The following is a 115,343-nucleotide window of genomic DNA, read 5'->3' on the forward strand; positions in this document are numbered from 1 at the left end:
CGGCGTCGTCAGCGAGCCGAACGCCCGCGCATGGAAGCGTTCTTGCGGCAAGATCCTGGCGAACACCTCGCGGATGTCCGGCGGCGCCTCCGCATCGCCGGCGATCGCCGCGATCCGCTCGAGGCGCATCGCCTCCGCGTGGGCCCCGACGGCGCAGCCGGTTGCCAGATCGGCGATCCCGGGCAATGTCTGCTGCCAGTAGCGCGCCTCGGCCGCGCCCCTCACCTCGGCCACCAGACCCCGCGCGCGCAACAACTCGCCCACCCATTCGGCATGGCTCCGCTCCTGCTCGGCGATCACCGTGAGCAGGCGGAACGCCCGGCTGTCCGGCGCCGCGTGGGCGTCGCGGAGGGCGACGATCCGCTGCGCGGCAGTGACCTCGCCGCGGTACTGGGCGAACAACCAGGCGTGGAGACGCTCGGGATCGGTCCGGGTCTCGGCCCACCAGGCGGCCGAGCTGCGGGGAGCGGAAGTGGCGACGTGCATGGCCTCAGGGTGGCTCCGCGAACTATCGGCGTCGACTAGAATGTGGCGATATGTCATCGGTCGTGCCGATACTCGACGGCGAGCTGCTGCGCGCGTTCGTGGCCTTCGCCGAGGCCCTCAACTTCACCCGCGCGGCGCAGGTCGTCGGACTGTCGCAGCCCGCCCTGTTCGAGCGGATCGCCCGCCTCGGCCAGGAGGTCGGCGCGGCGCTGTACGAGCGCGAGGGTCGGCAGCTGCGGCTCACCGACGCCGGCGTGCGCGTGGCGGCGTTCGCCCGCGAGGAGCTCGCGCGCTCGCAGGCCTTCCTCGCCGAGCTGCACGGCGAGGCCCGCCGCGAGCGCGTGGTCCTGGCCGCCGGCGAGGGCGTACCTCTACCTGCTCGGGCCGAGCTTGCGGGCCTTCGCGCGCGACGAGCCCGATGCCACGCTGTGCCCGCTCACCCGCGGCGGTCCCGATGCCGCCGAGGCCGTGCGCGAGGGCGCGGCCCACCTCGCCGTCGGTGTGGTCGACCTCGTGCCCGAAGACCTCGTCGCCCGCGATCTCCTGCGCAGCCCGCTGTGCGCGGCGATGTCGGCCGGCCACCGCCTGGCCCGTCGCCGCCGAGTGCGCCTGGCCGATCTCGCGGGCGAACGCCTCGTCCTCGCCCCGCAAGGCCAATCGCACCGCAGCTTCGTCGGCCGCGCAGTGGCCGGCCTGCCCGACGCCGCCGCGCCGCCGATCGAGGCCGACGGCTGGCCGCTGATGCTCCACCTCGCCGGGCTCGGCCTCGGCGTCGCCATCGTCAACGGCGTCTGCCACCTGCCGCGCGGCGCAGTCGCCCGCCCGGTGCCCGAGCTCGGCCACGTCACCTATCGACTGATGTGGCGGCGCGGCGCCAGCCTGCCGCCCGCGGCATCGCGGCTGCGCGAGCGGCTCCTCGCCCTCGACGCTCGCGCCACGACGCGCGGCGCGAGAGCCTCCTGAGTCGCCGCGCGCCCCCGGGCCCGCCGCCGCGCCCGCACGCTACACTGCGGCCGATGTCCGACCCAGCTGCGAGCACTCCCCGCGACGTCGACGTGGTGATCGTCGGCGCCGGCTTCTCCGGCCTGTGCATGGCGATCCAGCTGCGCCGCGTCGGCATCACCGACTTCGTCGTGCTCGAGAAGGCCGACCGCGTCGGCGGCACCTGGCGCGACAACACCTACCCCGGGGCCGCGTGCGACATCCCCTCGCACCTCTACTCGTACTCGTTCGAGCAGAACCCGAACTGGACCCGCGCCTTCCCGCCGCAGTCGGAGATCCAGCAATACCTCGAACGCTGCGCCGACAAGTACGACGTCCGCCGCCACATCCGCTTCGGCGCCGAGGTCGTGGAGGCCACGTTCGACCGCGCCGCCGGCCGCTGGCGGGTGCGCACCGGCGCGGGCGAGCAGCTGTCGGCCCGCGCCTTCGTGCTCGGCAACGGCGCCCTGCACCTGCCCGCCTACCCCGAGCTGCGCGGCCTCGGCGACTTCACGGGCAAGACGTTCCACTCGGCCCGCTGGGACCACGCTTACGACATGTCCCAAAAGACAGTCGCGGTCCTCGGCACCGGCGCCAGCGCGATCCAGTTCGTGCCGCAGATCGCCCCGGTGGTGGAGCGCCTGCACCTGTTCCAGCGCACCCCGGCCTGGATCGTGCCCAAGCCCGACCACGCGATCGGCGAGCTCGCCCGCAAGCTCTACGCCCGCGTCCCGGCCCTGCAGCGGCTGGTGCGGAGCGGCCTCTACTGGCAGCACGAGGCGCGCGCGCTCGCCTTCCTGCGGCCGCAGGTCATGCGCCTGGTCGAGCCGCTGGCGCGCAAGCACCTCGAGCGTCAGGTCGCCGATCCGCAGCTGCGCGCCCGCCTGTCGCCCGACTACCGCATGGGCTGCAAGCGCGTCCTGATCTCCAACGACTTCTACCCGACGATGGCGCGGCCCAACGTCGAGCTCGTCACCGACCCCATCGGTCGCATCGAGCCGACCGGCGTGCGCACTCGCGACGGCACCCTGCGTGAGGTCGACGCGCTCATCCTCGGCACCGGCTTCCGCGCCACCGACTACCTCTCGGCGATCCGGCTCGTCGGCGCCGACGGCCACGAGCTCAACGAGCGCTGGCGCGGCACTCCGGAGACGTACCTCGGGATCACGGTGTCGGGCTTCCCCAACCTCTACCTGTTGATGGGCCCGGGCACCGGCCTCGGTCACAACTCGATGATCTTCATGATCGAGGCCCAGGTCCGCTACGCGCTGCAGTGCATCACCACCCTGCTGGACCGCAACCTGCGGGCGCTCGACGTCCGCCCCGAGGTCCAGAGCGCCTTCGCCAGCGAGCTCTACGAGCAGCTCGGGCGCACCGTGTGGTCGTCGGGCTGCAGGAGCTGGTACCAGACCGCCGACGGCCGGGCCGCCGCGCTGTGGCCTGGCTTTACGGTCAGCTACTGGCTGCGCACGCGACAGCTCGACCTCCGCGACTACCAGCCCATCGCCTGACGCGGCGTTGCGCGCGCCGGACGATCGGCTACGGTGGGGCATGCAACTCCACCGCGGCCGACTCATCGATCACATCCAGCTCGTCGTCGCCGACCTCCCCGCGGCCAAGCGCTTCTACGCCGCGGTGCTCGGCGTCCTCGGGATCCCGCGCGGCGGCGAGGCCGACGACCACGTCTGGTACGACGAGCTCTTCATCTCCACCGCCGAGAGCAAGGCCGCCCTGGGCCAGCTGACCGGGCGGGTCCACCTCGCGTTCCAGGCCCCCGACCGGGCCACCGTCGACCGCTTCCACACCGCCGGCCTGGCGGCAGGCGGGCGCGACTACGGCGCCCCGGGCGAGCGCCCCTACCACCCCGGCTACTACGGCGCGTTCCTCCTCGACCCCGAGGGCAACAACATCGAGGCCGTCTACCACGGCCCCGCGAAGTTCTCGGCCCGCTCGGTCGTCGTCGAATTCTGAGCGGCAGCTCCATGTTGTAGGGGACATGTCGCCAAGGACATGTCCATTAAAACCAAGCCCGAGGGGCATGCCCGTACGGACATGCCCCTCAGGTCAGCTGCTCAGCGCCGGCGCCGGCGAGAAGCCAGCAGCCCGAGCCCCGCGAGCATCAGCGCCGCGCCGCCCGGTCCGCCGCCCGTGCGGCAGCCGCAGCCGCTGGCGTCGTCCTGCCCGCCGCCGGTGGCAGAGTCGGGCCCGCCGTCGCTGCTGCTCGAGCCGTCGGAGTCGGTGTCGCTGGCGCTGGTGGTCGGCGCGTCGGGGAAGCGGGGCCAGCCGTGGGCCAGGTTCCACTCCTCGATCTTCTTGTTGATCGCCGCGGTGTTGTTGACGAGGTGCATCGGCTTGCCCTTGAGGGCGACCTGCTGGACCTCCTCGGCCCACCACATCTCGCCAATGAAGTCCGGCCACGGCCCGCCGTTGGGCACGAAGATCTCGCGCTCGTCGGGCAGCGTCACCACGCTGTTGCCGTCGCACAGGTTGTACTCGGTGGCCGAGCGGAAGCTGGGCACCTCCGGCAGGTCCGGGTTGATGTGGAAGATCGGGTCCGCGATCATCTCGTTGGGCGAGATGACCGTGTACATGCGCGTGAGGTACGTGTACGTGTCGAGCAGCTCCTGCGCGTGCTCCCCGGGCGCGATGATCCGGCTGTCGAGCGCCTGCGCGAAGCCGCTGCCGTCGCCCCACGCCATCGCGTCGATCTGCCCGGCGTAGGCCTGGAGGTTCGAATAGAACTCCTCCGCAGCGAGGCCGTCGGGCACCGGCAGGAAGTCGTTCAGCAGGCTCTCGAGCAGCGGGTGGTTGTAGAAGCAGAAGTCGGCGCCGAAGCAGTTGGCCAGGCCCTGGTCGTTGAGGGTGGTGATCACCTGCTCGGGCGGCAGGCCGACGAACGCCGCCTCGTTCCACGACGTGCTGTAGAAGTTGAACGAGAATTGCTGGACCACGTTCGACGGCCCGGCGTACTCGGTCACGAACGCCAGCCCGTCGGCCTCGAGGTCGTCGACCGCCTTGGTGATGACCTCCTTGTAGTTCGCCGCGAACTGCAGCCAGTCGATCTTCAGCGGGTTGACGAGGACGTGGCGGTAGTTGGTCGGCGCCGCCCGCTGGTCGCCGAGCACGAACACGCGGATGTCCATGTTCTCGATCGAGGCGAAGCGGGTCAGTCGCAGCGGGAAGCAGTTCTCGTTCGACGGGTAGCGCAGGACGATCGGGTGCACGTCGCCGCCGTCGGACCCCGCCGCCAGCTTGAGCGCGACGATCACGTTGCCCTCGTCGAGGTACTGCTGCAGCACCATCTCCGAGCCGTCGATCCACTGATAGTCGTTGTCGAGCAGCCACTGCTTGATCGGCTCGATCGTCTGGTCCTGCAGGACCACGATCTCGAACGCCCCGGCCGTGGTCTTGAACACCACCGGGTCGTTGCCGCTGCTGTCCTCGCCGTCGGTGCCGGTGCCACCGTCGCCGCTGCTGAGGCCCGGATCGCCGTTGCTCGCGCTCGAGAGCCCGCCGGAGATGCCGTCCTCGCCGCAGATCTCGAAGGTCTGCTGCAGCTGGTAGGTCGGCACCGACGACTGCAGCAGCGCGTCGAACAGCGGCTGCGAGCCGACCTCGAACTCGGGGATCTGCGAGATCGGGATCAGCCACGCGAACTTCTGCGCGTTGGTGTTGGGGTCGATGCTGATCTGGATGTGGACCTCGACCTCGTTCTGATTGAGGACGAAGAGCACGTTCTCGCCGTCCTGATTGACGGGCATCGAGTTCGGCAGGCCGCCGTCGCAGAACACGCCGCCGCACGCCTCGGCCGTCTGCGGCAGCGCCAGGGCCCACGCCGCGCCGATCGCGACGCACGCGCTCGCAACCCGGCTCCAACACTTCCTATTAAGGCTTCGCATTACGGAGACTCCCGCTCGGTAAGTTCGCTGGTAAGTGCACTCCGAGGGCGTGGTCGCCCCGGTGCGGACAGGTACCAGGACAGGCTGAACCAGTTCGCGCCGGCACACCACCGGCGCTGGCCGGCCGCTCCTCACGACATCCGTGGCGGCCGGCGAAACGCGGGTCGGCCGTCGGCTCCACAAACGCCGACGACGCGCACTCCGGACCGTCCGGGGTGCGCGTCGTCGCCGGCTCCAGCGAGCCGCGAACTCAGTTCTGGCGCTGCCGCGGCGGCGGCAGGCTGTCGAGGATCCGCTTGAACTCCGGGTGGTCCGGGATCATCTGCAGCGCGGCGCTGCAGACCTGCCGCGCCTCCTCGAACATGTTGGCGTCGCGCATCGCCGACGCGAGGTTGATGACCGGCTCGATCTCGCGCGGGTTGATCGCCACGACCGCGCGCAGGTGCTCCACGGCCTCGCGGGCGCGGCCCTGCTTGCGCAGGATCGCCGCCATGAGGTTGCGGATCTCGGCGTCGTTGGGGCGCAGGCGGACCGCGTCGTTGAGGTGGGACAGCGCCGAGGCGTCGCCCTCGCTGTCGCGCACGGCCAGCGCCAGCATCAGGTGCGGCTGCCAGTAGCGCGGGTCACGGCCGATCATCTCGCGCAGGAACTTGGCCGCGGCCAGGTGCTTCTGCGGGTCGCCGCTGCGCACGTAGTCGATGGCCTGGTCGTAGCGGTCCTCGAAGCTGTCGACCTCGAGGGTGAGGATCGCGCGGCGAGCGAACGCGTCGTCGTCGAGGCTGCGGCGCTGCAGCTTGAGGATCGCGTCGAGGTACGGGCGGGCGCGGGCCGGCTCGTCGCCCTCGAGGTACATGCTGGCGACGTAGCGCAGCACGGTCGCGTCCTCGGCGTGCTTCTCGGCCGCGCGCAGCATCAGCACGGTCGCCTTCTCGAGCTTCTCCTCCTCGTGGAGGTCGAGCAGGATGTCGAGCGTGCTCTTGTGGATCGTCGGCTGCTCGATGGCCTGGGCCAGCAGCGCGAGCGCCTCGTCGCGGTCCTCCTGGATCTTCTTCGGCTCGTCCTCGGTGGTCTCCCACAGCACGTTGGCGAGGTCGCCGTAGGCGCTGGGGACCTTGCCCTCCTCCACCGCGCGGCGGAGGAACGGCTCGGCCTCGTCGAACTGATCGTTCTCGATCAGCAGGCTGCCGAGCTGGGCCATCACCATCGGGCCCTCGTTGCCGTTCTCGACCGCGAACTGGGCCACCTTGAGCGCGTTCTCGAGGTCGCCGGCGGCGCGCAGGGTGTCGACGAAGCCGGCCGCGACCGCGGGGTTCTGCGGGCCGAGGTTGATCGCCTGCTGGAACGCCTGCACCGCCGAGCCGAGGTCGCCGACGCGGCGCAGCACCAGCGCGAGGTGGTGCCACGCGCCCTGGTCGTTCTTGCGCTTCTGGGCCGCGATCGACAGCGCCTGCACCGACAGCGGGATGGCGGCCTGGTCGGGCTGGCCGGCGATGAGGATGTCGGTCATCGCGTGCAGCGCCTGCATCGTCACGTCCATCTCGGGCGCGCGGCCGAGGGCGTCCATCAGCGGCGACAGCAGCTGGTCCGAGGTCGTCGGCACGCAGCGGCCCTGGAGCGCGCTGAGGTTGCCGAGGCCGACCAGGAACGAGATGATCGCCTGCACGTTGGCGGTGCCGAACGCGTCCTGCCAGGTCGGCTTGGCCACCGACTTGCCGAGCGCGGCGGCGATCTTCTGCGTCAGCACGAACACCTCGCCGGGCAGCTGATCGGCGGTGGTCTCGGCCGTGAAGGTGTCGACCGTCTCGAGCGCGGGCCCCGGCTTGATGGCGACCAGGCGGGCGCTCAGGGTGACCTTCTCCTCCTGCGCGAACATGTCGGTCGCCAGGCCGAACTGGGCGTTGGCGAAGCGATTGATGCCCTCGAGCGCGCGCTCGTCGGTCCACGGCTCGCGGAAGATCATCAGCGCCGGCGCGCGGCGGCCGTTCTGCTCCTGGATCGCCGTGAACACCGGCGCGGCGGCCCGGACCCCGGCCTCGGCCAGCTCCTGGGCCCAGAAGCGCTGGATGCCCATGCCGAGCGGCGCGCCCTTGCCCTCGTTGGTGCAGGAGACCGGCAGCGTGACGAGCTCGATCGCCTGGGCCGCCTCCTGGATCTCCTCCTCCGAGGCTGCGCCTTCTTCCTCGTCGCCGTCGTCGAACATCAGCTCGCCGGGCTCGAGGCCACCTTCGGCGTCGTCGTAATCAGGGTCTTTGGGGTCACCGGACATGAGGCGCGAAGCCTGCCAAACCCGCACCGGGCGCGCAAGGCTGGTACCCTGGGGGTGGTGGCCGCGGCGACACCAGGCGAGGGAGTGAAGTCACAAGCGACGACCCCGCGCGCGCCCGCGGGCCGGGGCCTCGGCGGGCGTCCGGGCGCCGCGGCGCTGATGCTCGCGTGGCTGGCCGCCTGCGGCCCGCCCACGGTCGACGCGCGAGCGGTGTGGATCGCGTCGGAGCGCGACAAGGGGGGCGCTCGCACCCTGACGATCTACGACGCCGGCCGCCTCGTCGAGCGCGAGCTCTTGCCCGCCGACCCGGGGCCCAAGACCGACGCGCTGCCGCTGGTGGTCGAGCTCGACCCGCGCGGCCAGGGCGCGCTGGTCCGCGCCGCCGACGGCGGCTGGCAACATGGCCTCGGGGACAGCCAGGGCATCCTCCGCGCCGGCTACGTCGACCTCGTCGGCGAGCGCACCCTGCCGCTCGCCCTGCCCGCCGGCCTCGCCCCCGACGCGGCCGGCTTCGCCCCCGCGGGCGGGGCCCTGTGGTGGACCGCCGGCTGCCCGGCCGCCCTCCAGCTGGTGCCGCTGTCCCCGCAGGTCGCGACCCCGAGCGCGGGCGACCCCGCCGCCGTCGTGCCGCTCGCCTGGCCGTTGCCGACCGGCTGCGCCGAGGTCTGGGGGGCCGTGGGCGCCGCCGACGCCCCGGTCGTGTTCGTCGTCCAGGGTGTCCCTGAGGACGGGTTCTTGCGGCCAGGTCCCAACGGACATGTCCTTTCACTCATGTACCCGAAGCCAGCCGATGGCTACGCCGCCGCCCCGGCGCTGACCGAGCTGGCCGCCGCGCGCCTGCCCGACGTCCCGCTCGCCCGGCTGCAGCGGGTCCGCTGCGCCGGCCCGGGCCCGAGCTGCGGCCTCGGCGCGGCGGACCCCGACGGCCGCGCGCTGAGCCTGGGCGGGGCCGACGGCGCCTGCCGCGTGTGGCGCTGGGCCGTCGGCGAGCCCGAGGCCGCCTGCGCCGTCGCGGCCGGCGGCCCCGAGTGGACCGACGCCTCGCACCTGATCGCCGCGATCTCGCCGCGTCACTACGTGTTCCGCGACGGCCTGGTGATCCGCCGCTACGACCACACCACCGGCGAGCACGACGGCCGGCCGCTCATCGGCGACACCGGCGAGCTGTTCACCCGCGTCAGCGCCGACGGCCGCGCCCTGCTGTTCATCACCACCCGCGGCGCCGCGCTGCGCGTCGACGAGGCCCGACTCGAGCTGCTGAGCGCGGAGCAGAGCCCGTGCGTGGGCGGCCAGCCGCCGGTGGCCTCGCCGAACGCCCGCTTCGTCGCCTGGACCTGCGTCAGCGACACGCAGGACGTCGGGGGCGTGGCCGCCGGGGAGATCGTCCGCGTCTCGTCGGCCGGCATGGAGCGGTTCCAGGGCGTGCCGATGTGGGCGCTGGCGATCGACGACGACGGCGACCTCCTGCTCCACAGCCGCGACGACCAGGACTTCAGCCTCGAGCTGCTGCTGCCGCCCGCCGCCCCGCGCAACCTCTACGTGCTGTCCGCCGACGGCGAGCTGGCCCGCATCGACGCGCTGGAGCCCGACCCCGAGCTGATGCGCGGCGCGGGGACAGCAGTGTTCCGCTGGATCGCCGCGCAGTCGATCGGGTCACCATGACATATCTCTGGGGACATGCCCTCTCGGACACGTCCTATAGGACACACAAGATCTCCCGTGCCGCAGGCTTCGGCCCTCCGCTCGCGGCCAAAGGACACGCGCCAGGCGCGACCGGTCAGCGCTGACCTTTCGTCAAAGGGCTCTCCGCACCGCGGCTCGCGGCCGACTGAACTGCGCGCCGTCCCAGCACGACGGCCCCACCGAGCGAAATGCGGCCTCCCACCGCTGTCCTTGTCGGCATGTCTTTCGAGACATGTCGAGCGCCCGACTCGGCCGCGCCGAGCTCAGTGCGGCCAGGTGCCGCGGGCCGGCGCGTCGATCGGCGTCATCGCCTCGGCGCGGCCGAGCGCGTGGCCGCGCTGGAACGCGTCGTCGATCAGCAGCGCCAGGCGCAGCGCGTCCTCGGTGAAGCTGGCGGCCACGTCGGCGGGCACCCCGGCCTCGCGGGCGCGGGCGAACTTCCGCAGCAGCCGGCGCGCGCGCGGCGGCAGGCCGGCCGGGGCGGGTGAGACGTCGGCGAGGACCGCCAGCACCGCGCGCAGCACGTCGGGCGTCACGCCATCGGCGACGAGGTCCCAGGCGGCGGCCTCGATCCGCTGCAGCAGGTCGGCCGCCGCCGCGTCGAGGCCGCAGCGGCGCACGATCAGCGCCATCAGCGAATTGTCGGGGGTCGAGGGGCGCGGCATGGCGGACTCCTAGAAGAAGCGAGCGTAGTACTCGACCACCAGCTGGACATCGAGCTCGAACGGGGCCCCGTCGCCGCGCGGGCTGCCGACCATCTTCACCCGGCGGTGCGGCAGGTCGCACTCGAGCCAGGCGGGCAGCGGGATCCGGACCGGCGTGGCCACCGCGCGCTGGACGATGTCGAGGTCGTGGCTGCGCGGGCGCAGCGTGATCTCGGCGCCCGTGCGCACGCGGAACGAGGCGATGTCGACGCGGTGCCCGTCGACGCGGATGTGTCCGTGCGTCACGAGCTGGCGCGCCGCCGGGATCGTCGGCGCCAGGCCGGCGCGGAACACCACGTTGTCGAGCCGGCGCTCGAGCAGCTCCAGCAGCACCTCGCCGGTGACCCCCTTCGCCGCGATCGCCTCGGCGAACAGCCGCCGCATCTGCCGCTCGGTGACCCCGTAGTTGAAGCAGAGCTTCTGCTTCTCCGCGAGCTGCATGCCGTAGGCCGAGGGCCGCTTGCGCCGCGCCTGCCCGTGCTGTCCCGGGGGGTAAGGTCGCTTCTCGCGCGACTTGGCGGTCAGCCCCGGGAGGTCGACGTCGAGGCGGCGGAGGATGCGGAGACGGGGTCCGGTGTAACGACTCATGGTGCGCTTCCGAGCGAGTCTCCAACTGATATCAATTTTCAAAATCACATGTCAAGCCCAACTCCCGCCCTGTGGGCGCGGGTCTAGGAGGATCACTCACGAAATTAACTTTGATTTGCATTTTCAAAATATGGTAGCCACGATCCTGGACCGACCGCTCCGCGGTGTCATCGGCCTGGATCTGCATGCCCGCCCCGACCGTCCTCCGCTCGCTCGTCCTCGCAGTCGCCCTGGCCCCGGCCTGTGCTGTCCCCGGGGACAGCCCCGCTCCCGCCGCCCAGGCGGCCGAGGTGACCGCCCCGCAGCGGATCGTCACCCTCGGCAACTCGATCACCGAGGCAGTGTTCGCGCTCGGGGCCGGCGACAGGGTCGTCGGCGTCGACCTCTCGAGCCTCTATCCCGACGCCGCGGCCGCCCTCCCGCGGGTCGGCTACTACCGCCAGTTCTCCGCCGAGGGCGTGCTCGGCCTGCGTCCCGACCTCGTCCTCGCCAGCAGCGAAGCCGGCCCGGCCGCCGCGCTCGAGCAGGTCCGCGGCGCCGGCGTCCGCCTCGAGCTGGTTCCGGCCGGCGAGAACCTCGACGCCGCCCGCGGCAACATCACCGCAGTGGCCGCCGCGCTCGGCCGGCCGGAAGCGGCGGCCGAGGTGCTCGCCGCGCTCGCGGCCGACCTGGCCGAGGCCGACCGCCTGCGCGCCCGCGTCACCTCCCGACCGCGGGTCCTCTTCGTCTACGCCCGCGGACCCGGCCGCCTGCTCGTCGCCGGCCGCGACACCACCGGCGCCGAGCTCGTGCGCCTCGCCGCCGCCGAGAACGCCGGCGACGCCCTCACCGGCATGAAGCCGTGGAGCGCCGAGGCGGTCGTCGCTGCCGCCCCCGACGTCGTCGTCCTGCCGACGCGCGGCCTCGAGAGCCTCGGCGGCGTCCCCGGCCTGCTCGCCCTCCCCGGCCTGGCCGAGACCCCCGCCGGCCGCGCCCAGCGCGTGGTCGCCATCGACGACCTCAAGCTGCTCGGCTTCGGCCCCCGGATCGGCCAGGGCGTCCGCGAGCTGCTGGTGTCCCTCCACCCCGAGCTCGGCGAAGGAGCGGCCCCGTGAGACCTGTCCGTTCGCACATGTCCTCGAACGCAGGCACACCTGTCCGTTCGCGCATGTCCTCGCAGGCAGACGCGTCACGCGCCCGCTCCGGCCGTCCCCGCTCGTCCCCGTTCGTCCCGGCAGCGCCCCGCCCGTCCCCGACCGGAGCGCCCGTGTGACGCCTGTCCAGGCGAGCATGTCCGCCGGGACAGCTCGGCGCGTCCGCCCGGTCTTGCTGGGCCTCGCCGTCCTCGTCGCTCTCGGCGTCCTGCTCGAGCTGGCCGTCGGCGCCGCCCCCCTCGACCTCCCGCACGCGGTCGCCTGCCTGTTCGCCCCCGACGCCGGCTGCGACCCCGGCGATCGCTACATCCTCACCGCCTTGCGCCTGCCGCGGGCTCTCGGCGCAGTCGTCGTCGGCGCCGGCCTGGCGGTCGCCGGCTGTGCCATGCAGGGCCTGTTCCGCAACCCGCTGGCCGACCCGAGCCTCGTCGGCATCAGCAGCGGAGCCGCGCTCGGGGCCGGCCTGGCCATCGCCCTCGACCGCCTCCTGCCGGTTCTACCCGGCGGCTTCACCCAGCCCGTCCTCGCCTTCGCCGGCGGGCTCGCGGCCACCTGGGTCGTCCACGCCCTCGCGCGCGTGCGCGGCCAGACCTCCGTCGTCGGCCTGCTCCTCGCCGGCATCGCCGTCAGCGCCCTCGCCGGCTCCGCCATCGGCCTGCTGGGCTACCTCGCCGACGATCGCCAGCTGCGCGACCTCAGCCTGTGGCTGCTCGGCGGCCTCGGCGGCCTCACCCGCGACGTCGTCCTCATCCTCGTCCCGCTCGTCACCCTCGCCGGCGTCCTCCTGTGGCGCCGCGCCCGCGACCTCGACGCGCTCCTCCTCGGCGAGGCCGAGGCTTTCCACCTCGGCGTCGACGTCGAGCGCCTGCGCCGGCGGGTGATCGCCGAGGTCGCCCTCGCCGTCGGCGTCTGCGTCGCCTTCACCGGCATCATCGGCTTCGTTGGCCTGGTCGTCCCGCACCTGCTGCGCGGCCTCGTCGGTCCGCGACACCGCGTCCTCGTCCCCGCCGCCGCGCTCGGGGGCGCCGCCCTGATGCTGTTCGCCGACGCCGCCGCCCGCACGATCCTCGCCCCCGCCGAGCTGCCCGTCGGGATCCTGACCTCCCTCCTCGGCGCCCCCGTGTTCCTCGCCCTGCTCTCGCGCGTGCGCGCCACGGAGCTTTCATGAGCTTCGTAAAAAATCATTCAATGTCGTCATCTTACGTCGACATACCGAATGCTCTAAGTAAACACGGAAGCCTCTTCATCGGCCGCCCAGAGCCTGCCCCTAAAGCCAGGTTCGCGCGCCCCGCACCACCCGGCTCGCGTGGACCTCGCGGTCGCAACCTGTCCCGAAAACCACACGCCGTCACTCTCCCCGCGGAGGGTCTCGACGGAGCGCACTGCCGGCGGACCGCAACCCCGGGCGCCGACAGCCCTGCTCCACCGCACTCCCGCCCGGCCGCCCTCCTCCTGGCTCTGCCTGCGCTCCTCTGCGCCCCGTCCCGCGATGACCCTGCTCGACCGCAATCCCGCTGGGTCCTCCCGTTCGCGCCACTCCGCGTGCCCCTGTTTGCCGAGGATCCTGCTCACGCGCGCTCTCGCTGGCCCCAAACCTCAGAGGCGCCCCTTGAGCCTCTCTGCGCCCCCTCATGTGCCCACAACTCTGCTCGCCTGCGATCTCGGCGAGCCGCACCGACCGAGCCTTCGCCGGCTCTTCGCCGGGCCGCGGAAGATGCAGCTCATCAAGTTGATGCAAGCATCGCCACCAACCTCTCGCAGAGTCAAAGTTTTCTAGACTATATCAAGCGAATCATCGCGCTCCCCGATCGACAGAACGCGCGCATGGACCTCGCGCCACCTGTCCCGAGAGCCATGCCCTCGCCCGCCTCACGACCGGAGGTCGCATGAGCCTCGTCGCTGCGCGGGTCACCGTCGACGTCCGCGGCGCAGTCCTGCTGCGCGACCTCTCCCTCGCCGCCGAGTGCGCGCGGGTGCTCGCCGTCGTCGGTCCGAGCGGGGCTGGCAAGTCGACCCTCTTGCGGGTGTGGGCGGGCGAGCAGAGGGCCAGCGCCGGCCACCTGACCTTCGACGGCAGCCCGATCGGCCAGCTCCACCCCACCGCGCTCGCGCGCATACGGGCCGTCCTGCCCCAGGCGACGGCCCTGCGCTTCCCGCTCACCGCCCTCGAGGTCGCCACCCTCGGCCGTCTCCCGCATCCCGGGCGGGGCGAGACCCGGCGCGACCGCGACATCGCCTGGGCCGCCCTGGAGCTGGCCGAGGTCGCGCACCTCGCCGACCGCCTCGCCCCGACCCTCTCCGGCGGCGAGCAGCAGCGCGTCCAGCTCGCCCGCGTCCTCGCCCAGATCTGGGAGCCCACGCCCGAGCACCCGCGCCGCTACCTCCTCCTCGACGAGCCGACCGCCAACCTCGATCCCGGCCACGCCGTCCGGATCCTCGCCCGCCTGCGCCAGTTCGTCCGCGCCACCGACACCGCCCTGGTCCTCGTCGTCCACGACCTCGGCGCCGCCAGCCAGTGCGCCGACGACCTCGCCCTGCTGCACGCCGGCCGCTGCGTCGCCCACGGCGACCCCGCCGACGTCCTCACCCCCGAGCGCCTCCACGAGTGCTTCGGCGCGCGCTTCGATCTCGTGCCGGCCCCCGCCGGCCGCGGCTTCGCCGTCCTCCCGCGCCCACCCGACGACCTCCACCCCTGACCCGCGACCGCCGCACCTGTCCTCGAGAACTTGTCCAAACGTTCAGCTCTCTCCGGGCCGCCCCTGTCCCTCGGGACTTGACCAAAAGTTCAGCCCCACCCCGCACCGAGCACCGCCCATGTCCTTCACGACCTGTCCCAAAATACACCTTGTTCTCTTCGCCATCCTCGTCGCTTGCGGCGACTCGAGCGCGGCGCTCGATGCCGACAGCGACGCCGGCTCCGGCACCGGGACCGCCGCCGGCAACGATGCCGCCAGCGGCAACGGCGGCAGCGACACCGAGGCCGATCCCGGCACCACCGCCGGCGCACCCACCACCGCCGATTCCGGCACCCCCGACGGCACCACCGACTCGATCGATCCGGACGCCTGCCCGCTCGTCACCGTCCCGTGCATCGACGCCGCGATCCAGGACCTCTCCCTTCACGACGACAAGGTCAGCGACGCCGAGGTGAGCAACGAGCGAGACGACGCCGACTGGGTCTCGCGGGTCGACGCCTCCGCCGGCGGGACCATGGGGGCCGCGCAGAACCCCTGGGTCTACCTCCGCTTCACCGACGACGGCCTCGAGCGGGTCGACCTCGACGACGTCGCCGCGCTCGAGAGCGGCGCCTGGGACATCGCCGCCAAGCGCTACGGGATCCGGGCCAACAGCGGCAGCTCCGGCCCGTCGTGCGTCACCGTCGCCGCGCCCGCCGGCGACTACGCCGGCCTCGACGCTGCCCCGCCCGACGCCGAGTTCGCCCCCGAGCACTACTACGACGACGCCTGCGCCCTCCAGGAGGACGGCTCCGGCCTGCCCGGCAGCCCTGCCTATCGCATGGCCGGCTGGTGGGGCTACACCGGCTGCGTCACCACCACCGGCTTCCCCTTCGCCCTGCGCCTCGCCGACGGCCGGACCGTCAAGCTCGTCGTCGAGGCCTATTACGAGCAAGGCCAGGCCGACTGCAACGACAACGGCACCATGGGTATCGGCGCCGCCCTCATGACCTGGCGCTGGAGCTTCCTCCCGTGAACCCGCGCGGCCCAGCGCAGCCCGACGTCGCCGCTGCACGCGACGCGGCGCTCGCCGATCACGCAGGCCGGCCCCCGCGCTCCGCGACACCCGCGAGCAGCCGCGTCGAGCGCCTCATCCACGCCCGTCCCATACTCGCCCTCGCCTCGCTCACGGCGCTCCTGCTCCTCCCCCGCGTCGCCCACGCCGAGCGGCCGACCGAGGGCGGCCTCTGGCCGTATGACCCAAAGGACATCCTCGCCGCCTACGATCACCCGGGCGGTGCTCTACGCGTCCACTACAGCGTCGACGGGCCGAGCGTCGTCCCGCTCGCCGACCTCGACGCCGACGGCGTCCCCGACTACGTCACCCTCGTCGCCGACACCGCGGCCGCCGTCCTCGACCTCTACCGCGACGAGTTCGACCTTCGGCCCCCGCGCAGCGAGGCCGAGCACGGCCTCGGCCCGCTCGGCGGCAGCGAGGCCCTCGACATCTACCTCGTCGACTTCGCCGGCGCCGCCGACGGCCACTTCGGCCACGACGTCTGCGACCCCGACGCCTGCGCCGGCCACCTCCTGCTCGAGAACGACTTCGCCGGCTACGCCTACGCCGACCTCGGCGAGGCCGTCGACACAGTCGTCAGCCACGAGCTGTTTCACGCCGTCCAGGCCGCCTACGTCGTCGACCCTCCCGTGTGGTTCTCCGAGGGCACCGCGGTGTGGGCCGAGCGGGCCTATCGCCCCGACTCGCGCGACTTCCTGCGCCTGTGCGACGCCTATCTCGCCGACACCGGCCGCTCCCTCTACAAGCCGCCTGCCGGCCCCGTCCCGGCCTTCGCCTACGGCACTGCGCTGTGGTGGGACTTCCTGATCGACCGCCACGGCCCCGAGCTCGCCGACGCTCTCCTGCAGATCGCCGGCGCGCCCGACCTGCCCGCGGCGATCGCCGACCTCCTCCTCGGCCGCGCCGACGACCTGCGCGCCGCCTGGCTCGAGTTCTCCGCCTGGAACCTCGCCACCGGCCCCCGCGCCGGCGCACGCGACAGCTACCCCTACGCCGAACAGCTCGCCGGCGTCGTCGCCGAACAGGAAGGTTCGCCGCTCGCCGACGACGATCGCTTCTTCTCTCTGACCGCCCGCTACTACCGCCTCGAGCACCCTGGCGGCCCGTTTTGGTTCGGCCTCGCCGCTCCCGCGCCCGGCCTCCAGTTCACGCTCCAGGGGGTCGCCGGCGGCGCCGAGGACGGCCCCGTCGAACCGGCGCAGATCGCCTGGGACGGCCTCGATCCCGAGCCGCGGCTCCTCGCCGACCTGCCCGCGGGCGGCTACTGGCTGGCCGTCGTCAACCCTGTCCTCTCGGACATGTCGATCCAGGCCCACCTCTGCGCCGCCGCCACCCGCGACGCCCTCGCCTGCGTCGAGCCCGTCCCCGCCCCCGAGACCACCGGCGACGACGGCACCACCGGCGACAGCACCGGCGACGACGGCACCACCGAAGATCCCGACGTCCGCGAGCCCGAAGCCTGCGGCGGCTGCAGCACCGGCGGCCCCGTCTTCGCCTGGCTCCTCCCCCTGCTCCGCCGCCGTCGCCGCTGACCTGTCCCCGAGTTCATGCCCCATGAGCCGCCGACCTCGTCCCGCGCGCCACTCCCCGCACCGCCGCGGACCTGTCCCTTCAGCCACATCGGCCGAGCCACCTGCCTCGACACGCCGACCGACTCCCACCACCGACATGTCCCTTCAACCATGTCGACCTCGAGCCCCCGAGCTCGACCCGCCGCTGGCTCCCGCCGCCTACATGTCCCTCCAACCATGTCGACCTCGAGCCCCGAGCTCGACACGCCGCTGGCTCCCGCCGCTACATGTCCCTCCAACCATGTCGACCTCGAGCCCCCGAGCTCGAACACGCCGGCCTCCGGCGGCGACATGTCCCTTCAACCATGTCGACCTCGAGCCCCCGAGCTCGAACACGCCGCTGGCTCCCGCCGCCTACATGTCCCTCCAACCATGTCGACCTCGCCCCCCCGACTCGACACGCCGGCCCTCCTGTCACCGACATGTCCCTCCAACCCTGTCGACCGTGAGCCCCCGAACTGCCCTCCTCGCCCGCTGCCTCACTCTTCGCGCGAGCGCCCGCCGCGCGAGCCCGTGACTACCACCCTCTCTGAACCTTCCTCTTCCCCGTCGCCCGCGACGGCTTTCGCCCTGGAGATCCCCGATGCCCGAGATCCCCGCATTCTTGGCCGCGCGCGCCGAGGCCTGGTTCGGCCGCGCCTGTACCGTCCTCGAGACCGAGGCCCTCACCCCGCACCTGCGGCGTGTCCGCTTCGGCGGTCCGACCCTGAAGCGGTGCGGCTGGCGGCCCGGGCACGAGGTCGAGGTGCGCGTCGGCCCTCGTGAATTTCGCCACTACACGCCGATGCGCTGGGACGACGCGCGCGGCGAGGTCGACATCCTCTTCTACTTGCACGGCCGCGGGCCCGGCAGCGCCTGGGCCGAGGCCCTGCGCGACGGCGACGGCGCTCACCTCATGGGCCCCGGCGGCCGCCTTCGCCTCGACGACGCCGCGCACCACGTCTTCCTCGGCGACGAGACCACGGCCGGCCTGTTCGCCGCCCTCGCGCGCGCCGTCCCGCCCGCCGCCGGCGTCACCGGAGCAGTCGAGGGCGACCTCCCGCCCGACCTCTTCACCGACATGGGCCTCCCGCTCGACGTCCTGCCGCGCGGCCCGACCCGGGGCGCCGCCCTGCTCGCCTGGCTCGACCGCGCCGTCACCGTCGACAGCGTCTACTACCTCGCCGGCCACGCCGAGAGCGTCGTCGCCCTGCGCCGCGCTCTCCAGCAGCAGTGGTCGATCCCCGGCCGGCGGATCCGCACCAAGGCCTACTGGAGCGACCACCGCCGCGGCCTCTAACATGTTCTTTAAAACATGCTCCAAAGAGCATGTCCCATGAGACTCGCCAACGCCGGGCGAGGTCAGCCTGACCCGATGAAACATGTTCGAAAGAGCAGGTCCCCCGAGACTCGCCGACGCCGCCGGCGAGGTCAGCCTGACCCACCAAAACCTGTTCGAAAGAGCAGGTCCCATGAGACTCGTCAGCGCCGCCGGGCGGTGTCAGCCTGATCCGCCAAAACATGTTCGAAAGAGCAGGTCCCCCGAGACTCGTCGACGCCGCCGGGCGAGGTCAGCCTGACCTGCCGAAACATGCTCGAACGAGCATATCCCTGAGACTCGTCCCCGCGGCCGCACGAGGCCGCCCCGACCCTCCGAACGTGCCCGAAGGGCATGTCCCGCAGTGGACACATGGAGCGGCGAGGATGGCCTTTGGGTCATACGGCCAGAGGCCGCCGTCGGCCGACCGCTCGGCGCGGGATGAGACCCCTCACCGTCTCTGGGCGAAGCCGCTCGACCCGCGAAAACATGCCCGGAAGAGCATGTCCCCCGAGACTCATCCCTCATCACCGGCGAGGCCGCTCCGCCAAACACATGCCCGAAGAGCATGAGACTCGTCCCCCGCCCCCGGACGAAGCCCGCCCGGCTTGGCGCCGATGCGCGGAGCGTGCGGACACGCGAGGTCGACGCACGCCAGGCTCGTCGAGACCTCCCTCCGCCGCGCCTCGCCGGGCCCTGGAGCGCCGCCCCCGCCGCCTCGCCGCGCGCGTTTAGGCTATGTCCGAAATCGCGCATGAAGCAGACAGACGCAGGTAGCGGTGGATAAACGCTAGTTTAACCATCGCCCCGAAGTTGATGGCTTTCTTCTCGAACCGGGTAGCGATCCGGCGTGACTCCTTGAGCCAGCCGATGAGGCACTCGATGATGCTTCGACGCCGGTACGCGGCCTTGTCGAATGCGACAGGCCGAAGGGAGCGGTCCTCGTTCTCCTTACTCGGGATTACGGGCTTGATGCCGAGCTCCAACAGGTACTGGTCGACCCAGTTCGCTCGGTAACCCTTATCGCCGGCGAGTGCGACGGGCCAAGCCATCGTTGTCCCGTGCTCGTCGTGCAGAGTCTCATCGGCGCCGCAAAGCAAGGTGTCGACCATCGTCTGGTCGTGGATCTAGCCGGCGCTGAGATGGAAGTGGAGGGGGTGTCCGTGTGCGTCACACAGGATGTGGATCTTCGTGCCCCAGCCACCCCGGGAGCGCCCCAGAGCGTGATCCTTCGGTTCTTCTGGGTCCGTCGATTTTCCCCCCGCCGCTGCTGCAGCGAGCCGCGCGGATAGACGTGCCGTCGATGCACCAGAGCTCGGCGGGGGGGTCGTCATGCGAAACCACGCAGCTGCGGAGTCGTCGCAGCACCTCGTCGAACGTCCTGTCTTGGTTCCACTTGTTGAAGAAGTCCCACGCAGTCGACCATGGACCGAACTCGATCGGAAGATCACGCCACGGCGCTCCTGTGCGGAGCACCCAAAAGATGGCGTTCAGGATCGTCCGGCGATCTCTCGCGCGCCGTCCCGTCTTGCAGTTGCGAGTCGGAAACAGGTCCGCGATCAGGTTCCACTGGTCGTCCGTGAGCTGGTGGCGGGGAACGCGGGGCGTCATGTCCCCGACCAGATCAAGAAATCCCGATGTCTCCAAGAAACTGGCGTTTTCGGGATTTCGGACATGGCCTAGTCCTGCCGAGCTCGCCATGCGCCTTGCAGCCGGCCGCCGCTCGGCGCACTCTGGTCTCGCGGTCCGCGACCGAGCTGTCCCGATGCACCTGTCCGAACAATCAGGTTTGGCGCTCCTCGCCGCCCTGCTCGCCTGTCGGCCGCCGCCGGCCGAGACGACGGAGCCGCGCGCTCCGCCCCCGCTGTTCGTCGCCACGCCCGATCGCCTGTACACCACCGCCCCGGTGGCCGACGGCCTCGCCTACGTCCCGGTGGCCGAGAAGGCGATCGCGCGCCGCTCCGGCCAGGTCGCCGTCGCCATCAGCTACTTCGAGGTCGACCTCCCCGACGACGACCGCGAGCGCGAGCTGGCCGCGTTGATCCGCGAGGCTGCCATGCTCGACGTGTGGACCGACGAGCGGCTCGAGGGCAAGGTCGGCCGCGTCGAGGTCACCTGCGTCACGCCTCTGGCGACCACCCAGGTCGTCAGCCTCGTGTGCGAGCGCCTCGACGCCACCGTCGATCCCAAGGCCGCCGACGCCCCCGTCCCCACGCCCGAGCTCGTCGCGCGCAGCTTCGCCGTCGACGGCGCGCACGTCGTCCCGCTGACCTGGGCCGACGTCCTGCTGCCCGCAGTCAGCCCGAAGCTCGTCGTCATGGCCGCCCTCGACGGCCACGAAGCGCGCGAGGCCTGGCTCTCGGGGCCGTGCGTCGCCACCGAGCCCGGCTTCAGCGTGTTCGCCTCCGGGATCGACATCTGGCCCGATCGGCGCACGCCGGAGTGCCCGCAGCTCACCCTCGATCGTCAGCGGATCGCCGCCTTCGCGGTCCCCAACGGGCTCCTCGCCCGGATCTTCCGCCTCAGCGGCGCCCCGGCCGAGCCGACCGATCCTTCGGCCGAGGCTCCCCCCGCCGAAGCTGCGAACGCCGAGGCTCCCCCCGCCGAGCCTGCCCCCTGAGCCGTCCACCCCGCGGCCGGCAGGATGACGAGCCCGAGCACGGCCGGTGCGACGCGGGACCCCTCATCGTCCCGCTCGGGCTCGCCGCCTCCGCCGTGCGCCGATCTCTCGCTGGCGCGGCTTCGTTCATCCGCTTGCGCACCGACAGCCTCCCGGCGCGTGCTCCCCCTGCCGGTTCGCTCGCGCCGCGCCAGCCTCTCGGCCTGCGCGCTCGCCCTGGCCGGCTCGCTCACGCCGCGACAGCCTCCCGGCCTGCGAGCTCCTGGCCAGTTCGCCGCCCCGCGCTCGCGCCGCGGCGGCGCCGTGCCGCCCCGAGTATTCGCTCGAGACTCGACACACCCCGGCCTGCGAACTCCTGGCCAGTTCGCCGCCCCGCGCTCGCGCCGCGGCGGCGCCGTGCCGCCCGAGTATTCGCTCGAGACTCGACACACGATGGCCCCGAGAGGGGCCGAAGAGTGTCGCGGGGTGGATATCACCCCAGCCTCGCCGCCGGCGCCTCGCCCACGAGCCCGCACCACCCGCCGCGCCGCTGCCCGCGCGATCGTGCTTGCGCGTGCGCGCGCGAGCGCCCACCCTGTCGGCCCGTGACCTCTCCCGGCGCCCACGAGCACGACGCGACGGTTCGGCCTGCCGGCCCTGCGGCGGCGCGTCCGGAGCTCGCGCAGGCGGACGGGCCGGACTTCCTCGGCGCTCTGCAGCGGCTCGGCTACCAGTCTTTTCGGCCAGGTCAGGCCGAGGCGATCGAGGTCCTCATGCAGCGGCGGCGGCTGCTGCTCGTCGCACCCACCGGCGGCGGCAAGAGCCTCACCTTTCAGCTGCCGGCCAGCGCCTTGCCGGGCACCACCATCGTCCTCTCGCCGCTGATCGCCCTCATGGCCGACCAGGTGCGGGCCCTCGAGGCGCGCGGCGTCACTGCCACCTTCCTCGCCAGCACCCTGCCCGGGCCCGAGATCGGCGCCCGCCTCGGGGCCATGGCGCGCGGCCACTACAAGCTCGTCTACGTCGCCCCCGAGCGGCTCGGCGCGCCCGCCTTCCGCGAGATCTGCCGCAAGATCCCGATCCCGCTGATCGCCGTCGACGAGGCCCACTGCATCAGCGAGTGGGGTCACGACTTCCGCCCGGAGTACCTGCAGATCGGCGAGCTCCTGGCCGACCTCCCGCGGGCGCGCGTGCTCGCCTGCACCGCCACCGCCACCCCCGTCGTGCGCGACGAGATCCTGTCGCGGCTCGGCCTGCCGGCCGACACCCCGCAGATCGTCCGCGGCTTCGCCCGCCCCAACCTCGCCCTGCACGTCGCCGAGGAGGAGGACCGCCGCGCGCGCGAGCGCCTGATCGACCGCACGATCGAGGCCGCGCTCGGCCGCGCCCCGGGGACCCGTCCTTCTGGACAGGGCGCCGGGGACATGTCCTCCGGGACAGCCATCATCTACGCCCCCACCCGCAAGGTCACCGAGCAGGAGTCGGTCCGCCTGGTCGCCCGCGGCTGGCGGGCCGAGGCCTACCACGCCGGCATGGAGGGCCCGCAGCGGGAGAAGGTCCAGGCCCGCTTCTCGCGCGGCGAGCTCGACGTCGTCGTCGCCACCAACGCCTTCGGCATGGGCATCGACCGCGCCGACGTGCGCGCGGTGATCCACCTGGCCCCGCCGGGCTCGATCGAGGCCTACTACCAGGAGGTCGGGCGGGCCGGCCGCGACGGCCGCGACGCGCTCGGCCTGCTGTTGATCGCCCCGGGCGACCTGCCGCTGCGGCGGCGGCTGATCGAGCGCGGCGGCGGCGACGACAGCCCGCCGGAGCCCGCCGTCGTCGAGCACAAGTGGAACACCTTCCTCGAGCTGATGCGCTGGGCCGAGGGCGGCTCCTGCCGGCACGACGCGATCCTCCGCCACTTCGGCGACGAGGGCGAGGCGCTGGGCGGCTGCGGCCGCTGCGACGTCTGCCGCCAGCTCTCGGCCGAGGCCGACGACGATCCCGAGGCCACCACCCTCATCGTCCGCAAGGCGCTCAGCGCGGTCGCCCGGATCCACCGCCGCTTCGGCCTGCAGGCCGCGGTCAGCCTGCTGCGCGGCGCCGCCGACGAACGGCTCGAGCGCACCGGCCTCGTCCACACCCCCACCTTCGGCGCCCTGCGCGAGCACGACGCCGCCTGGCTGCTCCGCCTGCTGCGCCGCTGCGTCGTCGCCGGCTGGGTCGACTTCACCGGCGACGACCGCCCCGTCGTCGTCCTCACCGACATCGGCCGCCGGGTCATGCGCGGCGAGCTGCCGGCCCGCCTGCTGCTGCCGCCGCGCGTCCGCCCTGCCTCCAAGGACATGCTCCCGGGGACAGGTCCCGGAGGACCTGCCCCGAAAGGCAGCTCGCGCGCCCGCGAGGCCGAGCCCGAGGCCGTGCTCGACGCCGGCGCGCTGGCGCTGTTCGAGCGGCTCCGCGCCCACCGCATGCAGGTCGCCAGCCGCGAGGGCGTCCCGCCCTACGTGGTCGCCAGCGACCGCAGCCTGCGCGACCTCGCGCTGCTGCGCCCGCGCACCCGCGACCAGCTGCTCCTCGCCCACGGGATCGGCCCGGCCAAGGCCGACAAGTACGGCGCCGGCCTGCTCGAGGTGATCGCCGCAGCCGGCTGAGCCCCGCGGCGCGCCCAATACCAGCACCCACCGATCCGTCGCCGCCCCGGCTCCGCGCATCACGTCCCTCGCCGCGCTGCACCGTGCAAGGGTGCTCGCACCTGCTCCGTCCTCCGCTTGCCCCGCGCCGGATGGCGGCAGACCGGCCAACCGCCCTCGCGGTGCGGCCTCGCCGGCGCTCCCGCGCCGAGAGCCGGCGCTCCCGCGCCGAGAGCTCGTCGCTCGCGCAAGCTCGTCGTCCGCCCTCGCCCCGCGACCGCGCCGGCGCTCCAGCGCGGGAAGCCCGTGTCGCCGGCGCCGCGCGGCTGCGCCGGCGCTCCACGCGGGAAGATCGTGATCGCCCGCGACCGCCCGCGCCTGCGCGCGGAAGATCGCGTCGCTGTCGGCGCGCGGCCTCGCCGGAGCGCCGCGATCGTCCCGAGCGGGCGACCCGCGGCACGGTTCCTCCCGCCGCGCGCGCCGGCGCGTTCGCGAGTATCGTCGGCCCGCGTGACGGAGCGCCGCTACACCGTCTACCTCCTCCGCTGCGCCGACGGCTCGCTCTACGCCGGCATCACCGACGACCTCGATCGGCGGCTCGCGGCGCACAACGCCGGCAAGGGCGCCAAGTACACCCGCGCGCGGCTCCCGGTCATCCTCGCGTGGAAGCGCGGGCAGCAGCTGCCGCGGCACGCCCGGCAGCTTGAGTACGCGCTCAAGGCCCTCCGGCGGGCCGACAAGGAGCGCCTCGTCGCCGGTGACCTCGCGCTTTGGCGGCGGCTGCGGCGGCTCGCTGTGACTCCTTTGTGAGCACCGCGTCCCCGTGTTACAAGCGCCGCCGCGCCCATGAGCCTCGAAGTCGTCCACAGCCGGGTCATCCTCGTCCGGCACGGCCACTACGAGCGGATCGGCGACGAGGGCGACACCGTCTGGGGTCTCACCCCGCTGGGCCGGCGGCAGGCCGTGCGCACCGGTCGGCGCCTCGCGCAGATCCTCGACGCCGCCCAGGGCCGGTTCGAGGGCCTGTTCTCGAGCCCCTGGCCGCGCGCGCTGCAGACCGCCGAGATCGCCGCGCACGAGCTCCACATCGACCGGATCAAGGTCAAGCCGTACCTGCACGAGGTCCTGCCGATCGTCGACGCCAACCGGGTCGCCGAGTTCGGCGTCCACCCCGGCCTGCCGTTCACCAGCCCCGAGGATCGGGCGCTGACCGTCAAGCAGGTCGAGAAGGTCCGCGACCGCTTCTTCCGCACCCCGAAGCAGACCAATTTTGCGGTCATCTTCACCCACGGCAACCTGATCCGCTACCTCGTCGCCCACACCCTGCGCCTCCCCTACGAGGCCTGGAGCCGCTTCGACTGCTCGCACTGCGGGATCACCGAGCTGCGGATCTACCAGGAAGACTTCGAGGCGCTGATCAACTACAACGACACCGGCCACCTGCCGCCGTCGCTGATCACGACCGCCTGAGCGAGCCTGTCCGGGAGGACATGCCCGTTCGAGCATGTCCTCAGAGCCCGCTCATTCCTCGACCAGCCGGCTCAGCACCACTGCTCCGGCAGCGAACGTCGCGTGCTCGCGGGTCACCGGGTGGAACGCCTGCGGCGCCAGCCCCGGCGCCGCCAGCAGCCGCTCGCCCGTAGCGACGTCCCACACGCTCGTCCCCTCGGCCGCGACCACGATCAGGTGCCGGTCGAACACGAAGCGCCCGCGCGGCGGCCCGGCGAACCACCGCAGCCGCGCGCCGGTCTCGACGTCGAACACCAGCGCTGCGTCGACCATCGCCTCGTCGTCGAAGCCGAAGCCCCACACCACCAGCGTCCGGTCGTCGACGAAGCAGCGCGGCGCGTCCCAGAAGTAGTTGACCAGGCGGAGGTCGAGCAGCGACGGCCCGTCTTCGGTCTCCCACGGGTTCTCGTGCCGCCACCGCTGCAAGTCCATGCGTCGCAGGAACCCGCACGGGTGCCACACCCAGCCGTCGTCGACCAGCCAGCGACCGTCCGGCGACACGCTGAGCCCCGCGTGGAAGTAATCGAGCGCGTGCTCCGGCCGCCCGCCCGCGCCCTCGCTCGCCGTACGCGGCGTCAGCAGCTCGCCCGTCGCGGGATCCGACACATCCAGGCGATTCCACTCGGTCGCGTGGACGAGCGCCCCGTCGGCCGCGAACACGCACGCGAAGTCGTACTGCGAGACGTGATACCTGCCGCGATCGAGCCGCATCGTGATCGCCCCGCTCGCCACCTCGAGCACCACGCCGTACTGGCCGCGACGCTCGACCACCGCCGCGAAGCGCCCGTCCGGCGCCACCTCGATCCGCAAGTCTTCGCCCTCGAGCTGCCCGGCGAGCGCACACACCCGGATCATGCGACCCCCGTCCGGCTCGACGTCGACCCGCCACAGCGCCCCGTCCTGCACCACCAACCAGGCGCTGCGGTCGCCGTCCACCAGCGCCGCCGCGGCAGCGCTCGTCGCCCCGGCGAGCCCGGGCACCTGCACCTCCGTCTGCCGGAACGCCAGCGACGACGCCCGCACGCGCACCTCCGGTCGCCCGCGGAGGCCCCCCCACGAGAGGACGTACTGCTCCCGGTCGCGCACGCACGACTCGCACACGGTCACCAGCGGCGGCGCCTCGACGTCGCCGCACGCGCTGCAGACCACCCAGTACTCGGTCCCCGCGCCGGTGAAGCGGCTCAGGAAACTCAGGTCCTCGTCCTGCGCCAGGTGGACGCAGATCCGCCCCTCGGCGCCGCCCTCGTGTCCGCACGTCCGCTGCACCGACCGACGATAGTCCCGCCTAGAAGTGGTAGTCGAGCCGGTACGGCACGCAGGCCAGCATCTCCGGGTTGTCGACCTTGATCCACACCTTGGCCGAGTCGTCGAGCCCCGTGCAGTTCAGCCCCGGCGACACCGTCCCCAGCCCGCAGCAGCCTTTCTGGCCCATCGGCGCGGTGTCGGGCGTGTCGTTGGCCCCGCACGTCACCGACGTCGTGCCGTTGTCGCACTGCAGGTACACACACAACCTGCCGGCGTCGTTCTCGGCCACCAGGGTGCGCGACGGGTCGACCATGTTGAGGAACGCGTCGACCCCGTTGAACGTGAACCAGTCGACGTCGGCGGCGCCCTTGATCGTCCCGCACGCGAACGACCCACTGGCGTCGGCGTCGGTGATCTCGCCCAGGCTGTGCGCGGTCGCCTGCGTCTCGTGCGGCTCGGAGCCGTAGTCCTCGCACGCGTCGGTCACCTCCTTGCACGCCTGGCAGCTCGCGTCGGAGTGGCAGAAGTTCGTCCCCATCGGCCCGCACGGGCTGTGCATCGGCTTGGCCGTGAACACCGGCTCGCCGGCCATGCAGGTGTCGATCGTGCAGTCGTTGTCGTCGTTCGGCAGATCGTCGTCGGCCGGCGTGTACTCCACCTGTCCCTGAAGACAGCCCGCCAGCTTGCAGTCACCCGTCGCCTGCGCCGGCGGATCGTCGGTCGGGATCTCCTTGGTCCCCCCGCCGCCGTCGCATACGGTCGCCCGGCAGTCCCCCGGCAGATCGTCGACGGGTGTCCCTTCGGCCAGGTTCATCGTCCCGCACATCCCCGCCTCGCAGGTCGGCGCCTGGCACGTCGGCGCCTGGCAGTCGTCCGCCGTCTCGCACTCCGCCGGCGCGCCCGTGGTCGGCGTCGTCGTCGTCGGCGTCGACATCGTCGTCGTCGTCGTCGTCCCGCCCGTCGTCGGCTCCGGCTCACTCGTCGTCGTCGTCGTCGGCGCCGTCGTCATCGACGCCCCGCCGGTGTCGGTCGACGCCTCCGTCGTCCCCTCGCTGACCCCGCCCGTGCTCGTCCCTGGCCCGCTGTCGCCGCAACCCCAGAGCCCGAGCGCCGCCACCACCGCGATCGTCCACGTCCCCCGCATACCGACCCCTCCTGCGTCCCACGCTATCGCCCTGGCGTGTGCGCCTGAAGTGCGGGCGATCACCGCCGGCCGGCGGCAGCCGCGATCGCGGCCGCGTGCGCTCGCCCGATCGCGGCCCCGCCCGACCCGGTTCCAACCTCCCCGCGACGCGACTCTGTCTCCAACTCCGCAGCGCAGCCCGCTGCGCACGCGCACGATCGTCGCCGTCGCTGCGACACGCTCGCGCTTCGAGATCGCTGCTACCTTCGCCGCCATGCGCAGCCTCGTCGGCGTCTTGCACCTCCCGCCGCTCCCCGGCAGCCCGCGCAGCAGCGAGCCCGTCGCCGCGCTCGCCCGCGCAGTCGCCCGCGACGCCCGGGCCCTCGCCGCCGCCGGCTTCGACCTCGCCGTCGTCGAGAACTTCGGCGACGTCCCCTTCTTCAAGGGACATGTCCCTCCGGTCACGATCGCCGGCATCACCGCCTGCGCCCTCGCCGTGCGCGACGCCTGCCCCGACCTCGCCCTCGGCATCAACGTCCTGCGCAACGACGGCCTCGCCGCCGTCGCCATCGCCGTCGCCGTCGCCGCCGAGTGCGTGCGGATCAACGTGCTCTCGGGCGCCCGCGTCACCGATCAGGGCCTCGTCGAGGGTCAGGCCGCCGAGGTCCTCCGCCTGCGCCGCGAGCTCGGCCGGCCCGATCTCCAGATCTGGGCCGACGTCGCCGTCAAGCACTCGGCCCCCCTGGCCGCGCGCGACCTCGCCGACGAGACCCGCGACCTCGTCCAGCGCAGCCTCGCCGACGCCGTCCTCGTCACCGGCAGCGGCACCGGCGAGGCCGTCGACCCCGAGCACCTGCGACGCGTCCGGGCGGCCGCCGGCGGCGTCCCGCTCTACGTCGCCAGCGGCGCCACCGAGGCCGCCCTGCCGGTCCTCGCGGGCCTGTCCGACGGCATCATCGTCGGCAGCGCCCTGCGGGCCGACGGCCGCGCCGGCGGCCCCGTCGACCCCGAGCGCGCCCGTCGCTTCGCCGCCGCTTACCGGGCCGCCCAGGCCCGCGCCTGACCCACGGCCGGGCGCGGACACGACGCGCCCACCAGGATTCGAACCTGGGACCCTCGGCTTAGAAGGCCGATGCTCTATCCAACTGAGCTATGGGCGCCGGGCCTGGGAAGGCCGTGGAACCGGCCCCGAAGGGCCGATAAACGAGAAATTGGTCGGGGCGAGAGGATTCGAACCTCCGGCATCCTGCACCCAAAGCAGGCGCGCTACCAGACTGCGCTACGCCCCGAGCGGCCCCGGACCATACACGACCCCCGGGCCGCGATCCAGCGCTCCGAACCACCGTCCGCCGACCTCTGCGCCGCGGACCTTCGCCGATCGTCCTCCGCCCGCCGCGCCCGCTCGCCTGCGACCCCCACCGTCTCGCCAGGCCGCCTCCCTCGTCTGCGTGAGGGCGACCCGGCCGCGGCAGATCCGCGGCGATCGCTTGCGAGGCGAGGCAGCGTCGCCGCCGCACGGGTCCGCCCGTGCGAGCGCCGCACGCTCGCAGCACTCGCCGCCTCTGTCCGCCCGTGCGAGCCCACCGAACCGTCCCGGGCGACTCTCGCCGCGCTGAGCCTTTCCGCAGCGCTCGTCCGCCCGCGCGATCGACCAGGCCCGGAAGCTCTCACCCCACTCTTCTTCAGCACGAGCACTTGCCGCCTCTCGCCCGCCCGCGTGATCGGCCGGACTCTCCGGGAGCTTCCCCGCACTCGACCCCCAGCGCTCGCCGCCTCTCGCCGCGCGGGCGACCGGGCTCTCCGGGAGCTGCCTCTCACCCGAGCGACCGGACGCCGAGAGCTCTCCCGCGCTCGACCTCGGCGCTCGCCCGACGGCGAACCCGAGCGACATCACCTTGCGTCGCCGCAACGTTCGCTACGACCCTCCCCCGGCTGCGGTGTGCTGGGGAAGTTCGCCACTTCATCGCGATCGGATCCGCTGGCCAGGCGCGACAAGGGCGCGGGCCACGAGTGAACCGACGAGCCACGCAGCGCCCCCCCCTCACTCCGCAGCGTCGCTACCCGCTGCGGCGCAGCAGCTCAACAAACATCACTGCTCGCGGCCTCAGCCGGCCAGCACCGTCGGCAGCGCCGCCAGCAGCTGGGCAGTCGCCCGCCCGCGGTGGGACTGCGCGTTCTTCTCCGCCGGCGGCAGCTCGGCCGACGAGCGGGCGCTGCCGTCCGGCCAGAAGTACGGGTCGTAGCCGAACCCCCCGGAGCCGCGGGGCGTCGTCCGCACCTCGCCGTCCCAGCGGCCCGTGAACAGGCGCACCGCCCCGTCCGCCTCCGGCAGCGCCGCCCCATCGACCCGCGTCAGCGCCAGCACGCACAGGTAATGCGCCGGCGAGCGCTCCAGCCCGCGCGCGCGCAGCTCCGCCACCAGGCGGGCGTTGTTCGCCGCGTCGTCCGCCTGCGGCCCTGCGAAGTAGGCCGAATCGACCCCTGGCGCCCCGTCCAGCGCCGCCACGCAGATCCCCGAGTCGTCGGCCAGCACCAGGGTCGACCCCGGCTCGCCGCGGCTGCGCAGCCACTCTGCGATCCCCAGCGCCTTGAGCCGCGCGTGCGCCTCGAAGCTGCCCTGGTCCTCCGCGATCGCCGGCGCCGGCCCGAGCGAGCGGGCCGAGCAGACCGACAGCGGCAGGCCGGCCGCGCGCACGATCGCCGCCAGCTCCGTCACCTTGTGCGGGTTCCCGGTCGCCAGCACCAGCCTTCGGGACATGTCCGAACCTTCCTGCGCGATCATCTACGAACTCACGATCCTGCCTGTTCAGCCACCTTCGCCAGCGCCGCGTGCTGGCCGGCGAACAGCGAGGCGATGCCTGACTCGGCCAGGTCGAGCATGCGCGACAACGTCGGCCGGTCGAACCCGCCGCGCTCGCCGGTGCCCTGGATCTCGACCAGCCCGCCGCGCTCGAGCATCACCACGTTGCAGTCGACCACTGCCTGGCTGTCCTCCACGTAAGCCAGGTCGAGCATCGGCACCTCCGCGTCGGCGGCGGGCAGCGGGCACACCCCGACCGAGACCGCCGCCACCAGCGCCCGCACCGGGTCGGCGGTCAGCACTCCTTCGCGCTGCAGCGCCCGCACGGCCAGCGCCAGCGCCACCATCCCGCCGGTGATCGCCGCTGTCCGGGTCCCGCCGTCGGCCTCGATCACGTCGCAGTCGACCGTCAGCGCCACCGGCCCTTGCGGACCAACCAGCTTCTCGAGGTCGATCGCCGCCCGCAGCGAGCGGCCGATGAGCCGCTGGATCTCCTTCGCGCGGCCGTCGGGCTCGCGTCGACCGCGGGGCCTGACCGCGCCGGGGAGCATCGCGTACTCGGCGGTCACCCAGCCGCCCTGGGTCAGCCAGCCGGGCGGCTTGGCCTCGCGGCTGGCGGTGCAGATCACCCGCGTGCGGCCGGTCGCCACCAGCACCGAGCCGAGGGCCGAGCCGATGAAGCCGGGCTCGAGGGAGAAGGGACGTAATTGGTCGAGGGCGCGGCCGTCGTGGCGCATGTCTCACCCTAGCAAAACCGTGGGGTGCTTCGCCTGTGCAGGCCCGTGATGCGCCGTGCGAGGGAGCACCGACGACTGTCCGGCGCCTGGAGAAAACAGGCCCTTAAAAACAAGGCCCTTAAAAAACAAGGCGAGGTGCCATCCTGGCGCCTCGCCGTGTCTTGCTTGGTGGCTGAGAAGAGGCTGATTACTTGCCGGCCTCGGGAGCGGGCGCCGGAGCGGCAGCGCCACCGGGGGCCGGGGCGGCCGGATCGGCCGGCTTGGCGTCCTCGGGCTTGGCCTCCGGCTTCGCCTCGACGGGCTTCGGGGTCTCGACCGTCTTCGTGGTCTCGGTCTTGGTCTCGACCTTCTTCTCTTCCTTCTTCTCTTCCTTCTTGGCGTCCCCGCCGCAAGCCGGGAGGGACAGGGACATCGCGGCGAGGGCCGCAAGGACGATCTTGGTGTGCTTCATGGCGGTTCTCCTACGTGCCTTGATCGTGGGTTCGATCGAGTCGTGAACGGCACTGTAGTCCGATCGCCGCCAATTCGGCAACGATCGAGAGAAAACCGCGGCGCCTGGCGCGCAAGCGGGCGAACACCCGCTATATAGAAGATCCGAGGGCACAGGCCTGGATGGCCGCGAAGCGGGCGGCAGATGGCACATGACGGCGAATACACAATTCGTCCGGGGCGTGGGAAACCTCAACCTAAACCGCGCTCGGGCCGTCGCCGACGCCTTTTATGCTCCCGGCCCATGGAAAACGCGCGCGATCCCTCGGTAGCAGCCATCTTTCAGCCTGACGGGGGTCCGCCGCGGGCCCTGCTCGTCGCCGGCTGCTGCGGCAACGTCGGTTTCGGCAAGCTCGGACAGCTCGCGCGCATCCTCGCTCGCCACGGCGTCCCTGTCATCGCCCTCGATCTGTCGCCCGCCGTCGAGCAGGTCGCGGCCAGGCTCGCCGAGCAGTTCGCCCCGCGCGTCGCCCCGGCCGAGATCGAGGCCATCACCAGGGCCATCATCCCGATCCGCGGCGGCATCGCCGACATCCCGGCCGACCTCAAGATCGGCCTCGTGTTCGAGGCCGTGCCCGAGCGCCTCGACATCAAGAAGCCGCTCTACGCCGCGATCCGGGCCCGCGATCCCGAGGCCCTGATCTTCTCGGCCACCAGCGGCTTCACCACCCGGCACCTCTTCGACGGCCTCCCGGGCGCCGATCGCTGCGGCGTCCTGCACCCGTTCTTCCCGCACCTCACCAACAAGCTGTGGGAGCTGCCCGAGCAGGGCGCGGTGACCAGCCCGGCCACGCTCAAGCAGATCCGGGCCTTCTTGGGCCGCGCCGGCATGACCCTGATCTCGGTCGGCGACGTGCCGAGCTTCGCCGCCGATCGCCTGTTCTGCGGGATGATGCTCGAGGCCGTGCGGATCCACGAGAGCACCGGCCTCAGCCCGGCGCAGATCGACGACGCCTGCAAGCAGTTGCTCGGCACCTCGCCGTTCTTCGTCCACAACCTGATCCGCGGCGCCAACGGCCTGTCGGCCCACTGCATGGAGCTCATGCGCGAGGAGGTCGACAGCACCCTCTACGCCATCCCCGACGCCTGGCAGCCGTACATCGCCGACCCCGGCAAGCAGTGGCCCTACGAGCGCGGCCAGAAGTGCCCGCCCGAGGGCGTCGCCACCGTCCGCGCGCGCATGTTCGGCATGTTGTTCGCCCTCACCGCGCGCATGCTCGCCCACGGCATCGTCACCGCCGACGCCCTCAACTACCTCGCCGAAAAAGCGCTCGCCTTCCGCGAGGGTCCGCCGGCGCTGATCGCCGCCCTCGGCCTCGAGCAGGCCGCCGAGCTGACGCGCGCCTTCCTCGTCGAGCAGCGGATCACCCGCGCCGACGAGGTCGCTCCTCTCGACGTGTTCTCGCGGACAGGTCGCGGAGAACATGTCGGATGGGACAGCATCTACGTCGGCCGCAGCGTCAGCGGCGGCGTCGGCCTGGTCTCGCTCAAGCGCTCGACCCTCGGCCACACCTTGCTGGCCGAGTTCGGGCGGGCCGTCGACGCCCTGCAGGCCGACCCGGCCGTCGAGGCGATCGTCGTCGCCCCTGACGGCCTCTACAACCGCGACTTCGGCCACGGCGCCGACATCGGCGCGTTCGTCCCCGTCCTCGGCAAGCGGGACGCCGCCCTCGCCCTGATCCAGGGCTGGAAGGCCGCCCTGGCCAAGCTGCGGGCCGGCAAGCCCACCGTCGCCGCGATCGTCGGCCGCGCGCTCGGCGGCGGCATGGAGCTGGCCAGCTCGTGCCACGCGCGGATCGCCGGCGAGGGCGCGGTGATCGCCCAGCCCGAGCCGACCGTCGGCGTCATCCCCGGCCTCGGCGGCTGCCACCTGCTCCACCGCAGCAGCGCCCCCGAGCACTACGCCGCCCTCAACGAGCTGCTGCTGACCGGCAAGAGCATCAACGCCGCCCGCGCGCGCGAGCTCGGCCTCGTCAGCTCGGTCGTCCCCGTCCGCGACCTCCCGCGCGCCAGCGGCGAGTACGCCCTCGCCCTGGCCCGAGGGACAGCTCCGCTCCCGCCGTTCCGCACCGGCCCCGCCGAGGTCCAGGTCGACCGCGGCGTCGATCCCCGCAACGAGCAGGGCGTCGTCCTCGACGCCGAGCTGCGGGACCTCCTCGCCCGCACGATCGAGGACACAGGCGCCCTCGACGTCGCCGCCGCCGGCGCGCTCGAGGAGCAGCGCGCCGCCGACAGCCTGTGCCAGTCGGCCGCCCGCGTCGGCGTCACCGCCATGAGCCGCGGCAAGCCGCCCGTGTTCGAGCACCCGCTCGCCTGAGCCCTCGCGAGGCGCGAAAAACCTCGCGCCTCGCCTCTCCGTGCCCGCCTGCACCTCGGCCGCGTCGGCATCACCGCAGTGAGCCGATGGCGGGCCGCCCGCATGAACCCGGGAGGCGCGAGACCTCGCGCCCTTCGTCGCGGATCGTCCGCTGCACCTCCGCGAGGCAGCCGCAGCCGCGTCGATGCACCTCGCCGAGCTGCGCCTCGACGCGAAGCGTCGCCGCGAATCACTCGCACCGGTCGCTCCGCGATCGCGTGCACATGCACCCGGCGCCCATGCACCGCGTGCGCAGACGGGCAGCCCGCGCGCCCGCGAGCGCGGGCCCGCCGGCGCACGGCCTCGAGCCCGCCTTCGCCTCGATCCGCCGCGCGTCGCCTCGCGTATCCTCGCCCGACGCGTGCGCCGACCGAGCGAGCCCTTGCTGCGCGCCTTTGCGCTCCTCGCCGTGCTGGCGGCCCCTGCGGGCGCAGCGGCGCATGATGTCCCGAAGGACAGGCGGTACGCCACCGTCGTCGTCAGCGACCGCAGCCCTCGCACCGCCTCGCAGCGGACGGTAGGACCGGCGGAGATCGCCGCCAGCCCGCGGCGGCGCAGCGCCGACGATCTCCTGCGGCTCGTGCCCGGCGTCCTCCTGATCCAGCACGGCGCCGAGGGCAAGGGCCAGCAGATGTTCATGCGCGGCTTCGACGCCGCGCACGGCGCCGACATCGAGATCAAGGTCGCCGGCGTCACCGTCAACGAGCTGTCCAACATCCACGGCCAGGGCTACGTCGACCTCGGCTTCGTCATCCCCGAGGTCGTCCGCCGCGTCACCGCCAACAAGGGCCCCTTCCTGCTCGACCAGGGCAACTTCGCCAACGCCGGCACGATCCGCTTCGACCTCGGCGTCGACCCCGACGCGCGCGGCAGCCGGGTCAGCTACGAGTTCGGCAGCACCCTGCGTCACCGCGGCGTGTTCGTACATGCCCCGAAGAACATGGCCAAAGAGACATTCTTCGCCGTCGAGGCCATGACCGACAGGGGCTTCGCCGCCGCGCGCGGGGCCCAGCGCGCCACCTTCCTCGGCCAGATCCGCCTGCTCGACAGCAAGACCCACGGCGCCCTCGACCTGACCGCCGGCGTCTACGCCGCCAAGTTCGACGCCCCCGGCGCGGTGCGGGCCGACGACGTCGCCAGCGGCCGCGTCGACTTCGACGGCGTCTACCGCGACGACGGCGGCGGCCGCTCGAACCGCCTCTTCACCGCCCTGCGCCACCAGCTCGACCTCGGCGTCGGCAAGCTCGAGCAGCGGCTCCACGGTCAGCTGCGCGCCCTCGATCTCGTCGAGGACTTCACCGGCTACCTCCTCGATCCGATAGCCGGCGATCGTCGCAACCAGCGCCACCGCTTCGCCAGCCTCGGCTATCAGCTCGAGTATCGGCGCCCGCTCCACCGCACCGTCGAGCTGCTGGCCGGCGGCGCCTGGCAGGGCGACCTCGTCCGTCAGCACGACGTCCGCGTCGACGTCCGCCACGAGGTCGTCAGCCGCAACTGGGACCTCGGGGCCGGCCAGCACCAGGCGCACGCCCGCGCCGGCATCCGCTGGCGACCCGTCGATCGCTTCGTCCTCGAGGCCGGCGCGCGCCTCGACCTCATGGCCTACGACGTCCGCGATCGCATCGACCCCGATCGCCACGCCCGCAAGGTCCTCGCCCTGCCCTCGCCGCGGATCAACGCCAGCGTCCGCCTCGCCCCGTTCGCCACCCTCTTCTTCGCCTACGGCCGCGGCCTGCGGGCGCCCGAGGCCCGGGCAGTGCTCGGCGGCGCCGCAGTGCCCGAGGACACCGCCCTCGATCGCTACCGCGGCGGCCCGGCGCGGATCGTCGCCTCCGACAGCGTCGAGGTCGGCACCCGGTTTCAGCACCGCGAGCTCGTCAGCGCCGGCCTCGCGCTGTTCGGCACCTGGATCGACCGCGAGCTCGTCTTCGATCACGTGTCCGCGGTCAACATCGAGCTCAACCGCACGCGCCGGCTCGGCCTCGACTTCGACCTCGCGGTCTGGCCGCGGCGGTGGTTGCAGCTGCGCCAGGACGTGAGCCTCGTGCAGGCGCGCTTCGTCGAATCCGGCGCCCCGGTCCCGCTCGCCCCGCCGTTCATGTCGGCGACCGGCCTCACCCTCGTGCACCCCTCGGGCTTCCGCGCCGGCGCGCGCTTCCTCGTCGTCGGCAGCCGCGCCCTCCCGCACGGCGCCCGCACCTCGGCCTACGCCCTCCTCGACCTCAGCCTCGGCTACCGTGTCGGTCCCCTGCAGCTCGACCTCCAGATCGACAACGTCACCAACGCCCACTGGAAGGAGGGCGAGTACCACTACGCCTCGTGGTGGGACCGCAGCGAGCCGCGCAGCACCATCCCCACCCTCCACTTCCTCGCCGGCCCGCCGCTGACCGCCCGGATCGGCGCCACCCTGTGGTTGTGACGTCATGAAAGAACCTGTCCTTTCAGTCCTGTCCCTTGCGACCTGTCTCTCGATCGCCTGCGCGCCCAGCCAGGAGGCCACCCGGGTCGAGCTCGCGGTCGCGGTCGACGGCGGCCAGCTCGTCGACGCGCCCACCGACCTCGGCTGGACCATCCACCTCGACGCGGCGCGCGTCGCCACCGGCGACCTCGAATTCACGATCCAGGGCGAGATGCACGCCCTCGCGCGCCTGTGGGATCTGCTCGTCCCGCCGGCGATCGCCCACCCCGGCCACTACGCCGGCGGCGACGTCACCGGCGCCTTGCCGGGCAGCTTCGTGCTCGACTGGATCGCCGGCGACGGCGTCGAGCTCGGGCGGGCCGAGCTGCTCACCGGCAACTACCACGGCTGCAACATCGCCTTCCGTCGCGCCGACGAGCTCCCGGCCGACGACCCGCTCGCCGGCCACACCGCGCAGTTCGCCGGCACCGCCACCAAGGACGGCCAGGAGCTCGCCTTCACCGCCATCCTCGATCTCGACGTCGGCGCCTCGGTCATCGGCGCCCCGTTCGACCTCGACGTCGACGAGGCCAGCGACGACACCCTCGGCGTCCAGCTGCGGCTGCACGACGACGTCAGCGGCGCCGCCCTGTTCGACGGGGTCGACTTCGCCGCCCTCGATCCGGGCGACGGCAGCCCCGTGACCATCGGCCCCGGCGACCCCGCGCACAACCTCGTCCGGCGCGCCTTACAGTCCCACGTGTTCTACACTGTCGCTCCCCTCTGACCCTCGAGGACCTCTCATGCGCATCGCCCTGCTCCCGCTCCTGCTCGCCTGCGCCTGTACGGCCGCCGCCGAGCGCACCTACGAAGCCTCCGTCTACGGCGAGGAATTCATCGAAGAGGGCATCCCCGCCGCGATCTTCTCCGACGGCTGGTCCGTCAGCTTCGACAAGTTCCTCGTCAGCGTCGGCGACATCACCGTCGCCGACCAGCCGCTCGGCGACGAGGGCGCCTACTGGATCTTCGACCTCGCCCAGGCCAGCGACGGCGCCGGCTTCCCGATCGCCGAGGGCACGATCGCCGCCGAGGACGCGCACGCCGGTTACGTCCTCGGCCCGGGCGTCGACCCGGTGGCCGGCAACGCCACCGCCGACGACGTCGCCCTGATGAAGCAGGGCGGCCACTCGATCTACGTCGAGGGCACCGCCACCCGCGGCGGCGAGGAGCTCACCTTCATCTGGGGCTTCAACACCCGCACCCGCTACAGCGACTGCGAGCTGGTCGGCTCGACCGACGTCCAGCTCACCATCCACGCCGACCACCTCTTCTACGACGACCTGTTCTCGGAGAACCCCAAGGTCGCCTTCGACCTGATCGCCGCCAGCGACGACGGCGACGGCGAGCTGACCGCCGACGACCTCCGGCAGGTCGACATCACCACCCAGGAGCGCTACCAGGTCGGCGACCTGACGAACGTCACCGACCTGTGGTCGTTCGTCGAGCAGCTCACCGCCACCCTCGGCCACATCAACGGCGAGGGCCACTGCGTCGCCCTCCGCACCGACTGACGCGCCCCGCTCGCCCGCCCTCGTCGACCGCCGCTCTTCGGGGCATGTCCTGGAGGACATGCCCATCAGAGCGTGCTCGTTCGACCATGTCGGGACCGCCGGTCCATCGCAGACCCCGGCCGTTCGCGCGGCGCCGGGCCGAGCCGCCCGCCGCGCCTCGTGGGAATGTCTCGTGAGACATGCCCATCAAAACATGCTCTAATGAACATGTCCTCGAGGACATGCAGCCACGGCCGCCCGGGTCCTACGGGACCGCTCGACTCGCGCCGCCATGGGCGCCGTAGCTCGGCGGCGTACTTCGGCGCCCTCACACCCAGCCGGGGACGCGCACGCGCCGGGCCGTCACGTCGTGCCAGCGGGCGCCGCCATGGGCGCCGTAGCTCGGCGGCGTACTTCGGCGCCCTCACACCCAGCCGGGGACGCGCATGCGCCGGGCCGTCGCGTCGTGCCAGCGGAACGTCGCCGGGCACGGCGCCAGGCCGATCGCCAGGTGCGACGCCACGTTGTGCAGCCACCACCACAGCGGCCGCTCGACCTGCGGCGGCGGCGACGATGGGCCGGCCTCGGCCGTCCGGTTGAGGCGCGCGCTGGTCCAGTCGTGGAACGCCACCGCCGCGCGCCCGCGGGTGAGCGCCAGCAGCGGGTGGGCGACCGCGTTGTGCAGCAGCCACCAGCCCTGGTGCCCCAGGCGCGCGGCCAGGCGCGCCCCCCCGGTGCGAGAGCCGGTCCAGCGGGCGATCCGCTGGTGATAGCGATCTTCGGCCGTGCGCGCGACCGGCTCCGACCGCCGACCCGACGCCAGCCCTTCCGCCGTGATCGGCGGCGCCTCGTCGATCTCGAGCGCCTTCACGGCCCAGTCCGGCCAGACGCGATCGTTCGGCTGACGGACCCACCGCACCGGGTTGATCCCGGGCACGAACGGCAGGCGCTCGACCTGGTCGGGCGGCACGTGTTGCTCGTACCACCAGCCGCCGACCAGCGCGTCGCGCCCCTCGATCCGCAGCACCACGTAGCCGGCGATCGGCTGGTCCAGCCAGCGGAAGGACGCCACGTACTGCTCCCCGTCCCAGCGCCAGTCCTCGAAGACCCCGGTGAGCTCGTGGTCGCCGCGGTAGCAGTAGACCGTCCGGGCCGCGCTGCCGCGGGCGTCTATGAAGTACGTCGAGCCCTGGCCCTCGGACACCCACACCCCGTGCAGGAACGCGAGCGCCATCTCTCGCCCCGCCGCCCGCTGCACCACCCCCAGCTGCATTCGATGCGAGGCCCAGCGTTCGCCCCGCTGCAGCACGGAGGTGTCGTCCTCGTCGTCCCAGAAGCGCATGACCCGTCGGCATCCTAGCGCGCCCGAGGGCCCGCCGTGAAGGCCCCAGCGCCCGCCGAACAGCTCCGCCAGGCCGTTCGTCGCCATTCGGGTGTCCCTATGGTCATGTCCGATAGAACATGTCGGCCATCGCCGACGAGCGCCCCGGCGTCCGCGTCGCGCTCATCGTCGTGGGCGCGCCTGCGCCCCCGATGCGCCCCGAGACCCGCCGGCGCGCCGGGACGTGCACGGCCGGCACGGCCAGGCTAGGCTGCCGTCATGTTCGCCCGCCCCGTCCTCGCGCTCGCGGCTCTCCTCCTGGCGTCACCGGGCTGCGGCCCCGAGATCGAGCAGCTCCCACCGAGCGGCATCTACCGCATGACGGCCGTCACCCTCGCTAACGACTGCCACCCGACGCTCGACGACGACCACATGGGGGAGGAGGTCGTCCAGGTCACTGCCGAGTGGATCAAGGTGCCCCACGTCGACCCCCTCGGCCTCTCCCTCGCCAGCTACGCCTTCACGCAGGTCAACCGCGACCCCGAGGCCGGCGAGTACGCCCACGAGTGGCCAGGGAGCGGATGCAGGCGCCTCGAGCGGCTCGAAGTCGAGCCTGTCGACGCCGACACCGTGCGCAGCCGGATCACCGACGAATGGCGCGACGACGGCAGCTGCGCCTGGGCCGGCGAGGCCTGCACCGTCGTCCGCGACTACACCTACGAGCTCGTCGAGGCGTGCGACGACTGCGAGTTCCCGCTGCACCTGGACCAGTGAGCCATTCCTGGCCATTCGGACATGCTCGATCGGGCATGCCCCAACCACCATGCCCATCGGGACATGCCCGAACGAACATGCCCTAAGCGCCAGCCGTGTCCGGCACCGTCAGCGAGCAGCCGGGCAGCGTAGCGACCAGGCCGCTGCCGAACGCCGTCGCCGGCGTGTGGTAACCGGCCGCGGGCGGCTCGGCGAGCATGCGGCGGACGATCGCCAGCGACGCGATCACCGTGAACTTGTAGCCCTCGAGGGCGCGCACGCGGCCCTCCACGGCCCGGCCGTCGGGCGCCTCGACGCGGCCCCAGATCTCGCTCGAGCCGGCCTCCCGCACCCGCTCGCTGGGCCCGGTGACCCGGCGATCGACGACCGCCTGCAGCACCTTGATCACCGCCTTGCGGCGCAGCAGCGGGCCCAGCAGACGGAGCAGCCGCAGCCCGCGGATCTGCGCCCTCGGGAAGCTCATCCACGTGGTGATGTTCTCGATCCCGGTCGACGCGTACGCGGTCGACAGATCGCCCCACGGCACCGCCACCACCAAACGCTCGCGCCCGCCGAGGCGGACGGTGCGAGTGCGGGAGCCGGTGGCGATCGGCACCAGGCGGCCGCCCTCGCGCACGGCGCCGCCCTCGCCGAGGTGCTCGACCATGGTTTTGGTGGTGCCACGGCTGAGCTCGCCGAGCGCGAGGATCGCCAGCTCCAGCCGGGTGGCCTCCGGGAGCGCCTCGGCCAGGGCTTTCGCCAGGCAGTCCGAGGGCACCACGTCGAAGCCGACGCCGGGCATGAGGACCACGCCGCGTTCGCGGGCGGTCGCGTCGAGCGCCCGGCAGGCCTCGAACACGGGGATCTCGCCGGTGATGTCGAGATAATGAATTTTGCTTTCGAGACAGGCCGCGACCATCGGCGCGCTGGTCCGCGAGAACGGCCCGGCGGCGTGGAGCACCAGGGCGGCCCCCGCGATCCCGCGGCGGATCGCGGCCGGATCGTCGAGCGCGAACACCCGCGCTTCGAGCCCGAGTTCACCGGCGAGGCGCCCGACCGCCGTCGCGTCGCGGCCCGCCAGAATCGGGCGTAAACCCTCGGAGACCGCCTGACGGGCGATGAGATCGCCGGTGTAGCCGTTCGCGCCGTACAGCACCCATTCGCGCATGCCCGGCGCTATAGCGCGGGTGCGGGCGTCGCCGCCACAGAAAGCGCTTGTACTCGGCGGCCGCTCGGCTCATCGTCTCTAGCGGCTCTCATGATCCCAGACCCGCGCGCCGAAGCAGGTTTCCACGGCCCCCAGGGCGTGGAACTGGCCACGACCTTCGCCCGGGCCCTCCTCGCCCTCGTCGAGGCCGACACCGACGACGCCGTCCTGCGCGCGGTGGCCTCCGCGGTGAGCAGCTACGGCCCGTCGCTGATCCGCTTTTACACCCTGCGCGACGACCCGGGCGACCTCGGCTCGCACGACCCGCGCTTCATCGATCGGAGCGGCCCGCGCCCGGCCCAGACCGACGCGAGCGTGCCGACCCACGCCGAGCTGTCGAGCGTGTGGCAAGCCGGCATCTGCCCGGCCACCGACCCGCTGCTCGGCCGGCCCTTCGCGCTCGCCGACCACCCCGTGCTGGCCCGCTGGCTGGCCGCGCCGCGGCAGGCGCTGGTGCTGCACGACCTCTCGGCCGATCCGCGTCCGGCCGCGCATCCGAGCGAGCGCAGCGCCCAGGCGCTGGTCGTCCTGCCGCTCACCACCGGCGGCCCCGACGCGCGCTGGCCCGGCGTGCTGGTGCTGTCGTGGAAGATCGTCCACATCCCGAGCCCGCGCGAGCGGCTCGTCTACGACATGCTCGGCGCCGCCGTCGCCTCGCTGCTGGTCGCCCGTGACGCCCTGCGCGACCACCAGCGCGCGATCGACGAGGCCAACACGATGTACGTGGCCGCGCTCGCGCTGGCCGAGGCCGGCGACCTCGACGAGACCCTCGCCGCCCTCGCCGAGCCGGCGCAGGCGATCGAGGCCTCGAGCGCCACCCTGTGGCTGCGCGACCCGGCCGACCCCACGCGCCTGGCCCTGCGCGCCGGCGGCGAGCTGGCCACGCGCCCGCTCGCCGACCTGGCTGGCCTTTTCGCCAGGCCCAATGAGCCATGGCTGTTCGAACAGGTCCGTTCGGACACCCCCACCGAGATCGAGCCCGGCGCGCCGACCCCCCGGCTGTCCGAGCCCGCGGGCCCCGACGGCGCCGCGCACGGCGCCACCCTGCTGTTGCCGCTGGCCTGGGGCGGGCGTGAGGTCGCCCTGCTCGAGCTCGGTTGGTCTTCGCCGCGCCCGCTGCCGACCGCCCTGCGCCGCCTCTACGCCGCCCTCGCCGGCCCCGCCGCGGTCAGCCTGGCCGGCCGGGCCCTCCTGGCCGAGGCCGCCGCCGCCGCCCCCACGGGCGACATGGGCGACCTGGAAGCCCTCCCCGTCGCCGCCGTCGTCGGCACCGGCGAGGACCTGCGCGGCAACGGTCGCTGGACCGCTCTCGGCCTCACCGGCGGGGCCCACCTCCCGGTCGCGTGCGCCCTCGCCGACGCAGTCACTGCGGGCGCCGAGCTGCGGCGCGACCTCGTCGGTGAGCCCGCCCTCGCCGTCTTCGCCGCCCCGCTCGCCGGTGTCCCCGGCCAGGCGGTGGGCGTCCTGCTCGACACCTCCGACGACGCCCGCGCCGAGCGGCAGCGCCTCGAGGCCCGCGACGTCCTGCTCGAGCGTCAGGGCAGCCTGCTGGCCCGCCGCGCCGTCCCGCTCCTGGCGATCGTCGACGAGCTGTCGGTCGTCCCCGTCACCGGCGCCCTCGACGACGCCCGCGCCCAGCAGCTCCTCGAAGTCGCCGCCGACGTCCCCCGCGGCCCGCGGACCCTGATCCTCGACTTCACGGGCGTCACCGGCGTCGACCCGGCCACCGCCACGGTCGTCCACGAGGCCGCCCGCAGCCTCATCGCCCGCGGCGCCAGCGTCATCTTCTCGGCCGCCCCGGCGACCCTCGCCGACGCCCTCGCCGGCGAGCACATCGACGCTCTCGGCGACGCCCTCGCCAGCGCCCTCGTCAACCCGCGCGCCTGACAGCCCGCCCCGTCTGGGTCGACGGCCGAAGGTGCCGACGCCGCAGCGCCTGTCGCCGACGGGCGCTCGCCGACGCCGCGGCGTCCGTCTCCGATGGGCCCGCCGGGGCCGCGCCTGCAGACGGCGCAGCACCCATTCGCAACGGCGCGAATCGTGACCGCGGGACGGTTCGCGCTCGCGGCGACGGCGTCGCCTCACCACGAGCGCCCCGGCTCGTTCATGGCGTCGCGTCCGACTCGCGCCAGGCGGGCTTCATCCGCGGCGCTGGATGCCGCGACACCGCGGCGCCGCCACGAGCTTCGGCGCGCGCGAGGACACGAAAATCACCGCATGTCCTTTCAGACATGCGACGAGTCTCACTGAGCGCGGAGCCGCTGCAGCATGTCGCAGCCGTGCGCTTCGCCGAGCTCGCAGGCCTTCTCGGCCAGCCGTCGCCCCTGGTCGCGGTCGACCGTCACGCCGCCGTGGCCGTCGAGGCGGGCCGCCGCGAGGTTGCTGCACGCGCGGGCGCCACCCGCGTCGCAGGCTTTCTGAAGGGTCCGCACCCCGCGCTCCGGCTCCGGCGCGACGCCCTGACCGAGGATGAGCATGATGCCGAGGTCCGAGCAGGCGTCGAGCCCGCCGAACTCGCAGCTCGTGCCCATCAGCTCGATCGCCCGCTCGAGGTTCTCCGTCACGCCGCGTCCCTGGGCGTACAGCCCCCCGAGGAACGCGCAGGCGTCCGAGGCTCCCGCGGTGCAGCCGCGCTCGTAGTATTTGGCCGCCAGCGCCGGGTCTGCCGGTCCGGCGACCCCTTTCTCGTGGGCCTGGCCGAGGTTCGCGCACGCCTGCCCGCTGCCGCCGGTGCAGCCGAGTTCGAACAACGTCATCGCCTTCGGATAATCGAGAGGCACCCCGGTGCCGGTGCCGTACAGCGTCCCGAGGTTCGAGCAGCCGCTCGCGTCGCCGCCGTCGCACGCGACCGTGAACGCGGCCAGCGCCCGCGCCGGGTCCGAAGCCACCCCGTCGCCGCCGTTCAGCAACACCGCCCCGAAGTTGGCGCAGGCCGCAGGCAAGCGCGCGTCGCAACCGCGTCGAAACAACGCCAGGGCCGCCGCCAGATCGCGCGGCCCGTGCTTGCCGGCCATGCGCCACAAGCCGAGGTCGTTGCACGACGCAGCGTTTCCGGCGTCGCAGTTGGTGCGGAGCGCCGCGGCAGCGCGCTCCGGGTCGCCCGGCGACACCGCCTTGGCCAGCGCCTCGCAGCCGCGCGCCTCCCCGCGCTCACACAGTTCGACGCAGGCGGCCGGGTCGCGCTCGCTGCACTCCGCGACCGGCGGCGGCGTGCTCCGGCCTTCGGGGCGACAGCCCGCCGCGATCGCTACCATCGCTACCATCCACAGGAATCGAGCGCGGACCATGAGCGGGCGCGAGGCTACCACGCCGGCTCGCCGGCGGGTGAACTCGAGCTCGAACAGGTCGAGCTCGACCGCGGCGTCGACGAGCGCCGGGCGAGCGGCTCGTGGGCCGCCCGTCCTGCACGCCGGCGCACTCCCGGCCCGCTGCCGGATGCTCGGCGAGAACACCCGGCAGTACGGCCTCGTGCGTCACGACCCGACCGTCCGGCGCTCGCCGGCGACGAGCCGCGACCTCGCGCGGCCCCGCGCCGGGTATCCTCTCGAGCATGTCCTCACAAACATGTCCTCAAGAACATTCCCTTGAAGACATGTCCCATCGCGCTGCTCGGATCAGCGCACGTAGATCGTGTAGCGCCAGCCCGGCACCTCGATCGCCTCGATGTTGCCCGCCTTGCAGCACGTCCCCTGGTCGTTCCAGTTGGCCCAGTTGCTGAAGATCGACGCCTGGCGGTCGTAGCCCCACAGCATGATCTGCTCGTCGTAGCCGAGGCCCACGTGGGGGAAGTCGTCGCCGTCGCCGGTGCGGAGCAGGCGGGTGTTGCCGGTCGGCACGATGTCGAACTCGCCGACCTCCACGCCCTCGCCGCAGAAGCCGTCGAGGTAGCACACCCCGGCCAGGCCGGTCGGCGACTCGAGGCGGCCGTAGCGGGCCACGTCGCTGTTGCTCGTGGGCGCCCAGCCGAACACCACCTCGGTGAAGTCGCCCAGGTTCAGGCCCTCGGTGAGGACCGCCGGGCTGTTCGAGTTCGGCAGCACCGGCGCGGCCGGGCCGTTGTTCATCAGGCTGTCGAGCATCACCTGCGCCGCCGCCTCGCCGATCGGCTTGTCCATCATGTTGTACACGGCCTGCCAGCCGCCGCCGTTGAACGTCATCTCGCAGAACACCTGCGTCGGAGGCAGCGGGCCGTCCTGGCCGTCGGGGTCGATGCTGTAGACCCCGTCCTCCGTCTCGAGCCCGAGGTCGCGGACGTCGCGACAGTGGCGGGGCGACACGCACAGGCTCTCGTGACAGTAGCTCGACATGCAGTCGAGGTTCGACTCGCAGATCTGCTCGTCGAGGCAGCCGAAGCAGTGCAGGCCGCCGCAGTCGACGTCGCTCTCGCCGCCGTTCTGCTCGCCGTCGACGCAGCTGGCGGGCGCGCTGCAGTCGTTCTTGCAGGCGTCGTTGTCGATCTCGTTGCCGTCGTCGCAGGCCTCGACCCCGTCCTGCACGAAGCCGTCGCCGCAGCGGGCCACCTGGCAGTTGTTGAGGCACTCGTTGCCGTTGTCGCCGTCGCCGTCGTCGCAGCTCTCGAAGCTGTCGCGGACGAAGCCGTCGCCGCACTGGGCGACCTCGCAGGTGTCGAGGCAGCCGTCGCTGTTGTCGTCGTCGCCGTCGTCGCACGGCTCCGTGCCGTTGAACACGTAGCCGTCGCCGCAGCTCGCCAGCTGACAGCTGTTGAGGCAGCCGTCGCTGTTGTCGATGTTCATGTCGTCGCACTCTTCGCCGACGCTGACCACCCCGTCGCCGCAGCCCGGGGCCTGGCAGGCGCTCGTGCACGAGTCGCCGTCGTTGGTGTTGCCGTCGTCGCAGCCCTCGCCGGGGCCCTGGAAGCCGTCGCCGCAGGCCACCTTGGTGCACTTCGGGGTGCAGGGGCGATCCGCCCCGTTGTCGGCGCCGTCGTCGCACTCCTCGCCGGCGTCCTGCACGCCGTCGCCGCACGAGGCCGGTCCGCTCTCCGTCACGCTGCCCGTGTCGGTCGGCGCGTCGGTGGTCGCGCCGGTCGAGGTCGAGGTCTCGCTGTCGGTGTCCTTGCCCGGCGAGTCGGAGGTCCCGCACCCGGTCAGGGCGAGGGCCACGGCGGTCGCGCAGAGGGAGATGAGAGCGTGCTTGTGGGGATGCATAGGGGTCCTGCGTGGTACGAGTTCGGTGGCGCGAGCCCCGACCGGCGTGCTTGCCGGCGAGGCGTTCGCGTCGCGTCGCTCAGGGCCGGGCGCGACAGGGGGGACGCGCCGGCGAATTGCCGAAGTGCAACGGGAAATGCTCCGATCCCCGAGGCTGTGATCCAACCCCTCGCGGGCGGACCATGAGCGGACGAAACGCACAATAAACGGTGTTCCGCGCGATTTTGTGCCCTCACGGGCGAGCCGCGTCGGAACCGGGGTCTGCAGACCTCGGCCTTGCCGTTCGTTGCGCAGAAACACTAGCGCACAGGCTTTTTCTCGCGCAGATCACGTGCCCGCCGCGGGCAACTGCCGTATCGTCCCCGTCTCGCCTGGGGGTGGCCATACGGCCTGAGAACATACCCCTCGAACCTGATCCGGATAATTCCGGCGGAGGAAAGTGCGAATGGACCGTCAAGACGACACATCCGACAGCTCTGCGCGGCGCGCAGGATTGCCCATCGCGGGCCCCGACGTACACCCGCTGCGTCCTGTCCCTCCTCTCCACACCAGCTTCCCGAGCTCGACCAAGGTCGAGGTCGGCGACCTCAAGGTCCCGTTCCGCAGCATCCAGCAGACGGGCGACCACCCCGACGTGGTGGTCTACGACACCACCGGTCCTCAAGGACATGACCCGAGGGCCGGGTTGCCGCCGCGCCGCCAGGACTGGATCGCGGCGCGCCTCACCGAGAGCGACGGCAACCACACGCAGATGCACTACGCCCGCCAGGGCCTCGTCACCGAGGAGATGCGGTTCGTCGCCATCCGCGAGCAGGTCGACCCGGAGTTCGTGCGCAGCGAGGTCGCGCGCGGGCGGGCCATCATCCCCGCCAACATCAAGCACCCCGAGCTCGAGCCGATGATCATCGGCCGCAATTTCCTGGTCAAGATCAACGCCAACATCGGCAACAGCGCCGTGTCGAGCAAGATCGAGGACGAGGTCGAGAAGCTGCAGTGGTCGACGCGCTGGGGCGCCGACACCGTGATGGACCTGTCGACCGGCAAGCAGATCAAGGAGACGCGGGAGTGGATCCTGCGCAACGCGCCGGTCCCGATCGGCACGGTGCCGATCTATCAGGCGCTCGAGAAGGTCAAGGGCAAGGTCGAGGACCTGAACATCGACATCTTCATGGAGACGCTCGAGGAGCAGGCCGAGCAGGGCGTCGACTACTTCACGATCCACGCCGGCGTGCTGCTGCGCTACGTCCCACTGACCGCCCGGCGCGTCACCGGCATCGTCTCGCGCGGCGGCTCGATCCTGGCCAAGTGGTGCCTGCACCACCACAAGGAGAACTTCCTCTACACCGAGTTCGAGCGGATCTGCGAGCTGATGAAGAAGTACGACATCAGCTTCTCGCTCGGCGACGGCCTGCGCCCCGGGTGCATCGCCGACGCCAACGACGCGGCCCAATTCGGCGAGCTGCGCACGCTCGGCGAGCTGACCGAGGTCGCCTGGCGCCACGACGTCCAGGTCATGATCGAGGGCCCCGGCCACGTGCCGATGAACAAGATCCGGGAGAACATGGACGAGCAGCTGCGCCTGTGCCACGAGGCGCCGTTCTACACGCTCGGCCCGCTGACCACCGACATCGCCCCCGGCTACGACCACATCACCTCGGCGATCGGCGCGGCGATGATCGGCTGGTACGGCACGGCGATGCTCTGCTACGTCACCCCGAAGGAGCACCTCGGCCTGCCCGACCGCGACGACGTCAAGGCCGGCGTCATCGCCTACAAGATCGCCGCCCACGCCGCCGACCTCGCCAAGGGCCACTCCGGCGCCCAGGCCCGCGACGACGCGCTCAGCAAGGCCCGCTTCGAGTTCCGCTGGCGCGACCAGTTCAACCTCTCGCTCGACCCCGAGACCGCGCAGGCCTTCCACGACGAGACCTTGCCGGCCGAGCCGGCCAAGGACGCCCACTTCTGCTCGATGTGCGGCCCGCACTTCTGCTCGATGAAGCTGACCCAGGACCTGCGCGACCTCAGCGAGGCGGCGGACGTGTCCCCGGGGACAGGTCTCGACGAGTCCGCGATCGCCCGCGGCATGCGCGAGAAGGCTGAGGAGTTCCGCGCCGGCGGCGGCGAGCTGTACGTCCGCATGCGCGACGACCTCTTGCCCGGCCAGGCCGCCACCACCCAGGGCGCGGAGTGAGCGACGACGATCGCATCACTCCCCTCCCCGACGGCGACGAAGACCCCTCGTCGCCCGCAGTCGCCGCGCCGCCGACGGCCGACGACGAGGCCCTGCGCGCCACGGTGCGCGACCTGCCCGAGGTGCGCAGCGGCCTCCGGGCCCGGCGCCCGCGGGTCCAGCCCTCGCGCGGCGTGATCGCCGGCCTGGCCGTCGGCCTGCTCGGCGCCGTCGCCATCGCCCCGATCGAGCACCGCGCGCTCGGGGCGGGCGCCGACCTCGGCGCGATCTGGGCCGCCTGGTCGCTGATCCTCGCGCTCGGGGCCGCGATCGGCTGCGTCCTCGCGCTCGCCGAGTGGCTGGTCGCCCGCCTGCGCTCGCGCCCGCTGGCGACCGCCGCGGTGCGGGCCACCTGCTGCCTCCCGGTCCTGATCCCGGTCGCCCGCCACCTGTTCGACGGCGCCTTCGCCAGCACCCTGCCCGGCGCGAGCACGGCCTTCGTGTGGGTCCCGCTGTTCGGCTGGCTCGGTCTCACCCTGGCCTTTTGGCCAGGTGGCAGGTGGCTGCAGTACCCGCGGCCCGACACCGTCGGCCGGGCCCCGCCGAAGGGCGCCGCGCTGCCGGTGTTCATCCGTCGCCGGCGCCTGATCGCCGCCGTCCTGGGTCTCGGCGCCGTCGCCTGCGAGTACGTCAACCGCAGCTTCCTGCGCAGCGAGTACCCCGACCTCCACACCATGCTGGTCGTCGGCGCCGTCGCGGCCGCCGGCCTGTCGCTGTGGCTCGGCTTCACCCGGCCCTGGCGCTACGACCAGGTCGAGCGCCGCGCCCCCGTCGCCCAGGGCCGCGCCCTCGCGCTGGCGGGCCTCATCAGCGCGGTCATGGCCGTGGTCGCCAACCTCGTCGCCTGCGTCCAGCTCGGCCTGCGCGACCCCGACACCCGCTTCGTCGTCGCCACCCAGGGCATGCACACCCGCCTGCTCGCGCGGGTCGTCCGCGCCCTCGTCGACGCCGACGGCGACGGCCACTCGCCCGCGCTCGGCGGCGCCGACTGCGACGACACCGACCCGCAGGTCCACCCCGAGGCGCGCGAGATCATCGGCAACGACGTCGACGAGGACTGCGACGGCTACGTCGCGCGCGAGGATCTGGCCGCCGCGCTGGCGCAGGCCGACGAGGTCGCCGCGCGCAAGCAGGGCCAGTGGCGCGACGAGCCCGAGGTGCGCGAGTTCTTGCGCCGCACCGCGCCGATGCACGTCGTCCTGCTCAGCATCGACGCCCTGCGCGCGGATGTCCTCGCGGACAGCCCCGAGAACCGCGCCGAGTACCCGCGGCTGTTCCAGCTGTTCGCCGACTCGACCGTGTTCACCCGCGCCTTCGCGCCCTCGGCCGGCACCGACCTCTCGCTCTCCGGCATCCTCACCGGCCGCATCGACCCCTTCACCCACGTCGAGAAGACCCTCGCCGAGTCGCTGCACGACGCCGGCCGCGTCGCCCACGGCGTCATCCCCAGCGAGGTCCTGCGCTACGCCGGCAAGACCCTCCTGACCCGCGGCCTCCACAGCCACGACCGCCTGGTCAACGACGCCGGCCAGCGCGACGTCGGCTCGTACAGCACCTCCGCGCGGACCACCGGCCTCGGCCTCGCCTTCCTCGACCAGCGCAAGCAGGCCGCCGAGCAGGGCGCCCCGGCCCCGTTCTTCCTGTGGCTGCACTACTTCGACGTCCACGAGCACGACGAGGTCGACGGCGGCGACCGCAGCCTGCGGCGCGTCCTCGGCAACCCGAACCCGCGGCTCGGCCGGCGCGAGAAGTACCGGGCCATGCTCCGGCTCGTCGACGAGCAGATCGGCGTCCTCGTCGACGAGCTCGTCACCCGCCAGCTGTGGGACAAGACCCTCGTCGTCCTCGTCAGCGATCACGGCGAGGGCCTCGGCGAGGACCCGCGCCTGCCCGACAACCACGGCCGCGTCCTCTACAACCCGCTGATCCACGTCCCGCTGGCGATCCGGATCCCCGGCGAGCCCGGCCGGCTCGCCACCGACCCGGTCTCGATCCTCGACGTCACCCCCACCCTCCTCGACCTCCTCGCCGCCGAGCCGCTCGCCGGCCTCGACGGCCGCAGCCTCCTGCCGCACCTCGTCCCCGGCGCCCCCGACGAGCTGCGCCCGCGCGGCCGCCCGCTGATCCTCAACGAGAGCGACCAGTACGGCGTCATCGCCTGGCCCTACAAGCTGCTCGTCCGCCCCGGCGACAACCTCACCGAGCTCTACGACCTCAGCGGCGACTTCGGCGAGCGCAACAACCTCGCCGAGTCGGCCCCCCGTCGCGTCGGCGAGCTGATGCAGTACTACCACGCCGCTCCGCACGTCGACCTCGACCGCACCAGCCGCGGCCGCCGCCTGCGCGAGCGCAACGCCGCCACGCCCGGCGAGCAGTGACTCCGATTCGCATGTCCTCGAGGACATGCCGCCAAGAACATGCTGCTAAACACATGGTCTTTTCGCCATGTCCTCGAGCCTCGACGCACCCGCGTCTTCCGCGGTCACGGGAGCTCGCCCGCGGTCACGTAGCCGCACGTCACCCTGATCACGAGCGGATAGGTCCCGCGCGGCACCCCCAGGTGTTCCTCCGCGAACAGCTCGAACTCGTGCCACAGCGCCTCGATCGGCGCAGGCGACAGGCGCGACAGCACCGCGCAGAACTCGGCCGGCTGGATCGTCACCGGCTCGCCGTGCCGCTCGCACAGCCATCGCGCGAATCGCCACGAGATCGGGATCTCCGGCGTATCGTCCTCGGGCAGGCGAAACATGTCGCAGCAGCCGAAGAAGTACGCCACGACCTCCTGGAGCGTGCCCGTCGGCACATACATCCGCGGCCGCCGCGACAAGTAGCACACCGTACAGACCAGTGCATCGGCGGGGGACGACACCATCGAGGCAGCGTAGCTCCCCCTTCGCGCCGCGCCGCGACGTCGAGGCCCCTGAGCATGTCCATGAGGACATGTTTCAAGGGCCATCGACTTGACGAGGCCCGCTCACCGGCCATCGCTTCGCGCCGGAACGGCGCCGCACCGAACCTTCGAGCACCACCAGAGAACAGCCCCCCTGGCCGTGGGGTTCGCCACGGAGGCCCGCAGCGTTCGCGTCCGCGGTCCACCCCTTCGCCGCGCGGCGGCGGCGGCGGCGATCCCGGTCGCGCACCGCTCGATCCGCCGATGCGCGAAAACAATTGAGCCGTCACCCGGCCCCCGCACGACCTCTGCGTATGCGCCTCTCACCGCGATCACCGCTCGTCCTCGCCCTCGCCCTCGCCGCTTGCGACCTGGAGATCCTCGATCCGATCCTCACCGGCGGGAATTCCGGCCACGCCTCGGAGTCGGGCCCGCCGGCCGAGACTTCGACCGGCACCACCGCCGACTCCGACACCACCGCCGGCTCGACCTGCGCCTCCAACGACACCTGCACCACCTACGACAGCGACAGCGGGGCCGTCTTCGTCGTCCCCCCCGATCCGCCGGCCGCCTGCGACGTCTACTCGCAGGACTGCCCGAGCGGCTTCAAGTGCACCGCCGAGGGTCCGCCGCCGCTCGACGTCGACAGCATCACCTGCTCGCCCGTCGTCGCCGATCCGGACCAGGCCGGCGAAGCCTGCCAGGTGCTCGTCCTGGGTCATTACGGCCCCGACACCTGCGACGTAGGCCTGTTCTGCGACGACGTCGATCCGCAGACCGGCACCGGCACCTGCGCCGTGATGTGCCACGACAACTCCGGCCAGCCGCAGTGCGACGCCGACTCGGAGTGCTTCGGTTACCACCACATCCCGCTGTGCGTCCCGCACTGTGATCCGCTGCTGCAGGACTGCCCCGCCGGCGACAGCTGTCAGTACGCCGGCGTCGACTTCGTCTGCCTCGAGGTCGTCGCCCTGCCCGCCAACCAGCTCTTCGAGGGCTGCGGCGGCGACTGGTACTGCGCCCCCGGCCTGAGCTGCGTCGACAGCGAAGCCGCCGACGAGTGCTCCAGCGGCCCCGACGGCCCGGGCTGCTGCTCGCCGTACTGCGACCTGAGCGCTCCCACCTGCCCCGGCCTCGGTCAGCAGTGCCAGCCCTACTACGACCCCGGCCAAGCCCCGCCCGGCCTGGAGAACGTCGGCGTCTGCGCCCTGCCGTGAACGTCCGAGCGGCGAGACACCATGTCTCTCGGGACATCTTCCTGAGGACATGTCCCAAACGACAGCCAACATCGAAGCCCGCGACGGAGGGTCGGCTTCTCACGGCTGTGTCGTGCACGAGGCCCAAATGACCCCGGCGAAGGAGGGTCATCGGGCCGCTGAACTCGCAGCCGAGTCATCCCCGGACGCCTTGCGAGGCGCATCCGGCGATACGCGAAGCGCCCGCGCCAGCTCGCCGCGGACACGATTCGATCCCCCGTGCCGGCGACACGAAGCGCCCCCGGAGCCGCGCCCGCAGTCCGCTCAGTGCCCCTCGCCCGCCGTCAGCGCCACCGCCTCGACGCGCCCGATCGCATCGACCACCCCGCGGCGGACCGCCAGCAGCGGCTCCGGCAGGAACCCTCCGAGCAGCAGCGTCGCGATCATCCCGCCGATCGCATAAGTCTCCCAGCGGCGCAGATCTTCGAACCCACGCAGGTCGTCCGCGTGCGGCGACGGCGGCCCGAGGAACGTGCGCTTGAACGCGCGCCACAGGGTGATCCCGTTGACCGCGGTCACGATGAACAAGAGCCCGACCACGAACGGGTGATCGCGCAGGAGTCCCTGCCCGACCAGGTCCTCCGCCACGAACGAGATCGTCCCCGGGAACCCGACCGCCGCCGCCGCCAGGATCAGATACGCGGTCGCCATGCGGGGCGCGTTGTGGGCCAGCCCGCCGAGCTTGCGCAGGTCCGTCGTGTTCGCGCGCACCTCCACCGCCAGAGTCAGCAGCATCAGCCCGCCGCACTCGACCACCGTCGACATCGCCTGCAACAGCGCGCCGGACACGCTCGCGTCGTCGAGGCCAGCGAAGCCGGCCAACACCAGGCCCGACTGGCTGACCCAGAACCACGCCACGATCCGGCGCAGGTCGAATTGTCCCACCGCCAGGAACGCCCCGTAGAGGGCAGTGAACGCCCCCACCGCCATCAGCAGCGGCGCCGCCGGTCCGAGCACGCGGGGGAAGATCGCCAGCGCCAGGCGGGCCAGCATGAACGACCCGAGCGGCGTCAGACATGTCACGAGGGCCAGGTGCGGCGTGCTGTGCTGCGCCGTCGCCGGGATCCACAGGTGCAGCGGCACGATGCCCATGCGCAGCAGCGCCACTGCCAGCACCAGCGTCCCGATCCACGGCGATGGCGAGTACGGGCTGCTGGCCAGCGCCACCAGGTCGAGCGGGTTCGCCACGCCAGCCGCCGAGGCCTCCAGCGCCAGGCCGATCATCGCCACGGTCAGCGCCGCAGTCGTCGCCGCCACCAGCGACTTCATGATCACCTGCAGCGGCCGCGACCCGCGGTGCTTCGCGTCGAACCACAGCGGCAGCAGCGACAGCACCACGAAGATCGACAGCAGCCCGGCGTCGAGCGCGAGGAAGCTGCCCATCAGCGCCCCCTCGACCACCATGATCTTCGCCGCCAGGCCCGCGCGCATGTCCGCGCGCGGCGTCATCAGCAGCGCCACCAGCGTCAGGCCGGCCGTCAGCGGCAGCAGCACCGCGTTGAGGCCGTCGACCGCGAAGTGGCTGTGCAGCCAGCCCAGGCCCTGCTCGAGGTGATCTTCCTTGTACGCGTGGCGCGTGCCCTCGTGGACGAACAGCGCGCACGCGACCAGGAAGATCGGCACCGCGAAGCCCAGCGACAGCGCGCGCTGCTTGGCCGCCCCGCGCACGCCCCAGCGCAGCGCCGCGGCCGCGAGCAGCGGCGTCAGCCACAGGAAGATCAGCGAGTACTGCACCCACGCGCTCATCGCCGGTCTCCCTTCAGCGCACGCCCGCGGCGCTCCGACTCACCGTGCAGCGCCAGCAGCTGCGACTCGAGCCGATCGAGCCGGCGCGACAGCGCCATCACCGGCCGGACCACGTAGCGCTCGAGCGCGATCTCGACGTCGAAGCGCTCGATCGCCATGCGGTACACGTACCGTCGCGTGCGCAGGCCGAGCGCCTCCCAGCGGACCGCGCCCTCGTCGGCCTCGGTGCGGCCGAGCGCCGCGCGGCGGGCCAGCGCGTCCTGCAGCGCCGACGGCGTGCGCAGGAACTGGTAGTAGCGGAGCATCGCGTGGGCGACGAGGTGGATCGTCGCGATCGTGTACAGCCCGAACCCGATCTCCACGAACATCAGGCCGACCTGGCTGGCCGTCGCGTACGACAGCGCCGACTTGGCGTCCGGGCTCGCCTGGCTGCTCATCGCCGAGATCACCGCAGTGATCGCGCCGACCCCGATCATCATCGTCTGCGCCGCCCACGAGTGCTCGAGCAGCGGCGCCGCGCGCAGCAGCAGATAGACCCCCGCGTGCACCGACAGGCTGCCGTAGAACACCGCGGAGGAGGCCGTCGGGCCCTCCATCGCCCGCGGCAGCCAGCCGCCGAGGGGGAACTGGGCCGACTTCCCCATCGCCGCGAACACCAGCGACAGGCCGACGAACGTCGACGGCCACGGGCTCGCCAGCGCCGCCTGCTCCGCCGCCAGCCAGTCGCTCGTGTGCAGCCAGCGGTGCAGCGACACCCCCGCCGTCAGCAGGCCGATGTCGCACAGGCGGTACGTCACCAGCACGCGGGTGGCGGCCTTCACCGGCCCCTGGCGCTCGTGGAAGAAGCCGACCAGCAGCACCGAAGTCATGCCGACGATCTCCCAGCCGACGAACAGCAGCTCGAGGTTGCCGGCCAGCACCAGCGTCTGCATGCCCGCGCCGAACAGCAGCATCAGCAGGAAGAAGCGGTTGAAGCCCGGCTCGCGGTGCAGGTACGCGATCGAGAACTGGCTGGTGGCCGCCAGCAGCAGCGACACCAGGGCCGACACCGCCGCCGAGCGGCCGTCGATCAGCAGGTCGATGCGGAAGTCGTAGCCTGCCCCCTGGTACCACGAGCCGAACCCGAGCTGGAGCGGGCCCGCAGGCCCGAGCGTCCAGCCGAGCAGGCCCACCAGCAGGCCGAGGAAGCCGAGGCCGATCGCCGTCTGGGCCACGGTCGCCACCAGGCGCTCGCTGGCCAGCCGCGCCGCCAGCAGCAGCGCGATGATCAGGCCGCCGAGCGCCGGCGCGGCCGGGGCCAGCGCGATCACGTGAGCGAGGGAGTTCGAGTCGATCATGACGCGAAGACCATGTCCGAAAGGTCAGGGCCGGATCAGCGCCGGCGGCAGGAAGTGGTCGCGCCCGGCGTACCAGTCGCTCGAGCGGGCCACGCGCGGCAGCCCGGCGCTGACCGGGGTGTAGGGGCGGAAGCCGAAGCGGGCCTCGAACACCTGGATCGCGCGCGTCTCCGGGTCGACCGAGATCAGGCGCAGCCACTCGTTCGTCACCAGCTCGGCCACGCTCGGCTGGCGGCCCGCGATCGCCAGCAGCGTCGCCGGCGAGGCCTCGACCACCAGGTGCAGGCGCACCGGCTCGTGGACCTCCGTCATCTGCTTCGGCAGGCCGGTGCGCAGGTCGCTGCTGGCCCCGTTCATCACCCCGAACAGCCCGGTCACGTTGTGCGGCAGCTTGGTCCCGGCGCCGAGGCGCTCCATGTCGACCGTCGAGAAGAAGTACTCGAGGTTGATGCCGGCGCCGACCGGGCCGACCGCGAGCAGGATCCGCTCGAGGATCGCGCCCTTCGGATCTTGCTGCGGATCGTACGAGACGAGGAAGGCCCGCCGGTCGAGGAACAGGCCCGCGGTCAGGTCGCGCCGGCCGACGAAGCAGGCCGCGTTGGTCGCGTGGCCGAGCTCCGGCCGCGCCTGCGCCAGGTCGAAGGTGCGGCCCTCGACGTGCCGCTGGGCCCGCTCGGGCGACGCCCGCCGCGGCGCCGCGGCGAACCGGCGGCAGCGCTCGTGGGCGTTGCGGCGGCACATCTCCTCGAGCTGCGGCGACAAGATCCGCAGCTCGAGCAGCGCCGCGGTCGGCAGGTCCTCGGCGTCGTACAGGCGGATGTTGTCGTTGGCGGTGTCGTACAGCCCGCCGACGAACACAGTGTCCTCGGGGATGGCGATCCCGCGGGCGGCCAGGCGCTCGCGCACACCTGGCTGATTGGCCATGCGCGCGAACAGCCGCGCGTTGGGCCCGCCCGAGCGGCCGCCGCACGCGCCGCACGAGTAGGCCGGGAAGTACGGGTTGTTGACGCTCGTCGAGTCGTGGCCGAGCACCACCACCAGCTTCCCGAAGCGGTGGACGACGCCCATGTTCTCGAGCAGCGCCGCCACGCGGGTCGCCATCTCGTCGAGGGTGAAGCCCGACATCACCTGCGCGGTGCGGGTCCCGTCCTCCTCGGCGCGCAGCTCGGTCAGCCGCGTCATCGGCTCGGGCAGCCACCAGCGGGCGATCGCCTTGCGCACCCGCCCGGCCGCGCGCGGCGAGAACACGTTGGCCAGCAGCGGGATCGCGGCGAAGAACCCGGCGATCGCGGTCACGATCGATCCGAGCAGCAGCGAGCGCGACATCCGCCCCCACGCAGTCTCGATCTCGCCGAGCTGACGGCGCCGGCTCGCGCGCAGCTCGGCGATGCTGAACTGCCGCGTCAGCGCTTGCTCCTCGATCCGGTGCTGCGGCTGGACCACCACCGGGCACAGCGGGAACGTGCTCGGATCGTCGATGCCCTGGTACGCGATCGCCAGGCCGAAGAACCCGGCCGCGGCGAGGGTCTCGCACTCGGGCGCGATCTCCTCGAGGTGGCGGCGCGACGACTCGAAGCGGTCGTCGATGCAGAACACCACCTGATGGCGCGGCCGCGTCACCACCGGCGGCGGCGCGGCCAGGTTGGCCGCCAGCGCGTCGAGCAGCTCGACGCGGTAGCGGCGCTCGTAGGCCTCGTGAAGCACGCGCAGGCGGGTCGGCTCGTCGAGCTCGTCGAGGAAGGCGAGCACCGCCTCGATGTCGGCGCGGCTGGCCGCGTAGATCGTCGCCGCCGACACCCCGGCCAGCTGGCACAGGCGGAACAGCGGCCACGACGTGTCGTGGCGGCCGCGCTGCTTCGGCCCCGAGATCTGCGGCAGCGCGGCGCAGGCCGCCCGGATCGCGCGGGCCTGGCCGCGGATCCCGAGCCGCGCCCCGATGTCGCAGTACGCGAACAGGTCGAGCGCCAGCCGCACCGCCAGGTAGTCGTCGAGGTGGACCTGCGCGCGCGTGCGGCCGATCGGCCCCGGCGCGCTCTCGAGGCGGTGGAACATCCCCGCCCAGCCGGGCAGCTGCAGCAGCGTGTGCTCGACGAACGCCTCGATCTCGTCGTCCTCGATCCCGAGCTCCGCCAGCAGCTCGACGACCACATCCTCGGCGCCGAGCTTGCGCGCGTCCCAGTCGCGCAGGCGATCGCCGAGGCCCGCGAGCCAGGCCGGCCGCACGCCGAGGCCCGACGACAGCACCTTCGACCACGCGCGGAAGAACCCGCGCTCGCGGTCCGGCATCGTCCAGTACGACTGGCCGCGGTCGAGGAACGCCGCGCACAGCGGGATCAGGTGGGCGTGGACCAGGTCGTTGGGATCTTCGCCGCTGGTGCGGAGCAGCAGGTCGCGGTGGAACACCGCCGGCGTGTCCTGCGGGCACGGCTGGCCCTCGAGGTGCTCGCAGGCGCGGACGCACGCGGTCCACAGCGCGCGCACCGAGAACAGCTCGGGGTTGCAGGCGAACGCCGCCATCAGGTCGCGCGGGTCGACGCGGCGGCCGAGCAGCGCGCCGAGCTTGAGCAGCGGATCGAGCGCGCGCTCGCCGGGCGTCGGGCTGACGACCTTGGCCGCGACCTCGCGCGCCCCCGCGGGCCCGCCGGCGGCCGCGACCTCCTGCTCGAGCCAGGCCCGCGTGCTGCGGACGATCGCGTCGCGCGGGCCCTGGCGGATGTCGCCGTCGAAGCGGTTGGCCGCGTCCTTCTCGACCAGGTTCCAGCGCAGGTGGGCGATCGTCTCGGCGCCCACGCCGTGGCGGATCACCAGCTCCGCGGCGAGGTCGCGGCCGGGGAAGCCGGGCGCGATCGGCTCGGGCGAGAACCGCTCGTCGGCCAGCACCGCCTCGAGGTCGTCCTCGCGGATCCGTCCGCGCGCCAGCAGATCGCGGTATGTCTCTTTGGTCAGGTACCCGCGCACCCGCAGCTTGCTCTGCGCCTCGCGGATGGCCGCGTGGAAGTGCAGGTGCTGGAACGCGTGCAGCGTGTTGTGGTGGACGAACACCTCGAGCGGCGCCTGGGCCGGCAGGTAGTGCGACGCGTGCTCCAACGCCGCCCGCACCCGCTCGCGCACGTCGGGCCGGGCGGCCTCCGGCAGCTGCGCGTCGTCGTGGAGGAGCTTCTTGGCGGTTGCAGTCGACATGGGGACCCGCGCGCGAGCAGCTCGCGGCCCGGCCAGCATGAACGGTGGTCTGGAGGCTCGCGCTGAACCGCCGGTTAAGCTGCATTCATAAAGCCGCGGGCGGCCGCCTCAGCGACAGCTCGCGGACGAATGCCCGCCCCGTGCCCGCCTTGCGGTCGCATTCGACGTGGCGTGCGCCACGTGCGCAGCGCAGCGAAGTCGTGGCTCTCGGGACATGTCCGATGGAGCATGTCCTCCGGCACATCCTCGCACTCACAGCTCGGCCGCGTCGAAGGTGTCGCACCGGGCGGCCTCGTGCGACTCGTAGCCGCGGCGGAACCACCGCGCGCGCTGCTGCGAGGTGCCGTGGCTGAACGACTCCGGCTGGACGGTGCCGCGGGCCATCTTCTGCAGGCGGTCGTCGCCGATCGCCGCGGCCGCGCCCATCGCCTCCTCGATGTCGCCGGGGTCGAGCTTGCCGCGCAGCTCGGCGTCGCGGGCCCACACGCCGGCGAGGCAGTCGGCCTGCAGCTCGAGCCGCACCGACAGCCCGCCGGCGCCCTGCAGCTGGCGCGGCGAGGCGGCGTGGACCTTGTCGGACAGCCCCAGCAGGTTCTGCACGTGGTGCGCGACCTCGTGGGCGATCACGTAGGCCTGGGCGAAGTCCCCGGTGGCGCCGAGGCGGTCGCGGAGCTCGCGGTAGAAGCCGAGGTCGATGTACACGCGCTGGTCGGCCGGGCAGTAGAACGGCCCCGAGGCGGCGTCACCGTAGCCGCAGGCGGTCGGCGTGCGATCGGTGAACAGCACCAGCTTGGCCTTGCGGTACGGCGTCGGCCCGGCGCCGGACACCGCGATCGGCGAGCGCGCGAGCCACGAGGCCTGCACGTCGTCGAGCGCGTAGGAGACGAAGCTCGACAGGTCGTCGGCCTTGTCCGGGGCCACCGGCGCGTCGCGCTGCTCGGCCAGGTACGCGCCCTGCTGCTCGCAGCGGCCGACCACCACGTAGAGGACGAGGGTGAGGATCACGCCGATCCAGCCGAAGCGCGAGCGCAGCAGCATGCCGACCAGGCCGAGCACCGCTCCGCCTCCGCCCCCGCCCCCGACGCTCCGCTGACCTCGGCGGTCGATGACGTCGTCGCTGCGGTAGCCCTTCTCGAAGCGCATGCCTCGAGCGTGACCTCATTTGCCGGGCGACGCCAGCGACGCGACCGCGCCCGCGTCGACCGGCGCCAGCGAGCCCGTCAGCGCGCCGAGGTCGACGTAACCCCGCTGCTTGAGCACCACGAACGGCCGCTCGTCGTAGTACAGCTGGCCCGCCCCGTCGTGCTCGACGATCTGGACCTTGCCCGCCCCGTAGTCGGCGTTGCGGCCGTAGTAGCCGACCTCGAGGCGGTACGGGTAGGCCTTGGCCGAGCCGTCGATGACGAACGCCTCGAGGCCGTAGCCCGCGTCCATGTCGTCGAGCAGGCGGCCGCCGGACTCGAGCGTCTTCTCGCGGTAGAACGCGTGCCAGCCGTGGCCGTCGCGCACGTGCAGGTCGAGGTCGCCCTGCGCGTTGTCCCAGCTGAGCACGAAGCGCAGCGACGGCTGGTCGGCCAGCTCGGCCTCCTGCACGCGCAGCGACTCCATCACGTAGTCGCGCTGCTCGGGCCAGCGGCGGATCCACGCCGCCGCCACCAGGCCGAGGTCGTCCTTGAACACGCGCTCGAGCCCGCGGGTCTTCGGCTCGACGCGGGCCCACGCCATGCCGTCGAGCAACGCCGCCCACGCCTCGCCGAAGTAGCCGGCCCGCAGCAGCGCGTAGGCGTACAGGCGGTAGCCGGCCGGGTCGTCGTAGCGCTGCTCGATCGCCCGGCTGTAGGCGTCGAGCACCAGCCAGTTGGCGGCCTCGCCGGTCCGCTCGAGCCGCGACGCCGCGGTGCGCCGCACGTCCGCGCGGCCGGGGTACAGATCGATCAGCGAGCCGTAGGCGCGGGCCGCCAGGTCGTCGCGGTGGTTGGCCTCGAGCGCCTCGCCGAGGGCCAGCAGCGCCATCACGTCGGCCGGGGCCGCCCGCTGCCACCGCTCCGCCACCTTCAGCGCGTTGCCCTTGTCGTCCCACGCGCCGAGCAGGTTCATCACCGCCAGGAAGTTGCCCTCGTAGGCGTCGGCCGGCGTGCGCTGGGGCCCGAAGCGCAGCCCCGCGTCCTTGTCGCGCAGGCGGTCGCGCGCGTCCTCGCGGGCCTGCTCGGCCGCGGCGTCGGCCCGGCTGTTCTCGCGGACAGGTCCTTTCGGACCTTGCCGTTCGGACCTGCGCGAACGGACAGGCACCGGCGGCACCGGCGGCGCGGCGGCGCTGACGGGCGGGGCGGCGTCGAAGCTGGTCATGCGCAGCTCGGCCAGCAGCGCGTGCGCCGGCGGGGCGACGCGCTCGTCGGGCAGCGGCACCGGGGCCGCCTCGCGCCACTCGGGGCCGAACTTGCCGACCGCGAGCACGTCGCGCAGCGAGGTGCCGTCGAGGCCGAAGCGAGCGTAGTCGTGGGCCGAGCCGATCACCACCATCGCCGTGGCGTCGTTGACGATCCGGTTCGACAGCGAGAACTCGACCGCGCGCTCGCGGAACTTGTCGCAGGTGTCGTCGGGCCCGCGGGCGCACGAGCGGGCCTGGTCGATCAGCCAGGCGGCGCGGGCCCCCGCCCACGCGTCCTGCAGCAGCGGCGACGGCGAGCGCGTCAGGGCCACGCCGTGGCGGGCCGCGACCTCGTGCCCGACCAGCTCGACCTCGAGCTCGTCCTCGGCGTACTCGGCGTAGACCAGCACGTCGTCGCCCGCCTGCACGCTCTCGAGCTTCTGCGGGTAGACCCAGCCGCTGCCGGGCACGCGCACCTCGACATCGCGGACCACGGTGCGGGTCAGGCGGTGGGCCACCACCCGCGGCGTCACCCCGCTGCGCAGCAGCAGCCCCGGCCGCGTCGACGCCAGCTCGTGGCCCATCGCCTTCAGCGTCTCCGGCCGCGCGCCCAGCTGCGTCAGCGCCGTCAGCCCGCGCAACAGCGCCGGGTCGGCCGCCCCGCCCTCGACCATCACGTCGAGCCGGGCCACCCCGAGCTTGCGCAGCCGGTCGGCCTCGGCGACGAGCGCGGCCTCGGCGTGCGCGCCGGCGGTGATGAGCCCGTCGGTCATCACCAGCATGCGCCGGGCCGGCCGCTCGCCGCCGCGGGCCGCGAAGCGCAGCGCCCCGAGCAGGTTCGACGCTCCGAGCGGCCGCCGCGAGCGGACGGCCGCCAGCTCGGCCTCGCCGAACCCGCGGATCGGGCCCTCGTACGCCACCTCGGCGCCCTGGTCGAACGCCACCACGCGCAGCGGGATGTCCTCGGGGACACGTGCGCCGATCTCCGTGATCAGCTGCCCGAGGCGGTCGACGTGGGTGTCCCAGCCGAGCGCCTGCGACGCGCTGGTGTCGAACAGGATCGCCAGGCTCTCGATCGGGTCGAGGTGGTCGTGGGGGATCGGCGAGATCCGGGCCACCACCATGTTGTCGTGGCGCAGGCCGAGCTCGCGCAGCCCGTGCGGCTGCACCACGATGTCGCCGGTCGGTCGGACGTCGGCGAAGCGGTAGAACTCGCCGTCGCCGCGGACCCCGGCGAACAGCGGGTCGCCGGCCATCACCAGCGGCGCGCGCGACCGCAGCGCCACCGCCAGCTCGCGCAGCGGCGCCAGCCCGGCCACCGGCACGCGGTACGGCTCGCTGCGCCCGCGCATCTCCTGCGTGTACGCGACGATCAGCCGCGTCTGTTGCCGCGCCGCGATCGGCTCCACGCGAGCGACGAAGCGCTCGCCCTCGGGCGCGCCGACCAGCTGCGGCTCCTGCGGCGCGTGGTCCAGCGCCAGCTGCTGGATCGCCGTGCGCCGCGGCACCACCTCGGCCTCTTGCCACGCCCCGTCGCGGAACGCCGCGAAGCGGGTCACGCGGGCGCCCGGCGGGATCGCCAGCGCCAGGCGACCGGCCAGAGTGCGGCCCTCCGGGTTGTCGAACGCCAGCTCGAGCTCCGTGAACGCCAGCGGCTGATCGAGCACCGCGCGGACCCGCAGCACCCGCAGCGGCAGCTCGGCCCCGTCGGCCGCGGTCAGCGAGATCGGCGGCTCGCGCCGGATCGGCTCGTCGGCGCCGCTCTTCGCCACCAGCGTCGCCACGTCGGGTCCGGTCTCGGTGCGGACGGTCGGCCCGCCGCACGCGAGCGCTAGCACCGCGACGGCGATCGGCGCCGAGCTCCAACGAGCCAACCTGTTGCTACGGAGTGCCATCCCGATGCGCGCGGACCGACACCAACGGTCGCACAGGGGACCTTGCGGCGCAACCTGGCGGCCCGCAGCCCCGCCCTGACGCCGGGGTGCCTGCCGCTGCCGAGGTCCCACCTTGTCCCACGCGAACACGCGCGCGCGTGCGCAGCTCACGGCCCGGCCGCCCGGCTGACCCGAACGCCAGGTCGCGACGATTTTGCTAAGGTCCGCCGCGCGTGCCACCGGACCCCGTCACCGCCTCGCCGCCCCCGATCGCCGTCGTCCTCGCCGCGGGCAAGGGCACGCGCATGCGCTCCGACCTGCCCAAGGTCCTGCACCCGCTGGCCGGCGAGCCGCTGGCCGTGCACGTCTTGCGCAGCGCCCGGGCGGCCGGCGTCGCCGGCCTCGTCGTCGTCGTGGGCCACGGCGCCGAGCAGGTCGAGGCGGCCCTGCGGCCCGTGTTCGCCGACCTCCGCTTCGTGCTCCAACCCCAGCAGCTCGGCACGGGCCACGCGGTCCAGTGCGCACTACCCGCGATCGGCGATCACGACGGTCCCGTGCTCATCCTCTCCGGTGACGTCCCGCTGCTGCGACCCGACACCCTCGCCGGCCTCGTCGACGCCTGCGCAACCAGCGGCGCCGGCCTGGCGCTCGCCACCTTCGAGCCCGCCGACCCGCACGGCTATGGCCGGATCGTCCGCGACGACCACGGGCGGATCCACGCGATCGTCGAGGAGCGCGACGCCGACGCGGCCACGCGCGCGATCCGGGAGTGCAACGCCGGGGTCTACTGCGCTCGCGCCGAGCTCCTGCGCAGCGAACTGCCGAGCCTCGGTCGGGCCAACGCCCAGGGGGAGATCTACCTGACCGACCTGGTGGCCCGCGCCGCCCCCCGCGGCGTGCTCACCTTGAAGGTCCCGGCCGACGAGGTCGCCGGCGTCAACACCCCCGAGCAGCTGGCCGCCGTCGGCGAGCTGCTGGCCGCCCGCGCCGGCTGACTCGTTGAACATGTCCGAAGGAGCATGCCCTCATGGACATGCCCCTGCGAACCTGCCCTCTCGAACCTGCCCTCGCACCCGCCCTCGATCCGATCCTGCGCTCGGCAGCCCTCGCACGCCGGCGCCGGACGGGTCTTCAGCGCTCGCGCCGAGCTCCTGCGCGACGAGCTGCCGGGCCGGGCCAAACGCCCGGCGGCATCTCTACCTGGCCGACCCGGTGGCCCGCACCCCCCCGCGACGAGCTCACCTTGAAGGTCCCGGCCGACAAGATCGCCACGAGCTGATGGCCGCCGCGCCAGCTGACCGTTCGCACATGTCCGAACGGTCATGCCTTTATGAACATGCATGCGGACGGCCGAGGTTCAGCCGCGAGCGGGCCCCGGATCTCGGCGGAGCCGACCGTCACCGCCAACAGAGAGCTCCCGGAGGACGGGGGCCGGGACGCCCCGGCACCGAGTTTGCGCAGGACGAGGCAATCGCCGTCTCGAGGCGCGCCGGCCGTTACGAAGTCCGAGCAACTGTCTGAGGGGACAGGGCGTCCCGGACACCGGCCCCGCGACCCTCGCCGCGCATCGATCCGGGGCCCGCTCGCGGCGTGCGATCGCCGGCTGGTGTCCCATGTCCCAGGCGCCGCCGCCTACGAGGCGCCCGCACACGGCCCGTTGCTCATCGGCCACGCCGCCGCGAACGCCGTCCACCTCGCCGGCTCAGCGCTGGATCGCCGCCACTTCGTCGACCTGGCTGCGCAGCTCGTGGATGTCGAACGGCTTCTCGATGAAGCGATCGCAGCCCGCGTCCATCGCCTGCCGGCGCTCGCGCTTCATCACGCTGGCGGTGACTGCGAGGACCGGCGTCGCGGCGATGTCGGGGGTCGCGCGGATCCGCTGGACCACCTCGATCCCGCTGATGCCGGGCAGGTCGAGGTCGAGCAGGACCACATCGGGCCGCCGGTCGCGCACCAGGGCCAGGCCGGACACCCCGTCCTTGGCGCCGATGACCTCGTAGTCGCCGGACAGCTCGAGGATCTTGCGGGCCAGAGCGAAGTTGCTCGGGTTGTCCTCGATGTAGACGACGAGCTTGCGGCCCTCCACGGACTGCAGTCTAGCGGACAACGGCGCGGCGCGGGCGGGCCTTGCGTTACACTCGCGGCCCATGCACGACCGTGACGCCCGCGCAGGCGACCGCCGATCCCGGCGGCCTGCTCCGAGTCGGTGGTCGTGCGGCCCCGCGTGGGGTCTCCTCGCGGCAGGGGTCTTGCCGTGGACGGCAGCCGCCGCTCCGCCCGCCAGCACCAGCCCGCCCGCGACTGCGGCGGCGGCGAGCCCGACCGCCGCCGCCAGCGCCGGGACCGCGACAACTTCGACGCAGGAGCGGCGGAGCGTCACCATCGCCGCCCTCGAGGTCCGCGGCACCGAGCAGACCCCCGCCGCGCGCGTCGTCGAGATCCTCGCCGGCGAGGGCCTGCGCCAGGGCGAGACCCTCCTGTGGCCCGAGGACGCGCGGGTCCAGCGGGCTCGCCTGCGGCTGCTGCAGACCGACGCTTTCGAGCGCGTCACCCTGCGCCTGCGCCCGCTCGCCGGCGATCCCGGCAGCGTCACCTTGACCGTCGACCTCGAGGAGCGCAGCTCGCTCGAGGTCACCGACCTGTACCTCGGGACATCTCGCTTCACCCCCTTTCGCGGCGGCATCCAGGCGCTCGAGCGCAACTTCCTCGGCCGCGCCCTGCAGCTCGGCGGCGGCTTCGTGTGGGGCAGCTTGCCGCGGCAGGTCCCGCGCAGTCGGCGGCAGCAGGCCTTCCGCCTCCACCTCGCCGCCCCGCGCCTGCGCGGCTCGCGGTTCGGCCTCGCCGGCACCGTCTACGTCACCTCCGCCAGCGAGCCGTACCGGATCGCCGGCCGCACCGACGACCCTGACCCGTCCCTGTTCCGCACCGTCGACTACGGCCGGATCGGCGGCATCCTCGGCACCACCTTCAACGCCGGCAACCGCCTCGTCTTCGGCCTCGATTACCGGTTCGAGCGGGTCAACGCCCAGCTGCCGACCGACCCGACCTACACCTCGCCGATCGGCGAGTCGCAGCCGATCGACCTCGAGCTGCGGCCCGGCGTCCACCGCCTCACCTCCTTCAACTTCGGCCTCAACTACGACGGCCGCGACGAGGCCGCGCGGCTCGGCAAGGGCGCGCGCGTCGCCCTCGATCTGCAGCTCAGCTCGCCGCTGGTCGGCAGCCAGTACGAGTACATCAAGCTGGTCGCCGGCGCGGCCTACAGCTTCCGCCTGCCCTGGGGCCACTGGATCACCCCCAGCGTCGTCGCCGGGCAGATCGCCGGGCGCGCCCCGCGGTTCGAGCGGTTCTTCGCCGGGGACCTCAGCGACTGGACCCCCGGGCGCGAGTTGGGTCTCATCTACACCACCCGCAGCCCGGTCGACGTCTTCAATACCGGCGTCGACAGCCGCGTCCTCGGCTCGTTGTTCGCCCGCTTCGACCTCGAGTACGTGTGGCCGCTGTTTCAGCGCAACCGCGTGCGCGGGATCAAGGCCGGCTACCTCATGTGGTCGACCGGCATCTTCACCTTCGCCGGCGACTCCTCGGAGCGGGCCCGTCACCGCGCCGCCGGCGAGTGGGCCGCCCCGATCGGCTTCAACGCCAACTTCGGCCTGCGCCTCGAGACCGTCGTCGGCGCCCTCGAATTCACCGTCGGCAACGTCCTGCGGAGGACCCCGCTGTGAGACGGCGCGCCCTCCTCCTCGCCGGCCTCTCGCTGCCGCTGCTGGGCGCCAGCGGCCTCGAGCTGCTGCGCAACCGCCGGGCCAAGTTCGAGGAGGTCGGCGACGGCGTGCTCATGACCGCCGCCATGCCGGAGCTGTTGCCCACGCGCGACGGCGACGCCATGGCCTCGCTCGAGTCGGCGTTCGCCACCACCCTCGTGTTCGAGATCGTCGTCTACCGCGCCGGCCACAGCGTCGCGGTCGACCAGCGCTCGCGCGTCGTCAAGATCCAGTACAACCCCTGGAAAGAGCGCTACGTGGTCACCACCAGCGATCCGGGACGCGCCCCGCAGATCCGCTACTACACCGACCGCGACGAGGCGATCGCCCGCGCCACCACCCTCGACCGCGTCCGCGTCGCCCGCGTCAGCGCCCTCCAGCGCGGCCCCGAGGCCGTCTACTTCGCCACGGTCGTCGGCCAGCGCAACCCGATCGACCGCGACCTGCTCGCCCCGCAGTCCGGTGACGAGTGGGACCGCGGCCAGGGGCGCGACCTCTCGGTCTTCTCGCGCTGGGTCGGCATCTTCGTCCGCGCCACCCAGAGCGCCGAGCAGACCTTCGCAATAAAAACCGTCCCGGGCTTCTATCTGGTGTCGTCATGAGTCCGCGCGGTCCCAGCGACGACGACGCCCCGCGCCCGGGGCCGCCCCCGGCGGACACCCCGCCCGGCGATCGCGCCGCTGCCGATCCCTCGCGCTCCGGTCCGCGCGACGACCTCCCCGGCACCTCGCGCCCGCCCCCTGCTTCGCGCGACCGCGCCGAACCTTCGCCCACGCGCCCGACCACCGACCCGCGCAGCAAGCCCGAGCCCTCGCGCCCGCCCGTCGGGGGCAAGCGCGAGCCCTCGCGCCCGCTCGCGCGGCCGGCAGGGCGTCCGCCCTCGACCGTCACCCCGGCCGCGCGGCCCGAGTCGTCCGCCCACCCGCGCGCCGACAAGTCCGCGACCGACGCTCCGCAGCGGCCGTTCGCCTCGTTCGCCCGCTTCTCCGCCCCCGACTCGCGGCCCTCCGATCTCTCGCGGATCCGCATGACCCGGATCGGCCAGCGGATCGTCGCCGCGCCGCGGGTGCCGTGGTGGGGGCGGCTCGAGTCGCGGGTGATCACCGCGCTCGTGTGCCTCGGGATCCTCTGCGTCGGCGCCTCCGCCTACCTCGTCGCCCTCACCGTGCAGTACTTCGAGGGCATCGTCGGCTCGGCCACGCAGAAGAGCGACGACGCGGTCGCCCTCTCGCTGCCCTTCTACGACGGCTACGTCAAGGCGCGCAAGGAGACCTACCGGGCCCGCCTCGAGGCCATGGCCCGCGAGCTCGAGCTGGCGGCCGCGCGCGGCGAGCTCGCGGCCGACGACCCGGCCGGCCTGCGCGAGCTGCTGCACGAGCACTTGCGGCGCGAGCCCGACCTCGTCGAGCTGTCGGCCGGCGGCCCGCACCACGCCCTGGCCGAGCGGCGGGCGCTGCTGCCCGAGGACGAGGGCGCGCGGATCTGGGTCATGTCCGGCCCTGTCCCTTTGAACATGTTCCCTGCGACAGGGCCGATCGACCAGGCCGGCCTGTCCGCCATCTTCGCCCTCGACCCGGCGCTCGACCGCGACTACCAGTCGCTCGGCATGATCAAGCGCGGCCTCGACTACGTCACCGTCGACGGCAACGTCGTTGACCGCGGCGAGCTCGAGCGGGCGGTGTATCGCGCGATCGGGGCCGCCAGCGCGCTGGTGCTGATGGTCGCCTTCATCGCCGGCTTTTTGCTCGCGCGGGCCACCACGCGCAAGCTGAGCATGCTCAGCGACGCCATGCTGCGGGTGGCCGGCGGCGATCTGCTCGCGCGCGTGCCCGAGCTCGGCAACGACGAGCTCGGCCAGCTCGGCGCCGCCTTCAACGGCATGCTCGACGAGCTCGCCTCGGCCCAGCGCAAGCTGTCGTACCTGCAGCGGGTCGGCGCCTGGCAGGAGATGGCGCGGCGGATCGCCCACGAGATCAAGAACCCGCTGACCCCGATCCAGCTGGCCGCGCAGCAGCTGCGCGAGAAGGACCCGGGCACCGACGAGAACTTCTCGCGCCTGCTCCGCTCCTCGGTCGAGATCGTCGAGGACGAGATCGAGTCGCTGCGGCGCATGGTCACCAGCTTCTCGCGCTTCGCCAAGGTCCCCGAGGCCCAGCTCGAGCCGACCGTGGTCGCGCGGATCCTCGGCGAGTTCGAGCGCGCCTACGGCCACCTCACCGAGCGCGAGTCGGATGTCCTCGAGGTCATCCCCGCGCCCCCGTCGCTCGTCATCCTCGGCGATCGCCAGCTGCTCAAGCAGTGCCTCGTCAACCTGGTCGAGAACGCGGTGCTGTCGCAGCGGCAGCGCGGCCCGGTGCACGTGCGGGTGGTCGCGCGCCCGGCCGAGGGCGAACCCGGGTTCGTCGAGCTGCGGGTCGACGACAACGGCCCCGGCATCGAGCCCGAGCGGCGCGAGCGGGTGTTCGAGCCCTACGAGTCGACCCGCAAGGAGGGCACCGGCCTCGGCCTGGCGATCGTCAAGAAGGTCGTCCTCGATCACAACGGCGAGGTCCGGGTCGAGGACAGCGAGCTCGGCGGCGCCGCCGTGGTGATCCGGCTGCCGCTCCACGAGCCCGGGGGTTGACCCGGTCGCCGACCCCGCGCCCGGGGCAGATCTGCGCAGTGCGCCGGCTCCCGCGCCCGCGCAAACAGCGCGCCGCGCAGACCGCTTGTGACAGTGCGCGCGCGCCGGCCCGCGCGCCTCGTCCGCGGCCCGATCCGGCGCAGACTCCACGCGGACCGGGCTGCCCGGCTTGTGGCCGCCGGGGTATCGTTGGCCCGCTCGGCTCCAGAGCTCTCGCGCATGACCTCCGCTGACACCGATCTCGGGTTCCCGACCAAGGGCTCGCTCAAGCGCGTGCCGTTCTCCAGCCTCCTGCGCGACATCGCCGGAGCCGGCGTCACCGGCAGCCTGTACCTGATGAGCGGGGACACGAAGAAGGTCGTGTTCTTCGTCGACGGCCGGCCGACGGTCGTCCGCAGCAACCTCGCCAGCGAGTTCCTCGGCCAGATCTTGACCGATCAGGGCCTCATCACCCAGGAGCAGTGCGACAACACCCTCGAGGCCATCCGGCGCACCGGCAAGAAGCAGGGCGAGCTGCTGGTCGAGATGGGCATCCTCTCCGAGCACAACCTGCGCTACGGCCTGGACGAGCAGCTGCGGCGCAAGTTGTTCGAGATCTTCGCCTGGGACGAGGGCCGGTTCCAGTTCAAGGAGGGGACCGAGCCGGGCATCAGCGGCACGCCGCCGGCCGGCACCACCGAGGCGCTGATCCTCGCCGCCATCCAGGAGCGCTTCACCGACGAGCGCGCGCGCGAGGCCCTGCGGCCGTGGGCCGACAAGTACCCGACCCAGAGCCCGCGGTGGAGCGGCGACGCGGCCGGCCTCGAGCTCTTGCCGGAGGAGCTCTACTTCCTGCGCTGCATCGACGGCAGCCGCACCACCGACGAGCTGCTGTCGCGCCGGCCCGACCTCGAGGTCCCGCAGCTGTCGACCTTGCTGCTCGGCCTCATCAGCGCCGGCGTCGTCGACCCGCTCGACGCCAAGGCGCCGCGGCGCCTGGCCCCGCTGCGGCCCAACCTGACCCCGCCGACCTTGCCCGAAGAACAGCTCGCGCCGGGCTTCGAGGTCCTGTCGACCATCGGCGAGTACGAGGACACCCCGCTGCCGAGCCGCCTGCCGGTCGACCTCGGCGCCTCCTCGAGCCGGAACCCGCGCGTCCCGCTGCTGCCGACCGAGGACGAGGAGATGTTCCGCGGCCTCAACGTCGACGAGAGCGTCGTCACCGATCCGCGCAACCTGAGGGCCAAGCTCCAGAGCGCCGCCATCCGCGAGGTCATCCCCCGCCCCGCGCCCGCTGCCTCCGCGCCCGCTGTCGGGAGCGCCGACGTCTCCGGCTCGTTCGACGCCGAGACCGACTTCAGCGACCTGCGCGACGGCCCCGAGGACTCGATCCGCGGCCCTGCGCCGGTTCCCGCACCCGCGACGGCCCCCGCGCCCAGGCCGGAGATGCCCAAGCCCGAGGGCCTCAAGCTCGGCCCCGGCCTCGCCTCCCTGTTGCGCAAGGAGGCGCCCCCGATCGTCCCGCCGGTCGAGACGGCCGCCGACGTCTCGCACACCTCCGCGGTGATCGCCCTGCTCGACGACCCCGAGCTGCCCGAGGACCTCGCCGATCCCGACGACCTCCTCGGCGACGAGTCGCTCGCCGGCGTCGCCCTCCCCGACGAGCCGCTGCCCGACGAGTCGCTCGCCGGCGTCGCCCTCCCCGAGGAGTCCCTCGCCGGCATCGCCCTCCCCGACGAACCGCTCCCCGAGGAGTCCCTCGCTGGCATCGCCCTCCCCGACGAGCCGCTCCCCGAGGAGTCCCTCGCCGGCATCGCCATCCCCGACGAGCCGCAGGCCGCCGACGCCGACGAGCCGCTCGAGGACATCGAGGAGCTCGAGGAGCTCGACGACGAGATGATCGAGGACGAGCACGACGACGCGGACGAGGCCGGCGGTGACGACGAACCCGCCGAGCCGCCCGTGGCCGCCGCCAGCGACCCCGCGAGCGAGCCTGACGGCCCTGCCGGCCTCGCCGGCGGCGACCTCGACGCCGAGCCGCCGCCCACCCTCGCGCCGGAGGGCCTCGCGCCCGAGCCCCTCGCCGACCTGCCCGAAGAGCCAGGTGACCTCGGCGACCTCGCCGAGCTCGGCGACAGCGCCCTGCTCTCGATCGCCGCCGTCACCGCCGACGCCGGGGCCGAGCCCGACGCCGGCCTCGAGCCCGACGCCGGCCTCGATCCCGACGACCTGCTCGCCGGCGTCGACGACGACCTCCTGCTCGCCGACGGCGACGAGCCGCTGCCCGACCTCGGCGACCTCGACGGCCTCGAGCTCGGCGACGACCTCGGCGACCTCGCCGGCGACCTCGGCGACGACCTCGGCGGCGCCCCGCTCGATCCCAACGTCTCCGGCGACCTCTCGCTGTCGGTCGACCTGGCCGACCTCGGCGATCCCAACGTCTCCGGCGACCTCTCGGCCGAGATCGGTGACCTCGGCGAGGACGACGAGGCCGAGGAGCTCGACCCGCTCGACGAGGAGCCCGAGCTCGGCGACCTCGGCGGCGACGCCGGGTACGCCGACGAGCCGATGCTCGCCAGCGGCGAGAACACCTTCGTCGGCCCGAACGACGAGGCCGGCGGCGCCGACGGCGGCGCGGAGGCCTACGCCGCCATGCGCTACGGCGAGGCCGAGGCCGCCATGCGCGACGGCGACTACGACACCGCCGTCGCCCTGTTCGAGGACGCGTACAACACCGGCTTCGACACCGCCGACCTGCACGCCCACCTGGCCTTCGCCCGCTACCGCGCCAGCGGCGGCGACCCGGAGATCGGCCAGAACTCGCTCGAGCTGCTCGACTACGCCGAGAGCATCAACCCGAGCCTGGCGATCCTCCACGCCTACCGCGGCGCCATCTTCGTCGGCATGGGCGTCCCCGACAGCGCCCGCGAGTGCTTCGAGCGCGCGCTCTACCTCGATCCGTACTGCGAGCTCGCGCTCGAGTACCGCGACGCCGAGTAGCACCCGCGCCGGCGTCCTCCCTGCCGCACGCATGCGGCGCGAAGGATCGCGCGCCGCTGCGCCCGTACATGTCCCCCGGGACATCTCATCCGTCCACCGACGCTCGCTCGTCGCTCGTCCATCTCCCGGAAGCTTCTGCCGGCGCCCGCGCCCGTGGCTCGCCGACACGGACAGATCCTTGAGGACAGCTCACCCGGACCGGGCCGCTCGTCCGCCGGCCCGCGCAGCGCCCTGCCGTCTCGCGCATCGCGTCGCCGCCTCGTGCCCGCCCCCGCACCCCGCCGCGTCGAGGTCGCTTGCGCCGCGCCCAGCCTCGGGCAGCTTGCGCGCTCGATGCACCGCGCCGCCCTCCGCCGCTCGCTCTCCCCGGTCCTCCCGCTCGTGTGCCTCGCGCTCGCGTGTCACCGCGGCCAGGGCGTCGCCCTCGCGCCCGCGCAGGAGGTCGCGGCCCCCGTCGAGCCCGTCCCCGAACCTCCGCCGCCCCCGCCTCCTGCGCCGCCGACAGCCGACCCGCACCTGCGCCAGGTCGCGGAGCAGGTCTACACCTTCGCCTATCCGCTCGTGCTCATGGACGTCACGCGTCAGGTCATGACGACGCAGACGCCCATCAACACCTTCCAGCACATGCGCGCCTACCCCAGCGCCAAGTTCCGCGACGTCGTCAGCCCCAACGCCGACACCCTCTATTCCTCGGCCTGGCTCGACCTCGCCAGGGAGCCGATCGTCCTCGGCATCCCGGACATGGGCAAGCGTTACTGGCTCATGCCGATGCTCGACGCCTGGACCAACGTGTTCGCCTCGCCGGGCACGCGCACCACCGGCAACAAGGCCCAGCACTTCGCCGTCGTCGGCCCCAACTGGCAGGGCCAGCTGCCCGAGGGCCTCGTCGAGCTGCGCGCGCCGACCGACATCGTCTGGATCATCGGCCGCACCGCCGTCCACAGCGAGCTCGACACCCTCGCGGTGCACAAGCTGCAGGACCAGTACAAGCTCACCCCGCTGTCCGGCTGGGGCCCGATGGCCGTCGCTCCCGAGCCGCCGCCCCTGACCACCGGCGTCGACATCGGCACCCCGCCGGCGCAGCAGGTCCAGGCCATGCCGCCCGAGCAGTTCATGGCCCGGGTCGCCGAGCTCTTGCCGGAGAACCCGCCGGCCGACGCCGACGGCGCCATGGTCGACAAGATGCGCGAGCTGAAGCTCGTGCGCGGCTCGCAGTGGGGCCCCGCCGAGCTCACGCCCTCGGCCGAGCTCGCATTGCGCGAGGGCTTCGAGAACGCCCGCGCCGAGCTGGCCGCCGCCGCTCGCCACTTGCCGGGCGACAAGGTCAACGGCTGGCGGATCTTCGGCGACACCGGCCAGTACGGCGTCGACTACGAGCGACGGGCCCTCGTCGCCGAGGTCGGCCTCGGCGCCAACCTGCCGCAGGACGCGCTCTACCCCGCCACCGCCGTCGACGGCGACGGCCAGCCGCTGACCGGCGCCAACCGCTACGTCCTGCACTTCGACAAGGGCGAGACGCCGCCGGTCGACGGCTTCTGGTCGGTCACCCTCTACGACGAGGAGCACTTCTTCGTCGCCAACCCGATCGACCGCTACGCCGTCGGCGATCGCAGCAAGCTGCGGCGCAACAAGGACGGCTCGGTCGACATCTACATCCAGCAAGAGTCCCCCGGCAAGGCGCGGGAGACCAACTGGCTGCCCGCCCCCGCCGGCCCCTTCAACCTCATCATGCGCCTCTACTGGCCCAAGGAGCAGGCCCTGACGGGCGACTGGGTCCCCCCGCCGGTGACGCGCATGCCCTGAGCGTCGGCGCGCCCTCTCGTAGGACCTTCAGGACATGTCCTGAAGGTCCATCCGTGCGACCGGCGCGCGTGCATTATGTGACCATAAGGACATGTCCATAAGCACAACCGACACGCCACCCGCGCCGCCCGTGCCGAGCCCGTCGCGCCCGCCCACGGCTGCCCCGAAGGACCTGTCCCGAAATACTCCCCACAGCTGACGGCGCCCGGCTCGACCGTCGCGCGCTCGCCCGCTTCTGTCTCAAGAGACCTGGCCCTGAGAACAAGTCGCGCGCTCGTTCGCTGCGGCGGCCCGGCCCGGCTCCGGCGAGCGCGTCGGCTGCCGCGCCGACGCGCCTCGCCTGCCGCTCTCGTCGCGAACGCGCCCGCGCCCGCGCCCGCGTGCGCCTCGGCGAGTGGTCCGCGTCCTGGTCCGCGTGCATCCCCGGGTGGACCGCACGATGAGGCCGCGCTCGAGCTCGGCCAGGAGCGTGGATGATCATGAACAAGCACGTTGCGACCCTCGCCGTCCTCCTCGCCGTCACCGGCGCCTGCCCTTCGTCCTCCAAACCCGGAGCCGCCGCCGACCCGATGCTGCCCACCGGGCCCGACGACTCGCAGGACAGCCCGCCCGGCGGCTTCACCAACGGCGTCGTCACGGCCTCCTCGCAGGTGGCGGCCGACGCCGGTAGCCGCGTCCTCGCCGCGGGAGGCAACGCCATCGACGCCGCCGCGACCGTCCAGTTCATGCTCAACGTCGTCGAGCCGCAGTCGTCCGGCCTCGGCGGCGGCGGCTTCCTCCTGATCTACCTCGCCGACGAGGACAAGACCTACGTCATCGACGCCTCCGAGCGCGCGCCCGCCGGGGCCAAGGCCGACATGTTCGTCAGCCAGGCCGACGCCGAGGTGCGCGGCTCGTCGGGCTACATCGTCGGCGTGCCCGGCACCCTCAAGGGCATCGCCACCGCCCTGGAAAAGTGGGGCACCACCGACCTCGCCGCCGCCGTCGCGCCGGCCATCGTCGCCGCCGAGCGGGGCGTGCGGGTGCACCCGCTGCTCGCCGAGGACATCCGCAGCGGTCGGCTCGACCACGAGCTCGGCGACCCCGCCTACGACGAGGCCCGCGCGGTGTTTCGCCCCACCGAGAAGCCGCTGGTCGAGGGCGACATGCTCACGCAGCCCTTCCTCGCGCGCACCTTGAAGATCCTCGCCGCCGACGGCACGAGCGCCTTCTACGACTGCGGCGACGACACCGGCCTCGCCGAGGCCATCGTCGAGGCCCAGCGAGCCACCCGCGAGGTCAACCCGGACGGGGTCGGCAGCATGACCTGCGACGACCTGCAGAAGTACGACGTCGTCATCCGCAACCCGCTGTCGCGGCCGTACCGCAACTACACCGTCGTCACCGCCCCGCCGCCCTCGGCCGGCGGCGTCGGCCTGCTGCAGATGCTCGGCGTCCTCGAGCGCTTCCCGATCGGCGGCGAGGACATGGGCCCGATGGACAGCCAGACTTTGAACCTCGAGCAGGAGGCCATGCGCCTCGCCTACGCCGACCGGGCCATGTGGATCGGCGATCCCGACGTCGTCCGCGTCCCCGTCGCCGGCCTGCTGTCGACCGGCTACATCGAGGACCGCTCGCGGTCGATCCAGCTCGGCGCGCGGATCCCCGAGATCGTCGCCGGCGACCCGCGGCCGTTCGATCCGACCGACCGGCCCGAGGGCATGATCGCCCCGGTCACCGGCGACCCGCGCGACGGCGGCGGCCACACCACCCACTTCAACGTCATCGACGGCGCCGGCAACATGGTCAGCTGGACCAGCACCCTGTCGTCGGCGTGGGGCTCCGGCCTGATGGTCCCGAACTACGGCTTCATGCTCAACGACTCGCTGTCCAACTTCAACCATCACCCGACCCGCAGCACCGACCCGAACGCGATCGACCCCGGCACCAACGACCCCGCGCCGAACAAGCGCCCGCTCAGCAGCATGGCCCCGACCCTGCTGTTCGTCGACGGCCGGCCGATCGCCGCCTACGGGGCCGCCGGCGGCTCCACCATCCTCAGCACCATGCTGACGCTCACCCTGAACCTCGTCGATCACGACATGAAGCTGGCCGAGGCGATCGCCGCCCCGCGCCTCACCCTGCAGAGCGGCAGCAGGAGCGCCGTCACCGGGGTCGAGCCCGGCCTCATGCTCAAGAACCTCGAGCCCCTGCGCAGGCTCGGCTACTCGTTCGACCTCGTGTTCAGGCTCGGCGCCGCCCAGGCCGCCGTCCTGTTCCCCGCCACCGGCGAGAGCTACGGCGCCGCCGACCCGCGCCGGCTCGGCGGCGTCGCCGGCCCGTCCAGGTGACCCGAAGGGCATGCCCTCCCGGACATGCCCTTCAGAACATGCTCACGAGGGCATGTCCGCACGGACATGCCCTTTCAGCGCGCGTCGAGCTCGGCCGCCGTCGCGGCCATGATCGGCACCGCGAAGTCGACCAGCGCGCGGGCCGGCAGCAGGTGGCTGGCGGCCGCGCCGATCGGCCCGCTGCGGGCCAGCCCGGCGGCGAGGAAGCGCTCGACGATGGCGCCGAAGAGCCGGTCGGGCCAGTCCTTGATCCCGTTCATGCTGTCGAACTCCTCGACGTCGAGCCACACGCGGGCGCCGTCGCGCAGCACGGGCACGCGCACGCGGGCCACCCGCTTGTCCGGGATCGGCGCCAGCGCCTCGGCGTAGTGCAGTAGCGTCACCTGGTCGAGGTCGGAGCCGACCAGCAGCACCTTGCCGCCGACCTCGCACAGGCGCGCCAGCGGCGAGCCCTCGCCGAGGCCGTAATTCGGCGCGTGGTCGCGAGTCAGGAACTCGGCGAGCGCGCCCGCGGCCCCCATGCGCATGCCGACGTTGGCGCTGCAGCGCACCTTCGGGTGGCCGCGAAAGAACTCGGCCAGCACCCCGAAGTCGCGGCTCGCTCGCGTCAGGGAGGGGTCGAACGGCGGACAGTGCTCTTCGATGAAGCGCTCGTCCTCGGGCGGGTGCAGCCCTCGACCGATGTCGTCGTACGGCGACGGACAGCCGAGGTACACCATCATCGTCCCGACCTCGCCGACCGCCGCGAGGATCGCCGCGATGAGCGTGTCGGGCCCGCCCAGCAGCGATCCGGCCGCGCGCAGCGACGCGTGCACCATCACAGTGTCGCCGGGCACGACGCCGAGCGCCGCGCAGTCGCGCACGAGCATCTCCTGGGTGATCCGCGGACAGGCGAGGTTCATGGTCGCTCCTGGCCGCGACCATAGGCCGGACCCGCGCCGACGACAAGCGCGGGCCCGCGGTGTTACAAGCAGACATGGACCCGCACGTCCTCGATCTCGGGACGCACATCGGCCCGACTCTGGTGCGGCGGCAGTTCCTCGACGCCCACCCGCACGTCGGCGACGCGCTCGAGCGGGCCCACGCGCGGATCGTCGTGTTCGAGCCCGACGACCACGACCTCGCGTTCTTCCCCGCCGTCCAGCGCGCCCTCGACGTCGCCGTCCCGGCTGTCCCTGCGGACATCTTGCCGCTCTTCGTCGCCCTCGTGGTCCTGCCCGACCTCGTCGCCGCCTGCGGCTACGACTTCTCCCGCACCCACGCCCCGGTGCCGCCGCTCGCCTGCCCGCGCGGCGACGTCCTCGGCTACATCGCCCTCGGCGAGGGCGGCGGCCTGTTCTTCGCCGCCGACGGCCGCCGCGGCACGCCCACGCCCGAAGCAGTGCTCGCCGTGCTCGCGCGCGCCGCGTCTCGACGCTGAAACGACGACGACCCCGGGAGCCGCGCCCCCGAGGTCGTCCTCGCGTCATCCGCGGCGCGGCGTCAGACCGCCGGCGTCACGCCGAGCTCGGTGAGCAGGTGGTCGGCGCCGTCGACCGCGTCCATCACCCACAGGACGTAGCGGATGTCGACGTGGATCGAGCGGGTGATCGGCGGCATGAACACCCAGTCGCTGGCCATCGCCTCGATGTTGCCGTCGAACACCAGGCCGGTGAGCTCGCCCTTGGCGTTGAGCGTGGCCGAGCCGGAGTTGCCGCCGGTGATGTCGAGGTCGGCGAGGAAGTTGACCGGCACTTCGCCCAGCTCCTGGGCCGTGTAGGGCCCGAACTTCCGCGCCGCGATCGCGTCGAGCGCCGCCTTCGGGGCCGCGAACGGCTCCTCGCCGGTGTTCTTCACCACCATCTCCGACACCGTCGTGAACGGCTTGTAGACCGGCGCGCCGGCCGACGGCGAGTAGCCGCGGATGGTCCCGAAGGTCACGCGCAGCGTCGAGTTGGCGTCGGGCGCCAGCGACCCGTTGTGGTAGGCGCGCAGCGCCTCGATGTAGCGCGGGCGCAGCGCGGCCATCGCCCCGGTCGCGGCCTCGCCCTGCTTCTTGTGCTCGTCGACGATCGGCCGCAGCTTGGCCGCCAGCTTGACGAACGGGTCGGCGCTGGCCTTGACCGTCTTGGCGCTCGACGCCCGCAGCGCCTCGAGGCGGACCACCGCGTCGCCGAGCTTGGTGCCCTTGTAGAGCTTGTCGAGCGCGCGGTCGATGTCGTTGTCGGTGATCGTCCCCTTCTTGCCGACGATCGTCGTCAGCACCTCGGGGCGCTCGGCCTCGGGCAGCTTGGCGGCGCGCTGCAGGTACAGGCGGAACACCGCGCGGTCGAGCTCGGGGTGGTAGTTGGCCTGCAGCGCCTGCATCGACTGCTCGAGGTCCCGCTCGTCGCGGGCCTGCATGCCGAGCTTGCGCTGGTCGTCCGGCTTGGCGCGCTCGTCGGCCAGGCGCACGATCGTGTCGGCCGCCTGCAGCAGCAGCGAGCCGCGCACCAGGTCGTCGTGGGCCGCGTCGCGCTCGCGCGTCTTCGCCTTCTCGGTCGTCAGCGTCGCCATCTGCGCCAGCACGTCGCCGTACTTGGCCTTGCGCGCCTCGTCGCCCTCGATCCACTTCTGCAGCTCGCCCTCGATGCGGGCCTTGTCGGCCGCGACCCCGCCCTTGACCAGGCCGTCGCGCATGCCGCGGAAGTTGAGCAGGTAGTTGTTGAGCCCGCGCAGGCGCGAGGCCCCGGCGATCTGCGCCTTCGGGTCCTTCTTGCCGATCCCCTCCATCACCGCGATCAGCTCCTCGTACAGCTGGATCTGCCGGCTGTAGTACCAGTCGGCCGCCTGCTGCGCCTCGGCCGAGGTCTTGAGCCGCTGCGTGCGGCCCGGGTAGCCGGCCACCATCACCAGGCTGCCCTCGGTCGCCTTGTCGGTCGCCACCTTCAGGTGGTGCTTCGGCTTGTACGGCACGTTCTCCGGCGAGAAGTCGGCCGGCTGGCCGTCCTTGCCGACGTACGCGCGCAGGAACGAGAAGTCGCCGGTGTGCCGCGGCCAGCGCCAGTTGTCGATGTCGCCGCCGAACACGCCGATGCCCTCGTGCGGCGCGTACACCAGGCGCACGTCGCGGAGCTCGGTCTGCTCGATCTGGAAGAACTGCGCCCCCTCGTAGAAGCTCGCCACGGTGCAGCGCACGCCCGCGCGACCGCCCTCGCACGCGCCCACCAGCTGCTTGCGGCGGTCCTCGATCTGCCCCGCGCGCTTGTCGTCGGGCGCGCCCTCGAGCCCGCCGAGCACCTTGTCGGAGACGTCCGTGAACGCGGTGGTCACGAACACGCGCGCCGCCGGGCCGCCCGACTTCTCGTCGGCGCGGGTCTTGGCCAGGTAGCCGTTGTCGAGCAGGTTGTTCTCGGGCGTCGAGTTGGTCTGCAGGTAGCGCGTCACGCAGTGGTGATTGGTGACGATCAGGCCCTCGGGCGACACGAACGAGGCCGAGCAGCCGCCGAGGCTGACGATCGCGCCGAGCGGGAAGGCCGTCGGGTCGGTCAGCGCCGCCGGGTCGTAAGCGAGCCCGAGGCTCTTCAGCGTCTCCGCGTGGGCCGTCATCTGCCCGGGCATCCACATCCCGCCGGGGTTCTCGAACTTGACGGCGGGCGTGGTCGGACCTGTCTCTTGGGCCACACTCTCGCCGCCGGTCGGAGTGGCCGAGTCGGCGCCCTTGCCGGCGCAACCGGCGAGGAGGAGCACGAGGGTGAGGCTGGAAGGCAGCGCGGCGGGGAGGGTGCGGAGCATGCCGGGATGGGTATCAGATCCGCGCGGTGGCTGCGCGCCGCATTCGCGTGACCTCCCCGGGTCTCGCGCGGTGAAACCGGCGCGAGCGCGCGGCACCGGGCCCGGCGGCCCGCGCGGCCCGTGAGCTGCCCACGTGCGCCCCCTCGCACGGACTTGCCCGCAGCGGGCCCTGAGGTTTAGCCTTCCGCGCGCGTGCCTCGCCCTCGCGTCTCGCTGCTCGTCGGCAACCCCACGGCCCGCAGCGGCAAGGCCGAGGCGGCGATCGCCGCGGCGATGGAGGGCCTGACGAAGGCCCGGCTGGAGCCCGAGTTCTTCTCGACGCTGCCGCAGGGGGCCACGGTCGCGGCGCTCGCCGACCGGCTCGAGCGCGGCGACGTGGCGCGGGTGATCTACCTCGGCGGCGACGGCACCTTCGCCGAGACCGCCAAGGGCATCATCCTCGCCCGCGAGCGCTGCGGCGTCGACACGCCGATGGGCATGTTGCCGATGGGCACCGCCAACGACCAGGGCCGCAGCTTCGGCGTCCACTCCGGCCTCAAGGCCCTGCCCGACAACATCGCCATCATCGCCGCCGGCGTCGAGCAGTGGCTGGACGTAGGTCAGGTCGAGGCCTTCGACGCCGCCGGCGAGGTCGTCGACCACGACCTCTGGTTCGACAGCTGGGGCCTCGGCCTGTCGGCGCAGATCCTGGCCAAGCGCAACCGCGACCGCAAGATCGTCGCCAAGATCCCCGTCCTGCGCCAGCTCTACCGCGACAAGCTGGTCTACATCCGCGCCGGCCTGTCGAGCCTCGCCAAGAACGCCCTCAAGTCGCTGGTCGGCAAGGCCCGCTTCGCCGCGCTCATCACCATCGACGGCGAGACCCGCGAGCTCGGCGGGATCAACGACATCGTCATCAAGGGCACCCTGCTCTACGGCGGCGACTGGATCTTCGACCCCACCTCCAAGCCCGACGACGGCAAGTTCGAGGTCATCATCGTCGAGAACCCCGCCGACTGGGGCGCCACCACGCTCCGGGCCCACAAGCGCAACCCGGTGACGAGCGACGACCTCGCGGTCCTCGGCCTCGCGCCCAAGCAGATCCCGCGCGGCTCGCAGATCGAGGTCAAGATCTTCCGCCCCGCCGGCATGGGCCCGGTGCCCTCGCAGATCGACGGCGAGGAGTACGTCTCGACCGATCACTACCGGATCCGCAACCTCTTCCACTACCTGCGCATCATCGTCCCCGAGGACCCGCACTGGGTCTGACGCGCGCGACCTCGACGTCTCGCAGGCATCGCTCGTGATCGCGGGCGACCGCACATCCTCGGCCCGCGGCGCCGCAGCCGTTGCGCAACGCCTCACCACCGCGCACCGCCGCCTCGCTCGTGCGCCCGCCGCCGGCGCCCTCGTCGGGCTCGCTGGCCGCCCGCGCGCTTGCGGGGCGCGGGCGGCCCGTGGCACGCTGGTCCGCCGGTTCGCAATGTCTTCGGGCCCGGCCAAACCCGTCTCACGTCTCCGCGGGCTGCTGCTCGCCGCGCCGGCGTGGGCCGCCCTCGCCTGCAGCGATGTCGAGGCGCTGCAGCGGCAGATCAGCGAGCGCCTGCAGCAGGGCCTGACCTCGACCGACAAGAAGCGGCCCGAGGAGCCCGACCGCCTGCCGCCGGAGCTCGTCCTCAACAAGCTGCGGCTCTACGTCGACTGCGTCGGCGCCACCCGCGTCCCGGTGTACGACGCCTACCGCGAGGGCGCGGCCGCGTTCGCCGGCCGCACGCGCGTCCCGCCGGCCGAGATCCCGCCGGAGGCGCTCGGCGAGTGCGACAAGGCCGAGCGCGAGGGCCCGCTGCTCAAGCCGCCGCAGCCCGCGCTCGAGCAGGCGGCCGCGGTCTACAACGACACCTCGAAGGTGTTCGCGGCCACCATCGACGCTGTCCGCGAGGACATGTCCCAAAAGTCCTCCTCGATCGAGGAGGACGGCGAGCGCTCGCCGATCTACAACAACTTCAGCGACGCCTACCGCGCGTGGGACGAGTCGCGCCGGGCCCTCGAGGAGCAGATCGCCGCCCGCCAGACCCGCCTCGACGCCGCCGTCCTGGCCGCGATCGAGGCCCGCGCCGGCGCCGGCCTCGAGTGGCACACCCGCAACGTCATCATCCAGGCCAAGCCGTACGTGCGCTGCATCGGCGACCACGACGAGTTCACCGCCGGCGTGTGCGAGGCGTTCCACGGCGCCTTCAGCACCGCCTACGCCGAGTTCCGCGCCGCCTACGACTCCGACCCCGCGGCCGCGGCCGCGGTGTTCTGGCTGCCGCAGTTCGCCGAGAGCCTGGCCCAGTACGCCGCCGCCGCCGACGCGCTGACGCAGGCGATCCGGGCCGGCAAGGCCCGCTCGGGCGAGATCAGCGCGGTCGTCCAGGAGTACGGCGACGCCGTCCACGACGGCGAGACCGTCAACTTCGCCCGCCTGCGCTGACGTCGGCCTGCACTTTCATACCTGTCCCATCCGCCCTGTCCCTCGCCACCTGTCCTTCGGAGCACCCGCCATGAGAGCCGTCGTCCTCCGCCGCCACGGCGACCCCAGCGTCCTCGAGCTCGCCGACCTGCCCGACCCCGAGCCCGGCCCCGGCCAGGCGCTGGTCGAGGTCCGGGCCTGCGCCCTCAACCGCCTCGACATCTGGGTCCGCGGCGGCCTGCCCGGCCTCAAGCTGCCGCTGCCGCACGTGCTCGGCTGCGACATCGCCGGCGTGGTCACGGCGGTCGGCCCCGGCGTCGACCCGGCCAGAGTCGGCGCCGAGGTCGTCGTCAGCCCCGGCGTCTCGTGCGGCCAGTGCGAGGCGTGCCTGTCGGGCTGGGACAACCTGTGCCCGAAGTACGGCATCCTCGGCGAGCAGCTCCCGGGCGGCTACTGCGAGCAGATCGCAGTGCCGGCGCAGAACCTGCTGCCCAAGCCCGACAACCTCGACTTCGTCGCCGCCGCCGCGATCCCGCTGACCTTCCTGACCGCCTGGCAGATGCTGGTCGTGCGCGCGCAGGTGAAGCCCGGACAGACGGTCCTGATCCACGCCGTCGGCAGCGGCGTCGGCGTCGCCGGCCTGCAGATCGCCCGCCTGTTCGGCGCCCGCGTCATCGCCCTCGCCAGCAGCGACGCCAAGCTGGAACGCGCGCGCGAGCTCGGGGCCGAGCTCGCCTTCCGCAGCGACGACTCCGAGTGGGAGCGGCGCGTGCGGGCCGTCCCGTGGGTGCAGAAGCGCGGCGTCGACGTCGTGTTCGAGCACACCGGCGCCGCCACCTGGGAGGCCAGCCTGCGCCTGTGCAAGCGCGGCGGCGCGATCGTCACCTGCGGCGCCACCTCGGGCTACGCGGCCACCACCGACCTGCGGCAGGTGTTCTTCCGCCAGCTGCAGATCCTCGGCAGCACCATGGGCAGCAAGTCGCTGCTGTTCCCGATCCTCGCCCACGTCGGCCGCGGCGAGCTGAAGCCGATCCTCGACCGCACCTTCCCGCTCGCCGAGGCCGAGGCCGCCCACCGCTACCTCGACCGCCGCGAACAGTTCGGCAAGGTCGTCCTCACCTTCGACCGATGACCCGCCCAGAACCTGTCCTTTCGGCCTACCTCGACCGCCCCGAACCGTTCCGCGACCGATGACCCGCCCAGAACCTGTCCGTTCGGCGACCTCGCACGCGCGTCCTCCCCTTCGACCGACCGACCCGCCTCCCCACCTGTCCTTTCGGTCAGGCTCGACCACCCGTCCGTTCGGCGCGCTCGTCCTACCCCTCCCCTGATGACCCGCCCAGAACCTGTCCTCTCAGGACACCTCGACCGCCGCGAACAGTTCGGCGAGCTCGTCCTCACCCTCCCCTGATGATCCGCCCAGAACCTGTCCTTTCGGGCTACCCGATGATCCGCCCCGAACCAATACCTGTCCTTTCGGGCAGCCCCGACCGCCGCGGACAGTTCGCCGATCTCGTCCTCACCTCCGACCGATGACCCGCCCCGAACCCACTCCTGTCCTTTCGGGCGACCGCTTCGCCTACCCCATGCGCCGCACCCGCGAGCTGTGCGGCGGCGTCGTCGTCGAGCTCGACGTCGTCGCCAGCCTCGACGCCGCCATCGACGCCCTGTGCGACGAGGTCGGCCGCAGCATGGACGACGCCGAGGCGCTCCGCCTGGTCCCCTACTTCGGCACCCTGTGGCCGGCCGGCCGCGCCCTCGCGGCCCACCTCGGCGAGCGACCGGCCCTGGTCCGCGGCCGCCGCGTCATCGAGGTCGGCTGCGGCCTCGGCCTGCCGGCCCTGGTCGCCGCCCGCCTCGGCGCCCACGTCCTCGCCTGCGACGCCCACCCCGACGTGCTCGCCCTGCTGCGCCGCAACGCCGCCCTCAACGACGCGGTGATCGCCTATCACCCGGGCGACGTCGCCGACCCGGACGCCCTGGTCGCCGCGCTCGGCACCGCCGACGTCGTGCTGGCCAGCGACGTGGCGTACGAGGCAGGTCTCGCGGGACATGTCGCCCCGGCCCTGGCCCGCCTGTGCCGCCCGGGCGGCCGGATCGTCCTCGCCGATCCCGGACGCCCGCTGTTTCAGACGGTCGTCAACGCCGTCGAGGCGCTCGGCTACCGCAGCGAGGTGGAGATCCGCCGCGCACGCCGCGGAGACGACAGCGCCACCACCGGCGCCGCCGGCACCGACGGCGAACAAGAAGTCTTCATCGTCACCTTCGAGTGACCCGCGGCCGAGACCGATCGTCGATCTGGCGGCGAAACTGCCAGCGCCGCGGCCGCCGGCGATCTGTCCTTCCAGACATGTGATGCAGATCCGGCGGCCCCGCCGCTCGCCCGCCCAGTGTTGCCGGTCATACTTCGCTATGGAGGGGAAGCATGAATCTGCTCGACCGCGCCGCGCGGATCGCCGCAGCCGCGCGCATCGCCGAGGACCCGGACCGGGCCAGAGCGCGGGTGCTCGCCGAGCTGATGTGCGGCGGCGATGAGCCGGCCGACAACAAGAACCTCGCCCGCCAGCTGAGCGCCCTGCTCGAGCTGTCCCGCGACCGCGAGCGGCCGGACGTCGACCTCACCACCGCGCTCAGGCGGATCACGGAGACCGCCGTCGACATCCTCAAGATCCACCGCTCTGGAGTGTGGTTCTTCACCCCCGACGCCTCTGCGCTGGAGTGCGCCGACATCTACGACGTGGCGACATCTGCGCACTCGTCCGGCGCCATCCTCTACCGCTGCGACTTCCCGATCTATTTTGCCACCCTGGCGACCACCCGCGTGCTGGACGCCTCGGACGCGCAGACCGACCCGCGCACCCGCGAATTCGCGGCCATTTATTTTCGCCGGCACGGCGTGTCGGCCACCCTCGACGCCCCGATCCGCTCGCGCGGCGGCCTGTCGGGCGTGCTCTGCTGCGAGTACATCGGCGACCCACGCACGTGGACCGACGACGAGCTGGCGTTCGTCGCCTCGCTCGCCGACGCCGTGACGCTCGCGCTCGAGACCGACCGCCGCCGCACCGCCGAGCGCGACCTCCTGCACAAGATGTCGGTGATCCACGCGCAGCGGCAAGAGATCGCCCGCCTCACTTCCCCGGTGCTCGAGATCTGGGACAGCGTCCTCGCGGTGCCGCTGATCGGGCACCTCGACGCCGACCGCCAGGCCGCGACCATCGGCGGCCTCGCGGAGGCCATCTCGCGGCAACAGGCCGCCTGGGTGGTGCTCGACCTGCAAGCGCTCGAGGCGATCGACGCCGTCAACGCGGAGTCGATCGCCCAGATCGCCCACGCGGTCCGCCGCCTCGGAGCCGCCTGCGTGCTGTCCGGCGTCAACTCCGACGCCGTCGCCCAGCTCGTCGCCTTCAGCCCCGAGCTGGCCCGCCTGCCCGCCACTGGCAGCCTCAAGCACGGGCTGCAGCACTGCCTGCAGAGCTCCTGTCCCGAAGGCCAGCTCGCGTGAACGCGAGGTCGTGAGACGAGCAAGGCTGCGCGGCGTGGCCAGGGCCCGTGCCCTGGTCGAGTCCGCAGCCTCCCGACGAGGCGCGTCGGGCTACGAGGCCCAAGGCGCCGTGAGCCCCGTGAGTCACGACCTCGAGCGAGCCGCCCATGCGGCCTCGTGCCCTCCTCCTGGGTGTGGTGCAGGGCGAGCGCACGCGTCTCGTGCACTCGCCCGCGGCGGAGCCCGGGGCCAGCGCACGCGGTCGCATACCCTCAACCGCGACACGGTTCAGGCCGAGCGCACCGGGCCGGGCGCCTCGCCTGCTTCGTGCTCCCGGACGCGCGCAACAACCTCGTGCGCTCGCCTGCTTCGTGATGACGGCCGGGCGCACGCGGTCGCATACACTCGCTCTCGGCATCGTTCAAGACGACCGCACGGATTCTCGTGCACTCGCCTCAGCATCGTTCAAGACGACCGCACTCGTGCGCTCGTCCTGGGCGTGTCTCAGGGCGGGCACAGGCGATCTGGGCCTCGTGCGCTCGCCCGCGTCGCGATCGCGGCCGAGCACACGCGGTCTTGTGTGCTCGGCCGCTGGGGTTCAGGTCGAGCGCACCGGGCTTCGTGCGCTCGCCTGCTTCGTGCTCGCGGCCGAGCACACGCGGTCTCGTCTGCTCGTCCGCCAGATGGTTCAGGCCGAGCGCACCGGGCCTCGTGCGCTCGCCTGCTGGTAATCGCGGCCGAGCACACCTTGTATGCTCGTCCGCCGAGGGGTTCAGGCCGAGCGCACCGGGCCTCGTGCGCTCGCCTGCTTCGTGCTCCCGGCCGAGCACACGAGGTCTCGTGTGCTCGTCCGCCAGATGTTCAGGCCGAGCACACGCGGTCTCGTGTGCTCGTCCGCCGAGGGGTTCAGGCCGAGCACACGCGGTCTCGTGTGCTCGCCTGGTCACCCACTCGAAGCGTCCTACAGGACATGTCCCGAAGGACATCCTAACTAGCGGGCCCGGGTCTTCTTCGCCTTGCCTGTGCTGACGGGGGCCTTGCGGGAGGTCTGCGGCGACGCCTTGGCGGCGCGGCGGCGACGGGTCTCCCAGCCCTTCTTGGCCGCCTCGCTGCGCGACTTCGAAGCGGGCGCGGCGGCCTGCTTGCCCGTGCGCGCGGCGGGCTTGCTCGTCGCCCGGCCGGTCGTGGCCTTGCTCTTCACCGCGGGGCTCCCTGCCCTCGCCTTCGCCCCGGTCTTGGCCGGAGCCGCCTTGCGTGCTTTCGCCCCGGCCCGTGCCGTTCCACTCTGCTTCGTCCGCTCGCTACGCGCCATGCTCTCACTCCTTCTGCGGCGCAAGTCTGGAACACGTTCGTCGGCCTGCAACCACTTCATCGATCACGGGCTGCGCGTAGGCACCTGCCGCGTGGCGCAGGTCCCAAAGGCCACCTCGGCCGAACCGTCGAATTCACGGCGTGGCGAGCCTCTGCATCGCCTTTCTCGCTGCATCGGCCGCGCCTCGTCGCGGCTCGATCGCCACGACGCGGACCGCCTCGCACATCGTGCATGTGCGCTGCTCCCGGCCCGCCGACCCACACATGCTTCGGTGCGACGCCGCGCGATCCGGGACCTCGTCCATGCATCGGCACCATCCTCGCGACCTCGGCGCGTCGACCCACCGACCGTGTCGACGCGTCCTCGGAAACCCCACCACGATGGACCTGCGGCCCCGCCAGGCTTCATCCCGTCCCACCGCGGGGCTCCGGGCGCCGCCAGGACGGACGGCCAACATGGACCGACCTCCGCCGTCGCGAGCCGGCCCACCTCGGCACCCTACCTCGCACTCGACCGCTGCGAGCGGACAGGGCCGCGATCGACGAACGGCGCCTCACGCCGCGCGGCCGCGGCGGCGGCGGAGCGTCAGCAGCCCCGCGAGCAGCAGGATCGTCGCTCCGGGCGTCGGCTCTGCCGTCACGCTGCAGCCCTTCTTGCTCGCGCCCGGCTCGCCGCCGACCTCGGGCGGGCCTTCGGCCGAGCCGAGGTACGGCTCGCCGCCCGAGCCGCCGCTGCTGGACGTGCCGGAGCCGTCGTCGCCGCCGGACGACGAATCGCTGGTGCTGCCGCCGCCGCTGCTGTCGCCGGACGACGACCCGCCGTCCGGCTTCCCGTAGCGCTTGTTGTCCTCGTGCTCCTTCCACTTCTCGGGGTACGGAGGCAGCTCGGCCGGGCGCGGGCGCGCGTTGGCGACCTTCTTCCACGCCCCCGGCGACGGGAACCACGGCCCGGTCGGCGGCTGGAAGCTGATGACATAGACCGCGCGGCGGTTCTTCTCCTCGTCGAACGAGTCGGGGGTCTGGACCTTGAGGCCCTTCTCGCCCATGCCCGTGTAGTAGATCTCGGACCACACGCCCTTCTCGTGGAAGCGCTCTGCGATCGCCCGGGCGCGGCCCTCCGACAGCTTTTGATTGTCGCCCGGCTTGCCCACCGTGTCGGTGTAGCCGGCGATGAACAGCTTGGGCACGTAGCCGGCGCCCTCGAGCGCGTTGCCGACGGCCTTCTTCGCGTTCTCGACGGCCGCCAGCTTGTGCATCGCCACCGCCGCCGCCTCGTCGATCTTGGGCGCCTGCTCGCCGCGGATGATCGCCTTGCCGCTGTCGAACACGACCTCGGTGTGGGGGATCTCGATCGCCATCGGCGCCAGGATGTGCTCGCCGTACTGGCCCTGCGCGCCTTCGAACCGGACCTTGACCAGGAACACGTCGTCGGTCGTGTCCCACTTGAGCTCGATGCGCTCGTTGGCCTTCCAGCCGCCGGTGCCCACGTCGTTGTGGATCACGTCGCCGTCGGTGTTGTAGACCTTGAACTCGTAGCCGCTGACCTCGAAGCTGGTCGTGTACGCGACCTTGTGGTCGTAGAGGATGTCGGCCGCGGTCGCCATCGCGGTGACCTTGCCCGCCGCTCCGCCGCCGCCTCCGCCGCCGCCTCCACCGGAGGGCTTGCCGGCCCCGCGGGCGACCTCGAAGTTGGCGCTGGCCTCGCCCGCCGACGACACGATGGCCATCTCGTAGGCCGAGTTGTCGCCGTTCTGAGTCCAGACGATCTTGAACTCCTTGCCGGCCTTGAGCCCCGGGATCTTCTTGCGGATCGTCTGGCGGTCGCCGGTGATCGTCACCTCCATCGACTGCAGGTCTTCGTTGGCCCGCAGGAGGACGTGCGCCTGACCCTTCTCGTCGGTGACGCGCGAGAACTCGTAGTTGAAGGGACCGTCGAGGAGGAGAGCGATCAGGGCGCCGGCGAGGGTCGAGAACATGGGCATGGCAGCGAGTCCGGGCGGACGTTATCACGCCCGCCGGCCGCTTTCAGCCCGGCTGCGGCGCGCCGACGTGGCGGGCTCGCACGACCGTGTGGATCCCGCCGCGGACCAGGAAGTCGCCCTCGACCTCGAGCGACTCGGGGTCCAGGACCGCGACCAGATCGTCGAGGATCTGGTTGGTGACCGCCTCATGAAACGCCCCGGTGTCCCGGAACGACCACAGGTACAGCTTGAGGCTCTTGAGCTCCACGCAGCGCGCCCGCGGGCGGTAGCGGATCCGGATCGTGGCGAAGTCCGGCTGGCCCGTCATCGGGCACAGACAGGTGAATTCAGGGCATTCGAAGCGGATCTCGTAGTCGCGCCCGGGGCGCGGGTTGGCGAACGAAGCGAGCTCTCGGGAGGGCACCGTGGACACGGCGCGCACGCTGCCATGGTCGCCTGGCCGCGGGCCAGATCTCGGATCGTGAGCTTGAACCGCGCCGCTCTGGCCGGCATCATGCAAAACCCATGGGTGAGCATCCGCCCGGCGCCCGCCTCGCCCGCCTCGCCGCGCTGGTGCTGGTCGCCTCGTTCGCGTGCGAACCCGCGCCGAAGCCCGATTGCGCGGCCCCTTGCGGGCCTGGGAGCACCTGCGTCGAGGGCCAGTGCGTCGCCGACGCCCCGGTCGCGCCCCCCGTCGCCGAGGACGGCAAGAAGAAGAAAAAGCGGCGCAAGAAGAAGCGTGTGCGCCGGACCACGGCGGGCTCGGCCGTGGCCGGCGGCGCCGAACCGGCGGCCCCCCCCGACGACGAGGTCGAGGAGGCCGAGCCTCCGGCCGACAAGCTGCCCCCGTTCGTCCCCGTCGACGACCGCAAGATCCCCCAGTTCTCCAACGACAAGGCCCAGACGATCGATCTCGAGGCCGGCAGCGAGCGACCGAACGAGCGGGTCCTCGACCAGCACTTCGCCAAGATCACGCCGAAGATCACCGACTGCGTGGTCACTGCGAGCCGCTACGGCGACGTCGGCAGCGGCCGCCTGGCGATCCAGCTGCGCCTCATGCCCTCGGGCAAGGTCGAGAGCGTGTCGGTCAAGGCCCCCGCGCGCCTGAACGTGTGGGGCATCGTCCCGTGCGCCCGCAAGGCCGTCTACGACCACCGCTTCCCGAGCTACGACGGCCCCAGCGTCGGCGTCGACTTCGCCGTCGACGTCGACTGACAGGTCCTCGCGGACATGTCCCTCGGAGCATGCTTCCAGGGACCTTGCCCAAGCGACCTGTCCTCCAGATCGGCGACGACCGACCGCCCTCCAGGACAGGCTCGCTCGGCCTTGTCCGCCTCGGCCCCGCATCACGACGGCGACTACCGACTGTCCCTCAGGACAGCCTCGTCCTCCAGCCCGTAGACCCTGGCTTCGCCGCCTTCACGGCCTTCTTCGTCATCCTTCGGCCCCGCCGCCGAGCTCACGCCTCACACCGACGACTACTACTGTCTTGCAGGACAGCCTCGGCCTACAGCCCTGGCTTCCTCGCCGCCTTTACGGCCTTCTTCACCACCTCGGCCTCGCCTCACGCCGGCGAGACCGACAGCCTCGGCCTACAGCCCCTCGGCCTTGGGCTTGGCCGCCTTGACGGCCTTCTTCTTCACGCCCTCGGCCTCGCCGATCCAGCGCTCCACGCCGGCGTCGAGCGAGCGCGCCGCGTCGAAGTAGCGCTCGGCGTCGGCGGACTTGCCGTTGGCTTCACGACACAGGCCCAACCCGGCGAGGGCGCGCGCGCGCTCGGCCGCGGGCCCGTTGCTGTTGGCGACCGCCGCGTACTCGGCCTCGGCGAGGTCGCAGCGGCCCTTGTTGCGGGCCCGGTCGCCGCTCTCGAGCTGGTCGCGGACGGACTCCTTGTCGGCGTCGACGCGCTGCTCCTCCGGCACGCCGAGGCCCGGCAGCGGCCCCGCGTCGACGTCCATCACCTTCTTCTTCGCCGGCGCCCCGCCGCGGGCGGCCTTCGCCGCGGGCGACGTCGCTTCCTGCTCGATCGCCCCCGGCACGCTCGCTGCGTCGGCGGCCGGCGCCGGCGCGACCTCGGCCGGCGCCTCCGCCTTGGGTACGTCTGTCGGCGGGGACATGTCCTTACGGTCAGCCGCTTCTTCCGCGGCTCGCAGCTCGGGGGCGGCCTCCGGAGCCGCAGGCGCGGGCGCAGGCGCAGAGGCTGCTTCTTCGCGGATCGACGGCCCGGCCTCGTCGATCGGCCGCGCCACCCACAGGAGCAACGCCGCGGTGCCGGCCAGCGCCACACCCGGCAGCAGGAACGAGCGCCGGAGCCTCTCCCACAAGCTCGGGCCCGGATCCGCGGCCGGCGCCGGCGGTGGCGCCGCTCGTCGAGCCTCGGCGAGGATGCCGTCGAGCACGCCCGGCTCCACGTCCTCCTCGGGCATCGCCTCGCGCGTCATCGCCAGGATCGACGCGTACTCGTCGGCGCGCTGGCGCAGCGGCGCGGGCATCGCCTCGAGGTCGGCGCGGCGCGCGGGATCTTCCATCCACTCGAGCGCGTCCTCCAAAAGATCGAGCTCGTCGGGAGTGAAGTCGCTGCCGTGGGCCGGGTCTCGCATGCGTCTGGGGTCCGAGGGCCTGTAGCCTGTCTACTGTGCACCTGGCGGCGCATCGCAGGCAAGCACGGGAAGCAACGGCCCGTGACAGCCGCGGGTCTGCGCCAAATCGTGCAGAATCACACGCGTCCGCCTCCAGGAGCGGGCGGGACCCAGATCCAGCCGTCTTCGAGCCAGCGATCCTCGAGCCCTGCGATCGCGGCCCGCAGGGGATCGGGTGTGACAGACTCGCTGGCGACCGCAGGCTGCGCCGGTTGTAGATCGAGCGGGCCCTGCCAGGCCTGATGCGCCCACAAGAACGCCGTGAGGCCGGCGATGACCGCGTCGAACACGTGCGGGCTGCGGACCACAACCTCGGGCCAGACGAAGTCGAACGCGAGGCACGAGTCGAGCGCCGTCAGCATCCGCTTGCGCAGCTCCCACGCCTGCTCGCTGTCGCTGCGCCGGTGCCGGCGCTCGACCTCGGCCCCGAACAGCCGCGTCACGGTCGCCGGCGGATGGACCTCGATCAGGTTCTCGTGCAACCGCAGCAGCGGCGACAAGACCCGCCGCAGATAGGCGGCCCGCGCCGCCAGCGGCCCCATGCCCTGCCCCAGCGACTCGCGCGGCGACAGCCCGACGTGCGTCAGCAGGACGTCGACCGCCCGCTGCGTGTAGGGCGTGACCGCCGGCTTGCCCGGGTCCGAGCGCCGCGCCGCGTGCAAGGCCGGCGCGTGCCGCCGCATCCACGCCACCACCGGCACGGTGCACGCCTGTACTCCGGGACAGGCCAGCGGACAGCGGATGCACGGCGGCAACGTCAGCGGCGCGTCGATCGCCACCACAGTGTCGTCCGACGTCCAGCGCTGCAGGTACGCGACGAGCACCTCGTCGCGGAACAGCGGATCGCCGCCGCCCTCGCCGCCCTCCTCGCCGCTGCCGCGGTGGCCGTGACGGAGGCGAGCCTCGGCCAGGCGCACGCGCGGCCTCTCGCCCTCCTCGTCGACGCGCTCGAGCCGCGCGACCGCGGTCGTCTTGCCGCGGCCGCCGCCGAGAGCCACGCCGATGAAGCGGGTGAAGCGTCGCGCCGGAGATGTCGCAAGGGACAGCTCGATCGGACGGATCACGTGGTCGGCTCGTGGTGGACCGAAGGCTGCTTGTCGAGCAGGTACTGCAGATAGGCGATCGCCGCCGGCAGCTCGATCGCGGGCAGGCGATCGATGAGATCGCGCGCGGTCCTACGCAGCGTCTCCGACGGCCCCGGCGCGCGCTCGCTCGCCGGCTTCTCGAGCGGGATGTTCGGCTCCGGCGGATCCTCCGGCTTGCCCCACGGCGGGTACGCGCCGAGCACGATGTCCTGATTGGCCAGCCAGCCGTCGATGTAGATGTGCAGCAGATTGGCGCGGTACGAGAACCACCGGTCGCGCTCGACCGGGTACGACAGCAACACGTCCTTGAAGCGACGGAACGCGCCCTTGCCGTCTATCGCCAGCGTCAGCCGCTCGCGCAGCGCGGGATCTTCCACCGAGGCGACGAAGCGCTCCATCCAGCGGTACTGCTCGCGCGACGACGCCGGGTCGAGGTGGACGAAGCGCCCGGTCGAGCGCGCGATCTGCTGCCGCTTCTCCTCGTCCTCCGGGCGGGTGTCGTTGATGGTCACCACCTGCCCGTTCTGCAGATCGAGGTAGGCGTGGTGGTCCGGGGCGTTGTGCTCAAAAGAGGTTTCAAGGGCCGACCAGTCGGGGATCGGCGCGTCGGGGGAAACTCGCATGGCTAAGTCGCTTCCGCTCTAGGGGGGTGATGGGTCGATGCGCACAGCCGTGACCGGCCCGAAATCCGCGGTGGTCAAGCGCAGACGTGGTTGCGGCCGTACGGTGAGGTGCGCCGGTCTGGGTCACCAGCGCGCCTCGGCCAGAATAGTCCGGCGCGCCCGGCCCCGGCAACCATGTCGCAGCGGCGCCCGGTCGGCGAGCGACGCCTACGCGGCCCCGTCGGTCGGGCTCACCGGAGGCCCGGCGAGCTCGAGCAGACGGTCGCGGAGGGTCTGCAGCTCGCCCGCCAGCGCCTCGTCCGCGCCGGCCCGCTGCGCCAACGCGTCGGCCTGCGCGGCGCAGGCGTGCAGCGCCCCCAGGCGGGCCTGGGCGGCCGCCAACGACCGCTCCAGCTCGTCCACGGGCCGCGCCGTGACCCTCCGCAGCTCGCCTTGCAGCTGCTCGAGCTCCCAGCGGGCGCTCTGCAGCGCTGCCGCCGCCGCGTCGATCCGCTGAGGCCCCTCCTCGTCGGGCTCGCTCGCCTTCGCCGGCGCCGGCGCGCGCCCCGCGAGCTGGTCCTCGAGCGCGTCGATGCGGCCCTGCGCTGCGTCGAGCTGCTCCACCAGCGACTGCCGAGCGATGCTCGCCAGCTCGATCTGCCGCCGGGCCTGCGCCAGCTGCCCGCGCAGCGACTCGCTCTCCTCGTCGCGGGCCCGCTCCGGCCGGGCTCGCTCCGGCCGCGGCGGCGGCTCCGCGGGGGCCCCGGTCGGGGGCAGCTCGAGCAGCGTCACCCCGCGGGGCACGTCGCGCGCCCCGACCACCGCGATCAGGCACTCGAAGCCCACGTCCTCGCCGAGGCTGTTGTCGAAGGCCAACGGCACCGGGCCGCGGTCGTCGGCCTCCTCGTCCTCGACCTCGTCGCTGGTCACCTCGCCGCAGTCGATCACGCTGGCCGCGCGGGTCAGGGCCAGCGCGTAGATCCGCGCCCGCGGGAAGTGCTGCGTCACCAGCTCCTGGAACAGACCCAGCTCGAGCCCCCCGGCGGCCTCGCCCGGGGCGCTCACCACCACCACGCGTCCGGCCTCGGCGCCCTCGGCGAGCGCCGTCAGCAGGCGGAACGCCCGCGTCTCGAGGCGGTTCTCGAGCCGGCTCTGGGCCCGCGCCGCGAACCGGGACAGGCTGGCCGTGTCGACGAAGTGGCGCGCCAGGTCGACGATCGCCACCTGCCACGGCGCCTCGGCCAGCAGCTCCTCGAACGCGTCGAATTCGGCCACCCGCGGGCCCGTGCGGCCCCGCCCGGTCCCCGGCCTCGCCTCGTGCGCGAGCAGCCACGCCTGATTGCCGCCACCCGGGAGCAGCTCGGCGAGCAGCGCCGCGAACGGGGCCGGCAACGCCTTCGCCCCGCGCAGCGCCGCCTCGAGCGCGGGGTCGGCGAGCACGCGGCTGCGGCCGGCCCACAGCTCGCGGAGAAAGCCGTAACGGGCGGCCCAGCGGTCGGCGTGGAGCATGGCGCGCACACGGATAGCGCGCGGCCCGGCCGGGAGGCAAGGGCGCTCGCGGCTCGCGTGCGGTCCGGCGCATCGGCCTCCTGCCGGCGGCGCATCGGCATCCTGCCGCACCCGACGGTCCGTCTCCGGCGCCCGGCCTCCTTCCGCGGCCGTGCTCCGGCGGATCCGGCCCGCTTGGGCCGGTCCGGCGCGTGGGCTCGCCGCCGGCCGTGGTCGACAGCGCCGCATCGGGCCCGTCCCGCGCGTGTGCTCGCCGCCGGCCGTGGTTTACAGCGTCGCGCTCGTGATGCCGCCTCGCGGCGCCGGTCGCGGCGGCGTGGGCCTTGAGCCCCCCGGGCCCTGGTGCTAGCGTCGCGCGCTCGCCATGGACCCTGCCCTGCGCGCCAAGCTAGAGAGCATCGCCGAGCGTCACGAAGAGCTGGGCGTCATGCTCTGCGCCCCCGAGATCGCGCAGGACAAGACCCGCCTGCTGGCCCTCTCGCGTGAGCACGCCGAGATCGCCCCCATCGCCGCCGCCGTCGCCCGCTACCGCGAGCTCGAGGCGCGCACCCGCGACGCCGATGAGCTGCTCGCCGACCCTGACCTTCGGGACATGGCCGAAAGCGACCTGCGCGATCTCAAGCAGCAGCGGGCCGAGCTGGAGGGCGAGCTACAGAAGCTGCTTCTGCCCAAGGATCCCAACGACAGCCGCGACGTCGTGCTCGAGATCCGGGCCGGCACCGGCGGCGAGGAGGCCGCGCTGTTCGCCGCCGACCTGTGGCGCATGTACATCCGCTTCGCCGAGCGGCAGCGCTGGAGCGTCGAGCCGCTCAGCATCAGCGAGGCCGGCGCCGGCGGCTTCCGCGAGATCTCGGCCATGATCCACGGCCGGGACGTCTACGCCCTCCTCAAGTTCGAGAGCGGCGTCCACCGCGTGCAGCGCGTCCCGGCCACCGAGGCGCAGGGCCGGATCCACACCTCCACGGCGACCGTCGCCATCATGCCCGAGGCCGAGGAGGTCGACGTCCAGATCAACCCCAAGGACCTCGAGGTGCAGTTCATGCGCGCCTCCGGGGCCGGCGGTCAGAGCGTCAACACCACCGACTCGGCCGTGCGGATCACCCACATCCCCACCGGGCTGGCGGTGCACTGCATGCAGGAGAAGTCGCAGACCAAGAACCGCGAGCTGGCGATGAAGCTCCTGCGGGCGCGCCTGCTCGACCGCGAGATCCAGCGCGTCCAGGCCGAGCGGGCCGCGCACCGCCGCAGCCAGGTCGGCACCGGCGATCGCAGCGAGAAGATCCGCACCTACAACTTCCCGCAGGACCGCGTCAGCGACCATCGGATCGGCCTCACGCGGCACGCGATCGGCGACTTCATGGACGGCGACATCGACGACGTGATCGCCGCCCTGCGCGCCAGCGACGAGGCCGACCGGCTGGCCGAGGCTCAAGGTCAGCCATGAAGCGCTCGGTCCAGGTCGAGATCGCCGGGCAGACGCTCACGATCCGCAGCGACGAGGGGCCCGACTACGTCCAGCAGCTGGCCGAGTTCGTCGACGGCCACCTGCAGCTCCTGAGCGGCAGCGGCAGCAAGCGGATCAACAACGCCGCCAACGCCCAGCGGATCGCCCTGCTCGTCGCCATGCAGATCGCCGACGAGCTGTTCCGCGAGAAGGACCTGCACCAGCGGTTCCGCCGCAAGGTCCACGAGCGCCTGCTCGGCCTGCGCCTCGCCCTCGATCAGCACGAGCAACGCCTGGCCGCCAGCGAGGTCGCCGGCGACAGCCTCGACGAACCACCGACCGCGTGAACGCCATGAACGCCACCCCGCCGCAGCCGCCCCGCTCCGCCGCCCTCCAGCGCATGCTCGAGCGCGGCTACTTCGAACAGGCCAGCGACTTCCAGGCCATCGACGCCGCCATGGACAGCGGCATGGTCACCTTCTACGTCGGCTACGACCCGACCGGCTCCTCGCTACACGTCGGCCACCTGGTCCAGATCATGGGCATGCGGACCCTGCAGCGCGCGGGGCACCGGCCGATCATCATCGTCGGCGGCGGCACCGGCATGATCGGCGACCCCTCCGGCAAGATGGAGACGCGCAAGCTGCTGACGCCCGAGGACGTCGCCACCAACGCGGCCGCGCTCAGGGCCCAGCTCGGCCGCTTCCTCCACTTCGACAGCGGCCGGCCCAACGACGCGATCCTGCTCAACAACGCCGACTGGCTGCTGGGGCTCAAGTACATCGAGTTCCTGCGCGACATCGGCCGCCACTTCACGGTCAACCGCATGATCGCGGTCAAGACCTACCGCGACCGCCTCGACGCCGAGATCCCGCTCAGCTTCCTCGAGTTCAACTACCAGCTGCTGCAGGCCTACGACTTCCTGCACCTGTTCCGCCACCACGGCTGCACCTTGCAGTTCGGCGGCTCGGACCAGTGGGGCAACATGGTCGCCGGCATCGAGCTGATCCGGCGCATGACCCCCGAGGGCCAGCCCAACGCCGCCCACGTCCTCACCTTGCCGCTGCTCCTCACCAACGACGGCCGCAAGATGGGCAAGACGGAGCGCGGCGCGGTCTGGCTCGACCCCCAGCGGCTGAGCCCGTTCGAGTACTACCAGTCCTGGATCGGCTGCGACGACCGCGACGTCACCCGCCTGCTCAAGACCTTCACCGACGTCCCCGTCGCCGAGATCGAGGCGCTCACCGCCGAGGGCGGCGCCGCCCTCAACGCCGCCAAGGCCCGCCTCGCCTACGAGGCCACCGCCCTGCTGCACGGTTTGGACGAGGCCGAGCGGTCGAAGCGGGCCAGCGAGCAGGCCTTCGGCAGCAGCGAGGACTGGAGCGCCGTCCCGCTCGTCACCGTCCCCGGCCCCGAGATCCGCCTGGTCGACCTCGTCACCCACCCCGAGATCGAGGCCTTCAAGTCCAAGCGAGAGGCCCGCGAGCGGATCGCCGCCGGCGCCGTCAAGCTCAACGGCGAACCCGTCACCGACCCGGCCCACCTCCTCACCCCGGATCTGGTCGGCGACCAGGGCCTGCGCCTGCAAGCGGGCAAGAAGTGCCGCTTCCGCGTGGTGTTCGGCTGACCTGGCCCTGAGGGCATGCTCTTTCGAGCATGCCCTCCAGCACATGCCCGAAAGAGCATGTCCCTACGAACCGAAACCTCGGCTTCAAGGTCTAGAGCGTCGTCATGACATGTCCGCGGGGACATGTCCTGTCTTCGCCTCACCAGTCCTCGCGGAACCGCAGCACGTTGTCGCGCACGCGCTGGTACACGCTGGCGGTCGCGCGCACGTCGCCGCGGTTGTACGTGGCGATCGCGCCCAGCTCGCCGCGCGCGTAGGCCGGGGCGACGTCGGCCCCGCTCATCCCGTCCTTCGGGCTCTCGACCCCGAGCGCCCAGCAGACCGCGTCGAGCGAGGCCGGCCCGACCGAGCGACCGGTAGCGACCATGCGGTACAGGTCGAGGTGCGGCCGCACGCTGTACGGGCTGCCGAGCAGGTCGACCCGCGCCGGCACCTCGTGGATCAGGCTGCGGCCGAGCAGGAACGGCACGTCGAAGTTGCGCCCGTTGTAGCTGACGACCACCTCGGCCTGCGCCGCCAGCAGCCAGAACGCCTGCAACAGCTCGCGCTCGCTGACCAGCTGCAGCCACGGCGGCACCTCGCCGACCAGGCGCCGCGGATCGCCGCCCGGCGGCACACCCAGCGCCCACACCTCGCTGTCGAGGTCGTCGCCGTCCATGAACGCCAGCGACACGATCTGCCCGAACAGCGGCGACAGGCTCATCACCAGCTCCGGCTCGCAGCCCTCGCGCGTCGCGTGGCGACGGATCGCCTCGACCACGCTGCTCGGCATCGTCGCGGGGTCGTGCGCCGGCACCGTCTCGAGGTCGAACACCAGAGTGCGGCACAGCTTGCCGGCGACCTGCTCGAAGCCCTCGCCGAACACCCGCGCCGGCGCGTAGCCGTCGTCTTCGTCCTGGGCCCCGCGGAGCTTGCGGACGTTGAGCTGCAGCGCCCCCTGGTACTGCTCGACGCGGAACAGCAGCTTGACCGCCTGCCCGCGCCGGGCCGCCTTGGCCGCCTCCATCGCCTCGGGCGCGTCGTCCCAGATCTTGGCGGCGATGGTCCGCGCGGCGTCGCTCACCACCAGATCGAAGTACGGCCGACCCTGCCGCGTGCGGCCCTCCTGCACCTGCATGAGGCTCGCATAGGCCACGCACAGCCGGTTCGGATCGGGCACCAGCGTCGCCAGATCGGCGAGGAGTTCGGGGCCCTGAGGCCGCGGGACCAGCTCGGACGCGGGACTTTGCATGGACGGGTGCCGGGAGGATACTTGCGCGGAAGCGACCCGCCCAGCCGTTCGCTCGCGACACCTCGCGGGCCCGGCCCGGGTCCACATCGCCCGGAGGAAACCCCTTGCGCGTCACGCGAGCCACCACCGCCCTGCTCAGCCTCGCCGTCCTGTGCGCCACCGCCTGCCGCGGCGACCGCCAACCCGGCCAGTCTCCGCCCCCCGAGACCACCGACAAGCGGGACGTCGCGCCCGCCTCGGCCCCCGCCGCCCCGGCCGGCCCGCTCGCCAACCTCGGCCCGCTGAGCAGCATGCTCGCCGACAAGCTCGACGCCCCCGGCCCCTACGACCCGCCGCGTCAGTCGCCCGGCTTCGACGCCACCAAGCCGCACTGGCTCACCCTCGATCTCACCGGCGAGATCGGCGAGCTCGCGCCCATGTCGCTGTTCGGCGGCGGCGCCGTCATCGAGCTCCACGCCCTGCTGCAGCGCCTCGATCGCCTGGCCGCCGACGCCAACGTCCAGGGCCTTTTGGTCCGGTTTACCGACGTCGGCCTCGACATGGCCACCGCCGAGGAGGTCCGCGGCGCCTTCCTCGCCTTCAAGGCCGAGGGCAAGCGCAAGCTCGTCTGTCACGCCGACACCCCGACCAACGCCGTCTACTACCTGATGAGCGCCTGCGACGCCGTCGGCGTCCAGCCCGTCGGCGAGGTCGTGATCCCCGGCCCCATGGCCATGCCGCTGCACCTGCGCGGCCTCCTCGACAAGCTCGGCGTCGTCCCCGACTTCGTCCACGTCGGCGCCTTCAAGGGCGCGGCCGAGCCGCTGACGCGCCCCGAGCCGTCGAGGGAGATGCGCGAGACGCTGACGGCCGTGATCGACCAGGCCTACCAGACCATGCAGGCGGGGATCGCCGCCGGCCGCAAGCTGTCCCCCGAGACAGTCGCGGAGCGGATCGACCAGGCGCTGTTCACCAGCGACGGGGCGCTGGCCGCCGGCCTCGTCGACAGCGTCGCCACCTACGAGGACTTCCGGACCCAGCACACCAGCGGCGCCGCGTGGAAGCAGGTCAAGCTCAAGGACAGCCCGAGCGGCGGCGGCTTCGACATGGAGAAGCTGCAGACCTTCCTCGGCCTCGTCCCGCCCAAGCGGCCCAAGGAGCCGCACATCGCCCTCGTCTACGCGCTCGGCGGCATCATCGACGGCCGCGGCCAGGGCACCCTGGGCGCGCGCCACCAGATCGCCGGCCGCACCCTCGCCGCCGCGATCGACAACCTCGCCGACGACGCCAACGTCGCCGCGATCCTCCTGCGCGTCGACTCGGGCGGCGGCAGCGCGATGGCCTCGGAGCAGATCTGGCGCGCGCTCCAGCGGGCCAAGGAGAAGAAGCCGATCGTCGTCTCGATGGGCGGCGTGGCCGCGTCGGGCGGCTACTACATCTCGTGCGGCGCGACCAAGATCTTCGCCCTCGCCAACACCCTCACCGGCTCGATCGGCGTGGTCGGCGGCAAGATCGCCCTCGAGGGCATGCTCGAGAAGGTCGGCATCCGCACCTTCCCGATCACCAGGGGCAAGCGGGCCGCGATGTGGTCGTCGATGACCCCGTGGACCGAGGGCGAGCGGGCCAGCGTGCTGGCGACGATGGAGGAGATCTACAAGGTCTTCCTCGGCCGCGTCGCCAGCGGCCGCGGCAAGTCGCCGGAGGAGGTCCACGTGATGGCCCAGGGCCGGGTCTGGACCGGCGCCGCGGCCAAGGAGCGCGGCCTCGTCGACGAGCTCGGCGGCCTCACCGAGGCGCTCGCCGAGGCCCGCAAGCTGAGCGGCATCGGCCCCGAGGTCGCGCTCGAGGTCTACCCGCCCGAGCCGACGATCAAGGACATCGTCGAGGGCTTCGACACCAGCCCGGGCCTGATCCGCGCCGCCGTCGACCACGACCTCGTCGCCGGCATCGCCGCCGCCCTCGGCCAGGGCGGCGTCGCGGCCGTCTCCGGCGTCCTCGCCCAGCTCGACGCCCTGCGCGACGACCCGATCCAGACCGCCCTGATCTGGCCCGTCCTGCTGCGCTGACCGGATCCGTGAAGACGTGTGGGGACATGTTCCGAAGAACATGTCCCTTTACGCATGTTCCAAAGAACATGTCCCTTCGCACATGCCCCTTCACGCATGCCAGTAGCGGCATGCTCGATCGACCACCCCCGCCCTAGCCGTCGCCCGCGTCGATCACGTCGCCCTCGTCGGTGACCTCGAACAGGCGATCGCGGCGGCCGCCGTTGGCGCGCACCTGCGCCGGGGTGCCGGCCTCGTGCGTGAAGTCGAGCACGATGGTGTGGCCGAAGGGTGTCTGCACGGCGGCCAGGCCCTCGTGCGGCATGAACTCGTCGGACGCCAGCAGCAACGCGGCGAGGTCGGCGTCCCAGCGGCCCATGAGCGTCTGCCAGCGGCGCCAGCCCTCGACCTTGAGCGCGTCGTCGACGCGGGACAGCAGTCGATCCGACTGGATCTCCACCTGTCGCTCCGTGGTGGTGTCGACGCGGATCTCTGTCACCAGGCGCTGGCTGCCGTCGGCGGCCCACGTCAGCTGCGAGAAGCCGTCGAGCAGCGTCGAGTCGCCGCGCAGCGGCTCGTAGTAGATCGAGGCCAGCAGGCCGTGGCCGTCCGGCCGCGTGTACACCACCCGCATCGTCCCGCTGAGTCCGATCCCGGCGTAGGGGCACGGCGTGTCCTTGCTGCCGAACCAGATCCGCAGCGCCACCGCTCCGGGGCGGCTGATCGCCGCGCACGGCGTCACCATGGCCACGCCGGCCGCGACGGTGTCGGCGATGTCGGTGAGCTCGTCGTCGGGATCGACGGTGCCGACCAGGGCGACCACCGCGTTCTCGATCGCCATCGCGCGGCCCTGGTCGACCACCTCGACCACGGTCTGGCGCATCTCGACCGTGCTCGCGGGCTCGGGCGTGCACGCGAGCAGCGCGGCCGAGGCGGACAATGCGGGCGCGGCGGGGATGCGCACGGGCCGATCTTGCCCGCGGTGGCCCCGGCCGGCAAGCTCGCCCGCCGTCCGTCCGGCGATTGCCTCGTCGGGCCGGCCCTGCAACAGTATCCCCACGCCATGGCCTCTCGCGTCACAGCCCTGCTCGCAACGCTCGCGCTCCTGTCTGTCCCGGCGAGCGCGGCCGCGGGGGTCCAGGCCCCGCCCTCGCCGCACGTCAGCAGCAGCGGCAGCGCCGAGCTGGCGCCGATGCCCGCGACCGCGCCGATCCAGGGCAACCCGCCCGATCTCACCCAGCCGGCCAGCGTCCCGGCCTGGCAGCCGCCCGAGGCCGGCGTCGCCACCCCCGCGGTGCCCGCCGCGACCGGGCCTTCGGGACCTGCTCCGGAGAACATGTCCCCAAAGCCAGACAAGGCCAAGGGCGAGCCGAAGCGCGGGCCGCTGTGGACCGAGGGCCAGCCGCTGATCGTCCGCGGCTCGAAGGTCGGCGCCTACATCGCCCCCACGTTCAAGCTGACCGGCTTCGGACGCTCGCCCGGACTGATGCTCGGCGCCGACTTCGCGGTCATCGTCAACGAGCGCTTCATGTTCGGCGCCGCCGGCACGGCCCTCGCCACCCCGCTCCCGGCCCAGCGGACCGACGACCGCACCTTCAACATGCGGACCCAGTACGCCGGCATCACGCTGGCCGTCGCGTTGCTGCAGGTCCGATTCTTTTCGCTCCAAATCGGCGCCCTCATCGGCGGTGGACGGGTCTGCCTCAACGACGAGCGGCTCGACCGCTGCGTCAATCGAGCCGCGATGTTCGTCGCCGAACCCGAGCTCGGCCTGTCGTTCGCGCTGACTCGCGTGCTGCGGCTGGTGCTCTCCGGCGGCTATCGCTTCGCCGTCGCCCAGCCGTGGAGCGGCCCGAGCGACCGCATTCTCAGCGGTTTGACCGGCACTCTCGGCCTGCGCCTCGGCAAGTTCTGACAGCGGCGACAGCGTTCGATCGATCGTTCGCTCGCTCGAACGCTCGAACAACTGGCCGCGGACAGCCGTACGCGGAGATGGCGATGAAGACGGGCTTGCTGGGCTCGCGACGGCGAGTATCGTAGAGCCGTGGAGTTGGTCGTGTCGTCTGAACTCGAGGCCCAGCGATCGGTCGCGCCGGAGCGTGCGCCCGTCGGCTCGGCGCGCGAGCAGGCCTTCGTCGATCTCACGCGCCTGGCCGCCACGCTGCTGGGCGCCCCGATCGTCCTCCTCGCCCTCGCCGACGACGGGTCTTCGCGCTTCGAGGCGGGCGTCGGCCTCGACGTCGCCGACGCGGCGCACTACCTGTCCTTTTGTACATCCGTGCTCGAGCGCGTCGAGCCGCTCGAGCACGGCGATCTCGCCGGCGATCCGCGGTTCGCCGCGCACCCGCTGGTGGCCGCCGGCCCGCGCCTGCGCGCCCTCGCGGCCGCCCCCTTGCCCGGCGAGGGCGGCCGGGCGCTCGGCGTCCTGTGCGTCCTCGACGTCGTCCCGCGCCGCTTCGGCGAGGATCAGCGGCGCGGCCTGCAGGCCCTGGCGCGCCAGGCGGCGGCGCGCCTCGAGCTCGATCGCCGCGAGCGCGAGCTCGCCGAGCAACGGGCCGACCTCGCCCGCGCGCGAGACGAGGCCGTCACCTTCGCCCGCGCCAAGGACGTCTTCCTCGCCAACATGGGCCACGAGCTGCGCACCCCGCTGAACGCGATCCTCGGCTGCGCCGAGCTGCTGCGCGAGGAGGCCACCGCCGCCGGCCTCGGCCGCCTGCTGCCCGACATCCAGACGGTCGATCGCTCGGGTCGCCACCTCGTCGCCGTCATCGACGACATCCTCGACCTCGCGCGCCTCGACGCCGGCGTCCCGCAGCTGCGGCGCGAGCCGGTCGCCGTCGCGCCGCTGGCCGAGGAGATGGAGGCTGCCGTGCGCTCGCAGCTGCGCGGCAAGCCGCTGCGCTGGCGGCTGGCGCTCGAGTCTGGCCTCGGGGACATCACGACCGACGCGACCAAGCTGCGCCAGATCTTGCTCAACCTGCTCAGCAACGCGATCAAGTTCACCGCCCGCGGCGAGGTCGAGCTGGCGGTACGGGTGGCCCGCGAGGGCGACCGCGAGTTCCTCGCCTTCCGCGTCGCCGACACCGGCATCGGCATCGCCGCCGACAAGCTGTCGCTGCTGTTCCGCGAGTTCTCGCAGGTCCACGACCCGCGCCACGGCTACGGCGGCACCGGCCTCGGCCTCGCCATCAGCCGCCGCTTCGCCCGCCTGCTCGGCGGCGACATCCTGGTCGACAGCGAGCTGGGCCGCGGCTCCCGCTTCACCCTGCTCCTGCCGCGCGGCGAATCGCCGCACGAAGCGCCGCCGCGCCGCGACTGATCACCGTGCGGGGGGCATGCCCGAACGGACATGCTCGATGCGGCATGTCGCAGTGGACATGTCCGTTTGTGCATGCCCTTCGTTCGCCGCTCGCGGCTCTGTCCCGACCGCACGCGGCAACGTTCGCCGGCGCGTCGGCGGTCCGGCCTAGAAGCGGCCCTGCAGCAGCAGCCCGCCCATGGTCGGCAGGACGCGGACGCGGGCGCGCTGGCTCGTCTCCCACTCGGCAGTGGCCCGCTTGCCCTGGGCGAACGCCACCGCGCCGCCGATGATGAGGCCGAGGCCGACGACGCCCACCGCCATCATCCCGAACGCCACCCCGTTGGCGCGCACGCCGTCGGCCTTGAGGTCCTCGCGCTTGCCGCGGAGGCCGTCGCAGATCATCGTGTCGGCGTCCGGCCCGTCATCCATCGGCGAGAGGCCGCAGCCGCCCATCTCGAGCTGGTCGTAGACCCCGCCCTCACCGTTGAGCTGGTCGTGCAGCCTGGCGCCCTTGCTGGCGAACGCGGCGCTCACCGCCACGCCGACCACCGTCAGCGCACCACCGCCGCTCATCAGCCCGATGCCGAGCATCCGGCGCGACTTGCCGGGGTCGACCGGCTCGGGCGCGGGCGGCGGCGGCTCGGGCTCGGGCTCGACCTCGGGCGGCCGGATCCGCTCGATCTCGGCGTCGATCTCGGCCAGCACCGGCTTCACCTCTTCCGGGTCCGCGCCGAGCGTCGGGTCCTTCTCGATCGCGTCGACGTACTCGACCAGCGCAGTCTTGGCCGCGTGCAGCAGCTCGGGCTGCTGCTCGGCGTCGTAGAGCCGCTTGTACGCCAACCCGATGTTGTAGAGGATCAGCGGGTTCTTCGAGCACTTGTGGGCCGCCTCGAACTTCTCGATCGCGGCCTTGGTGAACTTCTGATCGTAGTCCTTGAGGCCCTCTTCGTAGAGGGCGCTCGGGTTGCGGCAGTTGGACGCGGGCTTGTCCTTGGGTCCGGCAACGGGACTCACGGCGAAGTTGGCCGCGAGCACGAGGTGGAGCGTGAGCCGCAACATCGGGCGCGAGGCAGACCCATACCACGGATCTTCGAGCGGCGGCGGGGTTCGACCGGCCGGCCCGCCCGCGCGCGAAAATCCCTGCGCGCCGCGCCGCCCAATCTCGCGTCCGTCCGTGGTCGACGCGCGCTGGCCGGGCTCCGGCGATCGCGTTACTGTCGCTCGCGTGTTGCGAGATCTGCTGCGCAAGGCGCAATCGATCGCGGAGAAGCACCTCCCCGAGGGTGTCCGTGAGACCAGCCGCAAGCTCATCGAGCAGGTGCAGGAGCGCGCCGCGGCGCTCGGGGGGCGCAGCGAGGCCCGCCCCGAGCCGCCTGCCGACGAGGCCGCTCTGCAAGATGAACCATTGGACAGGTCCGATCCGATCGTCGTCGTCGTGTTCGGCTACCCCGGCGACGCCGCCACCGATCGCGTGTGCGCCGTGTTCACCGCCGAGGGCGCCCCGTTCCGGCGCATGAACCTGCACGATCAGCCGCAGGCCGCCCGCCAGATCGCCGGCGTCACCGGCGTGATGGCCCCGCCCTACGTCTACGTCCGCGGCCGCTTCTGGGGCGGCGAGGGCGAGATCGACGGCCTGCGCGCGCTCGGAGAGCTGCACACGGTGGTCGCCGGCGACCTCGCCGGGCTCAGCGACGAGGCGCGGCGGATCGGCAAGCTGCGCGAAGAGTTCGACGACGGCCTCTCTGCAGAGAACATCGTTTTCCGACTCCGCCGCGGCCACATCCTCACCCTCGACGACCTCGACTGCTGGTTCGAGCCAGGTCCCGAGGGACAGGGCCGATTGTTCTACGAAGGCGCCCCTCGCCCCGCCGACGAGCTCGAGCAGGTCGCGGCCGAGATCGCCGCTCGCCACGCCGCCGGCGACCTGCGCGCGGTCTGGCGCTTCGAGCCCGCAGTGTCGATCTGACAGCGAGTCTCTGCGACGCCCCGCGGCGGCAGTGCATGGAGCTGCGGCCGCGCGAACCCTGATGAAGCGGTAAGCGGCGCAAGTCGGATTGCGGAGAGAGGAGCCCTCGCGGCCGCATTGCCGCCTCGAGGTGGCAGATACGGATGAGCCGAGGTCTGCGAGCACGCGGATGTCGAATCGCGGTCGCGCCGCGAGACTCGCGACATTCGCGACTTCGGTCGCCTGTCCCATGGTCCGAAGGACTCGCCTCGAACCGCGCCCCCCCGGAGGCCCACGAGACCCGGTCCTCGACGATTTTTCGCCCCGGCGGACGCAAAAAAAGAAGGGCCGCGAGAGCGGCCCTTCTTTTTGTCAGGCGAGTCGGTCGGCTCAGCCGCCGGTGGTGGTCGTCTCGCCGCCGGTCGACATCATCGTGTCGGTGCCGGTCATGCCTGCGTCTTCGGACAGGTCACCGCACTGCGAGAGCAGGCGCGGCGCCACGTCCACGCCCCACACGCCGTTGCAGTACTGGCCGTGGGTCGGCCACACCTTGTTGTTCGCGTCCTTGAACAGGGTGTTCTCCGGGTCGAACGCGAACTTGCACAGGTCGCACGAGTCGCCGATGCCGTCGAAGTCCTGGTCGCGCTGCGGCAGCGTGCACATGAACTTGTACAGCTCGTTCGCGTTGCCGTTGATGGTCGGGCTGTCGAGCGAGAGCGGCTGACCGGCCTCGGCGCAGCCCGGCGGCAGGTTGACAACGCCCGGGATGTCCCGGACCTTCTGGGTCAGCGGACGGCACTTGTCGGGGCCCTCGCCGCCGCAGTCGGCCTTGAGCGGGACGAACAGCGGGGGCTTGGGCGGCTCGGAGCCGTCCATCGCCATCGACCACGCCTCGCGGGCGGCCTGGTACTCCATCATCAGGCGCTCGACCTCTTCGCGCTCGAGCGGCATGCCGTCGGGCATGAGGCGCGGGGCGTCGAGCGTGTCGGTCGGGAACACGGTGGTGCAGCACATGCCCGACGGCGCGATCTTGTCGTAGAAGGCGATCGGCCGCGCGTCCGGGTTCTCGAAGCACTCGTTGTTGGTCTCGCAGTTGAAGCCGACGAAGTCGCCGTCGAGGTCGTTCTCCTCCGACATACCCATCTGGATCTGCTGCGGGTTCTTGTCGAACGGGCAGGTGTCGCAGATGTCGCCGACGTCGTCGCCGTCGAAGTCCGAGTGGTTGCTGCAGAACCCGGCCGCGCAGGTCACGTCCTCGCCACCGCAGTCGGCGTCCTCGGTGCAAGCCTTGACGCGCTGGCGCGGGCACCGGTCGTCGCCGTTGGCGACGCCGTCCTGGTCGAAGTCGTCCTCGAGCCCGAAGCCGACCGGACCGGCCGCGCCCTGGCCGGGCATCGTGATCAGGTCGGCGCACGCGTCACCGATGAAGGGAGCATCGTCGTTGTCGACCTGGCACTGGCTGTCGTTGCTGAACGGGACCGGGTCGCCGATGCTCGCCGCGGTCTGGTTGGGCCCGTCGCCGAAGTCGCCGCAGTTCGCCACGGTGATGCAGTTGTCGCAGACGTCGCCGATGCCGTCGCGGTCGAAGTCGGAGTTGTCCGGGATGTTGCGGACCTTCATCTTCTCCGACGCCGAGGCCATCGCCGCGTTCTTGTTGTACGTGTCGACCGGGCGCGTGCAGAAGTCGCACTCGTTGCCGATGCCGTCCTTGTCGGTGTCGGCGGCCGTGTTCAGGGTCGCCACCGTCGGGCACAGGTCGACGTCGTCGCCCGCCTCGTCCCCGTCGCTGTTGAGCTGCGCGGGGTTGAAGACGTCGGGCGCGTTGTCGCAGGAGAACGGGAAGCCGTCGAGGTCGAGGTCCTCCTTGCACTTCGGCGAGTCGATCTCGAAGTCGTACCAGAAGTCGGGCTTGGCGGCCTTGCCGCCCTTGCCCACGTTCCCTTCCTTGTCGACCTTCGGCATGCTGAGCACGAGCGGCATGCCGCACGCGTCCCAGAACGCGCCCGCGTAGTCGGCCGGGCGGTTCTTCATCGCCTCGTACACGTCCTCGCCGTCGGCGAGCGTGAGGCCGGGGACCTTGAAGCGGTAGCGGACCGGGTTGTCGCTGGTGTTCGGCTGCAGGATGGCGCCGAACTCCTTGGCGTCGATCTCGACGCGCACCGACCCGATCTCCTGATCGCGGACGTTGACCGACAGGCACGGGACGCTGCCGTTACCCGCCTCGAGGTCGTCGGCGGTCTTGGCACAGCCGGGGCCGCCGGCGATGAGCTTGCCCTCGACCGGCTCGTCGTCCGTGCCGCCGAGCTCGATGATCTGGAGCTTCTCCAGGTTCGACGGGCTCATGTCGTACTTGTTCGAGAACCGCAGCTCGAAGTCGTCGCACGCGCCGATGCGCAGGTTGTTGGTCGGGAAGCCGCTGCCCGGGATGACGTGGAAGTCGGGCGTGTGGATGACGTAGGTCGACTTGCCGGACAGCGTGTTGCCGACCTTGTCGCGGATGTACTGCAGCACCTTGCCCTGCTCGGGCTCGCTGAACACGATCTTGTAGGTCGAGCTCGAGCACATCGCGCGGTCGAAGTTCTCGAAGCTCTCGATCAGCCCGTTGTCGTTGGCGCGCCAGCCGTCCTTGATGTTGAGCGCCCCTGCCCCCTTGCCCCGATCCTCCGAGCAAGCCTCGGGGAGGCTCCGCGGCATCGAGCCGAGGTCGGCCGGCAGGAACAGCACGCCCTTGATGGCCGGGTCGTAGATCACGCCGCCGTTCTTCGAGATGAACTTGAGCGCGTACTGGCCCTTCTTGTCGTCGCGGATCGGCTTGCTGGGGTCGCCATCCTCGCGGCACAGCGACGTGACCAGGTCGGCGCAACCGGTCGCCGGCTCGTCCTCGCAGAGGCAGTTGCGGGCGGTGCTCGGCAGCGTCTCCTTGCGGTCGTAGCGGCCGATCGCCTTCACACCGGGCTGGTAGAACGGGTCGCACTCCGCCGGGAGGTTGCCCCCGCTGAGCTCGGCGCGGCAGCCCTCGACCGCGGAGATGGTGCCGCTGATGTCGGCGTCGGCGAAGGCGAAGCGGCGGCCCTTGGCGTTGTTCGCCGACTCCGACTTGGTGTTGGTGCAGGCGCCGTCAGTGCAGATCGGGTACGGGACCTCGGTCTGGAAGCAGGCGGCGACGCCGGCGCCGCTCCAGCGCTTGTCGACGCAGTAGCCCTGCGCGCCGGTGGTGATCGACTCGGCGCGGCACTCGACGAACCACTCGGCGCGGCAGACCTTGTTCTCGCACTCAGGGTCGCTGCCGCTGCACGCGGCGCCGTCCTTGGTGCCGACGCAGTTCATGCCCGGGAGGTTCGGCGACGGCTTGGCCGCGCAGTCCTCGTCGGAGTCGCACGGGACCGTCATCTGCTCGAGGCCCGCCGGGCGATTGTCGGGGTGGGTCTCGCGCAGCTTGTCCTGCAGCGGCAAGCTGAACGTCTGCTCGCCCTCGCCGCCCCACGCGTACGAGAACTTCCGGACCTCCTCGGTGCGGTTCACGTGCGGGATGAAGTCGGCGCACTGGGCGAACTTGTCGCCCATCAGGTCGCACTTGATCGCGTTGCCGGCGTTCGGGCTGCGGTACTGATCGCGGCTCGGCTCCTCGTCCGCGGCGACCGGCGCCGTCACGCCGTACTTGGCGATGTTGACCGCCAGCTCGAAGTCACACGTCTCGCAGCAGGTGTCGACGCCGTCCTGCGGGGTCGTGCACGACTGCCCGCGGCGCGCGTCGGTCTCGCCGGTGTAGGTCTTGACGTCCTGGTCCATCCGCATCTTGAGCGGGATGGTCTTCTTCGACTCCGCGTCGGCGAACAGGCCGTCGCAGGTGTTGTCGTCGACGTTGTTGTAGTCGAAGCCCTGGCCCTGCTTCGACAGGTTGTCGATACACGCGAGGTTGACGAGGCGCGACACGTGGTCGGGCTGGGTCTGCGTACCCGGGCGATAGTCGCCGTTGTAGCGGGTGATCGGGCCCTCGAGGTGGACGATGCGCGTCTTCCAGTCGTAGACCTCGAACAGCTGCGGGTTGGCCGGCGACTTGCGGACGAGCTCGACCGACTGCGGATCCAGCAGGTTGTTGAAGATGAACTGCAGGCCGTCGTTGACGATCAGCGGCGAGACCTTGCACCACTCCTGGGCGCCACGCGGGGCCTCCATCGCCTCGTCGGTCTCGATACAGGGGATGACTCTCTCGACGAAGTAGTTCCCGTTCTTGATCTCGCCGGGACACTCGGGGCCCTCGCACTCGGGGCCGAGCAGCTTCACGACCTTGCCGGCGTAGTTCACACCCGCGACGGTCTCGAGGATCAGGTTCTCGGGGTCACAGACGCCGCAGTCGGGGTCGGAGACGCAGCCGCTCAGCGCGGTCGAGGCGCCGAACAGGGCGAGCGTGGCCAGAGCCCAGACGCCGGAGCCGGCGTCACCGCGGTGGATCGGGCGCGACAAGCGGGGAATGCTTCGGAGGAGGTAGTTACGCATGGCGTCGGTCCTGCTCATCGAGTCGGTTAGGTTTTCTGCCGCAGGGTGTCCGGAGTCGGCTTGTCCTTGTTCTTCATGATGCCGAGCACGTCGGCGCCGGAGTGCTTGGCGATGTCGAGCACCTCGACCGCGACCCCGTAGACGGCATCGTCGTCGAAGTTGACGAAGATGACCTTCTTGTCGCGGAACTTGAGCTGGTTCTCCAGCGTGTCCTTGAGGTTCGACTTCTCGACCGGCGTCCGGTTGAGCGTGATGGCCCCGTCCTTCGTCAGGCCGATGACGAGGTTCTCACTCTCGGGCTGCGGCTTCTGCCGCGTCTTGCTCTCGGGCGGCACCTTGACCGAGAGCTCGGGCACGTTCTTCGGCAACATCACCATGAAGATGATGAGCAGCACGAGGCAGACGTCGACGAGAGGGGTGACGTTGATATCGCTCTGGGCTCCCTTTTTGGAGCCGCCTGCTGACATGCTCATGGTGCGATCCTTCGCGGCCGCCGGGGGCTCGCGCTGGTTGTTAGCCTACCGCCGTTTGAAACGGAGGTATAGGAAAAACGCAAGCGGCGCGCCTCGGGGAGGGGCGCGCCGCGGGGTTTGGGCGGGGTTTGGTTCGGACGAAGTTCGGACGCGGGAGGTCGGTGATGTGAAAGTCAGTGACGCAGCGAACAGCGCGGGGGTCGGTGGAGCGAGCGCCTGGAGAGCGTCGCGGGCGGCCCGGCCGCCCGCCCGGCCGCAGCATCACGGACGATCAGGTCGGGGGTCCAGACTGGTTGGCGACCTCGACCACGAGGGCGACGTCCTGCATCTGGGCGTTGGACGCAGTGATCCACTCCATGACCGTCTTCACCCGGCCCCATTGAGTGCCCTTGTCGCCTTTGACGAACAGGATCGGGCCCTTGTAGTCGTTGGCCAGCGCCTTGCCCGAGGCGATCTTGAGGTCCTCCTCGAGGCGAGCGAGGAACGGCTCCTTCTCCGTGTACATGTCCGTCTCGACCCAGGCGCCGTCGTCGTTGACCGAGACGAACACCTGGTCGCCCTCCTTGTGCATCGTCGCGGTGGTCAGCGTCGGCAGCTTGACCGCGACGCCGCGGCCGAGCATCGGCGTGACCACCATGAAGATGATGAGCAACACCAGGCAGACGTCGACCAACGGGGTGACGTTGATGTCGCTGTTGGCCTGCGCCGGCTGGATGCCGTGGTCGCTCTTGTACGCGACGTGCCGGCGGTGCTTGCCACCCTTACCGCCACGGCGCGGGCTCGTGGAGGCGGACATCAGGGGTAGCGCCCTTCCTTGAGGACGAAGTCGATCAGCTCCGACGCCACGTCGTTCATGTCGATCTGGAAGCCCTCGACCCGCGCGTTGAAGGAGTTGAACATCACGACCGCCGGGATGGCGACGAGGAGGCCCACGGCGGTGGCGACGAGGGCCTCGGAGATCCCGCCCGCGACCGACGACAGACCGCCGCCACCGTCGGACGAGATGCCCTGGAACGAGTTGATGATGCCGACCACGGTGCCGAGGAGGCCGACGAACGGCGCGGTCGTGCCGACCGTCGCCAGCGAGGTCAGGCCGCGCTTGAGGTTGGCCGTCTCACGCTCCTTGGCGCGCTCGAGCTGACGGTTGACCGCGTCGACGAGGTCGAAGTCGCCGACGTCCTCGGGACCCTCCTCGTTGAGGGCTTCCATGCCCTTGATGTACTCGTTCAGACCGGCGCCCACGACCTTCGCCAGCGGGCTGTCGCCGTGGGTCTGCGCCGCCGTCACGGCCTCTTGCAGCTTGCGCTCCTGCAAGAAGTTGCGCAGCAGCATGATGTACTGGATCGAGTGCCGCCGCGACCGCGAGTAGGCCCGCAGGCGCTCGAGCACGATCGCCAGAGACAGCAGGAACATGAGCAGGAGCAACACCAAGATGACCTTGGCGAAGATGCCCATCTGCTCCCACATGCCTGCGAGGGAGAAGTCCGTTCCGCCGGTGTTGGCGAGTAGCGTGGTGATGTCCATGAGCTCCATGATCGGATGCCTGTCTTCTCGTTGGGGTCGGCTGAGGGCCTGAAGGCCGTGCGGTGGATCAGGCCCAAGGGGCCGTGCAGTGGGTCTTGGGGCCGCGAGGCGAGTTGGAGGCCGCGAGGCCGGAAGTCGGTCGGGTCGCCGCGAGGGCCGGTGCTGAAGCGGACTGGAGGGCCGGGGGGCGCTCAGGCCCGGAGGCCGTGGGACGCTCAGGCCCGGAGGGCCGTGTCATCAGTTGAACTTGATGTTGAAGTCGACCTCGGAGCAAATCTTGGTCGCCTTGCCGCCGACCATGAAGGGCTTGAAGCGCCACTTCTTGACCGTATCGCGGCAGATTTCGTCGACCTTGGGGTCGTTGTGGGGGAACTTCTTCTTGGTCTTCACGTCGGCGGTCTTGCCGTCGACGTCGACGCAGAAGAAGATCGTGACGGTGCCGGGCCGCTTGTCGAACATGCCGGCCTTGGTCGCGGCGAGCTTGTTGGCCTCGGGGTCGGGCTTGTAGATCGCGTTGCCCATGACGACCGCGATCGGCTTCGGCGCCGTCGCCTGGCTCACGTCGCGCTTGGTGGCCACGCCGCCGAGTTGGCCGCCCAGCTGACCGCCCAGCACGCCGCCGAGCACGCCGCCCGGGACACCGCCCGGCACGCCGCCGGGCACACCGCCGGGCACTGCGTTGCTCTTGGCGCCGCCCGCCGACTTCTTCACGTCGGGCACCTTGTCGGGCGTCTCCTTCGGCTGGACGATCTCCTCCGGGACCTCTTCCTCGGGGATCTCCTCCTTCTCCTCTTCCTCCTGCGTCTCCGCGGCCGCCGGCGGCGGGGGCGGAGGCGGAGGCGGCGCGGCCTCCTCGGCGCTCATCTGCACCATCAAGAACTGGACCGTCGGCGGGTCCACCTTGGTGATGTTCATCTTGTTCGCGGCCCAGACGAAGATGATGCCGGAGAAGGTGAGCGTGCCCGACACGACCGAGGCGATAGCGATCCGTCGCTGACGCCTGGGGTCGGACTTTTGGTACGTGAGATAGTGTTCAAACATGGTGCGGTCTCACTGGCCCCGAACGCCCGCGCCAAAGGCGGGCGCTGCGGCTACTTGCTGCCCTGCCCCTTGCCCTTCTTGCCCTTGCCCTTGACCGGCTCCGGTTCGGCGCCGCTCTCGAGCAGCCGGATCTCCTCCTCGATCGCCTTCTTGCGCTCGGCGTCGGACGCCTCTTCTTCGGGGGAGATCGGGCGCGGCGCCAGCATGCAGCACGGACCCTCGGGCACCTTGTCGGTCGGGCACTCGGGCTCGACCTTGATGTCGCAGATCGCCTTCTGCTGCCGCCACGCCGACATGCCGTCCTCGCGCGCGAGGATCATGTTGAGGTTCTCGTTGGCGGTGTTCTGCGTCGGATCGTCGCCGTAGCGCCGCGCCAGCTGCCGCTGGGTGTACGCGATCGATCGATAGATGTACGCCTCGATGAACTTGTGGTCGATCATCGTCGCCTTGTCGAGGAGGGCGATCGCCTCGTTGGCCAGCGCCAGGCGCTCCTCCTCGGACAGGTTGGCGTTGTACTGCACGCCGCTGTCGGGCTCCGGGTACAGCTTCTCGAGCTTGCGGATCGCCAGCGAGAGGTACGCGCGCACGCTGGTCGGGAAGTCGACCGTGCGCTTGACGAACCACTGATCGGCGTCCTTCGTGCGCCCGCACGTGTCGTACTGCTTGGCGATGCGCGTGTACCAGCCCTCTTCCTTCGGCTCCTGGTTGTGCCGCTCGAGGAAGTACGACAGCAGGTCGTCGCAGCGCTCGTCGGCGTCGAACAGCGCGAGCCGGTGGTTGAGGTACACCTCGCGGTCGGCCTCGGTCACTTCGTTGCCGGCGCGGTCGAGCCAGGTCTTGAAGTCAGACA

The 115,343-nt window shown here is 72.3% G+C and carries 86 protein-coding genes, 2 tRNA genes, 2 pseudogenes and 1 riboswitch (2 of these 91 only partly in view); of the genes and pseudogenes, 47 read left to right on the plus strand and 43 right to left on the minus strand.

Annotated features, from left to right (window positions below; all coding sequences use genetic code 11):
• A protein-coding gene (locus O0S08_RS25015; RefSeq protein ID WP_269041764.1) for a ferritin family protein crosses the window boundary here: on the minus strand, positions 1-486 show its 5' portion. It extends 66 nt beyond the left edge of the window; 486 of the gene's 552 nt are visible here — the first part of the coding sequence; it begins with the start codon at positions 484-486; the stop codon falls past the left edge of the window.
• Positions 487-536: 50 nt separating this feature from the next.
• Between O0S08_RS25015 and O0S08_RS51305 the strand changes: the two are divergent.
• From O0S08_RS51305 to O0S08_RS25035, 4 genes and pseudogenes are all read left to right on the plus strand, one after another.
• Positions 537-680: pseudogene (locus O0S08_RS51305) on the plus strand (helix-turn-helix domain-containing protein); the annotation flags it as partial.
• 181 nt (positions 681-861) lie between these two features.
• Positions 862-1,449 (plus strand): substrate-binding domain-containing protein, encoded by a 588-nt coding sequence (locus tag O0S08_RS25025; RefSeq protein WP_269041870.1) that lies wholly within the window; start codon positions 862-864, stop codon positions 1,447-1,449.
• Positions 1,450-1,550: 101 nt separating this feature from the next.
• Positions 1,551-2,978 (plus strand): annotated as a pseudogene (locus O0S08_RS25030) (flavin-containing monooxygenase); the annotation flags it as partial.
• A gap of 40 nt (positions 2,979-3,018) precedes the next feature.
• The gene (locus O0S08_RS25035) at positions 3,019-3,438 is read left to right on the plus strand and encodes a VOC family protein (RefSeq protein ID WP_269041766.1); all 420 of its coding nucleotides are present in this window, start codon (positions 3,019-3,021) and stop codon (positions 3,436-3,438) included.
• Positions 3,439-3,539: 101 nt separating this feature from the next.
• On the opposite strand, the gene O0S08_RS25040 is transcribed toward O0S08_RS25035, so the two are convergent.
• Positions 3,540-5,366 carry a DUF2330 domain-containing protein gene (locus tag O0S08_RS25040; RefSeq protein ID WP_269041767.1) on the minus strand — a complete coding sequence of 609 codons (1,827 nt, stop codon included), beginning with the start codon at positions 5,364-5,366 and terminating at the stop codon, positions 3,540-3,542.
• Positions 5,367-5,616: 250 nt separating this feature from the next.
• Entirely contained in the window at positions 5,617-7,632 is a 2,016-nt protein-coding gene (locus O0S08_RS25045; protein ID WP_269041768.1) for a tetratricopeptide repeat protein, read from the minus strand.
• 57 nt (positions 7,633-7,689) lie between these two features.
• Between O0S08_RS25045 and O0S08_RS25050 the strand changes: the two genes are divergently transcribed.
• Entirely contained in the window at positions 7,690-9,294 is a 1,605-nt protein-coding gene (locus O0S08_RS25050) for a TolB-like translocation protein (protein WP_269041769.1), read from the plus strand.
• Positions 9,295-9,578: 284 nt separating this feature from the next.
• On the opposite strand, the gene O0S08_RS25055 is transcribed toward O0S08_RS25050, so the two are convergent.
• Both O0S08_RS25055 and rpsD read right to left on the minus strand, forming a co-directional pair.
• Positions 9,579-9,980, minus strand: coding sequence for a hypothetical protein (locus O0S08_RS25055; RefSeq protein WP_269041770.1), 402 nt, complete (start codon positions 9,978-9,980; stop codon positions 9,579-9,581).
• A gap of 9 nt (positions 9,981-9,989) precedes the next feature.
• Positions 9,990-10,607 carry a 30S ribosomal protein S4 gene (gene rpsD / locus O0S08_RS25060; protein ID WP_269041771.1) on the minus strand — a complete coding sequence of 206 codons (618 nt, stop codon included), beginning with the start codon at positions 10,605-10,607 and terminating at the stop codon, positions 9,990-9,992.
• Between the two features lie 185 nt (positions 10,608-10,792).
• Between rpsD and O0S08_RS25065 the strand changes: the two genes are divergently transcribed.
• From O0S08_RS25065 to O0S08_RS25090, 6 genes are all read left to right on the plus strand, one after another.
• Positions 10,793-11,701 (plus strand): heme/hemin ABC transporter substrate-binding protein, encoded by a 909-nt coding sequence (locus O0S08_RS25065; protein WP_269041772.1) that lies wholly within the window; start codon positions 10,793-10,795, stop codon positions 11,699-11,701.
• Positions 11,702-11,876: 175 nt separating this feature from the next.
• Complete coding sequence (locus O0S08_RS25070; RefSeq protein WP_269041773.1) at positions 11,877-12,908, plus strand: FecCD family ABC transporter permease; 1,032 nt, start codon at positions 11,877-11,879, stop codon at positions 12,906-12,908.
• Between the two features lie 718 nt (positions 12,909-13,626).
• The gene (locus O0S08_RS25075; protein WP_269041774.1) at positions 13,627-14,436 is read left to right on the plus strand and encodes an ATP-binding cassette domain-containing protein; all 810 of its coding nucleotides are present in this window, start codon (positions 13,627-13,629) and stop codon (positions 14,434-14,436) included.
• A gap of 118 nt (positions 14,437-14,554) precedes the next feature.
• Complete coding sequence (locus O0S08_RS25080; protein ID WP_269041775.1) at positions 14,555-15,451, plus strand: HmuY family protein; 897 nt, start codon at positions 14,555-14,557, stop codon at positions 15,449-15,451.
• A complete protein-coding gene (locus tag O0S08_RS25085) occupies positions 15,448-17,025 on the plus strand; it encodes an MXAN_6640 family putative metalloprotease (RefSeq protein WP_269041776.1) in 1,578 nt (525 codons plus the stop codon). Before O0S08_RS25080 ends, O0S08_RS25085 begins: the two co-directional genes overlap by 4 nt.
• A gap of 622 nt (positions 17,026-17,647) precedes the next feature.
• Positions 17,648-18,343: a siderophore-interacting protein gene (locus O0S08_RS25090; protein WP_269041777.1), complete on the plus strand. Its 696-nt coding sequence runs from the start codon at positions 17,648-17,650 to the stop codon at positions 18,341-18,343.
• 749 nt (positions 18,344-19,092) lie between these two features.
• Here the strand turns inward: O0S08_RS25090 and O0S08_RS25095 are convergent.
• Both O0S08_RS25095 and O0S08_RS51310 read right to left on the minus strand, forming a co-directional pair.
• On the minus strand, positions 19,093-19,473 hold the full coding sequence (locus O0S08_RS25095; RefSeq protein WP_269041778.1) for a transposase: 381 nt from the start codon (positions 19,471-19,473) through the stop codon (positions 19,093-19,095).
• A gap of 58 nt (positions 19,474-19,531) precedes the next feature.
• A complete protein-coding gene (locus O0S08_RS51310; RefSeq protein WP_371879545.1) occupies positions 19,532-20,062 on the minus strand; it encodes an IS5 family transposase in 531 nt (176 codons plus the stop codon).
• Positions 20,063-20,126: 64 nt separating this feature from the next.
• Between O0S08_RS51310 and O0S08_RS25100 the strand changes: the two genes are divergently transcribed.
• From O0S08_RS25100 to O0S08_RS25115, 4 genes are all read left to right on the plus strand, one after another.
• Complete coding sequence (locus O0S08_RS25100) at positions 20,127-20,981, plus strand: hypothetical protein (RefSeq protein ID WP_269041779.1); 855 nt, start codon at positions 20,127-20,129, stop codon at positions 20,979-20,981.
• Positions 20,982-21,565: 584 nt separating this feature from the next.
• The gene (locus tag O0S08_RS25105; protein WP_269041780.1) at positions 21,566-23,599 is read left to right on the plus strand and encodes a RecQ family ATP-dependent DNA helicase; all 2,034 of its coding nucleotides are present in this window, start codon (positions 21,566-21,568) and stop codon (positions 23,597-23,599) included.
• 489 nt (positions 23,600-24,088) lie between these two features.
• Positions 24,089-24,388, plus strand: coding sequence for a GIY-YIG nuclease family protein (locus O0S08_RS25110; RefSeq protein WP_269041781.1), 300 nt, complete (start codon positions 24,089-24,091; stop codon positions 24,386-24,388).
• Between the two features lie 36 nt (positions 24,389-24,424).
• Entirely contained in the window at positions 24,425-25,048 is a 624-nt protein-coding gene (locus tag O0S08_RS25115) for a histidine phosphatase family protein (RefSeq protein ID WP_269041782.1), read from the plus strand.
• Between the two features lie 51 nt (positions 25,049-25,099).
• Here the strand turns inward: O0S08_RS25115 and O0S08_RS25120 are convergent, their stop codons facing one another.
• On the minus strand, positions 25,100-26,353 hold the full coding sequence (locus O0S08_RS25120; protein ID WP_269041783.1) for a WD40 repeat domain-containing protein: 1,254 nt from the start codon (positions 26,351-26,353) through the stop codon (positions 25,100-25,102).
• A gap of 19 nt (positions 26,354-26,372) precedes the next feature.
• Positions 26,373-27,476 carry a hypothetical protein gene (locus O0S08_RS25125; protein ID WP_269041784.1) on the minus strand — a complete coding sequence of 368 codons (1,104 nt, stop codon included), beginning with the start codon at positions 27,474-27,476 and terminating at the stop codon, positions 26,373-26,375.
• A 253-nt stretch (positions 27,477-27,729) separates the two neighbouring features.
• On the opposite strand from O0S08_RS25125, the gene O0S08_RS25130 reads away from it, so the two are divergent.
• Entirely contained in the window at positions 27,730-28,518 is a 789-nt protein-coding gene (locus tag O0S08_RS25130) for a BtpA/SgcQ family protein (protein WP_269041785.1), read from the plus strand.
• 23 nt (positions 28,519-28,541) lie between these two features.
• On the opposite strand, the gene O0S08_RS25135 is transcribed toward O0S08_RS25130, so the two are convergent.
• From O0S08_RS25135 to O0S08_RS25155, 5 genes are all read right to left on the minus strand, one after another.
• Positions 28,542-28,615, minus strand: a tRNA-Arg gene (locus O0S08_RS25135).
• A 52-nt stretch (positions 28,616-28,667) separates the two neighbouring features.
• A tRNA-Pro gene (locus tag O0S08_RS25140) sits at positions 28,668-28,744 on the minus strand.
• A gap of 815 nt (positions 28,745-29,559) precedes the next feature.
• Positions 29,560-30,213, minus strand: a complete 654-nt coding sequence (locus tag O0S08_RS25145) for a non-canonical purine NTP pyrophosphatase (RefSeq protein WP_269041786.1) — start codon at positions 30,211-30,213, stop codon at positions 29,560-29,562.
• A gap of 32 nt (positions 30,214-30,245) precedes the next feature.
• Complete coding sequence (gene rph, locus O0S08_RS25150; RefSeq protein WP_269041787.1) at positions 30,246-30,992, minus strand: ribonuclease PH; 747 nt, start codon at positions 30,990-30,992, stop codon at positions 30,246-30,248.
• Positions 30,993-31,179: 187 nt separating this feature from the next.
• A complete protein-coding gene (locus tag O0S08_RS25155) occupies positions 31,180-31,443 on the minus strand; it encodes a hypothetical protein (protein ID WP_267684249.1) in 264 nt (87 codons plus the stop codon).
• 282 nt (positions 31,444-31,725) lie between these two features.
• On the opposite strand from O0S08_RS25155, the gene O0S08_RS25160 reads away from it, so the two are divergent.
• The 4 genes from O0S08_RS25160 (at position 31,726) to O0S08_RS25175 (ending at position 37,806) form a co-directional block, all read left to right on the plus strand.
• Positions 31,726-33,798 (plus strand): 3-hydroxyacyl-CoA dehydrogenase/enoyl-CoA hydratase family protein, encoded by a 2,073-nt coding sequence (locus O0S08_RS25160; protein ID WP_269041789.1) that lies wholly within the window; start codon positions 31,726-31,728, stop codon positions 33,796-33,798.
• Positions 33,799-34,198: 400 nt separating this feature from the next.
• On the plus strand, positions 34,199-36,256 hold the full coding sequence (locus O0S08_RS25165; RefSeq protein ID WP_269041790.1) for a TonB-dependent receptor: 2,058 nt from the start codon (positions 34,199-34,201) through the stop codon (positions 36,254-36,256).
• A gap of 4 nt (positions 36,257-36,260) precedes the next feature.
• Positions 36,261-37,022: a hypothetical protein gene (locus O0S08_RS25170; protein ID WP_269041791.1), complete on the plus strand. Its 762-nt coding sequence runs from the start codon at positions 36,261-36,263 to the stop codon at positions 37,020-37,022.
• A 16-nt stretch (positions 37,023-37,038) separates the two neighbouring features.
• Positions 37,039-37,806 (plus strand): hypothetical protein, encoded by a 768-nt coding sequence (locus O0S08_RS25175; protein ID WP_269041792.1) that lies wholly within the window; start codon positions 37,039-37,041, stop codon positions 37,804-37,806.
• A gap of 403 nt (positions 37,807-38,209) precedes the next feature.
• Here O0S08_RS25175 and O0S08_RS25180 read toward each other — a convergent pair whose 3' ends face one another.
• Positions 38,210-39,214, minus strand: coding sequence for a hypothetical protein (locus O0S08_RS25180; RefSeq protein ID WP_269041793.1), 1,005 nt, complete (start codon positions 39,212-39,214; stop codon positions 38,210-38,212).
• Positions 39,215-39,385: 171 nt separating this feature from the next.
• Between O0S08_RS25180 and O0S08_RS25185 the strand changes: the two genes are divergently transcribed.
• Positions 39,386-39,880: a hypothetical protein gene (locus O0S08_RS25185; RefSeq protein ID WP_269041794.1), complete on the plus strand. Its 495-nt coding sequence runs from the start codon at positions 39,386-39,388 to the stop codon at positions 39,878-39,880.
• A gap of 82 nt (positions 39,881-39,962) precedes the next feature.
• Here O0S08_RS25185 and O0S08_RS25190 read toward each other — a convergent pair whose 3' ends face one another.
• On the minus strand, positions 39,963-41,027 hold the full coding sequence (locus O0S08_RS25190) for a saccharopine dehydrogenase family protein (RefSeq protein ID WP_269041795.1): 1,065 nt from the start codon (positions 41,025-41,027) through the stop codon (positions 39,963-39,965).
• Positions 41,028-41,117: 90 nt separating this feature from the next.
• On the opposite strand from O0S08_RS25190, the gene O0S08_RS25195 reads away from it, so the two are divergent.
• Entirely contained in the window at positions 41,118-42,953 is a 1,836-nt protein-coding gene (locus tag O0S08_RS25195) for an STAS domain-containing protein (protein WP_269041796.1), read from the plus strand.
• 356 nt (positions 42,954-43,309) lie between these two features.
• Here the strand turns inward: O0S08_RS25195 and O0S08_RS25200 are convergent, their stop codons facing one another.
• Together O0S08_RS25200 and O0S08_RS25205 are read right to left on the minus strand one after the other, a co-directional pair.
• A complete protein-coding gene (locus O0S08_RS25200; protein WP_269041797.1) occupies positions 43,310-44,518 on the minus strand; it encodes a tetratricopeptide repeat protein in 1,209 nt (402 codons plus the stop codon).
• A 162-nt stretch (positions 44,519-44,680) separates the two neighbouring features.
• Positions 44,681-46,234, minus strand: a complete 1,554-nt coding sequence (locus O0S08_RS25205) for a DUF4215 domain-containing protein (RefSeq protein ID WP_269041798.1) — start codon at positions 46,232-46,234, stop codon at positions 44,681-44,683.
• A gap of 363 nt (positions 46,235-46,597) precedes the next feature.
• A riboswitch (TPP riboswitch) is annotated at positions 46,598-46,690 on the plus strand.
• Here O0S08_RS25205 and thiC point away from each other — a divergent pair.
• Positions 46,680-48,425: a phosphomethylpyrimidine synthase ThiC gene (gene thiC / locus O0S08_RS25210; protein ID WP_269041799.1), complete on the plus strand. Its 1,746-nt coding sequence runs from the start codon at positions 46,680-46,682 to the stop codon at positions 48,423-48,425. (Overlaps the previous riboswitch by 11 nt.)
• The gene (locus tag O0S08_RS25215) at positions 48,422-50,842 is read left to right on the plus strand and encodes a sulfatase-like hydrolase/transferase (RefSeq protein WP_269041800.1); all 2,421 of its coding nucleotides are present in this window, start codon (positions 48,422-48,424) and stop codon (positions 50,840-50,842) included. The genes thiC and O0S08_RS25215 overlap by 4 nt, the downstream gene beginning before the upstream one ends.
• A 104-nt stretch (positions 50,843-50,946) precedes the next feature.
• Here O0S08_RS25215 and O0S08_RS25220 read toward each other — a convergent pair whose 3' ends face one another.
• The gene (locus O0S08_RS25220; RefSeq protein ID WP_269041801.1) at positions 50,947-51,336 is read right to left on the minus strand and encodes a hypothetical protein; all 390 of its coding nucleotides are present in this window, start codon (positions 51,334-51,336) and stop codon (positions 50,947-50,949) included.
• Between the two features lie 332 nt (positions 51,337-51,668).
• Here O0S08_RS25220 and O0S08_RS25225 point away from each other — a divergent pair, with 332 nt between their 5' ends.
• A complete protein-coding gene (locus O0S08_RS25225; RefSeq protein ID WP_269041802.1) occupies positions 51,669-52,571 on the plus strand; it encodes a hypothetical protein in 903 nt (300 codons plus the stop codon).
• Between the two features lie 303 nt (positions 52,572-52,874).
• Here O0S08_RS25225 and O0S08_RS25230 read toward each other — a convergent pair whose 3' ends face one another.
• The 5 genes from O0S08_RS25230 to O0S08_RS25250 form a co-directional block, all read right to left on the minus strand.
• On the minus strand, positions 52,875-54,356 hold the full coding sequence (locus O0S08_RS25230; protein ID WP_269041803.1) for a proton-conducting transporter transmembrane domain-containing protein: 1,482 nt from the start codon (positions 54,354-54,356) through the stop codon (positions 52,875-52,877).
• Entirely contained in the window at positions 54,353-55,693 is a 1,341-nt protein-coding gene (locus O0S08_RS25235) for a proton-conducting transporter transmembrane domain-containing protein (RefSeq protein WP_269041804.1), read from the minus strand. The genes O0S08_RS25230 and O0S08_RS25235 overlap by 4 nt, the downstream gene beginning before the upstream one ends.
• Before the next feature lie 24 nt (positions 55,694-55,717).
• On the minus strand, positions 55,718-58,873 hold the full coding sequence (locus O0S08_RS25240; RefSeq protein WP_269041805.1) for a DUF2309 domain-containing protein: 3,156 nt from the start codon (positions 58,871-58,873) through the stop codon (positions 55,718-55,720).
• Positions 58,874-59,125: 252 nt separating this feature from the next.
• Positions 59,126-60,016: a KPN_02809 family neutral zinc metallopeptidase gene (ypfJ, locus tag O0S08_RS25245; RefSeq protein ID WP_269041806.1), complete on the minus strand. Its 891-nt coding sequence runs from the start codon at positions 60,014-60,016 to the stop codon at positions 59,126-59,128.
• Between the two features lie 15 nt (positions 60,017-60,031).
• On the minus strand, positions 60,032-63,115 hold the full coding sequence (locus O0S08_RS25250) for a DUF2135 domain-containing protein (RefSeq protein ID WP_269041807.1): 3,084 nt from the start codon (positions 63,113-63,115) through the stop codon (positions 60,032-60,034).
• 233 nt (positions 63,116-63,348) lie between these two features.
• Here O0S08_RS25250 and O0S08_RS25255 point away from each other — a divergent pair, with 233 nt between their 5' ends.
• Positions 63,349-64,110, plus strand: a complete 762-nt coding sequence (locus O0S08_RS25255) for a sugar phosphate nucleotidyltransferase (RefSeq protein WP_269041808.1) — start codon at positions 63,349-63,351, stop codon at positions 64,108-64,110.
• Between the two features lie 707 nt (positions 64,111-64,817).
• Here the strand turns inward: O0S08_RS25255 and O0S08_RS25260 are convergent.
• Positions 64,818-65,201, minus strand: a complete 384-nt coding sequence (locus O0S08_RS25260; protein ID WP_211302558.1) for a response regulator — start codon at positions 65,199-65,201, stop codon at positions 64,818-64,820.
• Between the two features lie 61 nt (positions 65,202-65,262).
• On the opposite strand from O0S08_RS25260, the gene O0S08_RS25265 reads away from it, so the two are divergent.
• The 6 genes from O0S08_RS25265 (at position 65,263) to ggt (ending at position 76,614) form a co-directional block, all read left to right on the plus strand.
• The gene (locus O0S08_RS25265) at positions 65,263-66,840 is read left to right on the plus strand and encodes a BamA/TamA family outer membrane protein (protein WP_269041809.1); all 1,578 of its coding nucleotides are present in this window, start codon (positions 65,263-65,265) and stop codon (positions 66,838-66,840) included.
• Positions 66,837-67,481 carry a DUF4390 domain-containing protein gene (locus O0S08_RS25270; protein WP_269041810.1) on the plus strand — a complete coding sequence of 215 codons (645 nt, stop codon included), beginning with the start codon at positions 66,837-66,839 and terminating at the stop codon, positions 67,479-67,481. The genes O0S08_RS25265 and O0S08_RS25270 overlap by 4 nt, the downstream gene beginning before the upstream one ends.
• Complete coding sequence (locus tag O0S08_RS25275) at positions 67,478-69,502, plus strand: sensor histidine kinase (protein WP_269041811.1); 2,025 nt, start codon at positions 67,478-67,480, stop codon at positions 69,500-69,502. Before O0S08_RS25270 ends, O0S08_RS25275 begins: the two co-directional genes overlap by 4 nt.
• 219 nt (positions 69,503-69,721) lie before the next feature.
• Positions 69,722-72,481, plus strand: coding sequence for a DUF4388 domain-containing protein (locus tag O0S08_RS25280; protein WP_269041812.1), 2,760 nt, complete (start codon positions 69,722-69,724; stop codon positions 72,479-72,481).
• Positions 72,482-72,814: 333 nt separating this feature from the next.
• Complete coding sequence (locus O0S08_RS25285) at positions 72,815-74,284, plus strand: DUF1254 domain-containing protein (RefSeq protein WP_269041813.1); 1,470 nt, start codon at positions 72,815-72,817, stop codon at positions 74,282-74,284.
• Positions 74,285-74,763: 479 nt separating this feature from the next.
• Positions 74,764-76,614: a gamma-glutamyltransferase gene (ggt, locus tag O0S08_RS25290; RefSeq protein ID WP_269041814.1), complete on the plus strand. Its 1,851-nt coding sequence runs from the start codon at positions 74,764-74,766 to the stop codon at positions 76,612-76,614.
• 74 nt (positions 76,615-76,688) lie between these two features.
• Here the strand turns inward: ggt and aac(3) are convergent, their stop codons facing one another.
• Positions 76,689-77,516: an aminoglycoside 3-N-acetyltransferase gene (gene aac(3), locus O0S08_RS25295; protein WP_269041815.1), complete on the minus strand. Its 828-nt coding sequence runs from the start codon at positions 77,514-77,516 to the stop codon at positions 76,689-76,691.
• A 74-nt stretch (positions 77,517-77,590) separates the two neighbouring features.
• Between aac(3) and O0S08_RS25300 the strand changes: the two genes are divergently transcribed.
• Positions 77,591-78,034 (plus strand): hypothetical protein, encoded by a 444-nt coding sequence (locus tag O0S08_RS25300; RefSeq protein ID WP_269041816.1) that lies wholly within the window; start codon positions 77,591-77,593, stop codon positions 78,032-78,034.
• A gap of 62 nt (positions 78,035-78,096) precedes the next feature.
• Here the strand turns inward: O0S08_RS25300 and O0S08_RS25305 are convergent, their stop codons facing one another.
• Positions 78,097-80,367, minus strand: coding sequence for a S46 family peptidase (locus O0S08_RS25305; protein ID WP_269041817.1), 2,271 nt, complete (start codon positions 80,365-80,367; stop codon positions 78,097-78,099).
• 192 nt (positions 80,368-80,559) lie between these two features.
• Between O0S08_RS25305 and O0S08_RS25310 the strand changes: the two genes are divergently transcribed.
• The 6 genes from O0S08_RS25310 (at position 80,560) to O0S08_RS25335 (ending at position 86,300) form a co-directional block, all read left to right on the plus strand.
• A complete protein-coding gene (locus tag O0S08_RS25310) occupies positions 80,560-81,615 on the plus strand; it encodes a diacylglycerol/lipid kinase family protein (RefSeq protein WP_269041818.1) in 1,056 nt (351 codons plus the stop codon).
• 214 nt (positions 81,616-81,829) lie between these two features.
• Positions 81,830-82,819 (plus strand): DUF3829 domain-containing protein, encoded by a 990-nt coding sequence (locus O0S08_RS25315; RefSeq protein ID WP_269041819.1) that lies wholly within the window; start codon positions 81,830-81,832, stop codon positions 82,817-82,819.
• 70 nt (positions 82,820-82,889) lie between these two features.
• Positions 82,890-83,930 carry a zinc-binding dehydrogenase gene (locus tag O0S08_RS25320; protein ID WP_269041820.1) on the plus strand — a complete coding sequence of 347 codons (1,041 nt, stop codon included), beginning with the start codon at positions 82,890-82,892 and terminating at the stop codon, positions 83,928-83,930.
• A 278-nt stretch (positions 83,931-84,208) separates the two neighbouring features.
• Positions 84,209-84,334, plus strand: a complete 126-nt coding sequence (locus O0S08_RS25325) for a hypothetical protein (RefSeq protein ID WP_269041821.1) — start codon at positions 84,209-84,211, stop codon at positions 84,332-84,334.
• Entirely contained in the window at positions 84,331-85,071 is a 741-nt protein-coding gene (locus O0S08_RS25330) for a class I SAM-dependent methyltransferase (RefSeq protein ID WP_269041822.1), read from the plus strand. The genes O0S08_RS25325 and O0S08_RS25330 overlap by 4 nt, the downstream gene beginning before the upstream one ends.
• A gap of 152 nt (positions 85,072-85,223) precedes the next feature.
• Positions 85,224-86,300, plus strand: coding sequence for a GAF domain-containing protein (locus tag O0S08_RS25335; RefSeq protein WP_269041823.1), 1,077 nt, complete (start codon positions 85,224-85,226; stop codon positions 86,298-86,300).
• Between the two features lie 970 nt (positions 86,301-87,270).
• Here the strand turns inward: O0S08_RS25335 and O0S08_RS25340 are convergent.
• From O0S08_RS25340 to queF, 3 genes are all read right to left on the minus strand, one after another.
• The gene (locus O0S08_RS25340) at positions 87,271-87,480 is read right to left on the minus strand and encodes a hypothetical protein (RefSeq protein WP_269041824.1); all 210 of its coding nucleotides are present in this window, start codon (positions 87,478-87,480) and stop codon (positions 87,271-87,273) included.
• 664 nt (positions 87,481-88,144) lie between these two features.
• Entirely contained in the window at positions 88,145-89,572 is a 1,428-nt protein-coding gene (locus O0S08_RS25345; protein ID WP_269041825.1) for an OmpA family protein, read from the minus strand.
• A 43-nt stretch (positions 89,573-89,615) separates the two neighbouring features.
• Positions 89,616-89,984 (minus strand): preQ(1) synthase, encoded by a 369-nt coding sequence (queF, locus tag O0S08_RS25350; protein WP_269041871.1) that lies wholly within the window; start codon positions 89,982-89,984, stop codon positions 89,616-89,618.
• A gap of 92 nt (positions 89,985-90,076) precedes the next feature.
• Between queF and O0S08_RS25355 the strand changes: the two genes are divergently transcribed.
• Positions 90,077-90,766, plus strand: coding sequence for a hypothetical protein (locus tag O0S08_RS25355; RefSeq protein WP_269041826.1), 690 nt, complete (start codon positions 90,077-90,079; stop codon positions 90,764-90,766).
• A 377-nt stretch (positions 90,767-91,143) separates the two neighbouring features.
• Here the strand turns inward: O0S08_RS25355 and O0S08_RS25360 are convergent, their stop codons facing one another.
• From O0S08_RS25360 to O0S08_RS25375, 4 genes are all read right to left on the minus strand, one after another.
• Entirely contained in the window at positions 91,144-92,151 is a 1,008-nt protein-coding gene (locus tag O0S08_RS25360) for a hypothetical protein (protein ID WP_269041827.1), read from the minus strand.
• Between the two features lie 116 nt (positions 92,152-92,267).
• On the minus strand, positions 92,268-93,254 hold the full coding sequence (locus tag O0S08_RS25365; protein ID WP_269041828.1) for a DUF429 domain-containing protein: 987 nt from the start codon (positions 93,252-93,254) through the stop codon (positions 92,268-92,270).
• Positions 93,251-93,898, minus strand: coding sequence for a UPF0158 family protein (locus tag O0S08_RS25370; protein WP_269041829.1), 648 nt, complete (start codon positions 93,896-93,898; stop codon positions 93,251-93,253). The genes O0S08_RS25365 and O0S08_RS25370 overlap by 4 nt, the downstream gene beginning before the upstream one ends.
• Positions 93,899-94,105: 207 nt before the next feature.
• Complete coding sequence (locus tag O0S08_RS25375; RefSeq protein ID WP_269041830.1) at positions 94,106-95,386, minus strand: hypothetical protein; 1,281 nt, start codon at positions 95,384-95,386, stop codon at positions 94,106-94,108.
• Between the two features lie 364 nt (positions 95,387-95,750).
• On the opposite strand from O0S08_RS25375, the gene prfA reads away from it, so the two are divergent.
• From prfA to tyrS, 3 genes are read left to right on the plus strand one after another with little or no spacing between them, the layout of a single operon-like run.
• A complete protein-coding gene (gene prfA, locus O0S08_RS25380; RefSeq protein ID WP_269041831.1) occupies positions 95,751-96,830 on the plus strand; it encodes a peptide chain release factor 1 in 1,080 nt (359 codons plus the stop codon).
• Positions 96,827-97,177, plus strand: coding sequence for a cell division protein ZapA (locus O0S08_RS25385; RefSeq protein ID WP_269041832.1), 351 nt, complete (start codon positions 96,827-96,829; stop codon positions 97,175-97,177). Before prfA ends, O0S08_RS25385 begins: the two co-directional genes overlap by 4 nt.
• Before the next feature lie 5 nt (positions 97,178-97,182).
• Entirely contained in the window at positions 97,183-98,457 is a 1,275-nt protein-coding gene (gene tyrS / locus O0S08_RS25390) for a tyrosine--tRNA ligase (RefSeq protein ID WP_269041833.1), read from the plus strand.
• Between the two features lie 139 nt (positions 98,458-98,596).
• On the opposite strand, the gene O0S08_RS25395 is transcribed toward tyrS, so the two are convergent.
• Entirely contained in the window at positions 98,597-99,688 is a 1,092-nt protein-coding gene (locus tag O0S08_RS25395) for a ribonuclease H-like domain-containing protein (protein ID WP_269041834.1), read from the minus strand.
• Positions 99,689-99,792: 104 nt separating this feature from the next.
• Between O0S08_RS25395 and sppA the strand changes: the two genes are divergently transcribed.
• The gene (gene sppA / locus O0S08_RS25400; RefSeq protein WP_269041835.1) at positions 99,793-101,733 is read left to right on the plus strand and encodes a signal peptide peptidase SppA; all 1,941 of its coding nucleotides are present in this window, start codon (positions 99,793-99,795) and stop codon (positions 101,731-101,733) included.
• A 133-nt stretch (positions 101,734-101,866) separates the two neighbouring features.
• Here sppA and O0S08_RS25405 read toward each other — a convergent pair whose 3' ends face one another.
• Entirely contained in the window at positions 101,867-102,676 is an 810-nt protein-coding gene (locus tag O0S08_RS25405) for a hypothetical protein (protein WP_269041836.1), read from the minus strand.
• A 99-nt stretch (positions 102,677-102,775) separates the two neighbouring features.
• Between O0S08_RS25405 and O0S08_RS25410 the strand changes: the two genes are divergently transcribed.
• Complete coding sequence (locus O0S08_RS25410; RefSeq protein ID WP_269041837.1) at positions 102,776-103,627, plus strand: hypothetical protein; 852 nt, start codon at positions 102,776-102,778, stop codon at positions 103,625-103,627.
• A gap of 129 nt (positions 103,628-103,756) precedes the next feature.
• Positions 103,757-105,031 (plus strand): GAF domain-containing sensor histidine kinase, encoded by a 1,275-nt coding sequence (locus O0S08_RS25415; RefSeq protein WP_269041838.1) that lies wholly within the window; start codon positions 103,757-103,759, stop codon positions 105,029-105,031.
• A 147-nt stretch (positions 105,032-105,178) separates the two neighbouring features.
• Here O0S08_RS25415 and O0S08_RS25420 read toward each other — a convergent pair whose 3' ends face one another.
• Positions 105,179-106,072 carry a hypothetical protein gene (locus O0S08_RS25420; RefSeq protein ID WP_269041839.1) on the minus strand — a complete coding sequence of 298 codons (894 nt, stop codon included), beginning with the start codon at positions 106,070-106,072 and terminating at the stop codon, positions 105,179-105,181.
• Between the two features lie 166 nt (positions 106,073-106,238).
• Here O0S08_RS25420 and O0S08_RS25425 point away from each other — a divergent pair, with 166 nt between their 5' ends.
• A complete protein-coding gene (locus tag O0S08_RS25425) occupies positions 106,239-106,979 on the plus strand; it encodes a hypothetical protein (RefSeq protein WP_269041840.1) in 741 nt (246 codons plus the stop codon).
• Between the two features lie 369 nt (positions 106,980-107,348).
• On the opposite strand, the gene O0S08_RS25430 is transcribed toward O0S08_RS25425, so the two are convergent.
• The 6 genes from O0S08_RS25430 to O0S08_RS25455 form a co-directional block, all read right to left on the minus strand.
• A complete protein-coding gene (locus O0S08_RS25430) occupies positions 107,349-111,422 on the minus strand; it encodes a thrombospondin type 3 repeat-containing protein (protein ID WP_269041841.1) in 4,074 nt (1,357 codons plus the stop codon).
• A 59-nt stretch (positions 111,423-111,481) separates the two neighbouring features.
• On the minus strand, positions 111,482-111,928 hold the full coding sequence (locus O0S08_RS25435) for an ExbD/TolR family protein (RefSeq protein ID WP_269041842.1): 447 nt from the start codon (positions 111,926-111,928) through the stop codon (positions 111,482-111,484).
• A 271-nt stretch (positions 111,929-112,199) separates the two neighbouring features.
• A complete protein-coding gene (locus O0S08_RS25440) occupies positions 112,200-112,724 on the minus strand; it encodes an ExbD/TolR family protein (protein WP_269041843.1) in 525 nt (174 codons plus the stop codon).
• Positions 112,724-113,452 (minus strand): MotA/TolQ/ExbB proton channel family protein, encoded by a 729-nt coding sequence (locus O0S08_RS25445; RefSeq protein ID WP_269041844.1) that lies wholly within the window; start codon positions 113,450-113,452, stop codon positions 112,724-112,726. The genes O0S08_RS25440 and O0S08_RS25445 overlap by 1 nt, the downstream gene beginning before the upstream one ends.
• 237 nt (positions 113,453-113,689) lie before the next feature.
• Entirely contained in the window at positions 113,690-114,421 is a 732-nt protein-coding gene (locus O0S08_RS25450; protein ID WP_269041845.1) for an energy transducer TonB, read from the minus strand.
• 122 nt (positions 114,422-114,543) lie between these two features.
• On the minus strand, positions 114,544-115,343 hold the 3' portion of the coding sequence (locus tag O0S08_RS25455; RefSeq protein ID WP_269041846.1) for a tetratricopeptide repeat protein. It continues 274 nt past the right edge of the window; 800 of the gene's 1,074 nt are visible here — the last part of the coding sequence; its start codon lies beyond the right edge, outside the window; its stop codon occupies positions 114,544-114,546.

The organism is Nannocystis punicea, assembly GCF_026965555.1.
GTDB lineage: Bacteria > Myxococcota_A > Polyangia > Nannocystales > Nannocystaceae > Nannocystis > Nannocystis punicea.

Excerpts from the sequence above, each read along its gene's own strand:
- O0S08_RS25130 (WP_269041785.1), top strand. The coding sequence starts at position 27,730 with ATGCGCAGCCTCGTCGGCGTCTTGCACCTCCCGCCGCTCCCCGGCAGC.
- O0S08_RS25145 (WP_269041786.1), bottom strand. The coding sequence starts at position 30,213 with ATGTCCCGAAGGCTGGTGCTGGCGACCGGGAACCCGCACAAGGTGACG.
- O0S08_RS25190 (WP_269041795.1), bottom strand. The coding sequence starts at position 41,027 with ATGCGCGAATGGGTGCTGTACGGCGCGAACGGCTACACCGGCGATCTC.
- O0S08_RS25335 (WP_269041823.1), top strand. The coding sequence starts at position 85,224 with ATGAATCTGCTCGACCGCGCCGCGCGGATCGCCGCAGCCGCGCGCATC.
- O0S08_RS25125 (WP_269041784.1), bottom strand. The coding sequence starts at position 27,476 with ATGCGGGGGACGTGGACGATCGCGGTGGTGGCGGCGCTCGGGCTCTGG.
- O0S08_RS25230 (WP_269041803.1), bottom strand. The coding sequence starts at position 54,356 with ATGAGCGCGTGGGTGCAGTACTCGCTGATCTTCCTGTGGCTGACGCCG.
- rph (WP_269041787.1), bottom strand. The coding sequence starts at position 30,992 with ATGCGCCACGACGGCCGCGCCCTCGACCAATTACGTCCCTTCTCCCTC.
- O0S08_RS25410 (WP_269041837.1), top strand. The coding sequence starts at position 102,776 with ATGGCCTCTCGCGTCACAGCCCTGCTCGCAACGCTCGCGCTCCTGTCT.
- O0S08_RS25175 (WP_269041792.1), top strand. The coding sequence starts at position 37,039 with ATGCGCATCGCCCTGCTCCCGCTCCTGCTCGCCTGCGCCTGTACGGCC.
- O0S08_RS25320 (WP_269041820.1), top strand. The coding sequence starts at position 82,890 with ATGAGAGCCGTCGTCCTCCGCCGCCACGGCGACCCCAGCGTCCTCGAG.
- O0S08_RS25170 (WP_269041791.1), top strand. The coding sequence starts at position 36,261 with ATGAAAGAACCTGTCCTTTCAGTCCTGTCCCTTGCGACCTGTCTCTCG.
- O0S08_RS25055 (WP_269041770.1), bottom strand. The coding sequence starts at position 9,980 with ATGCCGCGCCCCTCGACCCCCGACAATTCGCTGATGGCGCTGATCGTG.
- O0S08_RS25355 (WP_269041826.1), top strand. The coding sequence starts at position 90,077 with ATGGGTGAGCATCCGCCCGGCGCCCGCCTCGCCCGCCTCGCCGCGCTG.
- O0S08_RS25445 (WP_269041844.1), bottom strand. The coding sequence starts at position 113,452 with ATGGACATCACCACGCTACTCGCCAACACCGGCGGAACGGACTTCTCC.
- O0S08_RS25360 (WP_269041827.1), bottom strand. The coding sequence starts at position 92,151 with ATGCGAGACCCGGCCCACGGCAGCGACTTCACTCCCGACGAGCTCGAT.
- O0S08_RS25045 (WP_269041768.1), bottom strand. The coding sequence starts at position 7,632 with ATGTCCGGTGACCCCAAAGACCCTGATTACGACGACGCCGAAGGTGGC.
- O0S08_RS25275 (WP_269041811.1), top strand. The coding sequence starts at position 67,478 with ATGAGTCCGCGCGGTCCCAGCGACGACGACGCCCCGCGCCCGGGGCCG.
- O0S08_RS25185 (WP_269041794.1), top strand. The coding sequence starts at position 39,386 with ATGTTCGCCCGCCCCGTCCTCGCGCTCGCGGCTCTCCTCCTGGCGTCA.
- O0S08_RS25225 (WP_269041802.1), top strand. The coding sequence starts at position 51,669 with ATGCGCCTCTCACCGCGATCACCGCTCGTCCTCGCCCTCGCCCTCGCC.
- O0S08_RS25100 (WP_269041779.1), top strand. The coding sequence starts at position 20,127 with ATGCACCTGTCCGAACAATCAGGTTTGGCGCTCCTCGCCGCCCTGCTC.
- O0S08_RS25115 (WP_269041782.1), top strand. The coding sequence starts at position 24,425 with ATGAGCCTCGAAGTCGTCCACAGCCGGGTCATCCTCGTCCGGCACGGC.
- O0S08_RS25435 (WP_269041842.1), bottom strand. The coding sequence starts at position 111,928 with ATGAGCATGTCAGCAGGCGGCTCCAAAAAGGGAGCCCAGAGCGATATC.
- O0S08_RS25205 (WP_269041798.1), bottom strand. The coding sequence starts at position 46,234 with ATGCATCCCCACAAGCACGCTCTCATCTCCCTCTGCGCGACCGCCGTG.
- O0S08_RS25195 (WP_269041796.1), top strand. The coding sequence starts at position 41,118 with ATGATCCCAGACCCGCGCGCCGAAGCAGGTTTCCACGGCCCCCAGGGC.
- O0S08_RS25285 (WP_269041813.1), top strand. The coding sequence starts at position 72,815 with ATGCACCGCGCCGCCCTCCGCCGCTCGCTCTCCCCGGTCCTCCCGCTC.
- O0S08_RS25300 (WP_269041816.1), top strand. The coding sequence starts at position 77,591 with ATGGACCCGCACGTCCTCGATCTCGGGACGCACATCGGCCCGACTCTG.
- O0S08_RS51310 (WP_371879545.1), bottom strand. The coding sequence starts at position 20,062 with ATGGCGAGCTCGGCAGGACTAGGCCATGTCCGAAATCCCGAAAACGCC.
- tyrS (WP_269041833.1), top strand. The coding sequence starts at position 97,183 with ATGAACGCCACCCCGCCGCAGCCGCCCCGCTCCGCCGCCCTCCAGCGC.
- O0S08_RS25370 (WP_269041829.1), bottom strand. The coding sequence starts at position 93,898 with ATGCGAGTTTCCCCCGACGCGCCGATCCCCGACTGGTCGGCCCTTGAA.
- O0S08_RS25385 (WP_269041832.1), top strand. The coding sequence starts at position 96,827 with ATGAAGCGCTCGGTCCAGGTCGAGATCGCCGGGCAGACGCTCACGATC.
- O0S08_RS25235 (WP_269041804.1), bottom strand. The coding sequence starts at position 55,693 with ATGATCGACTCGAACTCCCTCGCTCACGTGATCGCGCTGGCCCCGGCC.
- O0S08_RS25375 (WP_269041830.1), bottom strand. The coding sequence starts at position 95,386 with ATGCTCCACGCCGACCGCTGGGCCGCCCGTTACGGCTTTCTCCGCGAG.
- O0S08_RS25395 (WP_269041834.1), bottom strand. The coding sequence starts at position 99,688 with ATGCAAAGTCCCGCGTCCGAGCTGGTCCCGCGGCCTCAGGGCCCCGAA.
- O0S08_RS25220 (WP_269041801.1), bottom strand. The coding sequence starts at position 51,336 with ATGGTGTCGTCCCCCGCCGATGCACTGGTCTGTACGGTGTGCTACTTG.
- O0S08_RS25265 (WP_269041809.1), top strand. The coding sequence starts at position 65,263 with ATGCACGACCGTGACGCCCGCGCAGGCGACCGCCGATCCCGGCGGCCT.
- O0S08_RS25035 (WP_269041766.1), top strand. The coding sequence starts at position 3,019 with ATGCAACTCCACCGCGGCCGACTCATCGATCACATCCAGCTCGTCGTC.
- O0S08_RS25155 (WP_267684249.1), bottom strand. The coding sequence starts at position 31,443 with ATGAAGCACACCAAGATCGTCCTTGCGGCCCTCGCCGCGATGTCCCTG.
- O0S08_RS25305 (WP_269041817.1), bottom strand. The coding sequence starts at position 80,367 with ATGCTCCGCACCCTCCCCGCCGCGCTGCCTTCCAGCCTCACCCTCGTG.
- rpsD (WP_269041771.1), bottom strand. The coding sequence starts at position 10,607 with ATGAGTCGTTACACCGGACCCCGTCTCCGCATCCTCCGCCGCCTCGAC.
- O0S08_RS25080 (WP_269041775.1), top strand. The coding sequence starts at position 14,555 with ATGTCCTTCACGACCTGTCCCAAAATACACCTTGTTCTCTTCGCCATC.
- O0S08_RS25440 (WP_269041843.1), bottom strand. The coding sequence starts at position 112,724 with ATGTCCGCCTCCACGAGCCCGCGCCGTGGCGGTAAGGGTGGCAAGCAC.
- O0S08_RS25280 (WP_269041812.1), top strand. The coding sequence starts at position 69,722 with ATGACCTCCGCTGACACCGATCTCGGGTTCCCGACCAAGGGCTCGCTC.
- O0S08_RS25345 (WP_269041825.1), bottom strand. The coding sequence starts at position 89,572 with ATGCCCATGTTCTCGACCCTCGCCGGCGCCCTGATCGCTCTCCTCCTC.
- ggt (WP_269041814.1), top strand. The coding sequence starts at position 74,764 with ATGAACAAGCACGTTGCGACCCTCGCCGTCCTCCTCGCCGTCACCGGC.
- O0S08_RS25040 (WP_269041767.1), bottom strand. The coding sequence starts at position 5,366 with ATGCGAAGCCTTAATAGGAAGTGTTGGAGCCGGGTTGCGAGCGCGTGC.
- O0S08_RS25330 (WP_269041822.1), top strand. The coding sequence starts at position 84,331 with ATGACCCGCCCCGAACCCACTCCTGTCCTTTCGGGCGACCGCTTCGCC.
- O0S08_RS25325 (WP_269041821.1), top strand. The coding sequence starts at position 84,209 with ATGATCCGCCCAGAACCTGTCCTTTCGGGCTACCCGATGATCCGCCCC.
- prfA (WP_269041831.1), top strand. The coding sequence starts at position 95,751 with ATGGACCCTGCCCTGCGCGCCAAGCTAGAGAGCATCGCCGAGCGTCAC.
- O0S08_RS25315 (WP_269041819.1), top strand. The coding sequence starts at position 81,830 with ATGTCTTCGGGCCCGGCCAAACCCGTCTCACGTCTCCGCGGGCTGCTG.
- O0S08_RS25180 (WP_269041793.1), bottom strand. The coding sequence starts at position 39,214 with ATGGCGACGAACGGCCTGGCGGAGCTGTTCGGCGGGCGCTGGGGCCTT.
- O0S08_RS25090 (WP_269041777.1), top strand. The coding sequence starts at position 17,648 with ATGCCCGAGATCCCCGCATTCTTGGCCGCGCGCGCCGAGGCCTGGTTC.
- O0S08_RS25075 (WP_269041774.1), top strand. The coding sequence starts at position 13,627 with ATGAGCCTCGTCGCTGCGCGGGTCACCGTCGACGTCCGCGGCGCAGTC.
- ypfJ (WP_269041806.1), bottom strand. The coding sequence starts at position 60,016 with ATGCGCTTCGAGAAGGGCTACCGCAGCGACGACGTCATCGACCGCCGA.
- O0S08_RS25070 (WP_269041773.1), top strand. The coding sequence starts at position 11,877 with ATGTCCGCCGGGACAGCTCGGCGCGTCCGCCCGGTCTTGCTGGGCCTC.
- O0S08_RS25095 (WP_269041778.1), bottom strand. The coding sequence starts at position 19,473 with ATGGTCGACACCTTGCTTTGCGGCGCCGATGAGACTCTGCACGACGAG.
- O0S08_RS25240 (WP_269041805.1), bottom strand. The coding sequence starts at position 58,873 with ATGTCGACTGCAACCGCCAAGAAGCTCCTCCACGACGACGCGCAGCTG.
- O0S08_RS25420 (WP_269041839.1), bottom strand. The coding sequence starts at position 106,072 with ATGTTGCGGCTCACGCTCCACCTCGTGCTCGCGGCCAACTTCGCCGTG.
- O0S08_RS25065 (WP_269041772.1), top strand. The coding sequence starts at position 10,793 with ATGCCCGCCCCGACCGTCCTCCGCTCGCTCGTCCTCGCAGTCGCCCTG.
- O0S08_RS25160 (WP_269041789.1), top strand. The coding sequence starts at position 31,726 with ATGGAAAACGCGCGCGATCCCTCGGTAGCAGCCATCTTTCAGCCTGAC.
- thiC (WP_269041799.1), top strand. The coding sequence starts at position 46,680 with ATGGACCGTCAAGACGACACATCCGACAGCTCTGCGCGGCGCGCAGGA.